Annotated in this window: 106 protein-coding genes, 3 tRNA genes and 2 pseudogenes (1 of these 111 running past the window's edge); 57 read left to right on the top strand and 54 right to left on the bottom strand. The window is 59.8% G+C overall.

Annotated elements, in window-relative coordinates; all coding sequences use genetic code 11:
• Positions 1–52: 52 nt before the first annotated feature.
• Entirely contained in the window at positions 53–4522 is a 4470-nt protein-coding gene (gene gltB / locus MC269_RS16530; protein ID WP_081136980.1) for a glutamate synthase large subunit, read from the bottom strand.
• Between the two features lie 848 nt (positions 4523–5370).
• Between gltB and arcB the strand changes: the two genes are divergently transcribed.
• From arcB to mtgA, 3 genes are all read left to right on the top strand, one after another.
• Entirely contained in the window at positions 5371–7713 is a 2343-nt protein-coding gene (arcB, locus tag MC269_RS16525; protein WP_239953065.1) for an aerobic respiration two-component sensor histidine kinase ArcB, read from the top strand.
• A 169-nt stretch (positions 7714–7882) separates the two neighbouring features.
• Positions 7883–8239: a hypothetical protein gene (locus MC269_RS16520; protein ID WP_239953064.1), complete on the top strand. Its 357-nt coding sequence runs from the start codon at positions 7883–7885 to the stop codon at positions 8237–8239.
• 359 nt (positions 8240–8598) lie between these two features.
• Positions 8599–9318, top strand: coding sequence for a monofunctional biosynthetic peptidoglycan transglycosylase (mtgA, locus tag MC269_RS16515; protein ID WP_239953063.1), 720 nt, complete (start codon positions 8599–8601; stop codon positions 9316–9318).
• Between the two features lie 3 nt (positions 9319–9321).
• On the opposite strand, the gene npr is transcribed toward mtgA, so the two are convergent.
• The 11 genes from npr to MC269_RS16460 all read right to left on the bottom strand — a co-directional run bounded on the left by npr (position 9322) and on the right by MC269_RS16460 (position 17286).
• Positions 9322–9594, bottom strand: a complete 273-nt coding sequence (gene npr / locus MC269_RS16510; RefSeq protein WP_081136972.1) for a PTS phosphocarrier protein NPr — start codon at positions 9592–9594, stop codon at positions 9322–9324.
• On the bottom strand, positions 9591–10445 hold the full coding sequence (gene rapZ, locus MC269_RS16505; protein WP_239953062.1) for an RNase adapter RapZ: 855 nt from the start codon (positions 10443–10445) through the stop codon (positions 9591–9593). The genes npr and rapZ overlap by 4 nt, the downstream gene beginning before the upstream one ends.
• A 54-nt stretch (positions 10446–10499) precedes the next feature.
• Positions 10500–10979 (bottom strand): PTS IIA-like nitrogen regulatory protein PtsN, encoded by a 480-nt coding sequence (gene ptsN, locus MC269_RS16500; RefSeq protein WP_081136968.1) that lies wholly within the window; start codon positions 10977–10979, stop codon positions 10500–10502.
• 129 nt (positions 10980–11108) lie between these two features.
• Positions 11109–11396, bottom strand: coding sequence for a ribosome hibernation promoting factor (gene hpf / locus MC269_RS16495; protein WP_081136966.1), 288 nt, complete (start codon positions 11394–11396; stop codon positions 11109–11111).
• 21 nt (positions 11397–11417) lie between these two features.
• Positions 11418–12851, bottom strand: a complete 1434-nt coding sequence (gene rpoN, locus MC269_RS16490) for an RNA polymerase factor sigma-54 (RefSeq protein WP_081136964.1) — start codon at positions 12849–12851, stop codon at positions 11418–11420.
• 47 nt (positions 12852–12898) lie between these two features.
• A complete protein-coding gene (gene lptB, locus MC269_RS16485) occupies positions 12899–13624 on the bottom strand; it encodes an LPS export ABC transporter ATP-binding protein (protein ID WP_081136962.1) in 726 nt (241 codons plus the stop codon).
• Positions 13625–13629: 5 nt separating this feature from the next.
• A complete protein-coding gene (gene lptA, locus MC269_RS16480; protein ID WP_081136960.1) occupies positions 13630–14178 on the bottom strand; it encodes a lipopolysaccharide ABC transporter substrate-binding protein LptA in 549 nt (182 codons plus the stop codon).
• On the bottom strand, positions 14147–14725 hold the full coding sequence (lptC, locus tag MC269_RS16475; RefSeq protein ID WP_239953061.1) for an LPS export ABC transporter periplasmic protein LptC: 579 nt from the start codon (positions 14723–14725) through the stop codon (positions 14147–14149). The genes lptA and lptC overlap by 32 nt, the downstream gene beginning before the upstream one ends.
• Positions 14722–15288 (bottom strand): 3-deoxy-manno-octulosonate-8-phosphatase KdsC, encoded by a 567-nt coding sequence (gene kdsC, locus MC269_RS16470; protein ID WP_081136956.1) that lies wholly within the window; start codon positions 15286–15288, stop codon positions 14722–14724. The genes lptC and kdsC overlap by 4 nt, the downstream gene beginning before the upstream one ends.
• 13 nt (positions 15289–15301) lie before the next feature.
• Positions 15302–16288: an arabinose-5-phosphate isomerase KdsD gene (kdsD, locus tag MC269_RS16465; protein ID WP_081136954.1), complete on the bottom strand. Its 987-nt coding sequence runs from the start codon at positions 16286–16288 to the stop codon at positions 15302–15304.
• A 17-nt stretch (positions 16289–16305) separates the two neighbouring features.
• Positions 16306–17286, bottom strand: coding sequence for a calcium/sodium antiporter (locus MC269_RS16460; protein ID WP_239953060.1), 981 nt, complete (start codon positions 17284–17286; stop codon positions 16306–16308).
• Between the two features lie 225 nt (positions 17287–17511).
• Between MC269_RS16460 and mlaF the strand changes: the two genes are divergently transcribed.
• From mlaF to murA, 7 genes are all read left to right on the top strand, one after another.
• The gene (gene mlaF / locus MC269_RS16455; RefSeq protein WP_081136950.1) at positions 17512–18327 is read left to right on the top strand and encodes a phospholipid ABC transporter ATP-binding protein MlaF; all 816 of its coding nucleotides are present in this window, start codon (positions 17512–17514) and stop codon (positions 18325–18327) included.
• 4 nt (positions 18328–18331) lie between these two features.
• Positions 18332–19114, top strand: coding sequence for a lipid asymmetry maintenance ABC transporter permease subunit MlaE (gene mlaE / locus MC269_RS16450; RefSeq protein WP_081136948.1), 783 nt, complete (start codon positions 18332–18334; stop codon positions 19112–19114).
• Positions 19115–19118: 4 nt separating this feature from the next.
• The gene (gene mlaD / locus MC269_RS16445) at positions 19119–19664 is read left to right on the top strand and encodes an outer membrane lipid asymmetry maintenance protein MlaD (protein ID WP_081136946.1); all 546 of its coding nucleotides are present in this window, start codon (positions 19119–19121) and stop codon (positions 19662–19664) included.
• A gap of 13 nt (positions 19665–19677) precedes the next feature.
• The gene (mlaC, locus tag MC269_RS16440; RefSeq protein ID WP_239953059.1) at positions 19678–20310 is read left to right on the top strand and encodes a phospholipid-binding protein MlaC; all 633 of its coding nucleotides are present in this window, start codon (positions 19678–19680) and stop codon (positions 20308–20310) included.
• Between the two features lie 2 nt (positions 20311–20312).
• Positions 20313–20618 carry a lipid asymmetry maintenance protein MlaB gene (gene mlaB / locus MC269_RS16435; RefSeq protein WP_081136942.1) on the top strand — a complete coding sequence of 102 codons (306 nt, stop codon included), beginning with the start codon at positions 20313–20315 and terminating at the stop codon, positions 20616–20618.
• Positions 20619–20732: 114 nt separating this feature from the next.
• Positions 20733–20990, top strand: coding sequence for a BolA family iron metabolism protein IbaG (gene ibaG, locus MC269_RS16430; protein ID WP_033749277.1), 258 nt, complete (start codon positions 20733–20735; stop codon positions 20988–20990).
• 66 nt (positions 20991–21056) lie between these two features.
• Positions 21057–22316: a UDP-N-acetylglucosamine 1-carboxyvinyltransferase gene (murA, locus tag MC269_RS16425; protein WP_239953058.1), complete on the top strand. Its 1260-nt coding sequence runs from the start codon at positions 21057–21059 to the stop codon at positions 22314–22316.
• A gap of 72 nt (positions 22317–22388) precedes the next feature.
• Here murA and MC269_RS16420 read toward each other — a convergent pair whose 3' ends face one another.
• On the bottom strand, positions 22389–22691 hold the full coding sequence (locus MC269_RS16420) for a helix-turn-helix transcriptional regulator (RefSeq protein ID WP_081136938.1): 303 nt from the start codon (positions 22689–22691) through the stop codon (positions 22389–22391).
• 245 nt (positions 22692–22936) lie between these two features.
• Complete coding sequence (gene ispB / locus MC269_RS16415; protein ID WP_081136935.1) at positions 22937–23908, bottom strand: octaprenyl diphosphate synthase; 972 nt, start codon at positions 23906–23908, stop codon at positions 22937–22939.
• A gap of 256 nt (positions 23909–24164) precedes the next feature.
• Between ispB and rplU the strand changes: the two genes are divergently transcribed.
• From rplU to cgtA, 3 genes are all read left to right on the top strand, one after another.
• Positions 24165–24476, top strand: coding sequence for a 50S ribosomal protein L21 (gene rplU, locus MC269_RS16410; RefSeq protein ID WP_033749281.1), 312 nt, complete (start codon positions 24165–24167; stop codon positions 24474–24476).
• A 15-nt stretch (positions 24477–24491) separates the two neighbouring features.
• Entirely contained in the window at positions 24492–24749 is a 258-nt protein-coding gene (gene rpmA, locus MC269_RS16405) for a 50S ribosomal protein L27 (RefSeq protein WP_006121751.1), read from the top strand.
• A gap of 230 nt (positions 24750–24979) precedes the next feature.
• Entirely contained in the window at positions 24980–26152 is a 1173-nt protein-coding gene (gene cgtA / locus MC269_RS16400; protein WP_239953057.1) for an Obg family GTPase CgtA, read from the top strand.
• Positions 26153–26191: 39 nt separating this feature from the next.
• Here the strand turns inward: cgtA and MC269_RS16395 are convergent, their stop codons facing one another.
• Genes MC269_RS16395 through MC269_RS16375 form a run of 5 tightly spaced genes read right to left on the bottom strand, consistent with a single transcriptional unit; the run spans position 26192 to position 31044 of the window.
• On the bottom strand, positions 26192–26608 hold the full coding sequence (locus MC269_RS16395) for a hotdog fold thioesterase (protein WP_239953056.1): 417 nt from the start codon (positions 26606–26608) through the stop codon (positions 26192–26194).
• 3 nt (positions 26609–26611) lie between these two features.
• Positions 26612–27370, bottom strand: a complete 759-nt coding sequence (gene dhbA, locus MC269_RS16390) for a 2,3-dihydro-2,3-dihydroxybenzoate dehydrogenase (RefSeq protein WP_239953055.1) — start codon at positions 27368–27370, stop codon at positions 26612–26614.
• Entirely contained in the window at positions 27367–28221 is an 855-nt protein-coding gene (locus MC269_RS16385; protein ID WP_239953054.1) for an isochorismatase, read from the bottom strand. The genes dhbA and MC269_RS16385 overlap by 4 nt, the downstream gene beginning before the upstream one ends.
• A gap of 17 nt (positions 28222–28238) precedes the next feature.
• Positions 28239–29855, bottom strand: a complete 1617-nt coding sequence (locus MC269_RS16380) for a (2,3-dihydroxybenzoyl)adenylate synthase (protein WP_239953053.1) — start codon at positions 29853–29855, stop codon at positions 28239–28241.
• Between the two features lie 10 nt (positions 29856–29865).
• A complete protein-coding gene (locus MC269_RS16375; protein ID WP_239953052.1) occupies positions 29866–31044 on the bottom strand; it encodes an isochorismate synthase in 1179 nt (392 codons plus the stop codon).
• Positions 31045–31221: 177 nt separating this feature from the next.
• Between MC269_RS16375 and fepB the strand changes: the two genes are divergently transcribed.
• Positions 31222–32187, top strand: coding sequence for a Fe2+-enterobactin ABC transporter substrate-binding protein (fepB, locus tag MC269_RS16370; protein ID WP_081136920.1), 966 nt, complete (start codon positions 31222–31224; stop codon positions 32185–32187).
• Here the strand turns inward: fepB and entS are convergent.
• The gene (gene entS / locus MC269_RS16365; RefSeq protein ID WP_239953051.1) at positions 32182–33432 is read right to left on the bottom strand and encodes an enterobactin transporter EntS; all 1251 of its coding nucleotides are present in this window, start codon (positions 33430–33432) and stop codon (positions 32182–32184) included. The genes fepB and entS overlap by 6 nt on opposite strands.
• A gap of 177 nt (positions 33433–33609) precedes the next feature.
• Between entS and fepD the strand changes: the two genes are divergently transcribed.
• The 5 genes from fepD (at position 33610) to mazF (ending at position 37222) form a co-directional block, all read left to right on the top strand.
• Positions 33610–34566 carry a Fe(3+)-siderophore ABC transporter permease gene (gene fepD, locus MC269_RS16360; protein WP_371824386.1) on the top strand — a complete coding sequence of 319 codons (957 nt, stop codon included), beginning with the start codon at positions 33610–33612 and terminating at the stop codon, positions 34564–34566.
• Positions 34563–35543 (top strand): iron-enterobactin ABC transporter permease, encoded by a 981-nt coding sequence (gene fepG, locus MC269_RS16355; protein ID WP_239953049.1) that lies wholly within the window; start codon positions 34563–34565, stop codon positions 35541–35543. The genes fepD and fepG overlap by 4 nt, the downstream gene beginning before the upstream one ends.
• Positions 35540–36340 carry an ATP-binding cassette domain-containing protein gene (locus tag MC269_RS16350; protein ID WP_239953048.1) on the top strand — a complete coding sequence of 267 codons (801 nt, stop codon included), beginning with the start codon at positions 35540–35542 and terminating at the stop codon, positions 36338–36340. The genes fepG and MC269_RS16350 overlap by 4 nt, the downstream gene beginning before the upstream one ends.
• Positions 36341–36647: 307 nt before the next feature.
• Positions 36648–36899: an AbrB/MazE/SpoVT family DNA-binding domain-containing protein gene (locus tag MC269_RS16345; protein WP_239953047.1), complete on the top strand. Its 252-nt coding sequence runs from the start codon at positions 36648–36650 to the stop codon at positions 36897–36899.
• A complete protein-coding gene (gene mazF / locus MC269_RS16340; RefSeq protein ID WP_081136908.1) occupies positions 36899–37222 on the top strand; it encodes an endoribonuclease MazF in 324 nt (107 codons plus the stop codon). The genes MC269_RS16345 and mazF overlap by 1 nt, the downstream gene beginning before the upstream one ends.
• Positions 37223–37365: 143 nt before the next feature.
• Here the strand turns inward: mazF and MC269_RS16335 are convergent, their stop codons facing one another.
• The 3 genes from MC269_RS16335 to fes are packed head-to-tail and all read right to left on the bottom strand — an operon-like array spanning position 37366 to position 42749.
• The gene (locus MC269_RS16335) at positions 37366–41286 is read right to left on the bottom strand and encodes an enterobactin synthase subunit F (protein ID WP_239953046.1); all 3921 of its coding nucleotides are present in this window, start codon (positions 41284–41286) and stop codon (positions 37366–37368) included.
• Positions 41279–41497 (bottom strand): MbtH family protein, encoded by a 219-nt coding sequence (locus tag MC269_RS16330; RefSeq protein WP_081136904.1) that lies wholly within the window; start codon positions 41495–41497, stop codon positions 41279–41281. Before MC269_RS16330 ends, MC269_RS16335 begins: the two co-directional genes overlap by 8 nt.
• Positions 41498–41537: 40 nt before the next feature.
• The gene (fes, locus tag MC269_RS16325) at positions 41538–42749 is read right to left on the bottom strand and encodes an enterochelin esterase (RefSeq protein WP_239953045.1); all 1212 of its coding nucleotides are present in this window, start codon (positions 42747–42749) and stop codon (positions 41538–41540) included.
• A 274-nt stretch (positions 42750–43023) separates the two neighbouring features.
• On the opposite strand from fes, the gene MC269_RS16320 reads away from it, so the two are divergent.
• Complete coding sequence (locus tag MC269_RS16320) at positions 43024–45255, top strand: TonB-dependent siderophore receptor (protein WP_239953044.1); 2232 nt, start codon at positions 43024–43026, stop codon at positions 45253–45255.
• Here the strand turns inward: MC269_RS16320 and pmrB are convergent, their stop codons facing one another.
• The 3 genes from pmrB to dacB are packed head-to-tail and all read right to left on the bottom strand — an operon-like array spanning position 45256 to position 48410.
• A complete protein-coding gene (gene pmrB / locus MC269_RS16315) occupies positions 45256–46314 on the bottom strand; it encodes a two-component system sensor histidine kinase PmrB (protein ID WP_239953043.1) in 1059 nt (352 codons plus the stop codon).
• Positions 46311–46973: a two-component system response regulator PmrA gene (gene pmrA / locus MC269_RS16310; RefSeq protein ID WP_081136896.1), complete on the bottom strand. Its 663-nt coding sequence runs from the start codon at positions 46971–46973 to the stop codon at positions 46311–46313. The genes pmrB and pmrA overlap by 4 nt, the downstream gene beginning before the upstream one ends.
• Before the next feature lie 3 nt (positions 46974–46976).
• Positions 46977–48410 (bottom strand): serine-type D-Ala-D-Ala carboxypeptidase, encoded by a 1434-nt coding sequence (dacB, locus tag MC269_RS16305; protein WP_239953042.1) that lies wholly within the window; start codon positions 48408–48410, stop codon positions 46977–46979.
• A gap of 250 nt (positions 48411–48660) precedes the next feature.
• Between dacB and greA the strand changes: the two genes are divergently transcribed.
• A complete protein-coding gene (gene greA / locus MC269_RS16300) occupies positions 48661–49137 on the top strand; it encodes a transcription elongation factor GreA (protein WP_239953041.1) in 477 nt (158 codons plus the stop codon).
• A gap of 121 nt (positions 49138–49258) precedes the next feature.
• Here greA and yhbY read toward each other — a convergent pair whose 3' ends face one another.
• The gene (yhbY, locus tag MC269_RS16295) at positions 49259–49552 is read right to left on the bottom strand and encodes a ribosome assembly RNA-binding protein YhbY (RefSeq protein WP_239953040.1); all 294 of its coding nucleotides are present in this window, start codon (positions 49550–49552) and stop codon (positions 49259–49261) included.
• A 126-nt stretch (positions 49553–49678) separates the two neighbouring features.
• On the opposite strand from yhbY, the gene rlmE reads away from it, so the two are divergent.
• The 17 genes from rlmE (at position 49679) to MC269_RS16215 (ending at position 67660) form a co-directional block, all read left to right on the top strand.
• On the top strand, positions 49679–50308 hold the full coding sequence (rlmE, locus tag MC269_RS16290; RefSeq protein WP_081137164.1) for a 23S rRNA (uridine(2552)-2'-O)-methyltransferase RlmE: 630 nt from the start codon (positions 49679–49681) through the stop codon (positions 50306–50308).
• Between the two features lie 112 nt (positions 50309–50420).
• Entirely contained in the window at positions 50421–52346 is a 1926-nt protein-coding gene (gene ftsH, locus MC269_RS16285) for an ATP-dependent zinc metalloprotease FtsH (protein WP_081136888.1), read from the top strand.
• An 82-nt stretch (positions 52347–52428) separates the two neighbouring features.
• Positions 52429–53262, top strand: coding sequence for a dihydropteroate synthase (folP, locus tag MC269_RS16280; protein WP_239953039.1), 834 nt, complete (start codon positions 52429–52431; stop codon positions 53260–53262).
• Positions 53263–53269: 7 nt separating this feature from the next.
• Positions 53270–54604, top strand: a complete 1335-nt coding sequence (gene glmM, locus MC269_RS16275; protein WP_081136886.1) for a phosphoglucosamine mutase — start codon at positions 53270–53272, stop codon at positions 54602–54604.
• 216 nt (positions 54605–54820) lie between these two features.
• Positions 54821–55150 carry a preprotein translocase subunit SecG gene (gene secG, locus MC269_RS16270; RefSeq protein ID WP_239953038.1) on the top strand — a complete coding sequence of 110 codons (330 nt, stop codon included), beginning with the start codon at positions 54821–54823 and terminating at the stop codon, positions 55148–55150.
• 48 nt (positions 55151–55198) lie between these two features.
• Positions 55199–55285: transfer RNA gene (locus tag MC269_RS16265), tRNA-Leu, on the top strand.
• Positions 55286–55344: 59 nt separating this feature from the next.
• Positions 55345–55421, top strand: a tRNA-Met gene (locus tag MC269_RS16260).
• A 209-nt stretch (positions 55422–55630) separates the two neighbouring features.
• The gene (gene rimP / locus MC269_RS16255) at positions 55631–56083 is read left to right on the top strand and encodes a ribosome maturation factor RimP (RefSeq protein WP_033749310.1); all 453 of its coding nucleotides are present in this window, start codon (positions 55631–55633) and stop codon (positions 56081–56083) included.
• Positions 56084–56107: 24 nt separating this feature from the next.
• Positions 56108–57595, top strand: coding sequence for a transcription termination factor NusA (nusA, locus tag MC269_RS16250; protein WP_081136885.1), 1488 nt, complete (start codon positions 56108–56110; stop codon positions 57593–57595).
• A 17-nt stretch (positions 57596–57612) separates the two neighbouring features.
• Positions 57613–60300: a translation initiation factor IF-2 gene (gene infB / locus MC269_RS16245; protein ID WP_239953037.1), complete on the top strand. Its 2688-nt coding sequence runs from the start codon at positions 57613–57615 to the stop codon at positions 60298–60300.
• Positions 60301–60365: 65 nt separating this feature from the next.
• Positions 60366–60773: a 30S ribosome-binding factor RbfA gene (rbfA, locus tag MC269_RS16240; protein WP_239953036.1), complete on the top strand. Its 408-nt coding sequence runs from the start codon at positions 60366–60368 to the stop codon at positions 60771–60773.
• A complete protein-coding gene (gene truB / locus MC269_RS16235; RefSeq protein ID WP_239953035.1) occupies positions 60773–61717 on the top strand; it encodes a tRNA pseudouridine(55) synthase TruB in 945 nt (314 codons plus the stop codon). Before rbfA ends, truB begins: the two co-directional genes overlap by 1 nt.
• A 119-nt stretch (positions 61718–61836) precedes the next feature.
• The gene (rpsO, locus tag MC269_RS16230) at positions 61837–62106 is read left to right on the top strand and encodes a 30S ribosomal protein S15 (RefSeq protein ID WP_010615981.1); all 270 of its coding nucleotides are present in this window, start codon (positions 61837–61839) and stop codon (positions 62104–62106) included.
• A 307-nt stretch (positions 62107–62413) separates the two neighbouring features.
• A complete protein-coding gene (gene pnp, locus MC269_RS16225; RefSeq protein WP_081136882.1) occupies positions 62414–64549 on the top strand; it encodes a polyribonucleotide nucleotidyltransferase in 2136 nt (711 codons plus the stop codon).
• A 131-nt stretch (positions 64550–64680) separates the two neighbouring features.
• On the top strand, positions 64681–65565 hold the full coding sequence (gene nlpI, locus MC269_RS16220; RefSeq protein WP_033749316.1) for a lipoprotein NlpI: 885 nt from the start codon (positions 64681–64683) through the stop codon (positions 65563–65565).
• Positions 65566–65670: 105 nt separating this feature from the next.
• On the top strand, positions 65671–65727 hold the full coding sequence (gene yrbN, locus MC269_RS18885; RefSeq protein WP_100229640.1) for a protein YrbN: 57 nt from the start codon (positions 65671–65673) through the stop codon (positions 65725–65727).
• Between the two features lie 16 nt (positions 65728–65743).
• Positions 65744–67660 carry a DEAD/DEAH family ATP-dependent RNA helicase gene (locus tag MC269_RS16215; protein ID WP_239953034.1) on the top strand — a complete coding sequence of 639 codons (1917 nt, stop codon included), beginning with the start codon at positions 65744–65746 and terminating at the stop codon, positions 67658–67660.
• Between the two features lie 54 nt (positions 67661–67714).
• On the opposite strand, the gene MC269_RS16210 is transcribed toward MC269_RS16215, so the two are convergent.
• Positions 67715–68461 carry an SDR family NAD(P)-dependent oxidoreductase gene (locus tag MC269_RS16210; protein ID WP_239953033.1) on the bottom strand — a complete coding sequence of 249 codons (747 nt, stop codon included), beginning with the start codon at positions 68459–68461 and terminating at the stop codon, positions 67715–67717.
• Between the two features lie 172 nt (positions 68462–68633).
• Between MC269_RS16210 and MC269_RS16205 the strand changes: the two genes are divergently transcribed.
• Positions 68634–69536 (top strand): AraC family transcriptional regulator, encoded by a 903-nt coding sequence (locus MC269_RS16205; RefSeq protein ID WP_239953032.1) that lies wholly within the window; start codon positions 68634–68636, stop codon positions 69534–69536.
• Between the two features lie 18 nt (positions 69537–69554).
• Here the strand turns inward: MC269_RS16205 and MC269_RS16200 are convergent, their stop codons facing one another.
• The 3 genes from MC269_RS16200 to MC269_RS16190 all read right to left on the bottom strand — a co-directional run bounded on the left by MC269_RS16200 (position 69555) and on the right by MC269_RS16190 (position 72569).
• Positions 69555–70565: a luciferase-like monooxygenase gene (locus tag MC269_RS16200; protein ID WP_239953031.1), complete on the bottom strand. Its 1011-nt coding sequence runs from the start codon at positions 70563–70565 to the stop codon at positions 69555–69557.
• A 116-nt stretch (positions 70566–70681) separates the two neighbouring features.
• Positions 70682–71563, bottom strand: coding sequence for a U32 family peptidase (locus tag MC269_RS16195; protein WP_239953030.1), 882 nt, complete (start codon positions 71561–71563; stop codon positions 70682–70684).
• Between the two features lie 10 nt (positions 71564–71573).
• Positions 71574–72569, bottom strand: a complete 996-nt coding sequence (locus MC269_RS16190) for a peptidase U32 family protein (RefSeq protein WP_239953029.1) — start codon at positions 72567–72569, stop codon at positions 71574–71576.
• 203 nt (positions 72570–72772) lie between these two features.
• Between MC269_RS16190 and MC269_RS16185 the strand changes: the two genes are divergently transcribed.
• Together MC269_RS16185 and MC269_RS16180 are read left to right on the top strand one after the other, a co-directional pair.
• On the top strand, positions 72773–73297 hold the full coding sequence (locus tag MC269_RS16185) for an SCP2 domain-containing protein (RefSeq protein ID WP_081136875.1): 525 nt from the start codon (positions 72773–72775) through the stop codon (positions 73295–73297).
• Positions 73291–73797 carry a GNAT family N-acetyltransferase gene (locus MC269_RS16180; RefSeq protein WP_239953028.1) on the top strand — a complete coding sequence of 169 codons (507 nt, stop codon included), beginning with the start codon at positions 73291–73293 and terminating at the stop codon, positions 73795–73797. Before MC269_RS16185 ends, MC269_RS16180 begins: the two co-directional genes overlap by 7 nt.
• Here the strand turns inward: MC269_RS16180 and MC269_RS16175 are convergent.
• A complete protein-coding gene (locus tag MC269_RS16175) occupies positions 73781–74068 on the bottom strand; it encodes a GIY-YIG nuclease family protein (protein WP_081136873.1) in 288 nt (95 codons plus the stop codon). The two genes, MC269_RS16180 and MC269_RS16175, sit on opposite strands and share 17 nt — an antisense overlap.
• Before the next feature lie 89 nt (positions 74069–74157).
• Between MC269_RS16175 and MC269_RS16170 the strand changes: the two genes are divergently transcribed.
• Positions 74158–74604, top strand: coding sequence for a YhbP family protein (locus tag MC269_RS16170; protein ID WP_239953027.1), 447 nt, complete (start codon positions 74158–74160; stop codon positions 74602–74604).
• Positions 74605–74621: 17 nt separating this feature from the next.
• Here MC269_RS16170 and MC269_RS16165 read toward each other — a convergent pair whose 3' ends face one another.
• Positions 74622–75143 (bottom strand): type 1 glutamine amidotransferase domain-containing protein, encoded by a 522-nt coding sequence (locus MC269_RS16165; protein ID WP_081136871.1) that lies wholly within the window; start codon positions 75141–75143, stop codon positions 74622–74624.
• Positions 75144–75286: 143 nt separating this feature from the next.
• On the opposite strand from MC269_RS16165, the gene MC269_RS16160 reads away from it, so the two are divergent.
• A complete protein-coding gene (locus MC269_RS16160) occupies positions 75287–75913 on the top strand; it encodes an NAD-dependent epimerase/dehydratase family protein (RefSeq protein ID WP_239953026.1) in 627 nt (208 codons plus the stop codon).
• Here the strand turns inward: MC269_RS16160 and nrdG are convergent.
• The 6 genes from nrdG to argF form a co-directional block, all read right to left on the bottom strand.
• Positions 75910–76386 (bottom strand): anaerobic ribonucleoside-triphosphate reductase-activating protein, encoded by a 477-nt coding sequence (gene nrdG, locus MC269_RS16155; RefSeq protein WP_239955137.1) that lies wholly within the window; start codon positions 76384–76386, stop codon positions 75910–75912. The genes MC269_RS16160 and nrdG overlap by 4 nt on opposite strands.
• A complete protein-coding gene (gene nrdD, locus MC269_RS16150; RefSeq protein ID WP_239953025.1) occupies positions 76386–78524 on the bottom strand; it encodes an anaerobic ribonucleoside-triphosphate reductase in 2139 nt (712 codons plus the stop codon). Before nrdD ends, nrdG begins: the two co-directional genes overlap by 1 nt.
• 181 nt (positions 78525–78705) lie before the next feature.
• Positions 78706–79092 carry a 2-iminobutanoate/2-iminopropanoate deaminase gene (gene ridA, locus MC269_RS16145; protein WP_081136867.1) on the bottom strand — a complete coding sequence of 129 codons (387 nt, stop codon included), beginning with the start codon at positions 79090–79092 and terminating at the stop codon, positions 78706–78708.
• A gap of 81 nt (positions 79093–79173) precedes the next feature.
• Positions 79174–79638: an aspartate carbamoyltransferase regulatory subunit gene (pyrI, locus tag MC269_RS16140; protein WP_081136866.1), complete on the bottom strand. Its 465-nt coding sequence runs from the start codon at positions 79636–79638 to the stop codon at positions 79174–79176.
• Between the two features lie 12 nt (positions 79639–79650).
• Positions 79651–80586 carry an aspartate carbamoyltransferase gene (gene pyrB, locus MC269_RS16135; protein ID WP_239953024.1) on the bottom strand — a complete coding sequence of 312 codons (936 nt, stop codon included), beginning with the start codon at positions 80584–80586 and terminating at the stop codon, positions 79651–79653.
• Positions 80587–80812: 226 nt separating this feature from the next.
• Positions 80813–81820 (bottom strand): ornithine carbamoyltransferase, encoded by a 1008-nt coding sequence (gene argF, locus MC269_RS16130; protein WP_239953023.1) that lies wholly within the window; start codon positions 81818–81820, stop codon positions 80813–80815.
• A gap of 163 nt (positions 81821–81983) precedes the next feature.
• Between argF and rraB the strand changes: the two genes are divergently transcribed.
• Both rraB and MC269_RS16120 read left to right on the top strand, forming a co-directional pair.
• On the top strand, positions 81984–82415 hold the full coding sequence (rraB, locus tag MC269_RS16125; RefSeq protein ID WP_239953022.1) for a ribonuclease E inhibitor RraB: 432 nt from the start codon (positions 81984–81986) through the stop codon (positions 82413–82415).
• A gap of 55 nt (positions 82416–82470) precedes the next feature.
• The gene (locus tag MC269_RS16120; protein ID WP_239953021.1) at positions 82471–83232 is read left to right on the top strand and encodes a tRNA-(ms[2]io[6]A)-hydroxylase; all 762 of its coding nucleotides are present in this window, start codon (positions 82471–82473) and stop codon (positions 83230–83232) included.
• A gap of 14 nt (positions 83233–83246) precedes the next feature.
• On the opposite strand, the gene MC269_RS16115 is transcribed toward MC269_RS16120, so the two are convergent.
• Positions 83247–83750, bottom strand: a complete 504-nt coding sequence (locus MC269_RS16115) for a GNAT family N-acetyltransferase (RefSeq protein ID WP_239953020.1) — start codon at positions 83748–83750, stop codon at positions 83247–83249.
• A 96-nt stretch (positions 83751–83846) separates the two neighbouring features.
• Here MC269_RS16115 and MC269_RS16110 point away from each other — a divergent pair, with 96 nt between their 5' ends.
• Complete coding sequence (locus MC269_RS16110) at positions 83847–85073, top strand: hypothetical protein (protein WP_239953019.1); 1227 nt, start codon at positions 83847–83849, stop codon at positions 85071–85073.
• Between the two features lie 17 nt (positions 85074–85090).
• Here MC269_RS16110 and MC269_RS16105 read toward each other — a convergent pair whose 3' ends face one another.
• The 5 genes from MC269_RS16105 to pepA all read right to left on the bottom strand — a co-directional run bounded on the left by MC269_RS16105 (position 85091) and on the right by pepA (position 90780).
• On the bottom strand, positions 85091–85423 hold the full coding sequence (locus MC269_RS16105) for a type II toxin-antitoxin system PemK/MazF family toxin (protein WP_239953018.1): 333 nt from the start codon (positions 85421–85423) through the stop codon (positions 85091–85093).
• Complete coding sequence (locus tag MC269_RS16100) at positions 85423–85680, bottom strand: antitoxin (protein ID WP_239953017.1); 258 nt, start codon at positions 85678–85680, stop codon at positions 85423–85425. The genes MC269_RS16105 and MC269_RS16100 overlap by 1 nt, the downstream gene beginning before the upstream one ends.
• Before the next feature lie 133 nt (positions 85681–85813).
• Positions 85814–88669 (bottom strand): valine--tRNA ligase, encoded by a 2856-nt coding sequence (locus MC269_RS16095; RefSeq protein ID WP_081136858.1) that lies wholly within the window; start codon positions 88667–88669, stop codon positions 85814–85816.
• Between the two features lie 5 nt (positions 88670–88674).
• Positions 88675–89133 (bottom strand): DNA polymerase III subunit chi, encoded by a 459-nt coding sequence (locus MC269_RS16090; protein WP_081136856.1) that lies wholly within the window; start codon positions 89131–89133, stop codon positions 88675–88677.
• Positions 89134–89268: 135 nt separating this feature from the next.
• Complete coding sequence (gene pepA, locus MC269_RS16085; protein WP_033749345.1) at positions 89269–90780, bottom strand: leucyl aminopeptidase; 1512 nt, start codon at positions 90778–90780, stop codon at positions 89269–89271.
• A gap of 257 nt (positions 90781–91037) precedes the next feature.
• On the opposite strand from pepA, the gene lptF reads away from it, so the two are divergent.
• From lptF to MC269_RS16070, 3 genes are all read left to right on the top strand, one after another.
• A complete protein-coding gene (gene lptF, locus MC269_RS16080; RefSeq protein ID WP_239953016.1) occupies positions 91038–92138 on the top strand; it encodes an LPS export ABC transporter permease LptF in 1101 nt (366 codons plus the stop codon).
• A complete protein-coding gene (lptG, locus tag MC269_RS16075; RefSeq protein WP_081136851.1) occupies positions 92138–93214 on the top strand; it encodes an LPS export ABC transporter permease LptG in 1077 nt (358 codons plus the stop codon). The genes lptF and lptG overlap by 1 nt, the downstream gene beginning before the upstream one ends.
• A 141-nt stretch (positions 93215–93355) precedes the next feature.
• Entirely contained in the window at positions 93356–94297 is a 942-nt protein-coding gene (locus MC269_RS16070; protein WP_239953015.1) for an Rpn family recombination-promoting nuclease/putative transposase, read from the top strand.
• A gap of 84 nt (positions 94298–94381) precedes the next feature.
• Here the strand turns inward: MC269_RS16070 and MC269_RS16065 are convergent, their stop codons facing one another.
• From MC269_RS16065 to MC269_RS16055, 3 genes are all read right to left on the bottom strand, one after another.
• The gene (locus MC269_RS16065; protein WP_239953014.1) at positions 94382–95662 is read right to left on the bottom strand and encodes a DUF445 domain-containing protein; all 1281 of its coding nucleotides are present in this window, start codon (positions 95660–95662) and stop codon (positions 94382–94384) included.
• A gap of 41 nt (positions 95663–95703) precedes the next feature.
• On the bottom strand, positions 95704–97206 hold the full coding sequence (locus tag MC269_RS16060; protein ID WP_239953013.1) for a helicase HerA-like C-terminal domain-containing protein: 1503 nt from the start codon (positions 97204–97206) through the stop codon (positions 95704–95706).
• 96 nt (positions 97207–97302) lie between these two features.
• Entirely contained in the window at positions 97303–98874 is a 1572-nt protein-coding gene (locus tag MC269_RS16055) for an ABC transporter substrate-binding protein (RefSeq protein WP_239953012.1), read from the bottom strand.
• A gap of 561 nt (positions 98875–99435) precedes the next feature.
• Between MC269_RS16055 and MC269_RS16050 the strand changes: the two are divergent.
• From MC269_RS16050 to MC269_RS16040, 3 genes and pseudogenes are all read left to right on the top strand, one after another.
• A pseudogene (locus MC269_RS16050) lies at positions 99436–100163 on the top strand (gluconate 2-dehydrogenase subunit 3 family protein).
• A 34-nt stretch (positions 100164–100197) separates the two neighbouring features.
• Entirely contained in the window at positions 100198–101967 is a 1770-nt protein-coding gene (locus MC269_RS16045) for a GMC family oxidoreductase (RefSeq protein WP_081136838.1), read from the top strand.
• A 4-nt stretch (positions 101968–101971) separates the two neighbouring features.
• Positions 101972–103228, top strand: a complete 1257-nt coding sequence (locus MC269_RS16040) for a cytochrome c (RefSeq protein WP_239953011.1) — start codon at positions 101972–101974, stop codon at positions 103226–103228.
• 195 nt (positions 103229–103423) lie between these two features.
• Here MC269_RS16040 and MC269_RS16035 read toward each other — a convergent pair whose 3' ends face one another.
• The 4 genes from MC269_RS16035 to MC269_RS16020 all read right to left on the bottom strand — a co-directional run bounded on the left by MC269_RS16035 (position 103424) and on the right by MC269_RS16020 (position 105955).
• Complete coding sequence (locus tag MC269_RS16035; RefSeq protein ID WP_239953010.1) at positions 103424–104101, bottom strand: MarC family NAAT transporter; 678 nt, start codon at positions 104099–104101, stop codon at positions 103424–103426.
• Between the two features lie 23 nt (positions 104102–104124).
• Entirely contained in the window at positions 104125–104760 is a 636-nt protein-coding gene (locus tag MC269_RS16030; RefSeq protein ID WP_239953009.1) for a hypothetical protein, read from the bottom strand.
• 95 nt (positions 104761–104855) lie between these two features.
• Positions 104856–105335, bottom strand: a complete 480-nt coding sequence (locus MC269_RS16025; protein ID WP_239953008.1) for a carboxymuconolactone decarboxylase family protein — start codon at positions 105333–105335, stop codon at positions 104856–104858.
• A gap of 14 nt (positions 105336–105349) precedes the next feature.
• Entirely contained in the window at positions 105350–105955 is a 606-nt protein-coding gene (locus MC269_RS16020; RefSeq protein ID WP_239953007.1) for an FMN-dependent NADH-azoreductase, read from the bottom strand.
• A gap of 95 nt (positions 105956–106050) precedes the next feature.
• Between MC269_RS16020 and MC269_RS16015 the strand changes: the two genes are divergently transcribed.
• Positions 106051–107436 (top strand): PLP-dependent aminotransferase family protein, encoded by a 1386-nt coding sequence (locus MC269_RS16015; protein WP_239953006.1) that lies wholly within the window; start codon positions 106051–106053, stop codon positions 107434–107436.
• A gap of 58 nt (positions 107437–107494) precedes the next feature.
• On the opposite strand, the gene MC269_RS16010 is transcribed toward MC269_RS16015, so the two are convergent.
• Complete coding sequence (locus MC269_RS16010; protein ID WP_239953005.1) at positions 107495–108016, bottom strand: DUF2501 domain-containing protein; 522 nt, start codon at positions 108014–108016, stop codon at positions 107495–107497.
• Between the two features lie 269 nt (positions 108017–108285).
• Between MC269_RS16010 and MC269_RS16005 the strand changes: the two genes are divergently transcribed.
• Together MC269_RS16005 and MC269_RS16000 are read left to right on the top strand one after the other, a co-directional pair.
• Positions 108286–108370 (top strand) — tRNA-Leu (locus MC269_RS16005).
• Between the two features lie 729 nt (positions 108371–109099).
• On the top strand, positions 109100–110068 hold the full coding sequence (locus MC269_RS16000; RefSeq protein WP_000654812.1) for an IS5-like element IS903B family transposase: 969 nt from the start codon (positions 109100–109102) through the stop codon (positions 110066–110068).
• Positions 110069–110125: 57 nt separating this feature from the next.
• Here the strand turns inward: MC269_RS16000 and MC269_RS15995 are convergent.
• Positions 110126–110707 (bottom strand): annotated as a pseudogene (locus MC269_RS15995) (DNA sulfur modification protein DndB); the annotation flags it as partial.
• Between the two features lie 504 nt (positions 110708–111211).
• On the opposite strand from MC269_RS15995, the gene MC269_RS15990 reads away from it, so the two are divergent.
• Positions 111212–112228, top strand: a complete 1017-nt coding sequence (locus tag MC269_RS15990; RefSeq protein WP_239953004.1) for an isopenicillin N synthase family oxygenase — start codon at positions 111212–111214, stop codon at positions 112226–112228.
• A 9-nt stretch (positions 112229–112237) separates the two neighbouring features.
• Positions 112238–112924 carry the 5' portion of a MetQ/NlpA family ABC transporter substrate-binding protein gene (locus tag MC269_RS15985; RefSeq protein WP_239953003.1) on the top strand. It continues 105 nt past the right edge of the window, so only the first 687 of its 792 coding nucleotides appear in the window; the start codon lies at positions 112238–112240; the stop codon falls past the right edge of the window.

Here is a 112924-nt window from a genome sequence, read left to right as displayed (position 1 = left end):
TAACCTCTTACGGCTATCCCGTCCGGCGCACGGCGCCAGACGGGACGAACTATTACTGTGCCTGCACGCGCAGCTCGGCTGCGGAACGACTGCGGTGACCCAGCAACGCCTTAACATCGCTGGACTTGGGTTTAACCAGGGCGAAGCGCGACGACCAGAGCGGCCAGTTGGCGAGGATCTCTTCGCCACGGCTGGAGCCGGTGTGCTGCACATGCTCGGTGATCAAGCCGCGCAGGTGCTCTTCGTGGATCGCCAGCTCGTCGACGTTCAGCACTTCTACCAGCTCCGGGTTGACGCGCTTGCGGAACTCGCCGTCTTCATCCAGCACGTAGGCGAAGCCGCCCGTCATGCCGGCGCCGAAGTTCACGCCGGTGCGACCCAGCACGCAGACGATGCCGCCGGTCATATATTCACACCCGTTGTCGCCGATCCCTTCCACCACGGTAATGGCGCCCGAGTTGCGCACCGCGAAACGCTCGCCCGCACGGCCAGCGGCGAACAGTTTGCCGCCCGTCGCGCCGTAAAGGCAGGTGTTGCCCGCGATGGTCGCTTCATGGCTGCGGAACGCCGAGCCGACCGGCGGACGGATCGCCAGCATGCCGCCAGCCATTCCCTTGCCGACGTAGTCGTTGGCGTCGCCGGTCAGCGTCAGCTCGACGCCGCCTGCGTTCCACACGCCGAAGCTCTGCCCGGCGGTGCCGGAGAAGTGCGCGCGGATCGGATCCGCCGCCAGCCCCTGATCGCCGTGGATCGCCGCGATCGCGCCAGAGAGCGTCGCGCCTACCGAGCGGTCGGTGTTGCGGATGTCGAAGTAGAACGTCTTGCTCTGTCGCGCTTCGACAAACGGCATCGCCTGGCTATGCAGCGCCTTGTTCAGCTCGCCTTTATCGAACGGCGGGTTGCTGCCTTCGGTGCAGTGCAGCGCTTTGCCCGGCATCGGCGTCGCGGTTTTCAGCAGCGCCGAGAGATCCAGGTTCTGCTGCTTGGCGGTGAAGCCGTCCAGCTCTTTCAGCAGCTCGGTGCGGCCGATCAGATCCGTCAGGCGTTTCACGCCCAGGTTCGCCATCAGCTCGCGGGTTTCACGGGCGATAAATTCAAAGTAATTGGTCACTTTGAACGGCAGGCCGTGATAGTGATTCTTACGCAGCTTGTCATCCTGGGTCGCTACGCCGGTCGCGCAGTTGTTGAGGTGACAGATACGCAGGTATTTACAGCCCAGCGCCACCATTGGACCGGTGCCGAAGCCGAAGCTTTCCGCGCCGAGGATCGCCGCTTTGATAATGTCGCGGCCGGTTTTCAGGCCGCCGTCCACCTGCAGACGGATCTTGTGGCGCAGACCGTTGGAGACCAGCGCCTGCTGGGTTTCCACCAGGCCCAACTCCCACGGACAGCCCGCGTACTTCACCGAACTCAGCGGGCTGGCGCCGGTGCCGCCGTCGTAGCCGGCGATAGTGATCAGGTCGGCATAGGCTTTCGCCACGCCGGTGGCGATGGTGCCGACGCCAGGCTCGGAGACCAGCTTCACTGAAATCATCGCCTTCGGGTTAACCTGCTTCAGGTCGAAAATCAGCTGCGCCAGATCTTCGATCGAGTAGATATCGTGATGCGGCGGCGGCGAAATCAGCGTCACGCCCGGCACCGAGTAGCGCAGCTTCGCGATATAAGGTGTCACTTTGTCGCCCGGCAGCTGGCCGCCTTCGCCTGGCTTCGCGCCCTGCGCCACTTTAATCTGGATCACGTCGGCGTTCGCCAGATAGGCGGGCGTGACGCCGAAGCGGCCCGATGCAACCTGCTTGATGCGCGACACTTTATTGGTGCCGTAGCGCGCCGGATCTTCGCCGCCTTCGCCGGAGTTCGAGTAGCCGCCGAGCGAGTTCATCGCTTCGGCCAGCGCCTCGTGCGCCTCCGGGCTGAGCGCGCCGATAGACATCGCCGCAGTGTCAAAACGCTTAAACAGCTCGCTGGCCGGCTCGACGTCGTCGATATGGATCGATTCGGTGCCCGGCTGCAGCTCCAGCAGATCGCGCAGCGTCGCCACCGGACGTTCGTTCACCAGCTTCGCGTAGGCCTGGTAGTCGCTGTATTCGCCGCTCTCGACGGCGCGCTGCAGCGTACCCACCACATCCGGGTTATAGGCGTGATACTCGCCGCCGTGCACGTACTTCAGCAGGCCGCCCTGGTCCAGCGGTTTACGCTGCAGCCAGGCGCGTTTCGCCAGATTGGTCAGATCCTGCTGGAAATCGGCAAAGTTGGCGCCGCTGATGCGGCTGACCACGCCCTGGAAGCAGAGACCCGACACATCGGCGTGCAGGCCCACCGCTTCGAACAGCTTCGAGCAGCGATAGGAGGCGATGGTCGAGATGCCCATTTTGGACATGATCTTGTAGAGACCTTTGTTGATGCCGTTACGGTAGTTCAGCATCACCGCGCGATAATCTTTCTCGATGACGTTGCTGTCGACCATCTTCGCCAGCGATTCATACGCCAGGTAGGGATAGATGGCGGTCGCGCCGAAGCCGAGCAGCACGGCAAAGTGGTGCGGATCGCGCGCGCTGGCGGTTTCAACGATGATGTTGGCGTCACAGCGCAGGCTTTTCTCTACCAGACGCGTCTGCACCGCGCCGACGATCATCGGCGCCGGCACCGGCAGGCGAGTTTCGCTAATGGCGCGATCGGAGAGCACCAGCAGCACGGTGCCGTTACGCACCATACGCTCGGCCTCGTCGCACAGCGCGTGCATCGCCTGCTCCAGCGTCTGCGTCGCCGCATCGAAGGTACAGTCGAGCGTGTCGGCGCGATAGTATTCGCCTTCCAGCGTGGTCAGCTGATTAAAGTCGGACCACAGCAGGATAGGGGACTTAAAGCTGACGCGGTGCGCCTGACCTTCCGCTTCGCAGAAGACGTTCATTTCGCGGCCGATGCTGGTCGCCAGCGACATCACATGGTTTTCGCGCAGCGGATCGATCGGCGGGTTGGTGACCTGCGCGAACTGCTGGCGGAAGTAGTCATAAATGATGCGCGGACGGCTGGAGAGCACGGCGAACGGCGTGTCGTCGCCCATCGAGCCGACTGCCTCCTGACCGTTTTCGCCCAGCACGCGGATAATGGTGTCCAGCTCTTCGCTGCTGTAGCCGAACTGCTTCTGATAAGTCGCCAGCAGCGGATCGTTCAGCTCGCGGCTGCCGACCTGATTGTCAGGCAGATCTTCGAACGGCACCAGGCGCTTAACGTTCTTCTCCATCCACTCTTTATAGGGGTGGCGGCTTTTGAGATCGTGGTCGGTTTCCGCGGAGTGCAGAATGCGGCCGATGCGGGTGTCGATCACCATCAGTTCGCCAGGGCCGACGCGGCCTTTTTCCACCACCTCGTCTGGCTGGTAGTCCCAGATGCCCACTTCTGAGGCGCAGGTGATCAGCTTGTCTTTGGTGATCACGTAGCGCGCCGGGCGCAGGCCGTTACGGTCCAGGTTACAGGCGGCGTAGCGGCCGTCTGACATCACGATGCCCGCCGGGCCGTCCCACGGCTCCATATGCATGGAGTTAAAGTCGAAGAAGGCGCGCAGCTCGGGATCCATATCCGGGTTGTTCTGCCAGGCAGGCGGCACCAGCAGACGCATCGCGCGCACCAGATCCATACCGCCGTTCAGGAACAGCTCCAGCATGTTGTCCATCGAGCTGGAGTCGGAGCCGGTTTCGTTAACGAAGGGACCGGCGTTCTGCAGATCGGGGATCAGCGGCGTATTGAATTTATAGGCGCGGGCGCGCGCCCACTGACGGTTACCGGCAATGGTGTTGATCTCGCCGTTGTGCGCCATATAGCGGAACGGCTGCGCCAGCGGCCAGCGCGGCACGGTATTGGTGGAGAAGCGCTGGTGGAACAGGCAGATCGCCGACTCCAGACGCAGATCCGCCAGGTCAAGATAGAAGCGCGGCAGGTCGGCCGGCATGCAAAGGCCTTTGTAGATATTGACCTGGTTGGAGAAGCTACAGATGTAGAACGCTTTATCGTCGCTCTGCTCCATACGCTTCTCGGCGCGACGGCGCGCCATATAGAGACGACGCTCCATATCGCGCGGGCGCCAGCCGGCCGGCGCGTTGATAAAAAGTTGCTGAATGCGCGGCATCGAGGAGAGGGCAATCTCTCCCAGCACATCTTGATTGACGGGCACGTCGCGCCAGCCGACCACAGAGAGGGTTTCGCGGACCACTTCCTCTTCCACAATGCGGCGGCTCGCCTGGGCCTCTTCCTCATCATGGCTGAGGAACAGCATGCCCACGGCGTAATTTTTCGCCAAGCGCCAGCCTTTCTCTTCCGCGACGACGCGGAAAAAGCGGTCAGGTTTTTGTAATAACAGCCCACAGCCGTCGCCGGTCTTGCCGTCAGCAAGGATCGCGCCACGGTGTTGCATACGGGCCAGCGCGTGGATTGCGGTACGCACTACCTTATGGCTTGGTTCGCCTTCTATATGAGCGATGAGGCCGAAACCACAGTTATCCTTTTCAAGGGATTTGTCATACAACATTTCAGTGAACCTCCCCAGGCTCTGTGGATTCCCTTTGGTCGGGCTACGGGCGCAGAAAGGATCAAGCGACAGGCTGCGCGCATCATGCGCTGCACTCCTGTGTCGCCCCATCTGTCTGGCCGTTGGCGTCGTTGTCACAAGCGTCGAGGTCTTGTTACAGGGGGAATCTCTGTTACTGCATAAATATGACGGGCTGAGCACCCATCCAGAAAGCTTCCAGCGGATTTCCAACTTATCGGGAAAGCGGAATAAGGTCAAATAGCGTTCCTGGTCGTCTTTTTAAGCGGTGTTGCAGCGTTATCCTTATGATTAATAACGTGTTTAACCGTAAAAAACTGTCAATCAGCCATTTGCCCATAGCGCCGGAAATGTGAACTGTCTCACTGTCATGATGCGGTCATATCCCCGCACAATGCTGGCTGAAGGAGCTTTAACAGCAGGATATGCTGCATAGCAGATTACCCGCACATCATGTATCTGTTTTTCTTATAACGGCAGATTTGAATCAAACAGAGGGTGGCCATAAGTAAAATTAATCAAGCAAGGGGTGATTATTCACGCAGGAAAAGTGAATTTAAATTCATAAGGAAAAAGGAGGGCCGGGGCATCGAAAGGCTGCCGATAAAGAAAAGAGAGGGCTTAACATCCACTTGCCGATAAGCAGGCGGCCCTCCAGATTATTCAGCTGGCGTAATTAGTCAAGTTTTTTAGCGCTCAGGCCGCTATCGTCGGCGATCGTGGGGTCAGATGCACCATTATGGGGCGCAACGCGCGCTTTACCGCCATGCGCAGCGCCATCGCACAGGGAATTACGCTATGATGAGCCTGTTCTTTTCCAGGGAGTTCGTATGAAACAGATCCGCCTGCTGGCGCAATATTATGTTGATTTGATGGTGAAGCTGGGACTGGTGCGCTTTTCGCTGCTGCTGGCGTCGGCGCTGGTGGTGCTGGCGATGGTGGTACAGATGGCGGTGACCATGGTGCTGCGCGGCCACGTAGAGAGCATCGACGTGGTGCGCTCGGTGTTCTTTGGCCTGCTGATTACGCCCTGGGCGGTCTACTTTCTCTCGGTGGTGGTCGATCAGCTTGAGGAGTCGCGTCAGCGTCTTTCCAGGTTGGTGGACAAGCTGGAGGAGATGCGCACCCGCGATCTCGAGCTAAACCAGCAGATGAAAGAGACCATCACCCAGCTCAATCAGGAAATCAACGACCGTATTAAAGCGGAGCAGGCGCGCGAGCAGGTGATGGATAAGCTACGTGAAGAGATGGCGCGCCGCGAGCAGGCGCAGATCGAGCTGGAGCAGCAATCCTCGTTCCTGCGCTCTTTCCTCGACGCCTCGCCCGATCTGGTGTTCTACCGCAATATCGACAAGCAGTTCTCCGGCTGCAACCGCGCCATGGAGCTGCTGACCGGCAAAAGCGAAAAACAGCTGATTGGCCTGACGCCGCGCGACATCTACGACGAAGATGCGGCGACCAAGGTGCTGGAGACCGACGAGAAGGTGTTCCGCCACAACGTGTCGCTCACCTATGAGCAGTGGCTGCAGTACCCGGACGGGCGCAAGGCCTGCTTTGAGATCCGCAAAGTGCCCTATTACGACCGCGTTGGCAAACGCAGCGGGCTGATGGGCTTCGGTCGCGATATTACCGAGCGTAAGCGCTATCAGGACGCGCTGGAGAACGCCAGCCGGGAAAAGACCACCTTTATCTCAACGATCAGCCACGAGCTGCGTACGCCGCTTAACGGCATTGTCGGCCTGAGCCGCATCCTGCTCGACACCGATCTCAATCAGGAGCAGCTGAAGTACCTGAAAACCATTCATGTTTCCGCCATTACGCTCGGCAACATCTTCAACGACGTGATTGAGGTAGACAAGATCGAACGCCGCAAGGTGCAGCTCGATAACCAGCCGCTCGACTTTACCGGCTTCCTGGCAGATCTGGAGAACCTCTCCGGGCTGCTGGCGCAGCCGAAAGGGCTGAAGTTCGTGATGGCGCCGAGTTTGCCGCTGCCGCACAAGATTTGCGCCGACGGCACGCGCCTGCGCCAGATCCTGTGGAACCTGATCGGCAACGCCGTGAAATTTACCCAGCAGGGCGAAATCGTGGTGCGCGTCGCCTACGAGCAGAATGAGATGCTGCGTTTTGAGGTGGAAGACTCCGGCCAGGGCATCCCGCAGGATGAGCAGGATAAGATCTTCGCCATGTACTATCAGGTGAAAGATCAGCACGGCGGCAAACCGGCGACCGGCACCGGCATTGGCCTGGCGGTATCGCGCCGTCTGGCGCAGGCGATGGGCGGCGATATTACCGTGCGCAGCGCGCCGGGGCAGGGATCCTGCTTCACCGTGCTGATCAACGCGCCGCGCGTGGCCGAAGAGGTCGAGGATGAGAGCAGAGACGACAGCATGCCGCTGCCGGCGCTGCACGTGCTGCTGGTTGAGGATATTGAACTGAACGTGGTGGTGGCGCGCTCGGTGCTGGAAAAACTCGGCTGCAGCGTCGAGGTGGCGATGACCGGGCAGGCCGCGCTGGAGATGTTCGACCCGCTGGAGTTCGACCTCGCCCTGCTGGATATCCAGCTGCCGGATATGACCGGCCTCGACGTCTCGCGCGCCATTCATCAGCGCTACCCCGACGCCAGCCTGCCGCCGCTGGTGGCGCTGACCGCTAACGTGCTTAAGGATAAGAAAGAGTACCTGGAGGCAGGCATGGACGACGTGCTGAGCAAGCCGCTGTCGGTGCCGGCGCTAACCGCCATGATCAAAAAGTTCTGGGATCACCCCAGCGACGACGCGCAGGCCGATCGCGAGGAGGGCGAGGACAAAACGCGCGCGCTGCTCGATGTGCCGATGCTGGAGCAATATATCGAACTGGTCGGCCCCGGACTGATTACGCAGAGCCTGACGATGTTTGAACAGATGATGCCAGGCTACCTTGAGGTGCTCGACTCCAATCTGATGGCGCGCGACCAGAAAGGCATTGCGGAAGAGGGCCACAAAATTAAAGGCGCGGCGGGATCGGTGGGATTACAGCATCTGCAGCAGGTGGCGAAACAGATCCAGAGTCCGGAGCTACCGGCATGGTGGGACAACGTGGGCGAATGGGTTGAAGAGCTTAAGCGCGAGTGGCGTCACGACGTGCAGGTATTACGCGAGTGGGTAGCAGAAAGAGAAAAACCACGGGCCTGAAAAAAAATGACCCCAGTCGAAGACCGGGGTGCGCGAATACTGCGCCAACACCAGGGAAAAAGGCGCTGTTGCTATACTGATTCGAGTTAACGTGCAGCAGCGTGGTATTGGTTAACACATGCCATCACCTTAGCAAATTCCATTAATGACTGGGTGAAGATTCATTAAAATGTGTGATGTTGAGCAGCGTTTAAATACAGAAAACATTAATTTGGCAACACAGTCAAGCAAGGAATCAATTTCTGCGTTGCATTGCGCTCATTTTGACCAATTGTTCCAGTTTTTGCGCGGTTTTTGTTTGCCAGCGCGCTGCGAGGCGCGCCGCAAAGCGGGGAAAAGCGCTTTCGCCGCGAATTTGCCACTATTTATGATGCAATGTATTGATAAAATTGAAAAAGTTTTCGAGTGGCCGTACTTTATCCAAAACGTTTTGGAAAGCGCGCGCGTAAATTTCCAAATCGTTGTGATGCCAGGCAAATCTGCAGAAATCAATCGGCGGAATAGCGTGATTTTATCGCCGCTTTAGCGCTGGAATGGGCAGCATCAGGTTGTCTGTTTTCTGTTCCTTTACGCTAAATAGTGAATAGCGGAACAGTGATGCCAGAGTGAAGGTTTAATATCGTGAATGAATCATTGTGAGGTTTATCACAAATGGTTAAGTGTATGTCGTGAAAAGCGATAAGCGCGCAACAAGTATGGAACCGATTCCTTTTTAACGGAAGTGCTTGATGTGATTCGATCTGTTGGCGATTTACGGCGATAAAAAAGAGCGCTGACCGCGTCAATTTGCGCATAATTTCGCTCTTCATCAGCCTTTTTGACGGAGATGTGCCTTTCATCACATCAGGAATTGATTAATTCAGGGAACAGGTAAGAGCTCATTGCATGAGCAGGAATAAAGGGAGCCTCTGGCGAGGCATTAAACGTATCGCCACGCGCGTGATAGTGACGCTGCTGGGCGTATGGGTTATCGGTATTGGTCTGTTCGCCTTTTTGCCGGTGCCCTTTTCCGCAGTAATGGCGGAGAGACAGCTCGGCGCATGGCTGAGCGGCGATTTTCACTATGTGGCGCACTCTGACTGGGTGGGACACGACGAGATTTCGCCGTGGATGGCGCTGGCGGTGGTCGCCTCGGAGGATCAGAAATTCCCGACGCACTGGGGATTCGACGTCGATGCGATTGAATCGGTGCTCGACAGTGAGGGCACGCGCATGCGCGGCGCCTCCACGCTGTCGCAGCAAACGGCGAAAAACCTGTTTCTCTGGGATGGACGCAGCTGGCTAAGAAAAGGGCTGGAGGCGGGACTGACGGTGGGCATCGAAACCGTCTGGACCAAGCGACGCATCCTGACGGTCTACCTGAACATAGCCGAATTCGGCGAGGGGATCTTCGGCGTGGAAGCCGCCTCGCAGCGCTATTTTCACAAGCCGGCCAGTCGGCTGACTATCGCGGAAGCGGCGCTGCTGGCAGCGGTGCTGCCTAACCCAATTCGCTTCCGCGCCGACGCGCCGTCAGGCTATGTGCGCCAGCGCCAGCAGTGGATTATGCGGCAGATGCGCCAGCTGGGCGGCGAGGGCTTCCTGCAGCGTAATCATCTCGACTAAGCATCACTCTTCGTCGAAGCCGGCCTCGAAAAGTTCGATAACGGCCGCCAGCGCCTGGTGCTCTTCCGGGCCGCTGGCTTCAATCTCAATATGACCGCCTTTAGCAGAATCGAGCATCAGCAGGGCAATCACGCTGCTCGCCTCCGCCTCGGTGCCTGATTCGTTGCGCAGCAGCACTTCGGCGTCGAAGCTTTGCACCAGCTCGAACAGCTTCATCGCCGGTCGCGCGTGCATGCCCAGCTTGTTTTTGATTTCCACGGTTTGTTTAACGGTCATGATTTACGTTTTTCCAGCGTGCGATGGCGCGACTGCACGTTTTTGCCGCGTGAGCGGAAGTAGTCCGCCAGCTGCTCGGCGATATAGACCGAACGGTGTTTGCCGCCGGTGCAGCCGATAGCGACGGTCAGGTAGCTGCGGTTGTTGGTTTCCAGCATCGGCAGCCATAGTTCGAGATAGCTGCGCGTCTGATAGATAAAGTTATGCACTTCAGTGTGACGATCGAGAAACGCCGCGACCGGGCGATCGAGTCCGGTCATCGGGCGCAGTTTGGGATCCCAGTGCGGGTTCGGCAGAAAGCGCACGTCAAAAACGTAGTCGGCGTCGATGGGAATGCCGTGCTTGAAGCCGAAGGATTCAAACACCATCGTCAGCTCGCGTTCGCGCTTGCCCAGTAGCCGGGTGCGCAGCATCTCCGCCAGCTCGTGCACCGACATCTCAGAGGTATCGATAATCAGATCGGCGCGCGAGCGCAGCGGCTCCAGCAGATCGCTCTCTTCGTCGATGGCGCTTTCCAGCGACAGGTTCTTACTGGAGAGCGGATGCAGACGGCGCGTATCGCTGTAGCGGCGGATCAGCGTATTGCGATCGGCATCGAGAAACAGCAGCTGCGGCGAAAAGGCGTCCGGCAGATTATTCAGCGCATGTTCGAACACTTCCGGCGACTCCGGCATATTGCGCACGTCGATGCTGACGGCCGCCGAGATATTGCGTTCCATCAGCGAGTTCGCCAGCTCGGGCAACAGCACCACAGGCAGGTTATCGACGCAGTAGAATCCCATATCTTCCAGCGCGCGTAGCGCCACCGATTTTCCTGAGCCTGACCGACCGCTAACGATCATCAGCACCATGACCTTCTCTCCCGTTTTAAACCGGCGCGCACGCCGGTAAAAGCGCAGCGCGCGTTACTGCTCCTCTGGAGCTTCTGTAATGATGGCGTAGAGTTCTTCATCGCTCTGCGCCGCGCGCAGGCGGCGACAAACGGTTTTGTCCGCCAGACGCTTCGCGACCAGAGAGAGGGTGTGCAAGTGGGTTTTGCACTGATCCGCCGGCACCAGCAGCGCAAACAGCAGGTCGACCGGCTGGTTGTCTACCGCGTCGAAGGCGATGGGCTGGTCAAGGCTGATAAACACGCCGACCGCGCGCAGCGTGTCCTCTTCCAGCTTGCCGTGCGGGATCGCGATACCGTTGCCGATACCGGTGCTGCCCATGCGCTCACGGGTCAGGATCGCCTCAAACAGGGTTTGATGCGGCAGATTAAGCTGCTTCGCTGCCAGCTCGCTGATAATCTCCAGCGCGCGTTTTTTACTCTGGCAGTGTACGCCGCTGCGCGTGCAGTCCGGCGTCAGCACGGTGCTCAGTTCCAGTATCAGATCGTTGTTCATTATCGTTTCACTTGCGAGTTCACAGAGCCGCGGCGTGGCCGCGGCGCTTGCACAGATGGCAAAACGGGGCGGTAAATCCGCCCCATCCAGACCGCCCTGAGCGCGCGAGGCGCGCTGCAAGCGTGAAGGTTAGTGTTTGTTCAGTTTGTCTTTATGCCGGTTAAGCTGACGGGCGAGCTTGTCGACCAGCCCGTCAAGCGCCGCATACATATCTTCCGCTTCCGACGTGGCGTGCAGCTCGCCGCCGTTGACGTGTAAGGTCGCGTCCGCAACCTGAGTGACCCTTTCCACTTTCAGAACAATATAAACCTGATTGATGCGATCGAAATAGTGTTCCAGTTTGGCAAATTTGTTGTTGATGAACTCACGCAGCGGTTCGGTGACTTCAACGTTTTGCCCAGTGATATTTAGCTGCATAGGTCTTCCTTCTCATTTCTGTCAAACCAGCTGTTTCCGCTGGTTCGATGGCGGGATAGATAAAGACTCGCGATATTTAGCGACGGTACGGCGTGCCACCATAATGCCCTGTTCAGACAACATGGAGGTGAGCTTGCTGTCGCTCAAGGGTTTAGCGGGATTCTCCGCCGAGATTAATTTTTTCACCAGCGCTCGAATCGCCGTGGAGGAGGCTTCGCCGCCGCCTTCGGTGTTGACGTGGCTGGAGAAAAAATATTTAAGTTCGAAGATGCCGCGCGGGCTGTGCAGATATTTTTGCGTGGTCACGCGCGAGATAGTGGATTCATGCATATCCACCGCCTGCGCGATATCCGCCAGCACCATCGGGCGCATAAACTCTTCGCCCTGCTCGAAAAAGGCCTGCTGCTGCTCGACGATACAGCGCGTCACCTTCAGCAGCGTATCGTTGCGGCTTTCGAGGCTTTTGATCAGCCAGCGCGCCTCCTGCAGGTTGCTGCGGATAAACTGGCTGTCGCTGTCGTTGCGCGCGGCGCCGCCCATCGCGGCATAGTGCTGATTGATGCGCAGACGCGGCACGCTGTCGCTATTCAGCTCTACCGTCCAGCGCTTGCCAACCTTGCGCACCAGCACGTCGGGGATGACATATTCCGGCTCGCCGGTCTGCACCGACTGGCCGGGGCGCGGATCCAGCGACTGGATCAGCTGCATCGCCTCTTTCAGCACCTCTTCTTTAAAGCGGGTGACGCGCATCAGGCTGCGGAAATCGTGGTTGGCCAGCAGATCGAGATGTTCGCTGACAATCAGGCGCGCCTCGGCCAGCATCGGCGTGGCCGGGGCGAACTGGGAGAGCTGCACCAGCAGGCAGTCGCGCAGATCGCGCGCGCCGACGCCGACCGGATCGAAACGCTGAATGCGCTTCAGCACCGCTTCGACCTCATCCAGCGCCAGCTCGTCATTGCCCATGCTGTCGAGGATCTCGTCAAGCGAAACGGTGAGATAGCCGGTATCGTCGATGGCGTCGACGATAGAGGTGGCGATGGCGCGATCGGTGTCGGTGAAAGGCGTCAGATCCACCTGCCACATCAGGTAATCCTGCAGCGACTGGGTGGTTTCGCCCTGATAGACCGGCAGCTCGTCATCCTGATAGTCGGTGCCGGTGCCGGAAGGGGTGCCTGCGGTATACATCTCGTCCCAGGTGGCGTCGAGCGGCAGGTCGTCCGGCATCTCTTTCTGTTCCAGCGCCTCGCGCGTGTCCAGCACCTCATCTTCCTGATAGTCGCGGCTGTCGATCTCTTCGTGCACGTCAGCCTGCTCCAGCAGCGGATTGCTCTCCAGCGCCAGCTGCAGCTCCTGCTGAAGCTCAAGCGTAGAGAGCTGCAGCAGTCGGATGGCCTGCTGCAGCTGTGGAGTCATCGCCAGCTGTTGGCTGAACCTGAGTTGCAAACCTTGCTTCATATTCAGGACGGGATTTCCTAAGCAAACATCGTATTAACGACACCTTATCAGAGTCTGAACTCTTCGCCCAAATAAACCCGTTTAACCTGCTCATCTGCAAGTATTTCATTTGGCGTGCCGTGGGCGATCAGGTGCCCCTGGCTAACGATATAGGCGCGTTCGCACACCGCCAGAGTTTCACGAACGTTGTGGTCGGTGATCAGCACGCCGAGGCCGCTGTCGCGCAGATGCTCGATGATTTTTTTGATGTCGATAACCGAGATGGGATCGACGCCGGCAAACGGCTCATCCAGCAGAATAAATTTCGGATTGGCAGCCAGCGCACGGGCGATTTCGACGCGGCGGCGTTCACCGCCCGACAGCGCCTGGCCCATGCTGTCGCGCAGATGGGCGATATGAAACTCATCCATCAGCTCGTTGGCGCGATCCTGACGCTGCTCCTCGGTGAGGTCGTCACGGATTTGCAGCACCGCCATCAGGTTGTCGTAGACGCTCAGACGGCGGAAAATCGACGCTTCCTGCGGCAGATAGCCGATGCCACGACGCGCGCGCGCGTGCAGCGGCAGGATGCTGATGTCGTCGTCGTCAATGACGATGCGGCCCGCGTCGCGCGGCACGATGCCGACGACCATGTAGAAGGTGGTGGTCTTACCCGCGCCGTTGGGGCCCAGCAGGCCGACGATCTCGCCGGATTTCACCTGCAGGCTGACGTCTTCCACCACGCGACGGCCCTTATAGGCCTTCGCCAGGTTTTCTGCGATTAGTGTGGCCATAGCGATCAGTTACTCTTTTTCGGGCTGTTAGCGTTTTTGTCCTGCAGCTGCGACGGCACCAGCACGGTGGTGACGCGCTTGCTCTGACCCTGGCTGTAGGCCTGCATTTTCTGCTCTTTAACCAGATAGGTGATGCGGTCGCCTTTGATATTGCTGTCCTGCTGTTCGATGTAGGCGTTGCCGGTCAGCTCGACGAAATCTTTCGCCAGCTCGTAGTGCAGTTTGGCCGCGTGGCCCTGCACCGGCTTGCCGCTGTCCTGCATCTGGTAGAAGGTGGCCGGGTTGCCCCAGGCGTCAACGATGGTTTTATTGCTGTCGCCGCCGGGACGCGTGACCACCACTTTATCGGCGGTGATTTTAATGGTGCCCTGGGTGACGATGACGTTGCCGGTAAAGGTCGCCACATTGCCTTGCAGGTCCAGCGCCTGGTTTTCAGAGTCGATGTTGACCGGTTTGTCCGAGTCGCCGGTCACCGCCAGCGCGGGCAGACTGGCCGCCAGCAGCGCGCCGACCAGGAAAAACTTAAGGCTGTTGTTGTGCATTTTGGATTTCATAATAAGTTTTGACCTTTTCAATCAACTCGGCGTTTTTCGTCCGTAAATTTCCACGCATTTTCATGCCGGTAGAGTTAAAACCGCGCCCGAACAGCGTGACCTGGTCGTCGGACGTCACGTCCTGAGAGACGAGGTTGACCTGCGCATTGTCCGTTTTGATGCGCTGCAGCTGCGAATCCTGCGTCAGCGTATTTACTTCCACATGACCATACAGGTAAAGCATACGATCTTTGGTGAGTTTGGCTTTATCCGCGCGCACCGACCAGGTCGGCACTTTGTTTTCGTCGTAGGTGGTCATCACCGGCTTGTCGAACCAGCTCACCTCGTCCGCGGCGAAATAGGTCACTTTGTCCGACACCAGTTTGTACGCCAGCGCCCCTTGCGGGTTGTAGACCACGGTATTCGAATTCGCGCTGGTATAGGTCGGCTCCTGATCGCTGGCGGCGACCGGCGCGCTCGCGTCATCCTGGCTGGTCAGGTTCCAGCCGATCAGCACCAGCGCGATCAAGGCCAGGATCAGCGTTATCCAACGCCTGCTTCTACTCATACTGATAGCCCTTTGGCATCCTCAAATTTGTTCTGCGCCATTAAAATCAGGTCGCACACTTCGCGCACCGCGCCGCGTCCGCCCGCGATGCGCGTGACGTAACGGGCGCGCGGCAGCAGCACAGGATGCGCATCGGCGACGGCGACGCTCAGCCCCACTCTGGCCATGACTGGCCAGTCGATCAGATCGTCGCCGATATAGGCGACCTGCTCATCGGAAAGCGACAGTTTATCCAGAAGTTCGCGATAGGCCAAAAGCTTATCGGACTGTCCCTGATAAAGATGGCGAATGCCCAGGGTTTTGCAGCGATCCTCCATCAGGCGCGCATTGCGTCCGGTAATGATCGCCACCTCGATATCTGAGGTTAGCAAACAGCGGATGCCGTAGCCGTCGCGCACGTTAAAGGCCTTCAGCTCTTCGCCGTTGTTGCCCATGTAGATCACGCCGTCCGACATTACGCCGTCAACGTCGCAAATCAGCAGGCGGATCTGGCTGGCGCGCGCCATGACCTCCGCGCTAACGGGTCCGTAGCAGGTTTCCACCAGGGAAGTATTTAGCGACATGTTCGTTTCCTGTTCAGACTACGCCGGCGCGCAGCATGTCATGCATATGTACCACACCGAGCAGACGATCGTCATCGGCCACCAGCAGCGCGGTAATGTTTTTGTTTTGCATCAGGTTCAGCGCGTCGACCGCCAGCATATTGGGGCGCACCCGAATGCCGCCGCGCGTCATCACTTCCGAAATGGTGGCATGCTGGAAATCGATGCCCATATCGAAGATGCGGCGCAGGTCGCCGTCGGTAAAAATCCCCTCGATCTTCATCAGATCGTCGACAATCACCGTCAGCCCTAAATTTTTGCGCGTGATCTCCAGCAGCGCGTCGCGCAGCGAGGCGTCGCGCGTCACGTGCGGCATCTCGTCGCCGCTGTGCATAATGTCGCTGACGTGCAGCAGCAGCTTGCGTCCCAGCGCGCCGCCCGGATGCGACAGCGCGAAATCCTCGGCGGTAAAGCCGCGCGCCTCAAGCAGCGCCACCGCCAGCGCATCACCCATCACCAGCGTCGCGGTGGTGCTGCTGGTCGGTGCCAGCCCGAGCGGGCAGGCTTCCTGCGGCACCTTCACGCACAGGTGCACGTCAGCGACGCGGCCCATGGCGCTGTCGGGACGGCTGGTCAGGCAGATTAGCGGCACATGCTGCCGCTTTAGCACCGGGATCAGCGCCAGAATCTCGTTGGATTCGCCACTGTTAGAGATGGCGAGCACCACGTCGTTGCCACCGACCATGCCGAGATCGCCGTGGCTGGCTTCGCCGGGATGCACAAAAAATGCCGGCGTGCCGGTGCTGGCAAAGGTGGCGGCCATCTTCTTGCCGATATGGCCCGATTTGCCCATCCCCATTACTACCACTTTGCCCTGACAGCGATAGATCATCTCGCAGGCGCGGGTGAAGTCGTCGTTAATATACTGGTCCAGCTGTTCGAGACCTTCACGCTCAATGCGCAGTACCGCTTTTCCCGCCGCTTGAAAGTCGAAATTCGCGATTGAAAGCTGAGTTGACATGGCAAATCGGTCCTTTGTTATCCGTCGATGAAAGCGGGCTGGATCCACAACAGGGCGCCCCAGACGATGAAACCACAGAGTAAAAGCGTTCCTGCACGGCGGCCGATACGGCGGCTGCGCTGCAGGCAGAGCAGGGCGAACAGGGCGCTGACGCCGAGCATCACCCAGTAATCGCGCGCGAAGGCGTGTTCGTCTACGCCGCCGGGATTCATCAGCGCCGGCAGGCCCAGCACGATAGCGATATTATAAATATTGGCACCAATCAGATTGCCGATGGCGATATCGTCTTCGCCTTTCAGCGCACCGGCGATCACCGTCGCCAGCTCCGGCAGGCTGGTGCCGACCGCGATCAGCGTGGCGCCCATCACCAGCTCGCTGACGCCGAAATAGTCGGCGAAGGCGGTGGCGTTGTCGATCACCATACGCGTCGCCATCGGCAAAATAATCAGCGCGACCGCCAGCCAGAGAAACGCCACCGTGTTGCCGCTCTCTTCGCGCGGCAGCTCTGCAAGCTGTTCGCGCGTCAGGGTGTCGCTATTGTCGCGCTCGGCGCGGCGCGCGAAGCGGATCGCCACCAGCAAATAGAGGATGGCGATGGCGATCAGGCCGACACCGTCGAGACGGCTCAGGTAGTTATCGAACAGCATCAGGCCGCTGAGAAGTGAGACCAGCAGCATCAGCGGCAGTTCGCGCCGCACCAGATTGGAGTGTATGTTCAGGGGATGCAGCAGCGCCGCGCCGCCGAGGATCAAGAGAATATTGGTGATGTTGGAGCCGAGCGCCGTGCCGACCGCCAGATCCATCTGGCCATGCTGCGCCGCTGAAAACGAGAGGATCATCTCCGGCAGCGAGGTGCCGATGCTTACCACCGTCATGCCGATAATCAGCGGCGGGATCCCGAAGGATCGGCACAGTATCGCGGCGCTAAACACCAGGCGATCGGCGCCGTAAGCCAGTAAAATCAAACCAACGATCAGCAGGGCAGAGGCTACGAACATGAAAAATCCTTGGATGAAATGCGTTGCCGCCACGTCTTGTACGGCAGGTTTCAGGTTCTGTCATCACAAACAGGCGCTGATTTTGACCGTCTGAGCGGCAAAAGTAAATTTTATGCCCGCTTTAGCCAAATCAAGGCGGTAAGTTTCTGTAAAGCTATCGTGCACTGGCGCGTTACAGGCTACCATCGTAGGCTTTATAACGCCCGATCCACAGAAGAGGTAATAATGGACCAACAGGAAACGAACCTGGTTGAGGTTCGTGGCGTCAGTTTTTCACGCGGCGATCGTGCGATTTTCGACGATATTTCGCTGACGGTGCCGAAGGGAAAAGTCACGGCCATTATGGGACCGTCGGGCATTGGTAAAACCACGCTGCTGCGTCTGATTGGCGGCCAGCTGCAGCCCGATCGCGGCGAGATCTGGTTTCGCGGCGAAAACATTCCCCGACTGTCGCGCGCGAAACTCTACGAGACGCGCAAAAAAATGAGCATGCTGTTTCAGTCGGGCGCGCTTTTTACCGATCTGACCGTTTATGAAAACGTCGCCTGGCCGCTGCGGGAGCACACCCGGCTGCCTGCGGCGCTGCTGCACAGCACGGTGATGATGAAGCTGGAGGCGGTCGGCTTACGCGGCGCGGCGCAGCTGAAGCCGGCGGAGCTCTCCGGCGGTATGGCGCGGCGCGCGGCGCTGGCGCGCGCCATCGCGCTCGAGCCGGAGCTGATCATGTTCGATGAGCCTTTCGTCGGCCAGGATCCCATCACTATGGGCGTGCTGGTGAAGCTGATCGACGAGCTGAACCATTCGCTGGGCCTCACCTGCATCGTGGTGTCGCACGACGTGCCGGAAGTACTCAGCATCGCCGACAGGGCGTATATTGTGGCCGGGCAAAAAATCATTGCTCAGGGCAGCACGCCGCAGCTGCGGGAAAACCCCGATCCGCGCGTGCGTCAGTTTTTGGATGGGATTGCGGACGGCCCTGTTCCGTTCCGGTTTGCCGCCGGAGACTATCTTGCCGATCTCACCGGCTCAGGGAGAGTGTAAACTCATGTTGTTAAAGGCGCTGGCGTCAACAGGACGTCGCGGAATCAATACCTGCTCCACCTTCGGGCGGGCAGGGTTAATGCTGTTTCACGCGCTGGTAGGCAAACCTGCCTTTCGAAAACACGCGCCGCTGCTGATCAGGCAACTCTACAGCGTCGGCGTCCTGTCGCTGTTGATTATCGTGGTCTCCGGGCTGTTTATCGGCATGGTGCTGGGGCTGCAGGGCTATCTGGTGCTGACCACCTATAGCGCGGAAACCAGTCTCGGCATGCTGGTGGCGCTGTCGCTGCTGCGCGAGCTGGGACCGGTGGTAACGGCGCTGCTGTTCGCCGGGCGCGCCGGATCGGCGCTGACGGCGGAGATCGGGCTGATGAAGGCGACCGAACAGCTCTCCAGCATGGAGATGATGGCGGTGGATCCGCTGCGCCGCGTGGTGTCGCCGCGTTTCTGGGCGGGCTTTATCAGCATGCCGCTGCTGGCGCTGATCTTTACCGCCGTCGGCATCGCGGGCGGCGCGCTGGTCGGCGTGAGCTGGAAAGGCATCGATCCCGGCTTCTTCTGGTCGGCGATGCAAAACGCGGTCGATTTCCGCACCGACGTGATCAACTGCCTGATTAAAAGCGCCGTTTTTGCCGTGACGGTCACCTGGATCGCCCTGTTTAACGGTTACGACGCGATTCCGACCTCTGAAGGGATCAGCCGCGCGACGACGCGCACCGTGGTGCACGCCTCGCTGGCGGTACTCGGTCTGGATTTTGTGCTGACAGCACTGATGTTTGGGAACTAATGCAATGCAAAGCAAAAAAAGCGAAATTTGGGTTGGCGTGTTTATGCTGCTGGCGCTGGTGGCGATGCTGTTTCTCTGCCTGCGCGTGGCGGATCTTAAGTCGCTCGGCACGCAGCCGACCTGGCAGCTCTATGCCACCTTTGATAATATCGGCGGCCTGAAAGTCAGCTCGCCGGTGAAGATCGGCGGCGTGGTAATTGGCCGCGTCACCGATATCTCTCTCGAACCGAAAACCCTGCTGCCGCGCGTGACGATGGCGATCAGCGACGAGTACGCCGATAAAATTTCCGACACCAGTTCGCTGGCGATCCGCACGCAGGGCTTACTCGGCGAGCAATTTTTAGCGTTGAATCTAGGCTTTGACGATCCCGAGCTGGGCTCGGCGATGTTGAAAGACGGCGACACGCTCCGCGATACCAAGTCGGCTATCGTGCTGGAAGACCTGATCGGTCAGTTCCTGTATAAGAGCGGCGGCGACAACAAAGACGGCACGAATAACAAGGATCCGCAGGGTGCCGACAGCGCGCCTGCGGCCCCGGCCCAACCCTGAGAGGTAAAAAACGATGTTCAAACGTTTCCTGATGATTGCCATGCTGGCGGTCGCGCCGCTGGCTGCGGCGAACGCCGCCGATCAAACTAATCCCTATAAGCTGATGGACGAAGCGGCGGCGAAAACCTTTACGCGCCTGAAAAACGAGCAGCCGAAAATCAAGCAGAACCCTAACTACCTGCGCGACGTGGTGCGCCAGGAGCTGCTGCCCTATGTGCAGATCAAGTACGCCGGTGCCTTAGTGCTCGGCCGCTACTACCGTGAAGCGACGCCGGCGCAGCGCGAGGCCTATTTCAGCGCCTTTGGCGACTACCTGGCGCAGGCTTACGGTCAGGCGCTGGCGCTCTATCACGGCCAGACCTACCAGATCCAGCCTGAACAGCCGCTGGGCGACGCGAAAATCGTTGCGATTCGCGTCACCATCGTCGATCCCAACGGCCGTCCGCCGGTTCGCCTCGATTTCCAGTGGCGCAAGAACAGCCAGACCGGTAACTGGCAGGCCTATGACATGGTGGCGGAAGGCGTCAGCATGATCACCACCAAACAGAACGAGTGGAGCGATCTGCTGCGCACCAAAGGCATCGACGGCCTGACCGCCCAGCTTAAAACCTACGCGGCACAGCCGATTACGCTGGATAAACAGTAACGATGCATGAGTCATTACGCTGGCAGCGTGACGCCAGCACGCTGTCGCTGTACGGCGAACTGAACCGCGATACGCTGCTGGCGCTCTGGCAGCAGCGCGAGACGCTAATCGACAAGGCGGAGATTATCGACGTCTCTGGCCTGGCGCGCGTCGATTCCGCCGGTCTGGCGCTGCTGGTGCACCTGCGGGAAATCGCGCGTGCGCAGGGCGTTACGCCGCGCTTTAGCGGCATCAGCGAGAAATTGCAGTCGCTGATCACCCTCTACAATCTGCAGCAGATTATTGTTTCTGCGGATAAAAGCGCCTGATTGTTTTTCGCATCCGTTAAGCCCCTGTTTTCCGCAGGGGCTTTTGCATGTTTAAGAGTCCGGCGCTTTCCTCTAAGATGTCACCCTTTATTATTCCAAATGAAGTAATGAGCAATGGAAAACAGTGAAATTCAGGCCGTGCTGATGAAGGCACTGCCGCTGGACGAAGTCCACGTAATGAGCAACGACGGCAGCCACTTTCAGGTTATTGCCGTGGGTGAAATGTTTGGCGAGCTGAGCCGCGTGAAAAAACAGCAGGCTGTTTACGCGCCGCTGATGGAATATATCGCCGACAACCGCATTCATGCCGTCTCTATCAAAACCTACACCCCTGCTGAATGGGCGCGCGACCGTAAACTCAACGGTTTTTAAACCCGCCTCAGGGGCGCTCGCCGCTGGCGAGCCCCATCCGTCTTTAGCTAATTGAGAGCCGTGTTAATGGACAAATTTCGTGTGCAAGGCCCCACCCGTTTAAGCGGTGAAGTGACCATTTCCGGGGCGAAAAACGCCGCGCTGCCGATTCTGTTTGCTGCGTTACTGGCCGAAGAGCCGGTCGAGATCCAGAACGTGCCGAAGCTGCGTGATATCGATACCACGATGAAGCTGCTGAGCCAGCTGGGTGCGAAGGTCGAGCGCAACGGCTCCGTACACGTCGACGCCAGTCAGGTCGACATCTTCTGCGCGCCGTACGATCTGGTGAAAACCATGCGCGCCTCTATCTGGGCGCTGGGGCCGCTGGTGGCGCGCTTTGGTCAGGGACAGGTTTCGCTGCCGGGCGGCTGCGCCATCGGCGCGCGTCCGGTGGATCTGCATATTACGGGCCTGGAGCAGCTGGGCGCGGAGATCAAGCTGGAAGAGGGCTACGTCAAAGCCTCTGTCGACGGTCGTCTGAAAGGCGCGCATATCGTGATGGATAAAGTGAGCGTCGGCGCGACGGTCACCATCATGAGCGCGGCGACGCTGGCCACCGGCGTCACCATCATCGAGAACGCGGCGCGCGAGCCGGAGATTGTCGATACCGCCAACTTCCTGATCGCGCTCGGCGCGAAGATCAGCGGCGCAGGCAGCGACAAAATCACTATCGAAGGCGTTGAGCGTCTGGGCGGCGGCGTCTATCGCGTGCTGCCGGACCGTATCGAAACCGGCACCTTCCTGGTGGCGGCGGCGATCTCAGGCGGCAAAGTGCTGTGCCGCAATACCCAGCCGGACACGCTGGACGCCGTGCTGGCGAAGCTGCGCGACGCAGGCGCCGATATCGAAACCGGCGACGACTGGATCAGCCTGGATATGCACGGCAAGCGTCCGAAGGCGGTCAACGTGCGCACCGCGCCGCATCCTGGCTTCCCGACGGACATGCAGGCGCAGTTCACGCTGCTCAACCTGGTTGCCGAAGGCACGGGCGTGATCACCGAAACTATTTTCGAAAACCGTTTTATGCACATCCCGGAGCTGATCCGTATGGGCGCGCATGCGGAGATCGAGAGCAACACCGCGATTTGTCACGGCGTGGAAACGCTTTCTGGCGCGCAGGTGATGGCGACCGATTTGCGCGCGTCAGCGAGCCTGGTGCTGGCGGGCTGCATCGCGGAAGGCACGACGCTGGTGGACCGCATCTATCATATCGATCGCGGCTATGAGCATATCGAAGACAAGCTGAAGGCGATGGGCGCGCAGATTGAGCGCGTCAGCGGCGAATAAGCGTCGACGATAAGCCGTTAACATGAAACCAGCCGCTTTTGCGCGGCTGGTTTTTTTTCGACTGGTGGAGACTCAGACGCTGGCGGGATCCTGCTCGATCGTTTCCGGCTTCGCCAGCGATCGAATGCGCTTTTTACGATCCAGCAGCCGATGCGTGTGTGGATCGTAGTAGCGGCTTGGCCAGATCTCGGCGGGGTGGACGTCGATCGCGTCGGCGATAATCCACTCGCCTTTCGGCCACGGACGTGAAAGGGCGTTAGCCAGCGTCGAGGAGCTTAATCCCGCCTGGCGCGACAGCGCCGCCAGCGTCGTGCCGCGTCTGCGCAGCGCGGCGATCACATCGGCGGGATGCCAGTCTTCAATCCTTTTTTGCATATCGCATTCTCCTTGTTCCTGGGGTGAAATGTTTCCCTTGCAGCCGGGAACCTTGCTGGTTTCTCTTATCTGGAAACTTATGGAAATTTATAACAGAAAGTTTCCATCTGCTTCCAGTAATTTTTGGCTCAGTCAGGAGAAGTGCGCGCCACTACGCAAAAGCGCGGCAACAGATAAGAGGCATTTCGGGAAAAAGTGAAGCGGGCAGGGAAAAGCGGAGCTGCGCAGGGCGCTCCGCCTGGGGATCAGAAGTCGCGCTGCACCGACATATGCGCCAGCGATTCGAGCGCGCTGCGCCAGGGCGATTCCGGCAGGGCGCTGAGGGCGGCGATCGCTTTGTCCGCTTCCTGCTCGGCGCGCTTGCGCGTCCACTCCAGCGAGCCGCACTGCTGCATCGCAGCGAGCACCGGCTCAAGCAGGTGACGGCCGTTGCCCTGTTCGATCGCTTCGCGGATCATCTTTGTCTGCTCTGGCGTGCCGTTGTGCATCGCATGCAGCAGCGGCAGCGTCGGTTTGCCTTCGCTCAGGTCGTCGCCGGTATTTTTGCCCAGCGTGGTGCCGTCGGCGCTGTAGTCGAGCAGATCGTCAATCAGCTGGAACGCGGTGCCGAGAAAGCGCCCGTAATCCTGCATCGCTTTTTCCTGCGCCGGCGTCGCCTCCGCGAGAATGGCGGAAGCCTGCGATGCCGCCTCGAACAGACGTGCGGTTTTGCTGTAAATCACCCGCATGTAGTTCTCTTCGGTGATGTCGGGATCGTTGACGTTCATCAGCTGCAGCACTTCGCCTTCGGCGATCACGTTCACCGCTTCCGACATCAGCGCCAGGATGCGCAGCGAGCCCATGCTGGTCATCATCTGGAACGCGCGGGTGTAGATAAAATCGCCGACCAGCACGCTGGCTGCGTTGCCGAACGCCGCGTTCGCCGTCGCTTTGCCGCGACGCATATCGGATTCATCCACCACGTCGTCATGCAGCAGCGTGGCGGTGTGGATAAATTCGATCAGCGCCGCGTTCGTCACGTGCAGATCGCCCTGATAGCCCAGCGCGCGCGCAGAGAGCACGGCGATCATCGGACGGATGCGTTTGCCGCCGCCGCTGATAATGTAATAGCCAAGCTGATTGATCAGCGAGACCTCGGAATTCAGCTGGTCGAGGATGGTCTGGTTGACGGCCGCCATATCCTGCGCGGTTAATTCATTAATTTGTTCTAAGTTCATTCGTCTGTTCAGCTTTGACTCGTTTCAACGGCTTATGGTACGTGCTTTAACCAGCCTGAGTTCAGGTAATCTGTTACTGATTGTACTTGAATTTTCCGGATGAGAAACGTTTGCGATCGGCCTGTGTTTTTTTTCTGCAAGAGAGTGCAAAGTGCACTTGTCTTCTGCTGGAGATTTGCGTAGAATTCGCGCCCTATTGTGAATATTTATCGCGCCGCCTGATGAACGAAAGGCATGCGCAGAAGCGGAGTTTTATATGTACGCGGTTTTCCAAAGTGGTGGTAAACAACACCGAGTAAGCGAAGGTCAGACCGTTCGCCTGGAAAAGCTGGACATCGCAACCGGTGAAACCATTGAGTTTGACCAGGTGCTGATGATCGCAAATGGCGAAGACGTGAAAATCGGCGCGCCACTGGTTTCAGGCGGCGTGATCAAAGCTGAAATCGTTGCGCACGGTCGTGGCGAGAAAGTTAAGATCGTTAAGTTTCGTCGTCGTAAGCACTACCGTAAGCAGGCTGGCCACCGTCAGTGGTTCACTGATGTGAAAATTACTGGCATCAGCGCTTAAGAGGAGATCTGACAAATGGCACATAAAAAGGCTGGTGGCTCGACTCGTAACGGTCGTGACTCCAATGCAAAACGTCTGGGTGTAAAACGTTTCGGTGGCGAATCTGTTCTGGCAGGTAGCATCATCGTTCGTCAGCGTGGTACTAAGTTCCACGCCGGTAACAACGTAGGCTGTGGTCGTGACCACACCCTGTTCGCTACCGCAGACGGCAAAGTAAAATTCGAAGTGAAAGGTCCGAACAACCGTAAATACATCAGCATCGTTGCTGAGTAAGGTTGTCGTGACGCAGACAGCGACTGTCTGAACGCACGAATAAAAGCCCCGCAGCCATTGCGGGGCTTTTTACATTCTGCGACCTGTCGCTCTGTATTGCTGTACACTTTATGTACGCCTGATGCAAATCAGTCCTGATTTATCCGCCGCCGGTCAGCGCAGACAGACCCTGGCGGACCCGTCCGCCGCGCTGCGACAGCGTGCGGACGATTGTGTGACGGAGAAAGAAAATGAAGTTTGTTGATGAAGCGACAATCCTGGTGGTTGCCGGCGATGGCGGCAATGGCTGCGTCAGCTTCCGCCGTGAAAAATATATTCCTAAAGGCGGCCCGGACGGCGGCGACGGCGGCGACGGCGGCGACGTCTATCTGGTTGCCGACGAGAACCTGAACACCCTGATTGACTATCGCTTTGAGAAATCCTTCCGCGCCGAACGCGGGCAGAACGGCCAGAGCCGTGACTGCACCGGCAAACGCGGTCAGGACATTATCGTCAAGGTGCCGGTCGGCACGCGCGTGATCGATCAGGGCACCGGCGAAACGCTGGGCGACATGACGCGTCACGAGCAGAAGCTGATGGTCGCCAAAGGCGGCTGGCACGGCCTGGGCAACACGCGCTTTAAATCCTCAGTCAACCGTACCCCGCGTCAGAAAACCATGGGTACGCCGGGCGAGAAGCGCGATTTGCAGCTGGAGCTGATGCTGCTGGCGGACGTCGGCATGCTCGGCCTGCCGAACGCCGGTAAATCGACCTTTATCCGCGCCGTCTCGGCCGCCAAGCCGAAAGTGGCGGACTATCCGTTTACCACCCTAGTGCCAAGCCTGGGCGTGGTGCGCATGGACAGCGAGCAGAGCTTTGTGGTCGCCGATATTCCGGGGCTGATTGAAGGCGCCGCCGACGGCGCTGGCCTCGGCATTCGCTTCCTGAAGCACCTTGAGCGCTGCCGCGTGCTGCTGCACCTTATCGACATCGCGCCGATTGACGAGTCCGATCCGGTGGAAAACGCGCGCATTATTCTCGGTGAGCTGGAGAAGTACAGCGACAAGCTGTTCAACAAGCCGCGCTGGCTGGTGTTCAATAAAATCGACGTCATCGGCGAAGAGGAAGCGCAGGCGCGCGCCAAAGCGGTTGCCGAGGCGCTGGGCTGGGAAGACAAATATTACCTGATCTCCGCGGCAAGCCGTCAGGGCGTGCAGGATCTCTGCTGGGACGTGATGAGCTTCATCAACGCCAACCCGAAAGAGGCGGAAGAAGAAGAGAAGAAACCCGAAAAAGTCGAGTTCATGTGGGATGATTACCACCGTGAAGCGATGGAAAGCGTGGTGGAAGAAGAAGACGAAGAGTGGGATGACGACTGGGACGAAGATGACGACGAAGGCGTCGAAATCATCTACCAGCGTTAATGCCAGAGAAAAGGGACAGCGAAAGCTGTTCCTTTTTCATTACCCCAGCACCGCCACCGTCAGGCGCGACGAGCAGCAGAGCTGGCCGCGTGCGTTGCGGATCTCAATCTGCCACACCTGATTGCGCGAGCCGATATGCAGCGGACGGCAGATGCCGCGCACTTCGCCGCTGGAGACCGAGCGGTGGTGGCTGGCATTGACCTCAATGCCGACCACGCTTTTGCCCTCTTCGGTGCAGAGGTAGCCGGCGATCGACCCCATCGACTCCGCCAGCACCACCGAGGCACCGCCGTGCAGCAGGCCGAAAGGCTGATGGGTGCGCGCGTCGACCGGCATCACCGCCTCCAGATAATCGTCGCCGATGGCGGTAAAACGGATGCCGATATGCGCCACCAGCGAGTTATCGCCGATGGCGTTTAGCGCGTCGAGGTCGATGGCGCGTTTCCAGATCGCCATTGGTCAGGCTCCCAGCGTCGCGCCGCCGTCTACCACGATATCCTGCAGCACCACATGGCTGGCGAGATCCGAGGCGAGGAACAGCACGTTATGGGCGATCTCCTGCGGCGTGGCGATCTTACGCAGCGGGATCCCCAGCTTGTACTGATCCGGGAAGCCGTCGATCATCTCCTGCTCGGCGGTTGGCGTATGCCACAGGCTGCGCTGCATCTCGGTGTCGGTCGAGCCGGGCGAGACGATGTTACAGCGCACGCCGTAGGGCGCCATCTCCAGGCCGACCGTCAGGGCGAGGCTGCGCAGCGCGGCTTTCGACGCGCCGTACGCGGACATGCCGATACGCGGCGCGTGCGCCGAGTTCGAGGCGATAGTGACGATGGCGCCCGCGCGCTGCTGGCGGAACACCGGCAGCGTCTGCTGGAACATGTTAAAGGCGCCGCCGACGTTGACCGCCAGGCAGGCCTGAAAATCCGCAACGGAAATCTCGTCGGTGGCACCGATGCGCAAAATGCCCGCGCCGTTCACCAGCACGTCAAGGCGCGGCTGCTGCGCCAGCAGAGGCGCGCAGCGGCTTTTCACCTGTTCGGGATCGGCGACGTCCAGCGTATGGCAGGCGAAAGGGTAGGGCTGGTCGTGAAAGCGCAGATCGAAGCCCTGCACCTGCGCGCCCGCCGCGTGAAACGCCAGCGCGGTGTGGTAGCCGATGCCCTGGCCTGCGCCGGTCACCCAGACCTGCTTGCCGCTAAAGTCGAAAGCGTGGCTCATTGCGCAGGCTCCCGTGACAGCAGCGCCCACCAGCCGTCGATGGTGGGGTTTTTCGCCAGGCTGACAAAATCGATATCGCCGTGCACCTGACGCCAGCGCGCCGCCAGCGCCATCACGCGCACCGAGTCGAGGCCGTAGTCGATCAGGTTTTCACTATCTTCCGGCACGTCGTCATCCTCCAGCAGCGGCAGGATCAGCGCGCGCAGATCGTCTTTGCTGAGCGGCAGCGGCATCAGATCGGCGGTCATCACCACTTTACCGCTGCGGCCGGCGGTGTAGGTCAGCGCCATCATATGCTCTTCGCGGCTGAAGTCGGCCAGCGCGTCGGCCACCATAAAGGGCTGGATGTTACGCATAAAGGCGTCGGTGGCGGTAGTCAGACAACCAATGTGGGCGTACACGCCGGTGATGATCAGCTGATCGCGCCCCATCTCCTGCAGGATCGACTCCAGCGGCGAGCGCACGAAGGCGCTGTAGCGCCACTTGGTCAGCACCTGATCGTCGGCGTCGGGCGCCAGCGCATCCACGATCTTCTGCTGATCGGGGTGTTTGTTCAGGCCCGGTCCCCACATATCGTTCAGCAGCGCGCGATCTTCATCGCTCTGCTGGTTGGGCTGCGCGGTGTAGAACACCGGAATGCCCTGCGACTTGCAGTACGCGCGCAGGCGAGCAATGTTCTCCACCACCTGATTGACCAGCGGGCTGTTTTCGCCCCAGAAGTTAAGAAAGTAGGCCTGCATATCGTGGATCAGCAGCGCGGCGCGCTGTGGCTCCAGCGTCCATTTCACCTTGTTGGCGGGCAGCTCGGCGGCGGCAGGCAGCGAGTATGAGGTCAGTTTTGGAATAGCCATAAAATCTCCGGAACAGGTCAGGCTTGCGCTTGTTGATCGGCAAGCTGTTGGCGCAAACGTTTCTTGTCTACTTTGCCGACGGGCGTCAGCGGCAGTTCATCCACGCAGGTAATGCGATCGGGCAGTTTATATTCGGCGACGCCCAGCTCGCGCAGATGGCGACGCAGCGCCACCGGTTTGATCGGCTGACGCGCGACGATAAAGGCGCAGCTCTTTTCGCCCATCAGCTCGTCGTGCATCGACACCAGCGCCGCATGGATCACCTCGGGATGGCGCTGCAGCAGGTTTTCGATCTCTTCAGCGGCAATCTTCTCGCCGCCGCGGTTGATCTGATCTTTTTCGCGGCCCTGCACGGTAATGTAGCCCCGCTCGTTAATCTCAATCAGATCCCCTGAGCAGTAGAACCCCTCGGCGTCGAAGCTGGCCGCGTTGTGCGCCGGGCTTTTATAGTAGCCGCGGAAGGTGTAAGGGCCGCGCGTCATCAGGCGGCCAATGGCGCCAGCTGGCAGCGGGTCGCCGTTTTCGTCCGCCACCCACACCTCATCGTCGGGCGAAATCGGACGGCCCTGAGTGGTGAGGATGGTTTTTTCGTCGTCGTCGAAGCGAGTGTAGTTCACCAGCCCTTCCGCCATGCCGAACACCTGCTGCAGCTGGCAGCCGATTTCGCGCTGAATGCGCGCCGCCAGGGTTTCGCCCAGCTTTGCGCCGCCGACCTGCATGCGCTGCAGCGACGTCAGCGCCTGATTGCTGCCCCATTCATTAATCGCCTGCAGCCAGAGGCTGACGGCGGGCGGCACCAGGCCGGTGTCGGTCACGCGATGCTTTTCAATCAGCGGAAAACAGTTCGTCGCGCTGGGATCCTCCGCCAGAATCACCTGGCCGCCCGCATAGAAGACGCCGAGCGCGCCAGGAGAACTCATGGCGAAGTTATGCGGCGCGGGCAGGGCGATAAGATAGCGCGTATCAGCGCTGACCGCGCAGATCTCGTCGCTAGCGCGAATGCTGTAGTAGTAGTCGTTATGGGTGCGCGGGATCAGCTTGGGCGTGCCGGTGCTGCCGCCGGAGAGCTGGAAAAACGCCACTTCGTCGGCGGCGGTCGGCGTCGGCTGGAAGTCGCCCGCCGCTTCGGCCATCAGCGCCTCCAGGGTATTTTCCGGCTGGCTGTCGTTGCGCAGGATCACCTGACGCAGCGACGGGCAATCGGCACACAGCGCGTCGATAAAGCCGTCGTCGGCAAACAGCGCATGACGGCGATCGGCGATCAGCAGCGCAGGCTCGATCTGCGCGGCGTAGGCCTGCAGCTCGGTGCGCTGGTGGCTGAACAGCGCATAGACCGAGGCGACGCCCAGCTTAAACAGCGCAAAGACGGTGACGTAGAAATCCGCGACGTTGCCCAGCTGCACCAGCGCGGTATCGCCGTTTTTCAGCCCGCGACGCTGCAGCGCCGCGGCCAGGTTGTCGCTGCGCTGCGCCAGCTGGCGGTAGCTCAGCTGCAGATCGCCTTCGATAACGGCGATGGCGTCGCTCTGTTGATGACGCGCGAGGATATTGGTCATCGGCACATCCAGCCAGTAGCCTTTCTCGCGGTAGCGCGCCGCCAGATCGTCTGGCCAGCGGTGATAGGGGATCGACATGGTATTTCCTTTATTGCAGTCCAAAAGCGCGCAGCATGGTGTCGAGTTTGACACCGGTCTCGCGCCATTCTGATTCCGGTTGCGAATCCGCCACAATGCCCGCGCCGGCGAACAGGCGCACCCGCGCGCCGTGCACGGTGCCGCAGCGGATGGTCACGACCCATTCGCCGTTGCCCTGTTCATCGCACCAGCCAACGATGCCGCCGAACAGCTGGCGCTCAAACGGCTCCAGCGTCTGGATCAGCTGCTGGGCGCGCTGGTGCGGAAAGCCGCTCAGCGCCGGTGTCGGATGCAGCAAACAGGCGAGCGACAGCGCGTTTTCCCGCTCGTCGCGCGCTTCGCCGTCGATCTGCGTCGCCAGATGCCACAGGGTGGCGGTGTTGAGCAGCGAGGGCGTGGCGGGCACCGAGAGCAGGCGGCTGCGCGGCTGCAGCACATCGCGCATCGCGTCGGTCACCAGCTTGTGCTCGTGACGATCTTTCGCTGACTGCATCAGGGCGTCGCCAGCGGCTTTGTCGCGCTGCGCGTCGGCGTCGCGTCGCGCGGAGCCGGCGAGCGGGCAGGAGCTGAAATCACCTCCCTGCTTGCGCAGCATCAGTTCCGGGCTGGCGCCAACCAGCGATCCGCCCTGTGGCAGCGGCAGATGGAATTGATACGTATTAGGGTTTTGCGCCACGATGCGCTGCATCAGCGCGGCGACATCCACCGGCTGTTCGGTGACGATATCCATCAGGCGCGACAGCACCGCTTTATCCAGCTCGCCGCGCTGCGTGGCGGCGACGGCCTGCGCCACCATCGCGGTAAAGACGTCATGCTCCGGCACGGCGGCGCGACGACGCACCTGCGGCAGCGGCGCCTGCGCGGCCGGCAGCGCAGCCTGCAGATCGGCGCGGTTAAAGGTTTGATGCGATTCAGGGATAAACAGCGCAGCGGGCTGCGTCACGTCGAACGGGATGGCGCCGACCAGGATCGGCTGGGCGATGCCCTCTTTTTTCGCCGCCGCGAAGTGACGCCGCAGCTGCTGTTGAAACTCGCCGTCCAGCGCGTCGCCATCGGTCACCGGGGTGGTGACGGTGGTGTAGCAGCCTTGCGTAGCGATACTGCGCCACGGTGATGTGAAGATAAATCCCCGACAGAGCGCGGAGAAATCCTGGAGCAGGGGATTTCCAAACGTCAACGTTTCCACCATAATTTTCACCTATAAATGATAAGATAACTAATAATGATTATCATTTGTATTGTGGCCCTGTAACCTACGTTGATTACGCTGGAGTGTCAATAAATTCGCGGCGTTCAGCGCACGCGCCAGGCGTGATTAGGAAAATTTACGGGGCGATCTCTTACAGCAAAAGGTGGACGGAATCTTATGATTAAGCGGAGTTTTCTGACGGTTGCCGCGCTGGCGCTCGTCACGCTGCTGGCCAACCCTGACGCGCGCGCCGAGGGCGGCTGGCCGCGCACGCTGCACAGCGCCAGCGGCAGCGTTACGCTGCAGCAGGCGCCGCAGCGCATCGTCTCGACCAGCGTGACCCTGACCGGTTCGCTGCTGGCGATCGACGCGCCGGTGATCGCCAGCGGCGCAACCGCGCCAGGCAGCCGACTGGCGGACGAGCAGGGCTTTTTCCGCCAGTGGGGCGACGTCGCGAAGCGTAAACAGCTCAAGCGCCTCTATATCGGCGAGCCGAGCGCCGAAGCGGTGGCCGCCGAAGCGCCCGATCTGATTATCGTCAGCGCCACCGGCAACGACTCCGCCATCAAGCTGGTGGATCAGCTCTCGGCCATCGCGCCGACGCTGGTGGTGAACTATGACGATAAAAGCTGGCAGCAGCTGGTGACGCTGCTTGGCGAGGCGACCGGGCATGAGGCGGACGCGGCGGCGCGCGTGAAGGCGTTTGACGCGCAGGAAGCGGCGCTGAAGCAGAAAATCGCGCTGCCGCCGCAGCCGGTCTCCGCCATGGTGTTTAACGGCGGCGGCCGCGCGGTGAACCTCTGGACCAGCGAATCGGCGCAGGGCAAGCTGCTGGAGCAGCTCGGCTTTACGCTCGCCGTGCCGCCTGCGGGCCTGCAGCAGACCCACAGCATGGGCCAGCGCAAAGATATTATTCAGCTCTCCGGCGAGAACGTCGCCAGCGGCCTGAACGGCAAGACGTTCCTGCTGTTCGCCGCCGAGGATCAGACCGCGCAGCAGCTGATGCAGAACCCCTTCCTGGCGCAGACCGCGGCGGTGAAGCAGCAGCAGGTTTACGCGCTGGGCGCAGATACGTTCCGGCTCGACTACTACAGCGCCACGCATCTGCTGACGCGTCTGGAACAGCTGTTCGTTAAATCATAACGCCTCTTCCGCCAGCGCCGGCGCTGGCGGCTGATAGCGGCGCAGCCGCGCCATCGCTATCCACATCATTCCGCCCAGCAGCGCCGCGCCGAAGCCGAACAGCGCGGCGGCCTGCTGCGGCAGCAGCCAGGAGCCCATTGCGCCAATCATCGCCGCGCCGATCGCATCGCCGGTGACGTTCTGCGCCGTCCACAGGCTGTTGATTCGGCCCAGCAGCGCATCGGGCGTCAGCGACTGGATCAGCTGATACTGCACCAGGCTGTTTACCGCGCTGAAGTAGCCGAACGCCGCCAGGCACGCTAGCCCGAGCGCGAACTGCGGCATCAGGCTGAACAGCCCAAGCGCGAGAAAAGCGGCAATGGCGCTGCCTAAAATCAGCCGGCCGGGCTGCGGCGAATTCGCCAGCCGTCCGCTGGTCAGCGCGCCCAGCGCCGCGCCGAGCGGCACGGCGGCGTACATCAGGCCGAGTTCGTTGAGGCTGACCTGCCAGTGCGGCGCCAGCGCCGGATAGAGCACGCGTACCGCGCTCGCCAGCGTCACCAGCGCGCCAATCAGCGCCGCCATGCCGACCAGCGGCGCGGTAAACAGAAACTGCACGCCGCTGGCGAGCGCCCGCAGCGGATGCTCGCGCGGCTGAGGCGGCGGCGGCATCAGCGGCAGCCGCAGCAGGGTTAACACGGTGAGCAGCGTGCCGAAGGCGGCGAGGCCGTAGTTCCACGCCGCGCCGCCGTGCGCCAGCACCAGACCGCCGACCGCGGGCGAGAGAATGGCGCCGAAGCGCACCGTCAGCATGGTGATGGCGCCCGCCTGCATCAGGTTCTCCCGTCCCACCAGCGCCGGCGTGGCCGCCAGCAGCGCGGTGACGCCAATTGCGCCGAAAAAGCCGTCCCACAGGCCGAGCAGGAAAACCGCGGCGACCGACGGGGTCGGCAGCGAGGCGTTGATCGCCAGCGCTACGAAGCCGAGGCCGCAGGTGGAGCGCGCAATCAGGATCAGGCGCTTGCGCTCATAGCGATCCGCCAGCACGCCGCCGGTGAGCAGCCCGACAAACATGCCCGCGCCCGCCAGGGTAACGGCCAGCCCGACCAGCGCGGGCGAGCGGGTCAGCTGCTGGATCTGCACCGGCACGGCAATCGCCAGCATGCCGAGTGCGACGATAGAGATAAAGCGGGCGATAAAGACGGCGCGAAAAGCGGGATGGGTCTTCAACAGGCTGAGATCGATCAGATGGGAGGGTTTGTTCATTTGTTCGCCTTTTGCTGCGGTTTTCCTCGTTATGGTCGAGGCGAATCATGGTAACATACAAAAATACGAGTAATAACGATAATAAGTATCATTATCAAATTGACGCGCCCGCGGCGTCAGTGAACAGTGAAGGTTCGGAACGTTATGCGCCAACTCACCGTAATAGCCGCCTCAGGGATGCTGCTGTTGCTCTTGATCGCGCTCAGCCTGATGCTCGGCGCCAAATCGATCCCCATTCATACTCTCTCTCTTGCTCTGACCAGCCACTGCGACAGCGCCGACTGCGTTATCCTGCGCGAAGCGCGTCTGCCGCGCACCCTCGCTGGCCTGCTGGCGGGCAGCGCGCTGGGACTGGCGGGCGCGCTGATGCAGAGCCTGACGCGCAATCCGCTCGCCGATCCCGGCATTCTCGGCGTCAACGCGGGCGCTGGCTTCGCCGTGGTGCTGGGTATCGCGCTGTTCGGCGCGGATTCGCCCGCTGACTGGCTCGGCTTCGCCTTCGGCGGCGCGCTGCTGGCGTCGCTGCTGGTGGCGCTGACCGGCGCGCTGGGCGGCGGCCGGGTCAATCCGGTGCGGCTGACGCTGGCGGGCGTGGCGCTGGGCGCGGTGCTGGAAGGGCTGACCTCCGGGCTCTCTCTGCTTAATCCTGATATTTACGATCATCTACGCTTCTGGCACAGCGGCTCGCTCGATATCCGCAGCTTTGCCGTGCTGCGCGCCACCTGGCCGGCGGTGGCGGTCGGCGCGCTGATCGCGCTGCTGCTGTCGCGCGCGCTTAACAGCCTGAGCATGGGCGGCGATCTGGCAACAGCGCTCGGCACGCGCGTGGCGCGCACCCAGCTGCTGGGGCTGCTGGCTATCGCCCTGTTAAGCGGTGCCGCCACCGCCGCCGTTGGCCCTATCGCGTTTGTCGGGCTGATGACGCCCCATCTGGCGCGCTGGCTGTGGGGCAACGATCACCGCTGGATGCTGCCGGGCACGCTGCTGATCACCCCTTGCCTGCTGCTGGCGGCCGATATTCTGGGGCGGGTGATGGTGCCCGGCGAGCTGCGCGTGTCGGTGGTCACCGCGCTGCTCGGCGCGCCGATGCTGATTGTGCTGGTGCGTCGCAAACTGGGGAGAGGGCAGATATGAGCCGGGCGACGATGCAGGCCATCTGGCTGCTGGCGGCCTGCGCGCTGCTGGCGTTTTTCGGCGTGACGCGCGGCGCGCTGCCGATTTCGGGCGCGCAGCTGTGGCAGTTATTCACCGGCGAGGCGGCGCGCAACGTGCAGCTGATCGTGCTGGAGTGGCGGCTGCCGCGCGTGGCGATGGCGCTGCTGATCGGCGCGGCGCTGGGCGTCAGCGGCGCGATTTTTCAGTCGCTGCTGCGCAACCCGCTCGGCAGTCCCGATATTCTCGGCTTTAATACCGGCGCCTACAGCGGCGTGCTGGTGGCGCTGGTGCTGTTTCATCAGAACAGCGAAATCGTGACGCTGGCGGCGCTGCTGGGCGGCGTGCTCACCGCGGGCGTGGTTTACCTGTTTGCCTGGCGCAACGGCGTCGAGACCTTTCGGCTGATTATCGTCGGCATTAGCGTGCGTGCGCTGCTGATGGCGCTCAACGGCTGGCTGATTATCAGCGCCTCGCTGGAGGCGGCGCTCAGCGCGGGGCTGTGGAGCGCCGGATCGCTGAACGGCATCACCTGGGCAAAAGCGGTGCCGGTGATCGCGGTGCTGCTGGCGGCGCTGCTGCTCACCGCGCTGCTGGCGCGCCGTATGCGGCTGATGGAGATGGGCGACGACACCGCCTGCGCGCTGGGCGTGCCGGTGGAGCGCAGTCGCCTGTGGCTGATGCTGATCGGCGTGGTGCTGACCGCCGCCTCGACCGCGCTGGCCGGGCCGATTTCGTTCGTTGCGCTGCTGGCGCCGCAGATCGCCCGTCGCCTGTGCGGCGGCATCAAAGGCGCACTGCCGCTGGCGGCGCTGTGCGGCGCGCTGCTGCTGCTGGCGGCGGACTACGCGGCGCAGCATCTTTTCCTGCCTTACCAGCTGCCGGTCGGCGTGATTACCGTCAGCCTCGGCGGCCTTTATCTGATTGCTCTACTGGTTCGGGAGGCGCGACGCCAATGAGAGAGAAGAGTGCACGCCTGCAGGGCGACGCGCTGACGCTGGGCTACGAGAAAAAAATCGTGGCGGAGGCGCTGTCGGTGACCATTCCCGACGGCGAGCTGACGGTGATTATCGGCCCCAACGCCTGCGGCAAGTCGACGCTGCTGCGCGCGCTGAGCCGGCTGGCGCCGCCGCTGAAAGGGCAGGTGCTGCTCGACGGCGAGGCGATTTCGCGTCTCTCCACCAAAGAGGTGGCGCGGCGTCTCGGGCTGCTGCCGCAAAGTTCGCAGGCGCCGTCCGGCATCAGCGTCAGCGAGCTGGTGGCGCGCGGCCGCTATCCGCATCAGCCGCTGTTTGGCCGCTGGCGCGACGAGGATGAGGCGGCGGTGCAGCAGGCGATGCAGGCGACCGGCGTGGCGGATATCGCCGCGCAGCCGGTGGATCAGCTCTCCGGCGGTCAGCGCCAGCGCGTCTGGATCGCCATGGTGCTGGCGCAGCAGACGCCGCTGCTGCTGCTGGACGAGCCCACCACCTGGCTCGATATTACCCATCAAATTGAGCTGCTGGAGCTGATGCAGGATCTTAATCAGCAGCATCGCCGCACGCTGGTGGTGGTGCTGCACGATCTGAATCAGGCGTGCCGCTACGCCACCCACCTGATTGCGATGCGCAGCGGCCAAATTGTCGCCGAGGGCAGGCCGTCCGAGATCGTCACGCCGGAATTGATTGAGGCGGTCTACGGGCTGCGCTGCATTATCGTCGAGGATCCGGTGGCGCATACGCCGATGATTGTGCCGCTGGGACGCGGGCGCAGCTGAGAAGCTAGCCAAAACCCGCACTGCGTATAAAGGAGCGGGTCGTCTGGCCCGCAGAGCAAAGCGTCCCGTGCCCACCCCTTTCAGACCTCTACGCGCTGCATTAGCGTCAGCTGCGAAGGCGCAGATTCGATGAACAAGCGCAGCGATTCGCTGCTCTGCAAAGAGATCCATCATAAAGGCAACCAGGAGCACTCGAGTAGATACAATGTTGATACAAGTTTGATTGCAGAGTAGACTCTCTTCGACAACAGAAATGGCTGCAGCAGACGAATAACATGCGGCAACTTGTTAAACCGGAGTACTAAAGATGCGACAGACAATCAAACGTTGGGGCAATAGCCCAGCGGTGCGCATTCCCGCACACATGATGAGCCTGATGAACATGGACATAAACGAAGAAGTCGAGGTCACTGTTCAGACGGATTCTAATAACGTGCAGTGTCTGGTCATTCAACCCGTGCGCCAGGTCACGCTCGAGATGCTCATGAGCCAGGTAACCCCTGAAAACATTCATAGCGAAACAGACTTCGGAGACCCACAAGGCCAGGAGGTTTGGTAATGCAATCTGTTCCTGACGCCGGAGATATCCTCTGGCTCGATTTCACTCCTCAGGCCGGGCATGAGCAAGCTGGCCGCAGGCCGGCGCTGGTCATGAGCCCGGCGATTTACAACCGCATTGGCATGATGGTTTGCGTTCCGCTCACCACCAGGATCAAAGGTAACCCGTTTGAAGTGCCCATTGCCGGCGCGCCCGCAAATGTTGCCCTGGCAGACCAGGTTCGTAACCTCGACTGGAAAGCGCGCAACGCGGCGCCAAAGGGCCGCGCTACTCCGCAAGAGCTTGAAGCGGTCCGCGTTAAAGCGCGCCTGCTGATCGGCTGATTCACCGCAGCCTTATCAGGGTGTGGGTGACCACGCCAAAGCACAGCGTCTCACCTCCCTGCGGCTCCTCAGCCTGCATCGTCAACTGATGCCCCGGCATATCCATATCCTCCAGACATGGCACCGGATGTGTATTCAGGACGTCAGGCAAACTTCACCAGCAATTGCTGCAATTGCGGCCCGATCTGCTCGAACATGCGCGGCGAGATAATCTCGACGTGGGCGCACGCCAGCGGCCGCACCTCCAGCTCGCCCACATAGGGCGCCCAGGCGCGGCGCGCGTCCTGACCCGGCTGCTGCGTCTCGGTGGCGAGGAACAGCGTGGCGCGGCCGCTAAAACGCGCGCTGCGCGCCGTCGCCAGCAGCCGCACCGAGCTGGCGTAGTTGGCCTCGATCGCATCGAACATCGCCTCCAGCCCTTCGCCCGCCTGCTGACGCTGCGCGGCAACAAACTGCTCGCGCTCGCGGTTTACCTCCTCCAGCACCGCCGGATCGAGCTGATTCAGGCCGCGCTTCTCGTCCCAGTTCTGCGTCTCCGGCGGCCAGGTGTCGAGCAGGCCGAGGAATGCTACCTCTTCACCCAGCGCCTCCAGCCGTGCGGCGATGCCCTGCGCCAGGGTGCCGCCCAGCGAATAGCCGAGGAAATAGTAGGGGCCGTGCGGCTGCTGCTGGCGCAGCGTGGCGAGATGCGCGTCGCACACCTCATCAAGATGCGCCGCCTGACTGAGCGGGCCGCTGGCGTCAGGCGACTGAATGCCGACGATAGACCAGCGCGCGTCGAGATAGCGCTGCAGAATGCTGAACTGCCAGGCGAAGCCCGACGCCGGATGGAAGCAGAACAGCGTCGGCCCGCTGCCGCGACGCAGCGGCAGCACCGGCTCGAAGCCGGCGGTTTGCGCCGCCTGCGTATCGCTCAGCAGCGCCGCCAGCTTCTCTACCGTCGAGGCGACCATGATCTGACCGACGGAAACCGGCTGCTTCAGCGCGCGCCGCAGCTGCGCCGCCAGCCGCATCGCCAGCAGCGAGTGGCCGCCGAGGGCGAAGAAATCCTCCTGCGCGCCGACGCTGTCGCGTTCCAGCAGCGCGGCGAAGGCATCTGCCAGCTGCGTCTCCAGACCCGGCAGCGGCGCGCGGCTCGCGTCGCCCGCGCGGCTTTGCGGCAGCGGCAGCGCTTTGCGGTCCAGCTTGCCGTTGCTGCTGAGCGGCAGTGCCTCCAGCGCGACGATCGCCACCGGCACCATATGCGCGGGCAGCTGCTGCGCCAGCGCGGCGCGCATCGCCTCGGCGTCGATAGGCCGATCCGCCACCACATAGCCGACCAGCTGACGCGCGTCGCCCTGCTGCGCGCCGGCATTGCCCAGCACCACCGCATGGGTCACCGCCTGCTGCACGCCCGGCAGCGCCGCCAGCGCATGGTCGATTTCGTTCAGCTCGATACGCTGGCCGCGGATTTTCAGCTGATCGTCGCTGCGGCCCAGATATTCCACCGCGCCGTTCGCCAGCCAGCGCGCCACGTCGCCGGTGCGGTACATGCGCGTGCCGTTGCCGTAGGGATCGGCGACAAAACGGCTGGCGGTAAGGTCAGGGCGATCGAGATAGCCGTGCGCCAGCTGCACGCCGGTGAGATAGAGATCGCCCGCGACGCCTGGCGGAACCGGCTGCAGACGCGTGTCGAGGATGCGCAGGCCGGTGTTCCAGACCGGGAAGCCGATCGGCACGCTGGCGCCTTCCACTGCCGCCAGCTCCGGGCCGAAGGCGGGATAATAGCTGACGTCCACCGCCGCTTCGGTCGGGCCGTAGAGATTATGCAGCGGCGTTTGCGTCAGCATCTCCCACTGGCGCGACAGATCCGCCGGCAGCGCCTCGCCGCTGCAGAATACGCGACGCAGGCTGGCGCAGCGCGCTACCGCCTCCCTGTCCTGCAGCGAGGCGACAAACGCTGCCAGCATCGAGGGAACAAAGTGGGTAGTGGTGACGCGATAGCGCGCAAAAAGCTGCTGCAGCGCGTCGGGATCGCGGTGCGCCTCCGGCGGCGCCATCACCAGCTGCGCGCCCGTCAGCAGCGGCCAGAAAAATTCCCACACTGAGACGTCGAAGCTGCTGGGGGTCTTCTGTAACACCACATCTGTGGCGTCGAGCGGATAGCTCGCCTGCATCCACAGCAGACGGTTGACGATCGCCTCATGGCCGACCAGCACCCCTTTCGGCCGACCGGTGGAGCCGGAGGTATAAATAATGTAGGCGCCATCCTGCGGGCGCGGCGCCTGGCTCAGCGCGCGTTCCGCCGCCGCAGGCAGCAGCGCGTCATAGAACAGCGGCTCGATCGGCGCCAGCGCGGCAAAGCGCGTCGCCAGCTCGCGGCAGGTGATCAGGGTTTTCGGCGCGGCATCCTCCAGCATCATCTGCAGGCGATCGTCGGGATAGCCGGTATCGAGCGGCAGATAGGCCGCGCCGACGCTGACGATCGCCTGCAGCGCCAGCGAGAGAAAGACCGCGCGCGGCAGCGCCACGGCAACGATATCGCCGCGCTGCACGCCGCTGGCGACCAGCTGCTGCGCCAGCGCCTCGACCTGCTGACGCATCTCGCGGTAGCTGAGCTGATGGCGATCGTCCGCCAGCGCGGGAGCGTCCGGCGTGCGCTGCGCCTGCGCCTGCAGCAGGCTGCTCAGCGTGGCCGCCGGCAGCGCCTTCGCGGTCTGGTTGATCGCAGCCAGCTGCAGATGCTCCGCCTCGGTCAGCAGATCCAGCTCGCCGCAGGGGCGATCCGGCTGCGCCGCCAGCTGCCGCAGCAGCAGATCGAAACGGCTGGCGTGCCGCGCCAGCGTCTCTCGCTGATAGCGCTCAGCGTTGGCCAGCAGCTCCAGCGTTAGCTCGCCCTGTTCGCTGATATAGATGGCGATCTCGAGGTCGCGCACCGGTCCTGATGCCAGCTGGTGCGTGATGCCCTCCACGCCGTTAAAGTCGAGCTGATAGTCGAACATCTTCAGGTTGATCACCGGGCCGTAGAGCGGATCGCCGTCGCCGAGGCGGCCTGCATCGCGCTGCACCTGCTCGGCGTCGAAGCGCTGATGGCGGCGCATCTTTTTCACCTCGGCGGCCAGCTGCTGCGCCAGCGCGCTGAGCGGCTGGTCGGGACGGTAGCGCACCGCCATCGGCAGCACGTTAATCACCGGTCCGGTGGCGCAGAGCGCCGCCGAGCCGATGCGGCGCATAAAAATAAAGCCGGCGGCGAAATCGTTCTGGCCGCTGAGGCGCGCCAGCCAGAGCGCCACCAGCGCAAAGGCGGCGTCGGCCGCGCTGACCGCCATCTGCTGCGCCAGCGTCTGGAAAAGATCACGGTCCAGCGAAACGCTGTGGCGCAGCAGCGCGGTGCTGGCGGGCTGTCCGGCCAGCGGCAGCGGTGAAAGCGAGGCGGGCGGCGGAAGCTGCGCGCTCTTTTCGCGCCAGAAGTCGCGGTCCCGCTGCCAGCTCGGCGACGCCTGATAGCGCTGATACTCCTCTACCACCTCGCTGAACGGGGTAAACGGCGTCGGTTCCGGCGTCTCGCCGCGCAGCCACGCGCTGTAAATATTGGCGATGCGGCGCGTCAGGGCGGTGAAGCTGAAGCCGTCCACCACCAGGTGATGATAGCGCTGATACCAGAACCAGCGCTGCTCGCCGAGGCGCATCAGCTGGTGATGCCAGAGCGGCGCGCCGCTCAGCACGCGCAGATCGCCGGACATATCGGCGCGCATACGCGCGCGCGCCGCGGCGTCGGGATCGGCCTCCTGACGCAGATCGACGATCTCAGGCAGCGTAAAACGCTGCGGCGCCAGCCACTGCACCGCTTCGCCCTCATGCTCGCCGAACGCCATATTCAGCGTATCAGCCTCCTGCATCCCGGCGACGATCGCCTTGCTCAGCAGCGCGCCGTCCAGCGCGCCGCGCAGCTCGACAAAGTGGGCAACCGCGTAGGCGTTGGTCTGCTGCGACAGCTGATCGGCCATCCAGATGCCGGGCTGCGCCGCCACCAGCGGCAATATTTTCTGATCGGTATCAAGGGGATTCATCAGCATCTCAGACATGGTCGCTCCGGTTCGCGGTGGAATGAGCCGGGCGAATATCGCGCCAGTTCGCATTGAGCCAGCTCAGGCACGCCGTCTGCGGCTGCGGGCCGAAGACGCTGCGCCAGCCGGCGGGCAGGGCGCGAAACGCGGGCCAGAGGCTGTACTGCTGCTGCGCATTCTGCAGCACGAAACAATCCTGCTGCGGATCGTCGAAGGGATTAGGTTGCATATCGGTCTCCTGCCCGCAACAGTCGGGCTAGCCAGGCGATTTAAAGAAGATGTTGCCACATTGCTTTCAGTCCGTTGAGCAGACCGCCGCGCCAGCAGAGCGCGTCGTGACCGCCGTCGACCGGATGGAAAATGACCTGATGTCCTGCGGCGGACAGGTCCTGTTGGAGTTGTTGGTTTGCTTTAAAAATCAGGTGCTCGCGGTGTCCCGCCTCCAGATAGAAACGCGACGACGCGTGACAGTAGTCGCCCTGCTGTAGCTGCTGGATCAGCCTGCCGTTGGGCTCGCCGCGCGCAGGCCACCAGAACGAGCCGGAAAGGCTGATGGCGCCGCCGAACGTCTGCGGCCAGTTGAGCACGGCGTACGTCGACGCCAGCCCGCCAAAGCTCTGGCCGCTGACCAGCGTCTCGGCGGCGCTGACGCGGTGCGGCGCCCAGCCCTGCAGCTGCGGCAGCAGCTCTTCCTGCAGCGCCAGCCAGAAGTCGGGATTACAGGGCAGCTCGCGGCTGCGGTGTTCGCGATCGATGATATCGATCATCACGTAGACCGCCGGCGGCAGTTCGCCGGCGTCGGTGAGCTGCTGTAGCGGCCAGGCGATCGGCATGCTATTGGCCCAGAACTGGCCGTCCAGCAGCAGCGCCAGCGGACGTTCGCTCGGCTGCACCTCGCCGGTGGCGTAGATCCAGACCGAGCGGCGATTGCCGAGGCGCGCGCTCTGCCAGATATGGTGCTGAAGCGGCAGCGTCGGCGCGCGACCGCTGTCGACTGCTTCCCAGACGCGCTGATCGGGCGCGTCGGGCAGATGCAGCGGCGACACGCGCATGCCGCGTCCGCCTGACCAGCCGCGCAGCGGATTAAGCGGATCCTGTTGCGCGGTGGGGAATTTCTGGCTCCACCAGGCGCGCAGCGTCGCCATATCCGCTTCGCCGTCGAAGTCAGCAGGATCGCTGTCAGGCATCAGGCAATAGCTGCCGCGCCAGCTGGCAGGCAGCCGGGTGCGCCAGAACCAGACGTCGGTGCCGGGGATATGATCGAAGCTTTGAGGCGCGGCGCGCTGATGATGATCGGTAACGCCGGTGATATTGATCCAGACGCGGCGGGTGGACGAGGTGGTTTCGCTTCCCTGCGGATCGCGCCAGAAGAAGGTGACGTCGCATGCGCCGTCGCGGGCGGGTTCAATCAGGGGCAGGCCCTGCTGCTGTAAAGTCTGCCACCAGGCGTCACTGCCGGTTTCATTCGTTAACCACGTCATAAATGCACTATTTACTGGACCCGATGCGCGCAGCGTTGCGCAGATGTTATGAATAATACTATTGATAATTATTTGCATTTGCAATAGGGTGTTTCCCGCTCCGACACCAGGAGCGCGCGCGTTCCGCCAGCCTCATCAGCCTGTGTTGTCAGGTGGATGTTCCGCGAAGGAGGGCCTGGGTGCGGCTGGAATGCTTGCTTGCAAAGAATGACTCTTTCACCGGCGCGCCCGCAGGAGACATCTGGTTTCCGCCGGCAATCCAGGAACATAAAAAATGCCTAAATTATCCCGTTTGTCATTAGCCATTCTGATTGAACTCGGCCTTGCCGCCACCAGCGTGCAGGCTGCCGACACCAGCACCTCTTCTACTTCGCACGACGACACGCTGGTGGTGAGCGCCGCGCAGCAGAACCTGCAGGCGCCGGGCGTCTCCACCATTACCGCGGACGAGATCAAAAAGCGTCCCCCTGCGCGCGACGTGTCGGAAATTATCCGCACCATGCCGGGCGTCAACCTGACCGGCAACTCCACCAGCGGCCAGCGCGGCAACAACCGTCAAATCGACATTCGCGGCATGGGGCCGGAGAACACCCTGATTCTGGTGGACGGCATGCCGGTCTCCAGCCGCAACTCGGTGCGTCTCGGCTGGCGCGGCGAGCGCGATACGCGCGGCGATACCAACTGGGTGCCGCCGGAGATGATTGAACGCATCGACGTCATTCGCGGCCCGGCGGCGGTGCGCTACGGCAACGGCGCGGCAGGCGGCGTGGTGAATATCATCACCAAAAAATATGATGACCAGCAGTGGCACGGCTCGTGGAACGCCTACTACAACGTGCCGGAGCACAAAGACGAAGGCGCCACGCGCCGCACCAACTTCAGCCTGGAAGGGCCGCTGGGCGACGACGTCAGCTTCCGCCTCTACGGCAACCTGGCGAAAACCCAGGCGGACGCCTACGACATCAACGAAGGCCACGCGGCGGAGCGCACCGGCAGCTACGCCGGCAGCTATCCGGCGGGCCGCGAGGGGGTGGTGAATAAAGACATCAACGCCATGCTGCGCTGGGCGTTCGCGCCGATGCAGGCGCTGGAGTTCCAGGCGGGCTACAGCCGCCAGGGCAACCTCTACTCCGGCGACACCCAGAACACCAACACCAGCGCGCTGGTGAAAAGCCTCTACGGCAAAGAGACCAACCGCCTCTACCGCCAGAATTTCGCCGTGAAGTGGACCGGCGCCTGGGACAACGGCATCAGCACCAACACCTATGCGCGCTATGAAAATACGCGCAACTCGCGCATCAACGAAGGGCTGGCCGGCGGCACCGAAGGCATCTTCTCCAACAGCGGCTTCAACACCATCCAGCTGGACGACGTGCTGCTGCACAGCGAGATCAGCGTGCCGTTCGAACTGCTGGTGAATCAGACCGCGACCTTCGGCACCGAGTGGAACCAGCAGCGCATGAAGGATCCCTCGTCGACCACGCAGGCCGCCTCGAACGGCTCGGTGCCGGGCATCTCCAGCTCTGGCCGCAGCCCCTATTCGCAGGCGGAAATCTTCTCGCTGTTCGCCGAAGACAATATGGAGCTGACCGACAGCACCATGCTGACGCCGAGCCTGCGCTTCGATCACCACTCTATCGTCGGCGATAACTGGAGCCCGTCGCTTAACCTCTCGCAGGGCTTAGGTGACGACTTCACGCTGAAGATGGGTATCGGCCGCGCCTATAAAGCGCCGAGCCTCTACCAGACCAACCCTAACTATCTGCTCTACAGCAACGGACAGGGCTGCGCTGCCAGCACCGGCGCCTGCTATCTGCAGGGCAACAAAGATCTGAAAGCGGAAAACAGCATCAATAAAGAGATTGGGCTGGAGTGGAAGCATGAAGGCTATCAGGCGGGTCTGACCTGGTTCCGCAACGACTACCGCAACAAGATCGAGGCGGGCTATGCGCCGTCCGGCAAAGCGTCAAACGGCACCACCGACATCTATAAGTGGGAGAACGTGCCGAAAGCGGTGGTGGAAGGGCTGGAAGGCACGGTGAATATTCCGGTGACCGAGAGCATCGCGTGGAACAACAACTTCACCTATATGCTACAGAGCAAGAATAAAGAGACCGGCGATCGCCTGTCGATTATTCCCGACTATACGCTGAACTCCACGCTGAGCTGGCAGGCAACCCAGGATCTGTCGCTGCAAACCACGCTCACCTGGTACGGCAAGCAGGTGCCGAAGAAGTATGACTACAAAGGCAATGCGGTCACCGGCAGCGCCACCGAAGAGGTCAGCCCTTACTCGGTGGTCGGCATGAGCGGCACCTATGACGTTAATAAGTACGCCAGCGTGACGGTCGGCATCGACAACCTGTTCGATAAGCGCCACTTCCGTCAGGGCAACGCCCAGACCACCGGCAACGCCACCACCAATTCTTACCTGTATGGTGCGGGCGCGAATACCTACAACGAATCAGGCCGGACTTACTACGTCAGCCTGAACACGCAGTTCTAATCAGTTAAGCCGCAACGGCAGCACGCAGCGGGCGATAAGTCCGCTGCGATCGCTGCGATTGATGAGCTTCAGCTCGCCATAGTGCATCTGCAGGATGCGCAGCACAATATTTAGCCCCAGCCCGCTGCCGCCGTAGCGCTGATCGCGTCGGCGAAACGCTTTGGTTAGCTCCTCCGCCGCATCGGGATCGATGCCGGGTCCTTCGTCCATCACGCTCAGAATGATATTGCCGTCGCGCGCTTCCAGCGTAATGGTAATCTCGCTCTCCGCAGGACTGTAGCGCGAGGCATTCTCCAGCAGATTGCGCAGCAGCAGACGCAGCAGCACCGGTTCGCCCTGGCTCGGCGCCACCTCTGAATCTGGCCAGCGCAGCCGCTGCTGACGCTGATCGGCCAGCTCGCGCATTTCCGGCTGCAGCGGCTGCAGAATGTCCGCCTGCCAGTGAATCGGCTGCGCATGGCCGCTGGCTAACGCCTGGCTGGCGCGCGCCAGCATCAGCAGCTGTTCCACGGTGTGCATCAGCTGATCGATGCGCGCCACCAGCATCTCGCTGTGCGGCACCCCTTGCTGCTGCAGCAGTTCAAGATGCAGGCGCAGGCCGGCGAGGGGTGTGCGCAGCTCATGGGCAGCGTCTGCGGTGAAGAGCCGTTCCTGCTGTAAAGTATGATCGAGGCGCGCCAGCAGCTGGTTAATTGCGCCGGTGACCGCCACCACCTCTTCCATATCGGAGTGAATGGCGAGCGGCGTCAGGTTATCGGCGGAGCGCTGCGCCAGGCTGGTCTGCAGCGCGCGCAGCGGACGCACGATCCAGCTAATCGCCCAGAAGGAGAGCACCAGCGTCAGGCCGACCATCACCACAGAAGGCAGCAGCAGCGAGGCGATGGCTTCGCGGATCTCATTTTCGACGCGATCGTTGCGCGCCTTCGCCGAGAGGGTTTCGTTGACGAGAAAGCTGATCTGCTCGCGGCTTTCGTGCCACAGCCAGAAGGCGCTCATGATCTGACAGGTGAGCAGGATCAGCGCCAGCATAATCAGCAGGCGCTGACGCATGCTGTTCATTCGCGGTTCTCCAGCCGATAGCCGACGCCGCGCACGGTTTTGATACGATCTTTGCCCAGCTTGCGGCGCAGGTTGTGGATATGCACCTCCAGCGTGTTGGATCCGGTGTCGTCCTGCCAGCTGTAGAGATCCTGCTGCAGGGTTTCGCGATGCACGTTCTGACCAACGCGCATCAGCAGCCGCGTCAGCAGCGCGAACTCTTTGGGCGTCACGTCGAGCGGCTGGTTCTCCAGCAATACCTGCTGGGAAGAGAGATTGAGCGTCAAATCGCCCTGCTGCAGCAGATTATCGCTGCGACCCTGATAGCGGCGGATCAGCGCGCGCACCCGCGCCTGCAGCTCCGCCAGCGCCAGCGGCTTGATCAGATAGTCGTCGGCACCGGCGTCGAGTCCCTCAACGCGATCGTCGAGCGCGTCGCGCGCGGTGAGGATCAAGACCGGCAGATCGACGCCGGATCGCCGCCACTGACGCAGCAGATCGCTGCCGTCGCGATCCGGCAGGCCGAGATCCAGTACGATAAGGCTGTACTGCGCGCTGTGCAGCAGCGCATCCGCCTCGGCGGCGCTGGCGGCGCCGTCAACGGCGTAGCCCTGGCTGCTCAGCGCCTGCGTCAGGCCCGCCTGCAGCAATACATCATCCTCAACGATCAATATTTTCATGCGCTAGTTATTCTGGTAGATGTCCCGATAGAGTCGGCTCTCGAAGCGCACCAGCGGAACGCGTCGCGTGCGCTGATCCTGCGGCGGCACCGCGTAGCCCGACAGGAACTGCACAAAGGCGACGCGCGCGCCGCTGGCGGTGGTGATAAAGCCGGCCAGGTTATAAACGCCCTGCAGCGAGCCCGTTTTCGCCGAGACTTTGCCGTCGACGCCCGCCTCATGCAGACCGCCGCGATAGAGCAGCGTGCCGTCATGGCCCGCCAGCGGCAGCATAGAGATATAGTCCAGCGTCGCGTCGTTCTTCGCGATGTACTGCAGCACCTGCATCATGGTGTCCGGCGCGATGAGATCGTGGCGCGACAGGCCCGAACCATCCACCTGAATACTGTTGCCTAAATCCACGTTGGCTTTCTCGCGCAGGATACGACGAATGGCGTCCGATCCGGCGCGGAAGGTGCCCGGCACGTTGAAGTAGTGATGGCCGATGGTGCGGAACACCGTGTCGGCAATCATGTTGTCCGACTTTTTCAGCATAGTATGCAACAGGGAGTGCAGCGGCGCGGATTGCGTCGACGCCAGCACCGTGCCCGGTGAGGTGACCTGCGTCTGGCGCACCAGGTGGCCGCTGTAGTCGATCTCGGCCTGGCGCAGCTCCTGCTTCAGGATCTCGCCAGCCCAGGCGGCGTCATCCTGCACGGCGAACGCCAGCGGCAGCGGCTCCGCGCGCTGGCGCATGCAGCCGGTGAGCGTGTAGCGGTTGAGTTCACCCGGCACCACGTCCAGCTCGCAGTATTGCCCTTCGCCGCTGTTACGGCCGAGGGTGCGCACCTGGCTGAACATATGCGCGGGATAGTAGGAGGCGATGCGCACAAAGGCGGTGTCGCCCGGCGTAGTGGCGCTGTAGAGCGAAACGGAAAAGCAGTTTTTATCAACGATGGCCGCGCCCGGCGGCGCGCTGAAGCACTGCGTCAGATCGTTCCACGGCCAGCCCGGCGCCATGTCATGGCTGGCGAACACCGAAGTGTCGATTACCAGGTTGCCTTTAATATGGGTGACGCCCTGTTTCTTCAGCGCGGCGACCATGTTGCGCAGATCCTGACGGCTTAGCGTCGGGTCGCCGGCGAAACGTGCCACCAGATCGCCGTTGAGCGTGCCATCGCTGATGGCGCCTTTGGTTTCCAGCGTGGTCTGGAAGCGAAAGTCGCCGCCCAGCTCCAGCAGCGCCGCCAGCGCGGTGATGACCTTCATGGTGCTGGCGGGCAACGCCATCTGCTTACCGTGATAGTCGATTATCGGGGCGCTGGCGCCCACTTTCTGCACCATCAACGCCAGATTGGCACCATCTGGCAAATACTGCATGTATTCATCAACGGGTGCTGCTTGTGCCTGCAGCATAAACGCACAGGTTAGTCCGGTAACAAGTCGTGAAAATCGCATAATCTCGCGGTAACTGGCAGGTGAAGGCGTCAATACTACGTCCCGCAGCGGTAGAAAGTAAACGATGACCCACAGGGAACTCTGGGTTAAAATACGTATCAAAATGCAAAACCACTTTCTGGCCTGGAACCTTTTCCGGGTCAGGATTCTTTTATTTGCAAAACGAGGGTCAGACCCTACAGAACCGGTTTTTCTGTGGACACTGGTCAGGACGACGCCGTTAAAACAGGAAAGAGAGCGAGGAGCTTAAATGAATCAGATTCCGATGACGTTAAGGGGCGCCGAGAAGCTGCGCGAAGAGCTGAACGAGCTAAAAACGATCAAACGCCCGCGCATCATCGCCTCGATTGCCGACGCGCGCGAGCACGGCGACCTGAAAGAGAATGCGGAGTATCACGCCGCACGCGAAGAGCAGGGGTTTTGCGAAGGCCGTATCCAGGAGATCGAAGCCAAGCTCTCTAACGCGCAGGTTATCGACGTCACGACGATGCCCAATACCGGCCGCGTGATTTTCGGCGCGACCGTGACCGTGCTGAACACCGAGACCGACGAAGAGTCGACCTATCGCATCGTGGGCGATGACGAAGCGGATTTTAAGCAAAATCTGATTTCGGTGAATTCGCCGATGGCGCGTGGCCTGGTGGGTAAAGAGGCAGATGATGTGACCATCATCAAAACCCCGGGCGGCGACGTCGAGTACGAAATTCTTAAAGTGGAATACCTTTAAGAGAGAGCTACGCTTTGAAAAGCGTTACAGCTTAATGTAAAGAATGGAAAAGGCCGCGATGCGGCCTTTTAACCCATGCGGGAGCATGGCACTTTCTCTGGCCGGTTGCCCGGCATGCGCGTTAGCGCGGCAGAGAAATCTTGCTCTCTTTAGAGGGGCGATACAGCACCAGCGTTTTACCGATCACCTGCACGTTGCTGGCTTTGGTTTCACGCACGATAGCTTCAACGATCAGCTGTTTAGTTTCACGATCTTCCGAGGCGACTTTCACCTTGATCAGTTCGTGATGTTGCAGTGCGGATTCGATCTCGGCCAGCACGCCTTCGGTCAGGCCGTTGCCGCCGATCATCACCACCGGTTTCAGTGGATGGGCGAGGCCTTTCAGGTGCTGTTTTTGTTTGGTACTTAGATTCATCGTATTTTTTGCTTACTCAGGGATTGAAAACGGTTCATTCTACCGCCATCTCGGGGTTATCACCAAATCAACGCAACCCATTGCGTGCAGGTTTATCGCTGCGATGACGATTTAGTTGAGAAAATTATGACGGGTAAAAAGCGTTCGGCCAGCTCCAGCCGCTGGTTACAGGAACACTTTAGCGATAAATATGTGCTTCAGGCACAGAAAAAAGGGTTGCGTTCGCGCGCCTGGTTTAAACTTGATGAAATACAACAGGGTGACAAGCTTTTCAAACCCGGTATGACCGTGGTAGATCTGGGGGCGGCACCGGGCGGCTGGTCACAATATGTGGTGCAGCAAATCGGCGCGTCGGGGCGCATTATCGCCTGCGACATTTTGCCGATGGATCCTATCGTCGGCGTCGATTTCCTTCAGGGCGATTTCCGTGAAGAATCGGTGATCAAAGCGCTGCTTGAACGCGTAGGCGATCAAAAAGTTCAGGTGGTCATGTCGGATATGGCGCCCAACATGAGCGGGACGCCGGCAGTGGATATTCCCCGTTCGATGTATTTGGTTGAACTGGCGCTCGAAATGTGTCGGGATATCCTGGCACCGGGCGGCAGTTTTGTAGTGAAAGTGTTTCAGGGAGATGGCTTCGATGAATACCTGCGGGAAATTCGCTCCCTGTTTACGAAAGTGAAAATTCGTAAGCCGGACGCTTCGCGATCACGTTCGCGCGAAGTGTACATTGTGGCGACAGGGCGCAAACTATAGCCCAATTGATGAAGTTGCAGCCCACCAGCCGCGATTCCATGTATGAAGGATATATAGTACCCTACGCTGTCTGTTAACACCGTTGTAATATGAGGTTAATCCCTTGAGTGACATGGCGAAAAACCTGATTCTCTGGTTAGTCATCGCGGTCGTGCTGATGTCAGTATTCCAGAGCTTTGGGCCCAGCGAGTCGAATGGCCGTAGGGTTGATTATTCAACCTTCCTGTCGGAAGTGAACCAGGATCAGGTCCGCGAGGCACGTATTAACGGGCGTGAGATTAACGTAATCAAGAAAGACAGTAATAAATACACGACCTACATTCCTGTCAATGATCCCAAGTTACTCGATAACCTGTTGACCAAAAACGTCAAAGTGGTTGGCGAACCGCCGGAAGAGCCGAGCCTGCTGGCTTCAATCTTCATCTCCTGGTTCCCGATGCTGCTGCTGATTGGCGTGTGGATCTTCTTTATGCGTCAGATGCAGGGCGGCGGCGGCAAAGGCGCGATGTCCTTTGGCAAGAGCAAGGCGCGCATGCTGACGGAAGATCAGATCAAAACCACCTTCGCTGACGTGGCAGGCTGCGACGAAGCGAAAGAGGAAGTGGGCGAGCTGGTCGAGTATCTGCGCGAACCGAGCCGTTTCCAGAAGCTGGGCGGTAAGATCCCGAAAGGCGTGCTGATGGTGGGCCCGCCAGGTACCGGTAAAACCCTGCTGGCGAAAGCCATCGCGGGCGAAGCCAAGGTGCCGTTCTTTACCATTTCCGGTTCTGACTTCGTTGAGATGTTTGTCGGCGTCGGCGCCTCTCGCGTGCGCGACATGTTCGAACAGGCGAAGAAAGCTGCGCCCTGCATCATCTTTATCGATGAGATCGACGCCGTCGGTCGTCAGCGCGGCGCCGGTTTGGGCGGCGGTCACGACGAACGTGAACAGACCCTGAACCAGATGCTGGTAGAGATGGACGGTTTCGAAGGCAATGAAGGCATTATCGTTATTGCCGCCACGAACCGCCCAGACGTTCTCGACCCGGCGCTGCTGCGTCCAGGCCGCTTTGACCGTCAGGTCGTGGTCGGTCTGCCGGACGTGCGCGGCCGTGAGCAGATCCTGAAAGTGCATATGCGCCGCGTGCCGCTGGCGACCGATATCGACGCAGGCATCATCGCGCGCGGTACGCCGGGCTTCTCCGGTGCGGATCTCGCTAACCTGGTGAACGAAGCGGCGCTGTTCGCCGCGCGCGGCAACAAGCGCGTGGTGTCGATGGTAGAGTTCGAGAAAGCGAAAGACAAAATCATGATGGGTGCGGAACGTCGCTCCATGGTGATGACGGAAGCGCAGAAAGAGTCGACTGCCTACCACGAAGCGGGCCACGCCATTATCGGTCGCCTGGTGCCGGAACACGATCCAGTGCACAAGGTGACGATTATTCCGCGCGGTCGCGCGCTGGGTGTGACCTTCTTCCTGCCGGAAGGGGATGCGATCAGCGCCAGCCGTCAGAAGCTGGAAAGCCAGATTTCGACGCTGTACGGTGGCCGTCTGGCGGAAGAGATTATCTACGGTGCGGAACACGTTTCCACCGGCGCCTCTAACGACATCAAAGTGGCCACTAACCTGGCGCGCAACATGGTGACGCAGTGGGGCTTCTCGGAAAAACTCGGTCCGTTGCTGTATGCGGAAGAAGAGGGCGAAGTGTTCCTCGGCCGTTCAGTGGCGAAAGCGAAACACATGTCCGACGAAACCGCGCGCATTATCGACCAGGAAGTTAAGCACCTGATCGACAGCAACTACCAGCGCGCCCGCCGTATTCTGGGCGAGAACATGGACATCCTTCACGCGATGAAAGACGCGCTGATGAAGTATGAAACCATCGACGCGCCGCAGATCGACGACCTGATGGCGCGCCGCGAAGTGCGTCCGCCGGCAGGCTGGGAAGATCCGGGCAGCAACTCCGACAGCAACGGCACGCCGAAGGCGCCGCGTCCTGTCGATGAGCCGCGCACCCCGAATCCTGGCAACACCATGTCAGAGCAGTTCGACAAATAACAGGGTTTTCACCCTTGCAAAAACCCCGGCTGGTCCGGGGTTTTTTACATCCGTAATCAGGTAATCAGAGGAGATTTTCCCCATGAAGTTGTACGCCCGTGATGCCCATCTCGATCTCTCGTTTCCCCATGTGATGGGTATTTTGAATGTCACGCCGGACTCCTTCTCCGATGGTGGAAAGCATAACTCGCTGGTAGAAGCGCTCACGCACACCAATGAGATGGTCAACGCAGGCGCCACCATTATCGACGTCGGCGGCGAGTCGACGCGTCCGGGCGCGGACGAGGTCAGCGTCGACGAAGAGCTGGCGCGCGTCATTCCGGTCGTCGAGGCGATTGCCCAGCGCTTTGAGGTGTGGATCTCCGTCGATACCTCAAAGGCAGAGGTGATCCGCGAGGCGGCGCGAGCGGGCGCTCACATCATTAACGATATTCGTTCGCTGTCGGAGCCTGGCGCCCTTGAAGCGGCGGCGGCGGTCGACCTGCCGGTTTGCCTGATGCATATGCAGGGCGAGCCGCGCACCATGCAGCAGGCGCCGGAGTATCAAAATGTGGTGAACGAAGTGGACGCTTACTTCGTGGATCAGATTGCGCGCTGCGAGGCTGCCGGCATTAAAAAAGCGAATCTGCTGCTCGACCCTGGCTTCGGTTTCGGTAAGAATCTCAACCACAATTATGAGCTGCTGGCCCACCTGAGCCATTTTCACCATTTTTCACTGCCGCTGCTGGTGGGCATGTCGCGTAAATCTATGATTGGTCAGCTGTTGAATGTCGGGCCGTCACAGCGCCTGACCGGCAGCCTGACCTGCGCGGTGATCGCCGCCATGCAGGGCGCGCAGATCATTCGTGTACATGACGTTAAAGAGACGGTCGAGGCGATGCGCGTTGTCGAAGCGACACGGAGAGCAAAAGGATAATTAAGGCATGAGTAATCGTAAATATTTCGGTACAGATGGCATTCGCGGCAAGGTCGGCGAAGCGCCGATCACCCCTGACTTCGTGCTGAAGCTGGGCTGGGCGGCGGGCAAGGTGCTGGCGCGCCACGGCTCCAGAAAGGTGCTGATTGGCAAAGACACCCGTATCTCCGGCTATATGCTGGAGTCGGCGCTGGAAGCGGGCCTGGCGGCCGCAGGTCTCTCGGCCGCCTTTACCGGGCCAATGCCGACACCGGCCATCGCCTATCTGACGCGCACCTTCCGCGCCGAAGCGGGCATCGTTATCTCCGCGTCGCACAACCCGTTTGACGACAACGGCATTAAATTTTTCTCCGCCGAAGGCACCAAGCTGCCGGACGAGGTAGAAGAGGCGATTGAGCTGGAGATGGAGAAGCCGCTGACCTGCGTCGAATCCGCCGAACTGGGCCGCGCCAGCCGCATCGTCGACGCCGCGGGCCGCTACATCGAGTTCTGCAAGGGCACCTTCCCGAGCGAGCTGAGCCTGAACGGCCTTAAAATCGTGGTTGACTGCGCCAACGGCGCCACCTACCACATCGCGCCTAACGTGCTGCGCGAACTGGGCGCCACCGTTATCGCTATCGCCACTCAGCCTGACGGCATGAATATCAACAAAGAGTGCGGCGCGACCGACCTGCGTATGCTGCAGCAGCGCGTGCTGGCGGAGAAGGCAGACCTGGGGCTGGCCTACGACGGCGACGGCGACCGCATCATGATGGTCGACCACCTTGGCGAGAAAGTCGACGGCGATCAGATCCTCTACATTATTGCGCGCGAAGGGCTGCGTCAGGGCCAGCTGCGCGGCGGCGTGGTCGGCACGCTGATGAGCAATATGGGTCTGGAGCTGGCGCTGAAGCAGCTCGGCATTCCGTTTGCGCGCGCCAAAGTAGGCGACCGCTACGTGCTGGAGAAGATGCAGGAGAAGAAATGGCGTCTCGGCGCGGAAAACTCGGGCCACGTTATCCTGCTGGATAAAACCACCACCGGCGACGGCATTGTGGCAAGTTTGCAAGTGCTCACTGCAATCGTGCGCAACCATATGAGCCTGCACGACCTGTGCAGCGGCATGAAGATGCTGCCGCAGGTGCTGGTCAACGTCCGCTTTAGCGGCGAAGGCGACCCGCTGGAAGACGACGCGGTGAAAAGCGTGACGGCGGAGGTGGAGAAAACCCTGGCGGGGCGTGGACGCGTGCTGCTGCGTAAATCGGGCACCGAGCCGCTGATTCGCGTAATGGTCGAGGGTGAAAACGAAGCCCAGGTAACCGAACTGGCGCACCGTATCGCCGAGCAGGTGAAGGCGGTTTAAGACGCTGACGGCGGCGGTTTTTACGCCGATCCGCCGTTAAAATCATCAGGATGGCGCTTTTTTCCGCAGTCGATCGCAGCGAAGAAAATTACCCTTGCAGAGGGATGCGCCTTTGGTTAGTATTCACACCCGCTTCTGATGGGTGATGACGACACGGCCCATCTATACTGGCTGAAGCTTAACTGTGCGGTTATCGCGCAAGGAAACAGGTTGATTATGTACGAAGCTCTTTTAGTTGTTTTCCTTATTGTGGCCATCGCCCTCGTGGGTTTGATTATGCTGCAGCAAGGTAAAGGCGCTGATATGGGAGCCTCATTCGGTGCAGGCGCATCCGCAACGCTGTTCGGTTCTACGGGTTCAGGTAACTTCATGACTCGCATGACCGGCATTCTCGCGGCGCTGTTCTTCATCATCAGCCTGGTTCTGGGTAACCTGAACACCAATAAGACTTCAAAGGGAAGCGAGTGGGAAAATCTGTCTGCGCCGGCTCAGTCAACGACTCAGCCAGCACAACCGGCGGCGCCGGGTAACGATATCCCTAAATAAGTTCGTCAAGCTTGCGACGCGACAGATTCAAGTCGCGGTCTGAACAGTGCCGAGGTGGTGGAATTGGTAGACACGCTACCTTGAGGTGGTAGTGCCCGATTGGGCTTACGGGTTCAAGTCCCGTCCTCGGTACCAAATCTGAGTTTTACTTGCAAAAATCGCAAGATCAGCGTAACATTCGTCACGTTTTCGGACGCGGGGTGGAGCAGCCTGGTAGCTCGTCGGGCTCATAACCCGAAGGTCGTCGGTTCAAATCCGGCCCCCGCAACCACTTTCCCTTAGAGTTCTTTTTCAAATATACTGTATGCATCGACGGGCGCATCGCAGCGAGTTTTGAAAAAAATTCTTCTGGACGGTGCCGAGCCGCATAGCGGCGTACAGGGTCCAGTCACAAAAAGCCCCGAATTTTCGGGGTTTTTTGTTATCAGGAAATCGCAACACTGGGCTATTAAGCCCTTTTTTTATGTCTTGGGGGTGGGCTTGTCCACATTAGAGCAAAAATTGACAGAGTTGGTATCGGCTCCGGTAGAAGCGCTCGGCTATGAACTGGTCGGTATTGAATTCGTTCGCGGTCGCACATCAACCCTGCGCATCTATATTGATAGTGAAGATGGCATCAATGTCGATGATTGCGCGGATGTCAGCCACCAGGTAAGCGCGGTGCTGGATGTGGAAGATCCCATCACCGTGGCTTACAACCTTGAAGTCTCCTCACCGGGACTGGATCGCCCGATGTTTACCGCAGAACACTACGTGCGGTATACCGGCGAAGAAGTCAGTCTGGTCCTGCGCATGGCGGTACAGAACCGCCGCAAGTGGCAGGGCATCATCAAGTCGGTTGACGGCGAGATGGTGACGGTGACCGTTGAGGGTAAAGATGAGGTGTTCGCGCTGAGCAATATTCAGAAAGCGAACCTGGTCCCCCACTTTTAAAAGTCCGGATTGAGGCTAACCAGGATGAACAAAGAGATCTTAGCTGTTGTAGAAGCCGTTTCTAACGAAAAAGCCCTGCCGCGTGAGAAAATCTTCGAAGCGCTGGAGAGCGCGCTGGCAACTGCAACCAAGAAGAAGTACGAGCAAGAGATTGACGTTCGCGTCAGCATCGACCGTAAAAGCGGCGACTTCGATACGTTCCGTCGTTGGGAAATCGTAGAAGAAGTGACGCAGCCGACGCGCGAGATCACGCTGGAAGCAGCCCGCTTCGAGGATGAAGCGTTCAATCTGGGCGACTACGTCGAGGATCAGATCGAATCGGTCACCTTTGACCGCATCACCACCCAGACCGCGAAACAGGTTATCGTGCAGAAAGTGCGCGAAGCTGAGCGCGCGATGGTGGTCGATCAGTTCCGCCAGCACGAAGGCGAAATCATCACCGGCGTGGTGAAGAAAGTAAACCGCGACAATATCACTCTGGATCTCGGCAGCAACGCCGAAGCGGTGATTTTGCGTGAAGATATGCTGCCGCGTGAGAATTTCCGCCCGGGCGACCGTATTCGCGGCGTGCTCTACGCCGTTCGTCCGGAAGCGCGCGGCGCGCAGCTGTTCGTGACTCGCTCGAAGCCGGAAATGCTGATCGAACTGTTCCGCATTGAGGTGCCGGAAATCGGCGAAGAAGTCATCGAGATTAAAGCGGCGGCTCGCGATCCGGGCTCACGCGCTAAAATCGCGGTGAAAACCAACGACAAACGCATCGATCCGGTCGGCGCCTGCGTCGGCATGCGCGGCGCGCGCGTGCAGGCCGTTTCCAGCGAGCTGGGCGGCGAGCGTATCGATATCGTACTGTGGGATGACAACCCGGCGCAGTTTGTAATTAACGCCATGGCCCCGGCCGACGTGGCGTCGATTGTGGTTGACGAAGATAACCACACTATGGATATCGCTGTTGAAGCCGGCAATCTGGCTCAGGCGATCGGCCGTAACGGCCAAAACGTGCGTCTGGCTTCACAGCTGAGCGGCTGGGAGCTGAACGTGATGACCGTCGATGATCTGCAGGCGAAACACCAGGCCGAAGCGCATGCTGCTATCGATATGTTTACTAAACATCTCGACATCGACGAAGAGTTCGCCACCGTACTGGTGGAAGAGGGCTTCTCTTCGCTGGAAGAGCTGGCATACGTGCCGATCAACGAGCTGCTGGACGTTGATGGTCTGGACGAAGAGACCGTAGAAGCCCTGCGTGAACGAGCCAAAAATGCGTTAACCACCCTGGCGCTGGCGAAAGAAGAGAGCCGTGGTAATCAGGAGCCTGCTGAGGATCTTCTGAATCTCGACGGCCTGGATCGTACGCTGGCGTACCGCCTGGCGGCGAAAGGCGTTTGCACGCTGGAAGATCTCGCCGAGCAAGGTGTCGACGACCTGACGGATATTGAAGGGCTGAATGATGAGCAAGCCGGCGCGCTGATTATGGCCGCGCGAAATATCTGCTGGTTCGGCGATGACGCGTAATAACAGGAAGGAACAGCATGACAGATGTAACCGTAAAATCGCTGGCCGCAGAGATTCAGACCCCGGTCGATCGCCTGGTTCAGCAATTCGCTGACGCAGGGATCCGCAAGTCGGAGAACGACGCGGTCTCGCAGCAAGAGAAAGAAACTTTACTGTCTCACCTCAATCGCGAGCATGGTCAGACCGGCTCAAGCAAGTTAACATTGCAGCGTAAGACACGCAGTACCTTGAATATCCCAGGCACCGGGGGTAAAAGTAAATCGGTGCAAATCGAAGTCCGCAAAAAGCGCACCTACGTAAAAGGTGATGCGGAAGCTGAACAGGCAGAAGCAGAAGCCCAGGCTCAGCGTGAAGCGGAAGAACAGGCGCAACGCGAGGCGGAAGAACAAGCCCGTCGCGAAGCTGAAGAAAAAGCGCAACGTGATGCCGAAGAGAAAGCCAAGCGCGAAGCCGCTGAAAAGGCGAAGCGTGAAGCAGCGGAAAAAGAAAAAGTGACGAATCATCAAACCGACGATATGACCAAGGCTGCGCAGTCCGACAAAGCCCGTCGCGAAGCGGAAGCGGCTGAACTGAAGCGTAAAGCGGAAGAAGAAGCGCGCCGTAAGCTGGAAGAGGACGCTCGCCGCGTTGCTGAAGAAGCGCGCCGCCTGGCTGAAGAAAAATCGGCTGAATGGGAAAAACCTGAGGAAGAAGATAAAGGCGACTATCACGTCACCACTTCAACTCATGCCCGTCAGGCGGAAGACGAAAACGACCGTCAGGTAGAAGCGGGTCGCGCGCGTGCGCGCACCACCGCTAAAGCGGCGCGTCCGGCGAAAAAAGGCAACAAGCATTCTGAAGCCAAAACCGATCGTGAAGAAGCGCGCGCGCAGATTCGCGGTGGCAAAGGCGGCAAGCATCGTAAACCGAGCGCACTGCAGCAGGGCTTCAATAAACCCGCTCAGGTGGTTAACCGCGACGTTATCATCGGCGAAACCATCACCGTAGCCGAACTGGCGAACAAAATGGCGGTGAAAGGTTCGCAGGTCATTAAAGCGATGATGAAGATGGGCGCGATGGCGACCATCAACCAGGTGATCGATCAGGAAACGGCTCAGCTGGTTGCGGAAGAGATGGGTCACAAAGTGATCCTGCGCCGCGAGAACGAGCTGGAAGAAGCGGTAATGAGCGATCGCGATACCGATGCTGCGCAGGAATCCCGCGCGCCGGTCGTGACCATCATGGGCCACGTCGACCACGGTAAAACCTCACTGCTGGACTACATCCGTTCGACCAAAGTCGCCTCTGGCGAAGCGGGCGGCATTACCCAGCACATCGGTGCTTACCACGTTGAAACCGACAACGGCATGATCACCTTCCTGGATACCCCGGGCCACGCCGCGTTTACCGCGATGCGTGCACGTGGTGCGCAGGCGACGGATATCGTTATCCTCGTGGTGGCGGCTGATGACGGCGTGATGCCGCAGACCATCGAAGCGATCCAGCATGCGAAAGCAGCGGGCGTGCCGGTGGTGGTTGCCGTCAACAAAATCGATAAGCCGGAAGCCGATCCGGATCGCGTGAAGAATGAACTGACCCAGTACGGCATCATTCCGGAAGAGTGGGGCGGCGAAAACATGTTCGTCAACGTCTCGGCGAAAGCCGGTACCGGCATCGACGACCTGCTGAACGCCATTCTGCTGCAGGCGGAAGTGCTGGAGCTGACCGCGATCCGTGAAGGTATGGCGAGCGGCGTGGTAATCGAATCCTTCCTGGATAAAGGTCGTGGTCCGGTCGCTACCGTGCTGGTGCGCGAAGGTACCCTGAACAAAGGCGACATCGTGCTGTGCGGCTTCGAATATGGCCGTGTGCGTGCGATGCGTGACGAACTGGGCCGCGAAGTGCTGGAAGCGGGTCCCTCTATCCCGGTGGAAATCCTCGGTCTCTCCGGCGTGCCGGCAGCGGGCGATGAAGCAACCGTGGTGCGTGACGAGAAGAAAGCGCGTGAAGTCGCACTCTATCGTCAGGGCAAGTTCCGCGAAGTCAAACTGGCGCGTCAGCAGAAGGCGAAGCTGGAGAACATGTTCGCCAACATGACCGAAGGCGAAGTCTCCGAGCTGAACATCGTGCTGAAGTCCGACGTCCAGGGCTCTGTGGAAGCGATCTCCGACTCGCTGCTGAAACTCTCCACCGACGAAGTGAAGGTGAAGATTATCGGTTCGGGCGTTGGTGGGATCACCGAAACCGACGCCACGCTGGCCGCGGCCTCCAACGCCATTATCCTCGGCTTCAACGTGCGTGCCGATGCCTCTGCGCGTCGCGTCATCGATGCTGAAAACGTCGACCTGCGCTACTACTCCGTCATCTATAATCTGATCGACGAAGTGAAAGCGGCGATGAGCGGTATGCTGGCGCCGGAGTTCAAACAGCAGATTATCGGTCTGGCGGAAGTGCGTGACGTGTTCAAGTCACCGAAGTTTGGCGCGATCGCGGGCTGTATGGTCACCGAAGGCAACATCAAGCGTCACAACCCGATCCGCGTCCTGCGCGACAACGTGGTTATCTATGAAGGCGAGCTGGAATCTCTGCGTCGCTTCAAAGATGACGTCAACGAAGTGCGTAACGGCATGGAGTGTGGTATCGGCGTGAAGAACTACAACGACGTTCGCGTTGGCGATATGATCGAAGTGTTCGAAGTGATTGAAGTTAAGCGCACCATCGAATAAGCATTACGCGATGTGTTGCAATTTGGGAGGCCGCTGGCCTCCCGAATTATTTTGGAGAGATGATTATGGCGAAAGAATTTGGCCGCCCGCAGCGCGTGTCGCAGGAGCTGCAAAAAGAGATCGCCATCATTCTGCAGCGCGAGATAAAAGATCCGCGTCTCGGCATGATGGTAACGGTGTCTGGCGTGGAAGTGTCGCGCGATCTCGCATATGCCAAAGTGTTTGTCACCTTCCTCAACGATAAAGATGAAGAAGCGGTGAAAAACGGCCTGAAAGCGCTGAAAGAGGCGTCTGGCTATATTCGTATCCTGCTCGGCAAGGCGATGCGTCTGCGCATCGTGCCGGAGCTGACCTTCTTCTACGATAACTCGCTGATTGAAGGTATGCGCATGTCGAACCTGGTCTCTAACGTGATCCGGAACGATGTCGAGCGTCGCGGTGAAAACCCGGCGGAAGATGACAAGGAGGACTAATGAGTCGTCCTCGTCGTCGCGGTCGCGACGTCCACGGCGTGTTCCTGCTGGATAAACAGCAGGGCGCGTCGTCTAACGATGTGCTGCAAAAAGTAAAGCGCCTGTTCAACGCCAACAAGGCGGGCCACACCGGCGCGCTCGATCCGCTGGCGACCGGCATGCTGCCGATCTGCCTCGGCGAAGCCACCAAGTTTTCTCAGTACCTGCTCGACTCGGATAAACGCTATCGCGTTATCGCGCGCCTCGGCGAGCGCACCGACACCTCCGACGCCGACGGCAATCTGATCGAGACCCGTCCGGTGACCTTTAGCCAGGCGGATCTGGATGCGGCGCTGGAGAGTTTCCGCGGCGAGACGATGCAGGTGCCAACCATGTTTTCGGCGCTGAAGTATCAGGGGCGCAAGCTCTATGAGTACGCGCGCGAAGGCATTACCGTGCCGCGCGACGCGCGTCCGATCACCGTGTTCGAGCTGCAGTTTATCCGCTGGGAAGAGAGTGAGCTGGAGCTGGAAATTCACGTTTCCAAAGGCACCTATATTCGCACCATCATCGACGATCTGGGCGAAAAGCTCGGCTGCGGCGCACACGTTATTATGCTGCGTCGTTTGCAGGTGGCGCGCTACCCGATCGAAAAGATGATGACGCTGGAGCAGCTGCAGGCGATAGCGGCAACGGTCAACGCGGCGGAGACGCCGGACTACGCGCCGCTCGACGCGCTGCTGCTGCCGATGGACAGCCCGGCGGAAGATTTTCCGCAGGTGAATATCTCTGCCGCTGCTGCTGCCTCATTTAAGCAAGGCATGCCGATTCAGGCCGCAGGTGCGCCGCAGAGCGGGCTGGTGCGCGTCACCGAAGGCGATGCGCAGAAATTTATCGGCATGGCGGAAATCGCCGACGACGGACGCGTCGCGCCGCGTCGTCTGGTGGTGGAGTATCCCGCGTAACCTTAGCTTAACGTCCCATTTGCGTTGCCATCGGGCGAAGAGTAGAATAGCGCGGCTTTAAAGCGGGTAGCTGAATTAGAGATCGGCACCCATACATTCATTTATTACTGGAGTTTATTATGTCTCTAAGCGTAGAAGCTAAAGCAGAGATCGTTGCCAAATACGGTCGTGGCGCTAACGACAGCGGTTCAACTGAAGTTCAGGTTGCCCTGCTGACTGCTCAGATTAACCACCTGCAGGGTCACTTCTCTGAGCACAAAAAAGACCACCACAGCCGTCGCGGTCTGCTGCGCATGGTATCCCAGCGTCGTAAGCTGCTGGACTACCTGAAGCGTAAAGACGTTGCTCGCTACACCAGCCTGATCGAAAGCCTGGGTCTGCGTCGCTAAGTCTGAAGAATCTGATCAAGGATGTAGCGCAGAGAGTTTGCGAAAAAACGCGTCTTGCGATCAGATTCGTGCGAGTTTCACGAAAAGGGGGCCTTTATGGCCCCTTTTTTCGAGCAATGCGCAGCAATCCGGACCAAACTCATGTATTGTTGCAGTGAGTGATCTTCGTTTGCAGAGGTTCGCGCGGCTAATGAGAGGCTTTACCGCAGATTCGGTTAAGGGTTGTCATTAGTCGCGAGGATGCAGCTGAAGATCGGTAATCCATGGCGCGCCAGAGAGGCGTCGCCCCGAAGTTAAGGAATTCATTTTGCTGAACCCGATCGTACGTCAATTCCAATATGGTCAGCATACCGTCACGCTGGAAACCGGCATGATGGCACGCCAGGCCACCGCAGCCGTTATGGCCAGCATGGACGACACCGCCGTATTCGTTACTGTTGTCGGCCAGAAGAAAGCCAAGCCAGGCCAGGACTTTTTCCCGCTGACCGTGAACTACCAGGAGCGTACCTACGCTGCTGGCCGTATCCCGGGCAGCTTCTTCCGTCGTGAAGGCCGTCCAAGCGAAGGCGAGACCCTGATCGCGCGTCTGATTGACCGCCCGATCCGTCCGCTGTTCCCGGAAGGCTTCGTCAACGAAGTGCAGGTTATCGCCACCGTCGTTTCTGTTAACCCGCAGGTTAACCCGGATATCGTCGCGATGATCGGCGCATCCGCCGCGCTGGCGCTCTCTGGCCTGCCGTTCAACGGTCCAATCGGTGCTGCGCGCGTGGGTTACATCAACGACCAGTACGTGCTGAACCCGACCGCTGACGAAATCAAACAGTCTCGTCTGGATCTGGTGGTTGCCGGTACTCAGAACGCCGTACTGATGGTGGAATCCGAAGCGGAAATCCTGACCGAAGATCAGATGCTGGGCGCCGTGGTGTTCGGCCACGAGCAGCAGCAGGTTGTGATCGAAAACATCAATTCACTGGTCGCCGAAGCGGGCAAACCGCGCTGGGACTGGCAGCCTGAGCCGGCTAACGACGCGCTGATCGCACGCGTTGCCGCGCTGGCTGAAGCGCGCATCAGCGACGCTTACCGCATCACCGACAAGCAAGAGCGTTACACTCAGGTTGGCGTCATCAAAGACGAAACCATCGCTGCGCTGCTGGCGGAAGATGAGACGCTGGACGACGCTGAAATCGGCGACATCGTGCACAGCCTGGAAAAGAACGTGGTGCGTACCCGTATCCTGAACGGCGAACCGCGTATCGACGGCCGTGAAAAAGATATGATCCGTGGTCTGGATGTGCGCACCGGCGTTCTGCCGCGCACGCACGGCTCCGCGCTGTTCACCCGTGGCGAAACGCAGGCGCTGGTCGCCGCGACGCTGGGTACCGCGCGCGACGCGCAGAACCTGGACGAGCTGATGGGCGAACGTACCGACAGCTTCCTGTTCCACTACAACTTCCCTCCGTACTCTGTCGGCGAAACCGGCATGGTCGGCTCGCCGAAGCGCCGTGAAATCGGCCACGGCCGTCTGGCGAAGCGTGGCGTGCTGGCAGTGATGCCGAAACAGGAAGAGTTCCCGTACACCGTTCGCGTCGTCTCTGAGATCACCGAATCCAACGGTTCTTCTTCTATGGCTTCCGTCTGCGGTGCCTCTCTGGCGCTGATGGATGCAGGCGTGCCGATCAAAGCGGCCGTTGCCGGCATCGCAATGGGTCTGGTGAAAGAAGATGAGAAGTTCGTGGTGCTCTCCGATATCCTCGGCGACGAAGATCACCTCGGCGACATGGACTTCAAAGTAGCCGGTAGCCGCGACGGCATCACCGCGCTGCAGATGGACATCAAAATCGAAGGTATCACCCGCGAAATCATGCAGGTTGCCCTGAATCAGGCCAAAGGTGCGCGTCTGCACATCCTGGGCGTGATGGAGCAGGCGATCAGCTCGCCGCGTCAGGAAATCTCTGAGTTCGCGCCGCGCATTTACACCATCAAGATCAATTCAGACAAGATCAAAGATGTGATCGGTAAAGGCGGTTCCGTGATCCGTGCGCTGACCGAAGAGACCGGCACCACTATCGAGATCGAAGACGATGGCACCGTGAAAATCGCGGCGACCGACGGTCTGAAGGCGAAAGAGGCGATTCGTCGCATCGAAGAGATCACCGCCGAGATCGAAGTGGGCCGTGTTTACAGCGGTAAAGTGACCCGTATCGTCGACTTCGGCGCCTTCGTCGCCATTGGCGGCGGCAAGGAAGGTCTGGTGCACATTTCTCAGATCGCCGACAAGCGCGTAGAGAAAGTGACCGACTACCTGCAGATGGGCCAGGAAGTGCCGGTTAAGGTACTGGAAGTGGACCGTCAGGGCCGCGTCCGTCTGAGCATCAAAGAAGCAACAGAGTCTAAGCCGCAGGGCGAAGAAGCTGTTGTGACCAGCGCGCCAGACGCAGAGTAATTCCCTGTTTGCCTCTCCTTATCCCATCGTGAATGGGAGAGGCGTTTGTGTCATCGCGAGGGCGGGAATCCTTGTGCACAGCAGCCGGATGACAGGAGCGTTATCCTAATGTTTGTATTCGGGAGTGGGAAATGAAGCCTTTTTTGCGCTGGTGTTTTGTTGCGACAGCTATCACGCTGGCAGGATGCAGCAACTCCAATTGGCGTAAGAACGAAGTTCTTGCAGTACCTCTACAGCCCACACTGCAGCAGGAAGTGATTCTGGCACGCATGGAACAAATTCTTGCCAGTCGCGCCCTGACCGATGATGAACGCGCACAGCTGTTATATGAGCGCGGAGTGTTGTATGATAGTCTTGGTTTGAGAGCACTGGCGCGGAACGATTTCTCGCAAGCGCTGTCTATCAGACCAGATATGCCGGAAGTGTTTAACTATCTCGGCATATACTTAACGCAGGCAGGCAATTTTGATGCTGCCTATGAAGCGTTTGATTCTGTACTTGAGCTTGATCCAACTTACAACTATGCGCATTTAAACCGTGGTATCGCCCTCTATTACGGCGGTCGATACAAGTTAGCGCAAGATGATCTGCTGGCGTTTTATCAAGACGATCCCAACGATCCTTTCCGCAGCCTGTGGCTCTATCTCGACGAACGTGAGATGGATGCAGACAAGGCGAAAGTTGCGCTGCAGCAGCGTTACGACAAAGCGGCCCGTGATCAATGGGGATGGAACATTGTCGAATTCTACCTTGGCGACATCAGTGAAAGCACGCTGATGGAACGTCTCAAGGCAGACGCAACGGATAACACCTCGCTCGCTGAACATCTCAGTGAAACCAACTTCTATTTAGGTAAGCACTACCTAAGTCTGGGGGAGAAAGACAACGCGAAAGCGCTGTTCAAACTGGCGGTGGCCAACAACGTCAATAACTTTGTTGAACACCGATACGCATTGTTGGAACTGGCGCAACTCGGCCAGACACAAGACGATTTATCAGAATCTGACCAGCAATAGCTGACGAACTTTCATTGCCTGAATTACCCGTTAAGTCATCATCTTCCGGGATGAGGGCTTTGCTGTTCGTCGAAACTTCTAATTTGAGCCGGTTCACACTTTTTGATGAAAATGACTGAAAATTTTCACGACGAGTTATGTAGACTGGCCGCCGCAATCTAAGAGGCACGTGTACTACATGACTGATATTCAAACCACTTTTGCTGATCTGGGCCTGAACGCCGACATCCTCGAATCACTGAACGGCATGGGCTATGTTAAGCCTTCTCCGATCCAGGCTGAGTGTATTCCTCACCTGCTGGCGGGCCGCGATGTACTGGGTATGGCGCAGACCGGTAGTGGTAAAACCGCGGCGTTCTCGCTGCCGCTGTTAAACAACATTGATCCTACTCTTCGCGCACCGCAGATCCTGGTGCTGGCGCCGACCCGCGAACTGGCGGTTCAGGTTGCTGAAGCGATGACCGAATTTTCTAAACATATGCGTGGCGTTAACGTCGTGGCCCTTTACGGCGGCCAGCGTTATGACGTACAGCTGCGCGCGCTGCGTCAGGGCCCGCAAATTGTGGTGGGCACCCCGGGTCGTCTGCTCGACCACCTGAAACGCGGCACGCTGGATCTCTCCAACCTGCGTGGTCTGGTGCTGGACGAAGCGGACGAAATGCTGCGTATGGGCTTCATCGAAGACGTTGAAACCATCATGGCGCAGATCCCGGAAGGTCATCAGACCGCGCTGTTCTCCGCGACCATGCCGGAAGCGATCCGTCGCATCACCAAGCGTTTCATGAAAGATCCGCAGGAAGTGCGCATTCAGTCCAGCGTCACCACGCGCCCGGACATCAGCCAGTCTTACTGGACCGCGTACGGTCGTAAAACCGACGCGCTGGTGCGCTTCCTGGAAGCGGAAGATTTTGACGCCGCGATCATCTTCGTGCGCACCAAAAACGCCACGCTGGAAGTGGCTGAAGCGCTGGAGCGCAACGGCTACAACAGCGCCGCGCTGAACGGCGACATGAACCAGGCGCTGCGCGAGCAGACTCTGGAGCGTCTGAAAGATGGCCGTCTCGATATCCTGATCGCCACCGACGTTGCGGCGCGTGGTCTGGACGTTGAGCGCATCAGCCTGGTTGTTAACTACGACATCCCGCTGGATGCCGAGTCTTACGTTCACCGTATCGGTCGTACCGGCCGCGCCGGTCGTGCAGGTCGCGCGCTGCTGTTCGTTGAGAACCGCGAGCGTCGTCTGCTGCGCAACATCGAGCGCACCATGAAGCTGACCATTCCAGAAGTTGAACTGCCGAACGCTGAACTGCTGAGCACCCGTCGTCTGGAGAAATTCGCCGGTCGCGTACAGCAGCAGCTGGAAAGCAGCGATCTGGACCAGTATCGCGCGCTGCTGGAGAAACTCTCTCCGCAGGAAGATCTGGATATGGAAACGCTGGCCGCCGCGCTGCTGAAAATGGCGCAGGGCGAACGTCCGCTGATCGTGCAGCCAGACGCGCCGCGTCCGCAGCGTCGCGAGTTCCGCGATCGCGACGATCGTCGTGATGACCGTCGCAGCCCGCGTGAAGCGCGTGACAACCGCGAAGGCGGCGATCGTCCGCGTCGCGAACGTCGCGACGTTGGCGATATGGAGCTGTACCGCATTGAAGTGGGTCGTGACGACGGCGTTGAAGTGCGTCATATCGTTGGCGCTATCGCTAACGAAGGCGACATCAGCAGCCGCTACATCGGCAACATCAAGCTGTTCGGCACCCACTCGACTATCGAGCTGCCGAAAGGCATGCCGGGCGATATCCTGCAGCACTTCACCCGCACGCGTATTCTCAACAAACCGATGAATATGCAGCTGCTGGGCGATGCACAGCCGCATACCGGCGAAGCGCGCGGCGAACGTCGCGGCGGTGGTCGTGATGCTGGCGGCGAGCGTCGTGGCGGCGGCAACCGTGAAGGCGGTCGTGAAGGCGGACGTCGTTTCTCTTCCGAGCGTCGCGAAGGCGGTCGTGAAGGTGGACGCAGCAGCTTTAGCCGTGAAGGCAGCCGCGGTCCGCGTCGCGAAGAGGGCGCTACCGCAGCGCCGCGTCGTCGCGAGTTCTAATCAGCCAGGCTGATTGATAAAAAGGGAAGCCTCCGGGCTTCCCTTTTTTTTGCCTTACGCGCCGCCCGCGATCAGCACCCGTTCGCCGCTGATATAGGCCGCTTCCTCTGAGGCGAGAAACAGCGCCACCTGCGCCACGTCTTCCGGCAGCCCGAAACGCCCCAGCGGCGTCGCCGCCAGCAGTGCGGCTTTCAGCTGCGGATTGAGCTTCTTCGCCGCCAGCAGTCCTTCCGTCATGATAATGCCCGGCGCCAGCGCATTGACGCGGATATTGCGCGGGCCTAGCTCGCGCGCCAGTCCCTGCGTCAGGGTATCGATCGCGCCTTTGGTGGCCGCCCAGAGCACCGAGCCCGGCGTGCTCTGCTGACTATTGAGCGCGCTGAGGTTGAGGATGCAGCCGCCGCGCGTGGGAAAGCGGCGCGCCGCCTGCTGACACACCAGCAGCGTGCCCAGCAGATTGACGTTGAGCTGCTGCTGCATCTCCAGCAGGCTCAGGGCGCTAAACTCACCGTGGTGAAACTGACCGGCGTTGTTCACCACGATATCGGGCGCGCCGAAGTGCGCCTGCGCAGTGTCGAACAGGCGCTCAACGTCCGCCTCGCGTGAGATATCGGCCTGCACCGCTACGCCCTCGCTGCCCAGCGTGCGAATATCGCTGACGACGTCCACCGCGCCGACTTCATCCTGGCGATAGTTGACGATCACGCGCGCGCCAGCGGCGGCGAAGGTTGTCGCTATCGCCGCGCCGATGCCTTTCGAGGCGCCCGTCACCAGCGCAATTTTTCCATCAAGTGCTTTCATCTTCTCTCTCCACCTGAATATCGCGTCTGCAAAATATGCGCTTTGTGGCCGATCGGGCGGTAGCGCAATCCTGCAAGTCTCTTGCACGATCCTGCAAATCTGGCGGCGCGGCGGCTGCGTCCCGCAGCGGTTCGGGTAAGATAGCGGTACGACTGGGTGGGGAGGAGAGACTATGGCAGAACCGGCGCAGCTACAGCATCTGGCACAGCTGATCGATCGTCATGCAACAGGGGATGGCCGTCACGACAGCGCGATCGATTTTCTCTTTTTCGGCCGCAGCTCACGGCCCTCCGAACCCACCGCGCATGCGCAGTGGGCCAGCTTTGCGCTGGTGGCGCAGGGCGGCAAGGCGCTGCGCATGGGAGAGGAGATTATTCACTATGGTCCCGGCGATCTGCTGCTGGTGACGATGGATATGCCGGTGCGCTCCTGCGTCACGGTGGCGACGCCGGAGAAGCCGAACCTTGGCATCGGCATCGCCATCAACGAAGCGCGGCTGATGCACTATCTCGACACCTTTCCGCTGACCGCCTCGCTGGCGGAGGCGCGCACCGAGCGCGGCATCGCCGCGCACAAAGTGTCGCCGCTGCTGGTGGATGCGGTGATCCGGCTGATCCGCCTGCTCGATCAGCCGCAGGATATCGCCGCGCTGGCACCGCTCATCGAGCAGGAGATCTTCTATCGGCTGCTGACCGGGCCGGAAGGGGGACGCATTCTCAATATGGCGCTGGCGGAGCGGCCTGGCAACAAGGTGGCGCGCGCGGCGCGCTGGCTGCGCGAGAACTTCCATCAGCCGTTGAAAATCGACCGACTCGCCAGCAGCGTCGGCATGAGCGCCTCGTCGCTGCATCATCACTTCAAGGCGGTGACCGCGATGACGCCGATGCAGTATCAGAAGCAGCTGCGCCTGAACGAAGCGCGTCGTCTGATGCTGGTGGACAGGCTGGATGCGGGAACGGCGGGCTACCGCGTGGGGTATCAGAGCGCGTCGCAGTTTAGCCGGGAGTACAGCCGCTTTTACGGACAGTCTCCCGCGCGGGATGTGCGTCAGCGGGCGGTGGGGCCGGAAGCGTAGCGCCCACCGCGCAAAGAGTTACAGCGAGCGGGCCGCTTCCATCGCAATAGCGAAAGAGCGCAGGCGCGCCTCGGTATCGAAGATCTGGCCGTTGACCATGATCTCGTCCGCCTGGGTTTCACGCATCAGCCCGGCCAGGCCGTGACGCACCTTGTCGGCGTCGCCGACCAGCGACATGCTCAGCGCCTGCTGCACGCCATACTGTTCCGACGGCGACCAGAGATTATCCATGTTTTCCACCGGCGCCGGCAGCGGGCCCGGCTTGCCGCGGCGCAGGTTGATAAACTGCTGCTGCTGCGAGGTGAACAGGAAGCGCGCGTCGCGCTCGCTGTCGGCGGCCACCACGTTGATGCAGACCATGGCGTAGGGTTTCTCCAGGCGCGCCGACGGCTGGAATTTTTCACGGTAGAGATGAAGCGCCTGGAATAGCTGGTCGGGCGCGAAGTGCGACGCAAAGGCGAACGGCAGGCCAAGCTTCGCCGCCAGCTGCGCGCTGTAGAGGCTAGAGCCAAGCAGCCAGACCGGGATCTTCATTCCCAGGCCAGGCACCGGCTGCACCGGCGGCTGCGCATCTTCGTCGGCGTCGAACCAGTCGATCAGCTCCTGAACATCCTCCGGGAAGGTATCGGCATGGATGCTGGAGAGGTGTCGGCGCAGCGCCATCATGGTGCGCTGGTCAGAGCCGGGCGCGCGGCCCAGCCCTAAATCGATACGGCCGGGATAGAGCGAGGCCAGGGTGCCGAACTGCTCGGCGATCACCAGCGGCGCGTGGTTCGGCAGCATAATGCCGCCCGATCCCAGATGCAGGGTCGTGGTGTTAGCTGCCAGGTAACCGATCAAAACCGAGGTCGCCGCGCTGGCGATGCCGGTCATATTATGGTGCTCGGCCAGCCAGTAACGTTCATAGCCCAACGCTTCCGCCTGACGCGCCAGCGCCAGCGATGTGTGAAACGCATCGCGCGGGGTTGAGCCATGAGGAATCGGTGCCAGATCCAGCACGGAAAGACGAAGGGGTTTTTTCTCAGACATGGGCACTCCAGTTGGGTATGGCGCAGGTGATGAATAACCTGCACCAACCAGTATTACGTAATAATGCCCATATTAAAACTGCTAACAAAGGCAGGCGGCTAGCCTCTATGTGCCTTTCAGGAGGAGATCAGCGTCATGCCGGCCACTTTACGCCAGTAGCCGTTGCAGTCGTTGCCTTTCGCCACCATCAGCGGCGACAGCCCCTCTTCGTTGGCGCGGAAGCGGGCGATCTCCTGCAGCGTTGCGGCGCTTTGCGGCGACAGGCGCAGAATATCGACCCAGCCGCGCATGCCCGCTAAATCGTTACCGAGGTTGTAGCAGTAGCCGCTCATGGTCTGAATGCCGTTCAGCACGAACACCTGCTGGCCCTCCTGCGAGGTGACGCGCCGCCCGTTAGGGTAGTTGATGCAGCAGGTCTGGCACTCATCTTTGGCGCGGTGTTCGGCGCGGGCGGTAAAGCAGCGCGCCGACAGCGCCAGCGGCAGGTGGCCATAGCCCAGCACTTCCACCTCAAACCGGCTGCGAATGTTGCGCTCTTCGCTCTGTTGTAGCAGCTGCAGCAGCCAGTCGCGTGACATCTCTACCGGCATGCACCAGCGCGTCATGCCCTCTCTTACCAGCAGCTGCAGGGTTTCGACGTTATAGACGTTAAGCGTCGGGCCGGCGACAAACGGCAGCTTGCGCTCGGCGGCCATATTCACCGTGCCGACGTCATTGGCCTCGATCACAAACTCGCCGTTGTCGACGTAGCGCTTCAGCTCCTTCAGCTCCGAAGGCGACTGCAGCAGCGCCAGGGTGCTGAGCACCACCTGCTTGCCGCTGGCCGCCAGCTCGCGCGCCAGTTCCATCCAGCGCTGATAAGAGGTGGCGCGCCGTTTGCTGCAGACCGCTTCGCCGAGATAGACGATATCGGCGCTGCTGCTCGCCACCTGCTGGTAAAAACGCGCCAGCTGCTCTGTCGGCCAGTACCACAGCACCGGACCGATTGCGTATTGCATGCTGTTCTCCTTATTGCCATTCACGGTGGTAAGCGCCAAGCGTGGTCTGCGAGCCTTCGGACAGCTCATCCAGCGCCGCCGTCCAGCCGTCGGTGACGGCAAAGCTTTCCGGCGCGCGCGTGCAGCGGTCGATCGCCTGACGCCAGACGCGCGCCACCTGGGCGACATAGGCCGGGCTGCGCTGGCGTCCCTCGATTTTTACCGAGGCGACGCCCGCGCGCAGCAGATCCGGCAGCAGCGTCAGGGTATTGAGGCTGGTGGGCTCCTCCAGCACGTGATAGCGCTGGCCGTCCACCTGATAGCGGCCTTTGCACAGCGTGGGATAGCCGGCGCTCTCGTCCGGCGCATAGCGGTCGATCAGCACGTCGTTCAGGCGCGACTCCATGCCGTTGGGCGTCTGCTGCCAGCGTACAAACTTTGCCGGTGAACAGGCGCCCGCGCTGTTCGGCGATTCGCCGGTCAGCCAGGAGGAGAGGTAGCAGCGGCCCTCCGCCATAATGCACAGGCTGCCGAAGGCGAACACCTCCAGCGGCACCGGCGTCTCGCGCGCCAGCTGTTTAACCTGATGCAGCGACAGCACGCGCGGCAGCACCACGCGGCTCAGGGCGAAGTGGCGATGGTAGAAGCGCACCGCTTCGAGGTTGGTGGCAGAGGCCTGCACCGACAGATGACGCTCCACCTCGGGATAGCGCTGGGTCGCATACTCCAGCGTGGCGATGTCGGCGAGGATCAGCGCGTCCGCGCCGTTCTGCGCCGCCACGTCGATGGCGCGCTGCCAGCGGCCCATGCCGTCAGGATGCGCAAAAGTATTAATAGCCACATGCAATTTACGGCGGTGCTGATGCAGATAGCGCGCCGCCTCTGCCAGCTTCTTATCGGTAAAGTTCAGCCCGGCGAAGTGGCGCGCGTTGGTGTCATCTTTCAGTCCGACATACACCGCATCGGCGCCATTCTCCACCGCTGATCGCACGGCGGGCAGATTGCCGGCCGGACACAGCAGTTCCATAGTGATCCCTCGTCGACAGGATAAGGCGACGAGTCTAGGCAAGCGGCTGGCGGGAAATGTTGATTTGGGGCAGTGAAACGCCACTTGAGCCGCCGACTGGCGGAAATTTCGCCCACCGGGGCGGCGAAATTATTGATCTCGGCTGCGGTGTGGCCCGGCGGATGTGGCAATATACCTGAAATTTTCAGGATGGAGAGACGCCCGTGTTCGAACAGTTACGCGCTGAGTTAGTGAAAAAAGGCCCAAAATTCCTCAGCTTACCCCTGGCGCTGACGCCTTTCGCGGTTAAAAGGGCCCTGTTGCAACAACTCCTAAACTGGCAATTTCGTCATGCTTTAGCGGAAGGTGAGTTAGACTTTCTGCAGGCGCGCTATCTGGGCATTGAGATCGCCGATGTCAATTTACGCTGGATAACCACCATTGAAGAGGGTCAGCTCAGGGTCGTACAGGATGCGGAAGCGGACGTCTGGTTTCGCGGCAACGCTAACGATCTGCTGCTGGTCGCCGCCCGTAAGGCGGACCCCGATATGCTGTTTTTCCAGCGTCGTCTGGTGATCGAAGGCGACACGGAGCTGGGACTGGAGGTGAAAAACCTGATGGATGCTCTGGAGCTTGAGGCCATGCCCACGGCGTTGCGCACGGGACTGCAGCAGCTGGCTGCGTTTGTCGAAGCGGGAATGAAACAGGACGCGAAGGCCGCACAGGCGCGCGCGGAGAGTGTATGTTAATTCGCACAGAAATTGGGGTCGATGCGGCAAGCATCGACAGTTTGTTAAGACGCAGCTTCAAGCGTGACGCGGAAGCCGAGCTGGTTCAGCAGCTGCGGGAAGATGGCCTGCTGACGCTGGGCGTGGTGGCGACGGACGACGAAGGCCAGGTGCTGGGCTATGCCGCCTTCAGTCCGGTGACGCTGCAGGGCGAAGACCGCAACTGGGTTGGCCTGGCGCCGCTGGCGGTGGATGAGAGCGTGCGCGGACAGAAAATCGGCGAGCAGCTGATCTACGCCGGGCTCGATACCCTGAACGAGTTCGGCTACAGCGCGGTGGTGGTGCTGGGCGATCCCGCCTACTACAATCGCTTCGGCTTCGAGCCGGCTGCGCGCCACGCGCTGCACTGCCGCTGGCCGGGCAGCGAAGCGGCGTTCCAGGTCTACCGCCTGGCGGATGACGCCTTTGTCGGGGCGGAAGGCCAGGTCGATTTTGCCGAGCCGTTCAACCGTTTTGCGTAAGCCAGCTGGCGAGACACGCCGGCTGATGCGCCACCAGCCGCAGCTTCTGCTGTCGGCTGAGCTGCTTAACCCGATACTCCAGCCGCGACGCCGCCGCGCGATCGCCGGCGTCGCAGCGATAGACCAGCGCCAGCGGGCCTTTGCCGCGCAGCGCGCGCGCGCCGCGTCCGCTCTGATGCTGCTCAAGGCGTCGCGCTACGTCGGTGGAGATGCCGGTATAGAGCACGCCCGCGGCGGTCTGAACCATATAGAGCTGCCAGCCCTCGCTCATTATTTTAATCCCTGAACTTTTCCTGCCGGGCAGTGTAGCGCGCCAGCCGCGCGGCGGCTATCCGGCGATTTTGCACGGAGCAAACGATCGTGTCTGACCATTCCCATCTGGTGCGTTACCTGAAAAAACAGCATGTGCTCTCGCTCTGCTGCCACGCCGACGGCAATCTCTGGTGCGCCAACTGCTTTTACGTGTTCGACGAAGCGCGCATGGCGTTCTGGCTGATGACCGAAGCCGATACGCGCCACGGTGCGCTGCTGCAGGTGAATCCGCAGGTGGCGGGCACGGTCAACGGCCAGCCGAAAACCGTTCTGCTGATTAAAGGGGTGCAGTATCGCGGCACCATTGCGCTGCTCGACGGTGAGGCGGAAGCGCTGGCGCGCAGGCGATATCAGAGGCGTTTTCCGGTGGCGCGCAAAGTCTCTGCGCCGCTGTGGGAGATCCGACTGGAGGAGGTCAAGATGACCGATAACGCGCTGGGATTTGGCAAAAAAATCAGCTGGCGGCGGGAAGAGAGTGAAGTCCCTTTCCCCTGAGGGAAAGGGAGACAGCGTTATGACGCCTGCAGAATACGCAGCGACTCGCGATTAAAGGCGGGCAGATCCTCTGGCGTGCGGCTAGTGACCAGCCGATCGTCATCCACGATCACCTCTTCGTCATAGAAGTCGGCGCCGGCGTTGCGCAGGTCGATAGCAATCGCCTTCACACAGGTCATTTTGCGGCCGCGCACGCCGTTGGCGCTGATCAGCAGCTGCGGACCGTGGCAGATAGCGAAAATCGGCTTGCCGCTGGCGACAAACTCTTTGGTAAAGGCGACAAAACGGTCGTCGCCGCGCAGTGAGTCAGGGGAATGGCCGCCGGGCAGCAGCAGCGCGTCGAACTCCGCCGGGCTGACCTCGTCGATAGCGCGGTCGATCTTCACCTGCGCTTCGCCCTGTTTGCCGGTGACGGTTTTACCCGCCTCTTTCTCAATGGTCACCACCTCGAAGCCCGCCTGTTTATAGGCGTCAGCGGGTGAGGTAAATTCTGAGTCTTCAAATTCATCGGTAATCAACACCGCAATCTTCTTGCTCATTTTTTCCCTCCTCATGATGGTTTACGCACAATGCGCTCTCCTGGTGAACAGCTTAAGCCTGGTTGTTTGTGCTGAAAATGCAAGCCGGACGGCAAAAGCTGACTATATTTCAGAGTAATGGCAACAGGTTAGCGGGAGGCCGCATGCATCGTGTATTACTGACCGGCGCGACGGGACTGGTGGGGTCGCATCTTTTGCGCCTGCTGGTGGCGGATGCGCGCGTGGATGAAATTATCGCGCCGACGCGGCGTCCGCTGCCGCCGATGAAAAAGGTGGTGAATCCGGTCGAAGCGGATCTCACCGACGTGCTGCGGCCGCTTAACGTCGCCATCGACAGCGTCTTTTGCTGTCTTGGCACCACGCGCAAAGCGGCGGGCAGCAAAGCGGCGTTTCTGCACGTCGACTACACGCTGGTGGTGGATACCGGCCTGAACGGCCTGCGGCTGGGTGCGGTGCAGATGGTGGCCGTCAGCGCGCACGGCGCGAATCGCCATTCGCCTTTTTTCTATAACCGGGTTAAAGGCGAGATGGAGACGGCGCTGCGTCATCAGGGCTGGCCGCGCCTGACGCTGGTGCGGCCTTCGCTGCTGCTGGGCGAGCGCACGCATAAACGCGCCGGGGAAAGCCTGATGGCACCGCTGTTCGGCATGCTGCCCGGCAACTGGCGTTCGGTCTCCGCGCTGGCGGTGGCAAAGTGCATGCATCAGCAGGCGTTCCAGCCAGGCGGCGAGCGCGTCGAGATTATCGAATCGGGGCAGATCCCGCGCTAGCCGCGCTCTTTGCTCAGCTCCCAGATAATCTGGTTGCGACTGCCGCGCCATCGCAGCGTCGCATCTCTCTGCGCCTCGATAAAGCGTCCGTCGATCAGCACATCGATATAGTTGAGCACTTCGCGCTGCGCGCAGTTAAGCTCAGCGCGCTGATAGCCAGTCCAGAGCCAGATATCTTTTCCCGGGCACTCCGCGCGCACCCGTTTCACCAGCCGACGAATATGCGGCACGTTGTGCGGATGCAGCGGATCGCCGCCGCTCAGCGAGAGTCCCTGACGCGGGATACGGCTGTCCTGCAGATCGGCGATCAGCCGCTCCTCATGCTGCAGGGTAAAAGGCGCGCCGGAGTCGAGCCGCCAGGTGCTCTGGTTGTAGCAGCCGCGACACTGATGCTCGCACCCGGCCACGAACAGCGTGCAGCGCGTGCCCGGACCGTTAACGATGTCGACATCGTAGTAGCGATGAAAATGCATCATCCCAGCGGTCCGCTCTCCAGATGTTTCACGCGTCGCTGCACCTCTTCCTGCTTGCCGGCGTTGAACGGGCGCGCGTCGGGGCTGCCGAGATAGCCGCAGACGCGGCGCGTCACCGACACGCGCGCCGGATCGTGGTTGCCGCAGTTCGGACAGGTAAAGCCGCGGCTGGTGCAGCTGAACTCGCCGGTAAAGCCGCACGCATAGCACTCATCGATCGGCGTATTGGTGCCGTAGTAGGGCACGCGGTCGTAGCTGTAGTCCCACACATCCTCCAGCGCCTTGAGGTTATGCTGCACGTTGGGATATTCGCCGTAACAGATGAAGCCGCCGCTCGCCAGCGGCGGATAGGGCGCCTCAAAGTCGATCTTGTCGTAGGGGTTCACTTTTTTCTCGACGTCGAGGTGGAAGCTGTTGGTGTAGTAGCCTTTATCGGTGACGCCCGGCACCACGCCGAACTGCGCGGCGTCGAGGCGGCAGAAGCGGTCGCAGAGGTTTTCGCTCGGCGTGCTGTAGAGGCTGAAGCCGTAGCCGGTCTCCGCTTTCCAGGCGTCGGTGGCGGCGCGCAGGCGCGAGACGATGGCGATCCCTTTGGCGCGTAGCGCGGCATCGTCATAGGGATGACGCGCGCCGCCGCTCAGCGCGTTCAGGGTTTCATGCAGGCCGATATAGCCCAGCGACAGCGAGGCGCGGCCGTTGCGGAAAATCGGCCCCACTTCGTCATCGGCGTTGAGCCGTACGCCGCAGGCGCCCTCCATGTAGAGGATCGGCGCCACGCGCGCTTTGGTTTTCTCCAGCCGGGCGATGCGCGTCATCAGCGCGCGCTTCGCCAGCGCCAGACGTTCGTCGAGCAGCGTCCAGAAGCGCGCCTCGTCGCCCTGCGCCTCGAGCGCGATGCGCGGCAGATTCAGGCTGATGACCCCCAGATTATTGCGCCCGTCGTGGATTTCGACGCCGTTCTCTTCATACACTCCAAGAAAGCTGCGGCAGCCCATCGGCGTTTTAAACGAGCCGGTGACCTTCACCACCTGGTCGTAGTTAAGGATATCGGGATACATGCGCTTGCTGGCGCACTCCAGCGCCAGCTGCTTGATGTCATAGTTGAGATCGCCCGGACGGCGATTCAGCCCCTCGCGGATGGCGAACACCAGCTTGGGAAAAACGGCGGTCTTGTGGTTTTTTCCCAGTCCGGCGATGCGGTTGCGCAGGATCGACTGCTGGATCAGGCGCGCCGCCCAGCTGGTGCCTAGCCCGAAGCCGAAGGTGACGAACGGCGTCTGGCCGTTGGCGGTGTGCAGGGTATTGACCTCATACTCCAGCGACTGAAAGGCGTCGTAGCACTCTTTCTCGGTGCGCGCCCGCGCATAGGCGTCGACGTCGGGGATCTGCCATTCGGCGGCGACGGCGCGATGCTTCTCCAGGCTGAGCTGAACGAAGGGCGCCAGCACCTCGTCGATGCGGTTGATGGTGGTGCCGCCGTAGATATGGCTGGCCACCTGCGCGATGATCTGCGCGGTGACCGCCGTGGCGGTGGCGATCGACTTTGGCGGCTCGATCTCGGCGTTGCCCATCTTGAAGCCGTTAGTAAGCATCCCTTTTAGATCGATCAGCATGCAGTTGAACATGGGAAAGAAAGGAGAGTAGTCGAGATCGTGATAGTGGATCTCGCCGCGCTCGTGCGCCTGCACCACGTCGCGCGGCAGGATCTGCTGCTGCGCATAGTGTTTCGCCACGATCCCCGCCAGCAGATCGCGCTGCGTCGGGATCACCTTGCTGTCTTTATTGGCGTTCTCGTTCAGCAGCGCGGCGTTGGTTTGATCGACCAGGCCGCGAATGGCGTGATGCAGCTTGCCGCGCTGCTCGCGCGCCACGTCGCGGTCGTGCCGGTATTCGATATAGGCGCGCGCCAGCTGGGGGTAGGGGCCGCACATCAGCGTCTCTTCGACCGCGAACTGAATATCGCGGATATCCACCTCAACGCGATCCGCCAGCTTCTCGCTGACGCGGCGGGCGACCGCGGCGCACCACTGCGCATCTTCGACCTGCGCCGCACGGGCCGCCGCCGCGACCGCCGCCTCGATTCTGGCGGCGTCAAACCCTGAGCGACAGCCGTCGCGCTTCACCACTACCTTTGCCATGTTCTCTCCATTCGCTACATGTTGTGCTGCGAAGGATTTTAGCCACTATATATGGAGATCAGGAGAATATAATCGCCGCTGTTTTGACCTGAAACAAAGAAGGGCGGGTCGTGGCGCAAAGCCAGGCGAAAAGGCGAACGGGGGCAAAAAGGCGCGCTGCGGGCGCAGCGCGCAGAGAGGCTTAGCGGCGCAGGGCGATCGCTTCAATCTCGATTTTGACGTCTTTCGGCAGACGCGCCACTTCCACGCAGGAGCGCGCCGGGAAAGAGGCGTGATGCTCGGTGAAGAAGGCTTCGTAGGTGGCGTTGACGGTGGCGAAGTCGTTCAGATCTTTCACGAACACCGTGGTTTTCACGATGTCGCCAACCTGCAGGCCCGCCGCTTCGACGATCGCCTTCACGTTTTCCAGCGACTGGCGCGCCTGGTCGGCGATGGCGTCCGGCACCGCGCCAGTGGCCGGATCGACCGGGATCTGACCGGAGGTGATAATCATATTGCCCAGATCGACGCCCTGCACATAGGGACCGATCGCCGCTGGCGCTTTTTCCGTACTGATTTCGCGAGACATACTTGCTCCTTAAGAGTGACGCAGCGGCGGCGGGCGCCGCTGGCGAGAAATATCGCCCCATTATAGGGGCGGGCAGGGCGATTACCAGTGGCCGAGCACCACGTGGTGCGCGAAGGCCTTCTCGCAATATTTGCAGGTCAGCAGCACCTCATCGTCGCGCTTTTTCACCGCAAAAGAGGAAAACACCGGCTCGCTGCGGCTGATGCAGTTGCCGTTGGGACAGGTCAGCACGCGCTCAATGCGCTCCGGCAGCGTCGGGGCGATTTTCGCCACCACTTCATAGTCGTCGATGCGGTTGACCGTGGCGTGTGGCGCGTAGACCGCTAGCTGGTTGATCTGATCTTCGGTGAGAAAAGTGTTCTCGATCTTGATCAGATCCTTGCGACCCATCTCGCCGGACGGGAGGTTAAGGCCAATCGTGATGCGCTGGTCGGTTTCCGTCAGGCGAAACAGCGACAGCAGCTTAAACCCGACCTGCGCAGGAATATGGTCAATAACCGTGCCGCGCTTGATCGCTTCTACCTGCAGTTTGTTGTCGTGAGTCATGGCGATTGCTCCTTACAGATCCAGTTCGCTGTTGAGTATCAGCGCCAGCAGAGCCTGACGCGCGAAAATGCCGTTGCCCGCCTGCTGGAAGTACCAGGCATGGGGCGTTTTATCGACGTCGGTGGCGATCTCGTCCACGCGCGGCAGCGGATGCAGCACCTTCATATTGTCGCGCGCGCCGGCCAGATCCGCCGCGCGCAGGATAAACTGTGCTTTGACGTTGGCGTATTCCGAGGGATCGAGACGCTCTTTCTGTACGCGCGTCATGTAGAGAATATCGGCGTGCGGCATCACCGCTTCGATGCTGTCGTGGCGCGACCAGACGATGCCGCGCTCGTCCAGCGTGTCGGTGATATAGGCGGGCATCGCCAGCGCGTCGGGCGCGATAAAGTAGAAGCGGTTGCCGTCGAACTTCGCCAGCGCCTGCGTCAGGGAGTGCACGGTGCGGCCATATTTCAGGTCGCCAACCATGGCGATGCTCAGGTTGTCCAGCCGGCTCTGGGTTTCGCGGATGGTAAAGAGATCGAGCAGCGTCTGGGTCGGATGCTGGTTGGCACCGTCGCCGGCGTTGAGGATCGGCACGCCGCCGGAAAACTCGGTGGCGAGCCGCGCCGCACCTTCCTGCGGATGGCGCATCACGATGGCGTCGACATAGGTGCCGATCACGGAGATGGTATCCGCCAGGGTTTCGCCCTTTTTGCCGAGCGAGGTGTTGCTGCCGTCGGCGAAGCCCACCACCGAGGCGCCCAGCCGGTGGATCGCCGTTTCAAACGACAGGCGCGTGCGCGTCGAGGCTTCAAAGAAGCAGCTGGCGATCACCTTGTGCTTCAGCAGCTCCGGCTGCGGATGCGCTTTCAGCTGCGCGGCGGTATGCAGCACCCGCTCCAGTTCGTCGCGGCTGAGATCGTTAATAGAAATGATATGCTTGCGATATAAAGGGTTAGCCATAGGTCGCCTCTCTGCGCTGCCGAATTGCGGACAAAAAAAAGCCCCTGCTTAAGGGGCTTTTTTAACGATCGGGTTGATGACGGAAAAAACAGGGGCGCCGCCTGCGTTCAGGCGTGATGTCGCGTGAATCTGTACGCTGCGCTGTTGCATGCTTCCTCCGGCAAAGTCGGGCGCATTATACGCGTCCGCCAGTTTGCATCAAGGGAAACGTTTGCGGTACCCAACACTAAGCCTGGCTAAGCGTCGCCACCATCACCGCTTTGATGGTGTGCATGCGGTTTTCCGCCTGATCGAACACGATGCTGTGCTCGGACTCAAACACCTCGTCGCTCACTTCCATGCCGTTGTGCAGGCCATACTGTTCCGCCATCTGGCGACCCAGCGTGGTCTGGTCGTCATGAAACGCCGGCAGGCAGTGCAGGAACTTCACCTGCGGATTGCCGGTCAGCTGCAGCATCGCCTGATTCACCTGATAGCCGCGCAGCAGCGCGATGCGCTCTTCCCACACCGCTTTCGCCTCGCCCATCGACACCCAGACGTCGGTGTAGATAAAGTCCGCGCCCTTGACCCCTTCGGCGATATCTTCGGTCAGCGTAATTTTGCCGCCGGTGGCCTGCGCCGCCTGACGGCACGCCTCGACCAGCTCCGGTTCCGGCCAGCAGCCCTGCGGCGCCACCAGACGCAGATCCAGGCCGGTCACCGCCGCCGCTTCCAGCATGCTGTTGCCCATGTTGTTGCGCGCGTCGCCGACGTAGACCAGCGTCATCTCGCTGAGCGCTTTGCCCGGCAGATGCTCCTGCATGGTAAGCAGATCGGCCAGCAGCTGGGTAGGGTGAAACTCGGTGGTCAGGCCGTTCCACACCGGCACGCCGGCATGCTCCGCCAGCGTCTCCACCAGCGCCTGGCCATAGCCGCGATACTGAATGCCGTCATACATGCGGCCCAGCACGCGCGCGGTATCTTTCATCGACTCTTTATGGCCGATCTGGCTGCCGCTCGGGCCGAGATAAGTAACGTTGGCGCCCTGGTCGTATGCGGCAACTTCGAAAGAGCATCGGGTACGGGTCGAGTCTTTTTCGAAGATGAGCGCGATGTTTTTGCCTTTCAGGCGCTGGGTTTCGCTACCGTTTTTTTTAGCGCGTTTTAATTCAGCGGCGAGGTCGAGCAGGGCGGTGATGTCGGCTGGGCTCAAATCGAGCAGCCGAAGGAAGTGGCGTTGAAAAAGGTGACTCATAACAGGCTCCAGTGCAGCCATTCTGATTGAATGAAAATTCAATTTAAACGTATGAATATTCATTTTCAACCCCGGCGTAAAGAAACTTTCGCTTTTGAGTAGTGGCGCGCCGGGCAGTGTGGGAAAATACTTGTTTATTGCCGAACACTGAGGGGAATTCGCCATGGCATATGAAGCATTGCTGGAAGAGCAGCGTGAAGAGACGCGTCAAATCATTGATGAGCTGCTGGAAGATGGCAGCGATCCCGATGCGCTCTATACCATTGAACATCATCTCTCCTGCAACAACTTCGATTCGCTGGAGAAAGCCGCCGTCGATGCGTTCAAGCTGGGCTATGAAGTCACCGAGCCGGAAGAGCTGGAGCTGGAAGACGGCACCACGGTGATGTGCGTCGATATTCTCAGTGAGTCGGCGCTGAAGCCGGAGCTGATCGACGTGCAGGTTGAGCAGCTGGTCAACCTGGTCGGGAAATACAACGTCGACTACGACGGCTGGGGCACCTACTTCGAAGATCCCGACGCGGAAGACGAAGACGACGATGATGATGATGGCGACATTATCGACGGCGACGAAGACAACGGCGTCCGCCACTGATTTTTCGGGCGGAGCCGCGCGCTCCGCCTTTCCGCTCTCTGCCCTATGAACTGACATGAACTACGCACCGCTGCTTGAACCCATCACTCAGTTTTTACTCTGCCGCACGCCGCAAGCCTGGATTGACGAGGCGCGCAAGCCGGAAAATCTGACGCTGCTGCTGACCGACCACCTGGTCTGCGAGCTAAAAGCGGCACAGACCGCCACCTGGCTGATCCGCAAATATGTCGCCGACAAGCCGAGCGGCGAGGCGATCCTCGCCTGGCTGAAACCCTATGAAGATTTTATTTTTCGCGAGCAGCCCGACAGCCAGTTTATCCAGGCGCATAAGAGCCTGACGAAAAGCGTTATCGTGCGCAACGAGCTGCCCTGGGCGGACGACCTGGTGGAGAAAATGGTGCTGCTGATTAAAGAGGAGCTGCACCACTTTTATCAGGTCTGGGAAATTATGCAGGCGCGCGGCTTGCCCTATCACAAGATCACCTCCAGCCGCTACGCCAAAGGGCTGCTGCGGGAGATCACCACGCACGAGCCCGATACGCTGGTGGACAAGCTGATCTGCGCCGCCTATATCGAGGCGCGCTCCTGCGAGCGTTTCGCCAGCCTCGCGCCCTGGCTGGATGAGGAGCTGGAGAAGTTCTATATTTCGCTGCTGCGTTCGGAAGCGCGTCACTATCAGGACTATTTAGCGCTGGCGGCGCAGATCTCGCCGAAGGATATCGCACCGCGCGTGCGGGCAATTGGCGAAGCGGAGGCGAAGCTGATTAGCGAGCCGGACGCGGAGCTGCGTTTCCACAGCGGCGTGCCGGCGTTCTGACAGCGAAAGCGCGCTTACAGCGCTTTCAGCATGCGATACTCGCAGTCGCCGTGGCCGGTACAGCCGAGCACCTCATTGATGCGTTCAAAGCCCAGCGACTCGTAGAGCTTAATGGCGCGCGTCAGGCTGCCGGTGGTTTCCAGATAGCAGCGCCGAAAGCCGCGCTGGCGCGCATGCTCCATGGCGCGTAGCGCCAGCTCGCGCGCCACGCCGAAGCCGCGCACCTCCGGCAGGAAGTACATCTTCTGCAGCTCGCAGATATCGGGCGCGCTGCAGGCGAGCGGGGCGACCCCGCCGCCGCCCACCACTTTTCCCTGATGCTCCACCACCCAGTAGGCGCTGTGCTCGGCGCTGTAGAGTTCATACAGGCTGTCGAGCTGCGGATCGGCCACGGTATAGCCTTTGTCGGCGGTCAGGCCGAACTCAGCCGAGACGGCGCGGATCACCTGAGCGATATGGGGATTGTCGGCGGCGCTGATGGGACGCAGCGTCAATGAAGGCTGGGTTTCAGAGATCATGGCGATATAACGTGGTTAAAATCGGTTAGACATTCACCAGAAATAGCATTATCGTCCGGGAAAAGCAATATAACTGATAATGCATGGAGGCATGAAATGGCAGCGTTACGCTGGTTATTTAAAAACTATAAAAACTTATCCGTTCTTTTTATTGTGATGGGTTTTATAAACGTCTGGGCTTACTTTCAGTGGATCGGCCGCGTAGATTTTTTTCCCTTGATTATTGGCAATGTTGCAGGAAGTTTAGCGATATTAATATCGTCCCTAGTGTTTTTTGTTGCTATATCTTTTATGTTTGTTATGCCATCTGCGCTTTGTGCTATAGTGGGCCTCAAAAGTGCTATTAAAGATAAGAAAAATTTAAGCCTCAGGCAACGGCTCAAGGTTGATTACAATGAAGGATGTGCTGCTGCTACCGCACTAATCGCAGTGATAACAGCGATTACAGTACTTTTTATAAAATCTGAATTCGATCAAGAGTTGTTTTTGATCACCTTTTTTGTTGCATTTATAAGTCACATAATATTTAATCGTTTTATAAATAACTCTGATGAAATATACCTACGCGAATTTATTTTTCGTTTTCAGCGTATGTATAAGGATAAAGTTGAAGGTGATAGCGCATTAAAAAGGTGGTTTTTCTGGGAGAGGTTTAAATCTTACCCATCAATAATAAACCTTTTTTATTGTTCGTTTTCGTTGTGTGTTGCTTTTCTCTCAATTATGCCATTGTATATTTTGACAGGTTCAAAAATATATTTCACACATGAAAGTCTGATAGTTCAATACACTATTGTGATAGCGCTATATTTTGTGCTGTTTTTACCTGCGCTTGTTATGATTTTCAAAAACAAACGTGACCACGATGGGGTAATTCCTCCTACACTGACGCTAGCGCCAGCCATACTTATTGTCATTTTCGGCGTTTTTTCTGCTCTGCCCATTCAAATTAATCAACGCTCGATTGAATTGGTCGGGATGTCCTCTTGGGAAACAAAAGTTTTTGCCTTTAACGCGGATAAGTTTCCTGCATACTATTTTCCCAGAAAGGAGTGGGGGGAAACGCGTAAGTGGGATGAAGGTAATATTCGTTTAGTAAACGGAGTCGAGGTCTTTTCCAGTGGTGAGGTGTTACTGGTGTGTCCTTCTACTTTAAAACAACTAAGGCAAAAGGCTCTGGAAAATAATGGATTACTCTGGAAGTCGGATAAAGATTCTAAACTAGAATTGAATAAATCAAGCCAGTTTTGTCTGATTGCTAAAAGTGATCAGGTGAGAACAGGCGCGGCGTTAAAAAAATTTTTTGAATCGCTTCCAGATTGAACTGAACTCTATAAAGGTTAACTCAGTATCGCACGCAAAATCGCCTGCACCTCTGCCATCAAGTCGGCTGGAATGTGCTCCAGCCGTTTACCATGACGCGCGCGCATATCAATTGCACGCGGCTGATCGCAGCGAATAACACCACGCGTCCGCGTTCCTGCCGTATCAAGCGAAACAGTAAATCCCGCAGTACGAGCGAAATTCCCGCCGGTTGTGACAGGCAGTACGACAGGCGTTTGGGTTAGCTGGTTGAAGGCCGCAGGCGAAACGATTAATACTGGCCGCGTGCCCTGTTGCTCATGACCGGCAGTGGGATCAAGTGAGACCAGCCAGATTTCGCCGCGCTCCATTACAGTTCCTCTTTCCCCACCGGTACGGCATCAATCCACAGCCGATCTTCAGCAGTCAGTTCCGCTTCTGGATCACATTTAGCCAGCAACTCAGCCAGCGTATAACTGGGTACAGTTTTAGGTTCAATAATCAGACGTCCGTTATCGACCGTCAGGCCAACCTGTGCGTCGGCACTGAGTTGAAGAATATCAAGCAGAGCAGGCGGAACAGCCAGCATGACGGAACCGCCCACTTTACGGAGATGAGTCGTGTGCATAATTAGCCTCCACAAGTTATATACTAATATAACATGAGAACAGAGAATGCGGCTACTTTCTGTTCAGCTTAAAAGTAGCCAATAAAAAACCCCGCGCCGAAGCGCAGGGTTTTGTTATGAACGCGCTGTTAAATCAAAGCGCCGCAATCACCGCCTGCTGTTCAATCAGTTTCGCTTTCGACTGCTCCAGCTCGGCGACGCGCTCGCGCTCTTTCGCCACCACCGCTTCCGGCGCGCGCGAAACGAAGCCTTCGTTCGCCAGCTTGACCTGAATCTTCTCGATCTCGACGTCGAGCTTGCCCAGCTCTTTCGCCAGACGATCCAGCTCCGCCGCCTTGTCCACCAGGCCCGCCATCGGGATCAGCAGCTCGGCGCCTTCGACGATTTTGGTCACGGAAACCGGGCCTTTCTCGCCTGCTGGCAGAATGGTCAGGCTTTCCAGACGCGCCAGGCGCGACAGGAAGGTGCGGTTCGCTTCCACACGGCGCAGCGCCGCAGGAGAACAGTCGCGCAGCAGCACGTCGAGCGGCTTGCTCAGGGCGATATTCATCTCAGCGCGAATATTACGCACCGCGACGATCGCCTGCTTCATCCACTCGATATCCGCCATCGCTTCCGCATCCTCTTTCGCCGCGTCGTAGTGCGGGAAAGGCTGCAGCATAATGGTGTCGTCGCTGATGTTCTTCAGCACCTTCACACGCTGCCAGATGGTCTCGGTGATAAACGGAATAATCGGATGGGCGAGGCGCAGCAGCGCTTCCAGCACCGTGACCAGCGTGTTGCGCGTGCCGCGCAGCTCCGCTTCGCTGCCGTTGTTCATCACCGGCTTAGTCAGCTCCAGGTACCAGTCACAGAACTGGTTCCAGGTGAAGTCATAAAGAATATTTGCGGCGATATCGAAGCGATAGCTGTCGAGCGCCTCGCGGTACGCTTTCACCGTGTTGTTGAACTCGGCGAGGATCCAGCGATCCGCCAGCGACAGCGTCATTTCGCCGCCGTTCTGACCGCAATCCTGATCTTCGGTGTTCATCAGCACAAAGCGGCTGGCGTTCCACAGCTTGTTGCAGAAGTTGCGGTAGCCTTCCAGACGCTTCATATCCCAGTTGATATCGCGGCCGGTGGAAGCGAGTGCCGCCAGGGTAAAGCGCAGCGCGTCGGTGCCTGACGGCTCAATGCCGTCCGGGAACTGTTTCTCGGTGCGCTTGCGGATCTTCTCCGCCAGCTGCGGCTGCATCATGTTGCCGGTACGCTTCTCCAGCAGATCCTCCAGCGAGATGCCGTCGACCATATCCAGCGGGTCGATAACGTTGCCTTTGGATTTCGACATCTTCTGGCCTTCTTCGTCGCGGATCAGACCGGTCATATAGACGGTCTTGAATGGCACCTGCGGTTTGCCGTCCTCATCTTTGAGGAAGTGCATGGTCAGCATGATCATGCGGGCGATCCAGAAGAAGATAATGTCGAAGCCGCTCACCAGCACGCTGGTCGGATGGAACTGACGCAGCGCCTCGGTGTTCTCCGGCCAGCCGAGCGTGGAGAAGGTCCAGAGGCCTGAGGAGAACCAGGTGTCGAGCACGTCGTCGTCCTGACGCAGCGCCACGTCCGCGCCCAGGTTATTCTCGCTGCGCACTTCCTCTTCGCTGCGGCCGACATAGACGTTGCCGTCGTTGTCGTACCACGCCGGAATGCGGTGGCCCCACCACAGCTGGCGCGAGATGCACCAGTCCTGAATGTCGCGCATCCACGAGAAGTACATGTTTTCATACTGCTTCGGCACAAACTGGATATCGCCGTTCTCGACCGCTTCGACCGCGACTTTCGCCAGCGGCGCGGTACGCACGTACCACTGATCGGTCAGCATCGGCTCGATCACCACGCCGCCGCGATCGCCGTAAGGCACGGTCAGGTCATGCGGTTTGATCTCGTCCAGCAGGCCGAGTTCGTCCACGGCGGCGACAATCGCCTTACGCGCGGCAAAACGCTCCATCTTCTGGAAGGCGGCCGGGATTTCGTCCGAGCAGGCGTCGCTGACTTCGCCGTTGGTGTCGTACACCTGGGCGCGCTCGCGGATATCGCCGTCAAAGGTCAGAATATTGATCATCGGCAGCTTGTGGCGACGGCCGACTTCATAGTCGTTGAAGTCGTGCGCCGGGGTGATTTTCACGCAGCCGGTGCCTTTCTCCATATCGGCGTGCTCGTCGCCGACGATGGGAATGCGGCGGTTCACCAGCGGCAGCATCACCTCTTTGCCGATCAGATCTTTGTAGCGCGGATCTTCCGGGTTGACCGCCACGCCGGTATCGCCCAGCAGGGTTTCCGGACGCGTGGTGGCGACCACCAGATAATCTTTTCCTTCGGCGGTTTTCACGCCGTCCGCCAGCGGATAGCGGATATGCCACATCGAGCCTTTGCTCTCGCGGTTTTCCACTTCCAGATCGGAAATCGCGGTGCGCAATTTCGGATCCCAGTTCACCAGGCGTTTGCCGCGGTAGATCAGGTTCTCTTTATGCAGGCGAACAAACACCTCTTTCACCGCATTAGAGAGGCCGTCGTCCATGGTGAAGCGCTCGCGCTCCCAGTCCACGGAGTTGCCGAGGCGACGCATCTGGCGGGTAATGGTGCCGCCTGATTCCGCCTTCCACTGCCAGATCTTGTCGATAAAGGCGTCGCGGCCGTAATCCTGGCGCGTCTTGCCCTCTTCGGCGGCGATCTTGCGCTCGACCACCATCTGGGTGGCGATGCCCGCATGGTCGGTGCCCACCTGCCACAGCGTGTTTTTACCCTGCATGCGCTGGTAGCGGATCATGGTGTCCATGATGGTCTGCTGGAAAGCGTGACCCATGTGCAGGCTGCCGGTGACGTTCGGCGGCGGGATCATGATGCAGAAGCTTTCCTTACTGGTGTCGCCGTTAGGCTTGAAATAGCCTTGCTCTTCCCAGTGCTCGTAAAGCGGCTGCTCGATATCTTGCGGGTTATATGTTTTTTCCATTTCTGCTATGTCGTTTGCGGCTGCGGCGGCGTGGCCGTATTCAATTGGAAACCAACGCTGCGGTACGCTTTATAGCGGTCGCGCGCCAGCTGTTTCTGAGACTCTTCGTAGGGTACGAAGTCTATCACTTCATGGAAAGCAGTAGCAAAATCTGCAAACTGCGGCAGCAGGCTGATCAGCAGATCGCGCGGCGAGCTGCCGCGACGCTGCGGCCAGGCCAGCTCGACCGGTGCGCCGTAGCGCGGCCCTTCGCCCGCCAGATTGTGCGGCACAAAGGCGTTGGCCGGACGCTGCCACAGCGCCTCGTCGAGGCGAATGGCCTGCTGTTCGTTTTCACAGGCGATCAAAATGCGTTTGCCCGCCCGCCAGCGCGTTTCCGCCAGATCGCACACCAGCGCCTCGATGGCGCTCAGCTCGTCGCTGTGCGAGTCCGATTCCATTACGTAGAAGGTTGCGTTTTTCATGGAAAGGCCTTGTGGGTGAGAGGTGACGATATTACCAGCTAAGGCGCGCGCTAGCACTTCCCGATGAGAGAGATATGGCGTCGACGGCGGTCTACATCAATGCGCGCCGCCTGATGAAGCGGCGCGCAGCGAGGCTTAGTCGTCGCCGTTGAGGCCGGCGCGGTTCAGCAGGAACTGCGACAGCATCGGCACCGGACGACCGGTGGCGCCTTTGGCTTTGCCGGAGCGCCAGGCGGTGCCAGCGATATCCAGGTGCGCCCAGTTATATTTACGCGCGAAGCGCGCCAGGAAGCAGGCGGCGGTGATGGCGCCGCCAGGACGGCCGCCGATATTCGCCATGTCGGCGAAGTTCGACTCCAGCTGCTCCTGATACTCATCCGCCATCGGCAGACGCCAGGCGCGGTCGCCGGACTGCTCGGAGGCGCCGATCAGCTCGTGCGCCAGCGGATTGTGGTTCGACAGCAGGCCGCTGACGTGATGGCCGAGCGCGATAACGCAGGCGCCGGTCAGGGTCGCCACGTCGATCACCACTTCCGGATCGAAGCGCTCGACGTAGGTCAGGGCGTCGCACAGCACCAGACGGCCTTCCGCATCGGTATTCAGCACTTCTACCGTCTGGCCGGACATGGTGGTCAGCACGTCGCCCGGACGCATGGCGCGACCGTCCGGCATGTTTTCGCAGCCCGCCAGCACGCCGACCACGTTGAGCGGCAGGTTCAGCTCCGCCACCATGCGCATCACGCCGTAGACCGACGCCGCGCCGCACATGTCGTACTTCATCTCATCCATCGATTCCGCCGGCTTGATGGAGATGCCGCCGGAGTCGAAGGTCAGCCCTTTGCCCACCAGCACGATCGGGCGCGCCTCCGCATCCGGGTTGCCCTTGTACTCAATGACCGACATCAGCGACTCGTTCTGCGAGCCGGCGCCCACCGCGAGATAGGCGTTCATGCCCAGCTCTTTCATCTGCTGCTCACCGATCACGCGCGTGGTAACGTTTTTGCTGTAGGCGTCCGCCAGCTGGCGCGCCTGTGAGGCGAGATAGGCCGCGTTGCAGATGTTTGGCGGCATATTGCCGAGATCTTTCGCCGCCTTCACGCCGGCGGCGACCGCCAGGCCGTGCTGAATGGCGCGCTCGCCGCTGGTGAGTTCGCGGCGCGTCGGCACGTTGAACACCAGCTTGCGCAGCGGACGGCGCGGCTCGGTTTTGTTGCTCTTCAGCTGGTCGAAGTTATAAAGCGCTTCTTTAGAGGTTTCGACCGCCTGACGCACTTTCCAGTAGGTATTGCGGCTTTTCACATGCAGCTCGGTCAGGAAGCAGACCGCCTCCATCGAGCCGGTGTCGTTCAGCGTATTAATGGTCTTCTGGATCACCTGTTTGTACTGGCGCTCATCCAGCTCGCGCTCTTTGCCGCAGCCAATCAGCAGAATGCGCTCAGACAGAATATTGGGTACATGATGCAGCAGCAGCGTCTGGCCGACTTTGCCCTCCAGCTCGCCGCGGCGCAGCAGGGCGCTGATGTAGCCGTCGCTGATTTTGTCTAACTGCTCGGCGATCGGCGACAGACGACGCGGCTCGAAAACACCGACAACAATGCAGGCGCTGCGCTGTTTTTCCGGGCTTCCGCTTTTTACACTGAACTCCATGCACTCTCCTGAATCTTAAAGACAACGGCCGCGGCTGTCGCTAGAATGGTCCGCTTGTTACCACAGAGGATAAAAGTTTGTTGGTAATCAGCGTTCGAACTACGTTTAGTGTGGCAATGCGTTAATTTTCACCACCCTGACGCATTTGTCATACCATTTTAGCTGCGACGCAGGCCATTGATGAAGAAAAATGGCTAATAAGCGTTGAAACTAGCGATTTTCCTGCAAAAAGACAAGTTATCACAGGCGTACTAAGCGTGATCATCATTAGATATCTGGTTCGGGAAACGCTCAAAAGCCAGCTGGCTATCCTTTTCATCCTGCTGCTTATCTTCTTTTGTCAGAAGTTAGTGCGGATTTTAGGGGCTGCGGTGGACGGCGAAATCCCAACAAATCTCGTTCTGACTCTGTTAGGGCTTGGCGTGCCTGAAATGGCACAACTTATTCTGCCGTTAAGCCTGTTTCTGGCGATCCTGATGACGCTGGGCAAGCTTTACACCGACAGCGAAATCACCGTGATGCATGCCTGCGGCCTGGGCAAAAGCGTACTGGTGAAGGCGGCGATGGTGCTGATGCTGCTCACCTCTGTCGTGGCGGCGGTCAACGTTATCTGGCTTGGCCCCTGGTCCTCGCGCTATCAGGACGAGGTGACGCAAAACGCCAAAGCCAACCCTGGCGCGGCGGCGCTGGCGGCCGGACAGTTCCAGAGTTCCAGCGACGGTAATTCGGTGCTGTTTATCGAAAACGTCAAGGGCAACCAGTTTGGCAACGTTTTCCTGGCGCAGCTGCGCGCCAAAGGCAACGCGCGGCCGTCGGTGGTGCTGGCGGACAGCGGCCATATGGAGCAGCGTAAAGACGGCTCGCAGGTGGTGACGCTGGATAAAGGCACGCGCTTTGAAGGCACGGCGATGCTGCGCGACTTCCGTATTACCGACTTCACCAACTATCAGGCGCGCGTGGGCTATAAAGAGGCGACGCTCGATCCCAACGACGCCGAGCAGTCCGACCTGACCACGCTGCTCAGCAATGACACGCCGGCGTTCCGCTCGGAGCTGCACTGGCGCTTTACGCTGATCTTCTCGGTGCTGGTAATGGCGCTGATGGTGGTGCCGTTGAGCGTGGTCAACCCGCGTCAGGGCCGCGTGCTGTCGATGCTGCCCGCGATGCTGCTCTATCTGATCTTCTTCCTGCTGCAAAGCTCGCTGAAGTCGAACGCGGCGAAAGGGCGGCTCGATCCGGCGATCTGGATGTGGGTGGTGAATATCAGCTATCTGCTGCTGGCAGTAGCGCTTAACCTGTGGGATACGGTGCCGATGCGCCGCGTGCGCGCCCGCTTCAGCCGCGGAGGTTCCGTCTGATGTTTCGCGTTCTCGACCGTTATATCGGTAAAACCATTTTCAACACCATCATGATGACGCTGTTCATGCTGGTGTCGCTCTCCGGCATCATCAAGTTTGTCGATCAGCTGCGTAAAACCGGGCAGGGCGCCTATACCGCGCTCGCCGCCGGCTACTACACGCTGCTCAGCGTGCCGAAGGATATCGAGATCTTCTTCCCGATGGCGGCGCTGCTCGGCGCGCTGCTCGGCCTGGGCACCCTGGCACAGCGCAGCGAGCTGGTGGTGATGCAGGCGGCGGGCTTCACCCGCATGCAGGTGGCGCTGTCGGTGATGAAAACCGCCATCCCGCTGGTGCTGTTGACCATGGCCATCGGCGAGTTTCTCGCCCCGGCGGGCGAGCAGATGGCGCGCAACTACCGCGCCACGCAGCTCTACGGCGGCGCGCTGGTGTCGACGCAGAACGGCCTGTGGGCGAAAGACGGCAACAACTTTATCTATATCGAGCGGGTGCGCGGCGACAACCAGCTCGACGGCGTCAGCATCTATCACTTCAGCGACGACCGTCGTCTGAAGAGCGTGCGCTACGCCGCCAGCGCCACCTGGGATCAGGCGAACAAGCGCTGGAACCTGGCGCAGGTGGATGAGTCGGACCTGAACGATGCCAAACAGATCAGCGGTTCGCAGAGCCTGAGCGGCGAATGGAAAACCAACCTGACGCCAGACAAGCTTGGCGTGGTGGCGCTCGATCCCGACGCGCTGTCGATTCGCGGCCTCTACAACTACAGCAAGTACCTGAAGCAGAGCGGTCAGGAGTCTGGGCGCTACCGCCTCAATATGTGGAGCAAGATCTTCCAGCCGCTGTCGGTGGCGGTGATGATGCTGATGGCGCTGTCGTTTATCTTCGGCCCGCTGCGCAGCGTGTCGATGGGCGTGCGCGTGGTGACCGGCATCAGCTTTGGCTTCCTGTTCTACGTGCTGGACCAGATTTTCGGCCCGCTGAGCCTGGTCTACGGCCTGCCGCCGGTAATGGGCGCGATCCTGCCCAGCGCCGCGTTCTTCGCTATCAGCCTGTTCCTGCTGGTTAAGCGGCGTTAAGCACAGTCACAAAAATGAGGCCGCAAATTGCGGCCTCTCTCTTATAACTCGCTGAAAAACGGTAGCTTTTACCGGTATCGCTAATGACTGTTTTTCTCAGCTATGCCAGGCTCTGTGCAGATTTTTTCAGAGTCAGGAAAGATGAAGAAGAAGAGTACGCCGACTCCGCACGACGCCGTCTTCCGCCAGCTTCTCAGCCAGCCGGACGTGGCGCGCGACTTTATGGAAATCCACCTTCCGCCTCCGCTCCTTGCGCTCTGTGACCTCAGCACGCTCAGGCTGGCCTCCGGCTCTTTCGTCGAGGATGATCTGCGTCCTTACTTCAGCGACGTGCTCTACAGCATGAAAACCCGCAGCGGCGACGACGGCTATGTGCAGGTGCTGATTGAGCACCAGTCGACCCCGGACAAACAGATGGCGTTTCGGCTGCTGCGCTACGCGGTGGCGGCGATGAAGCGCCACCTCGACGCCGGACATAAGACGCTGCCGCTGGTGATACCGGTGCTGTTTTACGCCGGCCAGCGCAGCCCTTACCCCTGGTCAACCTGCTGGCTGGACGGGTTCGCCGACCCGGCGCTGGCCGCCGTGCTTTACGGCAAGGCTTTTCCGCTGGTCGACGTCACCGTCATTCCTGACGATGAAATCGTACAGCATCGTCGTATGGCGGCGCTGACGCTGCTGCAAAAACATATTCGCCAGCGCGATTTAGCGGAGGTAATGGACCTGCTGGTGGCTGCTTTGCAGGCGGACAAATCTTCATCACAAACACTCTCGCTGGTAAACTATATTATTCAGGCAGGCGAAACCACAGATGCCAGCGCCTTTGTATGCGAACTGGCGCAGCGAATGCCGCAACAGGAGAACGCTCTGATGACGATTGCAGAACAGCTTAAGCAGGAAGGCCGTAATGAGGGCAGGTTTGAGGGTAAGCTTGAAGGCAAAATGGAAGGTATGCTTGAAGGCGAGCTTAAGGGCAAGCTCGACGTCGCGCGCAGCCTGCTGAAAATGCAGCTGCCGCGCGACACCATCTTGCAGGCGACCGGGCTGACGGAAGAAGAACTAGACCGCCTCGGCGATCGTTAACCATCTGAAGCCGACCTCTACACCGATCAACACAATAAAAGAACCCGCCTTAAAAAGCGGGTTCTGTCTGAGCCTTGAGTGGTTTTAACGCGCCAGCAGCGGCAACAGCGCCGGAAGCTGCGACAGCAGATAGAGGATCAGCCCGATGGTGCCCCCCACCAGCGTGCCGTTGATGCGGATAAACTGCAGATCCTTGCCGATATTCAGCTCGATCTGCTGCGACATATCGCGCGCGTCCCAGCTCTTCACCGTATCGCTGATATGACGCGTCAGGAAGGCGGCAAACTCCGGCGCAACGCTGCGCGCGGCGTCCTCCAGATGACGGTTCATCGAGGCGCGCAGCGCGTCGTCGCGCGCCAGGTTCTCGCCCAGCCACAGCGCCGCCTGGCGCACCTTCTCCTGCACGCGCGAATCCTCGCTGTTGAGATCGGTTTTCAGCCAGGCGCGCAAGTCGCTCCACAGCTCGCCGATATAGCGGTTCAGCGAAGCGTCCTCTTTCATCCAGCGCTTAATCTCCTCGGCGCGCGCCGCCATTTCGGGGTCGTGTTTGAGCTTCTCAATCAGCCGATCCACCGCGCGGTTAAAGCTAAGGCGCAGCTCGTGACCCTGATCCGCCGCCACGTCGTCGAGCACTGAATCCACCGCGTTCGCCACCAGCTCCGCGCTGTGCTCGCCCAGCCATTCGGTCGGCAGCATCTTCGCCTTAATGGGGTGCTCGCGCTTCAGCCAGCGCACAATCTGCATGGCGATAAAGTCGCGCGTGGCGGGCTTGTGCAGCAGGCGCAGCAGCTGATCGATCGCCGCGTCGAGCAGTTCCTGATGGCGGTTGTTTTTGGTCAGGCTCTCCAGCAGCACCGCGCTGGTCTGCGACAGATCGACCTTGTCGATGGCGCGATGCACCGCGCGGCGCATAAAGTTCTGAATGCGGGCGTCGTCAGTAAGATCGAGAAAGCCGCGCATCACCTGCAGCAGATGGCGCCCGATGCGGTCGGCGTTGCCCGGCGCGTTAAGCCACTGCGCCAGCAGCTGCGCCGGATCGTGGCGGCGGATCAGCGCCAGCAGCGAATCGGTGTCGAGAAACTTCTCCTGCACGAAGCGGCCGAGATTGTCGCCGATGCGATCTTTATTGCGCGGAATAATCGCCGTATGGCGCGAGATAAAGGGCACCGGCACGCGGCGAAACAACGCCACCACGGCGAACCAGTCCGCCAGCGCGCCGACCATCGCCGCTTCAGCGATCGCCTTCACGCCGCTCACCCAGAAGTTGGGCGGCAGAAAAAGGGTGGTGATAAAGATGGCGGCGGCCAGCAGCAGCAGGCCGAGCGCCAGACGTTTTGTCCGTTTAAGTTCGCGTAATTTGTCCATGCTCACAGCTTAGCAGAGGCCCGACCGCAGCGGAAAGCGCCTCAGCGGCGACGCCCGCCCAGCAGGCTGCCGAGCGCGCCGCGGATAATCTGGTTGGCGATCTGCCGCGTCGCGCTTTTCGCCACGCTCTGCACGATGCCGTCATGTTTGCCGCCGCGCGGGCCGGTGCGGCCGAACAGCACCTCTTTCAGCCCGCCGAGAATGCCGCTGTCGACCTCAACCTGATTGCCTTTCGCCTGCGGCGCGTTGGCCTGTTCGCTGGCGCCTTTCACGCCCTGATGCAGCTTCTCATAGGCGGATTCACGGTCGATCTCCTCGTCATATTTGCCCGCCAGCGGCGAATGGTTAATCAGGCCGTTGCGCTCGTCGAGGCTCACTGGCCCCATGCGCGAGCCGGGCGCAATCACCATCGCGCGCTCCACCACCGACGGGCTGCCTTTTTCATCGAGAAACGAGATCAGCGCCTCGCCGGTGCCGAGCGCCTGAATCGCCTCGACGGTATTGATGGCGGGATTGGCGCGCAGGGTGTCGGCGGCGCTCTTCACCGCCTTCTGATCCTTCGGCGTAAAGGCGCGCAGCGCGTGCTGCACGCGGTTGCCGAGCTGGCCAAGCACGCTGTCGGGCACGTCGGCGGGGTTCTGGGTGACGAACCAGACGCCGACGCCTTTCGAGCGGATCAGGCGTATCACCTGTTCCACCTTCTCCAGCAGCACCGGCGGCGCGTCGTTAAACAGCAGGTGCGCCTCGTCGAAGAAGAACACCATCTTCGGCTTCTCCAGATCGCCCGCTTCCGGCAGATGCTCGTACAGCTCCGACAGCAGCCACAGCAGGCTGGTGGCGTAGAGCTTCGGCTGCTGATAGAGCTTGTCCGCCGCCAGAATATTGATAAAGCCTTTGCCGTCGGCGTCGACGCGCATCAGGTCGCGGATATCAAGCATCGGCTCGCCGAAGAAGTGCTCCGCCCCTTGCTGCTCCAGCGCCAGCAGCCCGCGCTGAATGGCGCCCACCGACGCGCTGTTGATATTGCCGTACTGCGTCTGAAAGCTTTTGGCGTTGTCGCCGATGTACTGGGTCATCGCGCGCAGGTCTTTAAAGTCGAGCAGCAGCAATCCCTGATCGTCGGCGACGCGGAAGATAATCTGCAGCACGCCGCTCTGGATGTCGTTGAGATTCAGCAGGCGCGCCAGCAGCAGCGGGCCGAGATCGGAGACGGTGGCGCGCACCGGATGGCCCTGTTCGCCGAAGATATCCCACAGCATCACCGGATTGCGCTGCGGCTGCCAGTCTGTGACGCCGATCTTCGCCAGCCGCGCCCGCAGCTTCTCGCTCGCTTCTCCTTGCGCCGCGATGCCGGTGAGATCGCCTTTCACGTCCGCCATAAACACCGGCACGCCGAGGGTGGAGAAGGATTCCGCCAGCTTTTGCAGCGTGACGGTTTTGCCGGTGCCGGTCGCGCCGGTGATCAGCCCGTGGCGATTCGCCATCGCGGGCAACAAATAACATTTCACATCGGGCGTCTGGGCAATAAGCAGCGGGGCGGTCATGGCGTCACTCCAGGCAAAGGATCCTGTCTGAAGGATAGCAAGCGGCGCGGGAGACGGCGGGAAAATGGCGCGCCGTGCAGCGACGGCGCGCTCTTGTTACTTCTGCACCTCATCCAGCAGCAGCATGCTGACGCCGATGCCCTGCTTAACATTGCTGAGGTTTTTGCGCACCGCCACCTGCTGCGCGCCCTGCAGAATGGTGACAAACGGCGAGTTTTGCTGCAGTTCGGTCTGCAAATGGGTGTAGAGCGCGCGACGCTGCGTGGCATCGCTTTCGCCCGCCGCCTTGCGCGTCTCGGCGCTCAGCGCAGGGATCTCCCAGCCGACGCGCCACGCCAGAGTTTTTGAGCCGCCCGGCACGTTATAGGCGAAGGCGCTGGCGTTGGTATTCGGGTCAATATAGTCCGCGCCCCAGTAGATAAAGATCGACTGGAAGTCGCGGCCGCGCATCTTGCTCCACAGCTCCGACTCCGCCACCGGCTGAATATCCAGGTTCACGTCCGCCTTCGCGAAGCTCGCCTGCAGCGCCTGCGCCACGTCGATATAGGGCGGCTGATTCACCACCGTCAGGGCGATATGGGTGCCTGGCGCGATGCCGCCGCGCTGTAAAATCGCCTTTGCCTTGTCGACGTCGTAGTGGAACGGCGTGGTGTTCAGCGCGCCGTCAAAGCCGTCCGGCAAAAAGCTCTGATGAATGCGGTACTGGCCTTTCAGCAGCTGGTTGGCGATGCTGTCGTAGTCCACCAGCCAGCGCGCCGCCTGCCACAGCGCCGGATTACCGAGCGCGGGCTGCTTCGCGTCTTTGGTGTTAAAGCCGAGATAGTAGACCAGGCTCGACGGGAAGGCGTCGATGCGCACGTTGGCATCGCTCTTCAGCGCCGCGATCTGATCGGGGCCGAGCTGATAGGCGACATCCACGTCGCCCTGCTGCACCAGCAGACGACGCGTGCCGGGATCGGCGACCCCCTTCAGCAGCACGCGCTTCAGGTGCGGCTGCGGCGCGGCGTGCGGGTTAGCCTCCAGCACCAGCGCCTGCAGCGGCACAAACTGCTTGATCGAGAAGGCGCCGCTGCCCGCTGAATGGGTCTTCAGCCAGCCGTTGCCGGTGTCGTTGCTGCTGGCGTGCTGCAGCGCGGTTTTACTGTCGACCACCGAGCCGACCGGCGCGGTCAGCAGACGCAGCGCCAGATCCTGGCCGATTTGCGCCGGCCAGCGGATCTCCAGCTGGTGGTCGTTCACCACCGTAAACTGACTGCTGATATTCTCCGGCGTCCAGCCGAACTCGGCCAGAATAAAAGAGGGCGCTTTATTGAGCGTCACCGCGCGCGTCAGGGAAAAGACCACATCCTGCGCGGTGACCGGATTGCCGCTGACGAAACGGGCGTCGGGATTGAGGTTGAAAAGCAGGCTGTGCGGGGTAGAACCCTGCTGCCAGCTGCGCGCCAGCAGCGGCGAGAGCTTCTGCGGATCGTCCTGATTCGGCTCCACCAGCGTCTGGTAAACATTACGCAGGCTGCTGTTGCTGACCGTTTCAAAGCTCTCCGCCGGATCGAAACTGATAATGCCGTCGAGCGGCACGGCGATCACCAGCGTATCTTTCGGCGTGCTGGCGTGCACCACGGGCGCTAATGTCAGCGCGCCCAACATTAAAAGCAAAATGCGTCGCATAGGGTTTATCCTGAGTAGTTGATAAACCTACTTTATCCGGCGCGTCGCCACGGCAAAATGCCGCTTTGTTATGAGCTTTGCACAAAAAAATCGTCTCGGTTTCCGGCGTGATTAACCACCTATATTCATTATTGCCACGCCAGCAACAAAATAAGGCTTTCGCCGAATAGCGATCACATTTCCAGCAATATTTCATTGCTGCTGTTAATAAGTGAATATAATGTTGCCAATGAGAATAGTTCTCTTGTATGGAAGTATGATTTTTTTTGATTGATTATTTCCGGCAACTGTCACCTCACGCAAATAAAACCGGGCTGGCGCACAAGGTTTCTGGCTATATAACCATCAATTGTGCGGTTTTAAACAAAATTTCCTCCTGCAACAGCCGTTACCCCCTCGTAACCATCCAATAACACAATGATAAATTTTCACTAAAACACATCTGTACTTCTATTTTTACATTTCGACATATCTATATCCCTAATATTGCCGCGTTATTAACCGATAAGATTTGTGTTTAACAAATATATTACTTTTACAGCAAGTGAGAGTCGTGCCGCTATGCTTCTTGACAAACCTACCACCAGACGAAAGTTTTTGCTCGGGTCTTTACTGGCATTGCCATTAAGTGACCTGGTGTTAAAAGGGCTGACTGCGGCGCAGGCAGCTGAAATGGCCGCGCCGGAACTGGCTGACTATAAACCGGGCTTTTTTAGCGCGGACGAGTGGCAGTTTATTCTCGCCGCCACCGATCGCCTGATCCCGGCAGGCGGCAAAGGCAAAGCGCCTGGCGCGCTGGAAACCAACGTGCCGATCTTTATCGACCAGCAGTTGCAGAGCAGCGAGTTCGGCGACGAGATCTACATGCAGGGCCCGTTCAACGTTCACGCCGAGCCGACCTTCGGCTACCAGACCCGTTCACTCCACAGCAGATGTACCACACCGCGATCAAGCTGGTGACGCAGTGGGTGCAGACCACCTACAGCAAGCCGTTCCAGCAGCTCACGCTGGAAGAGAAAGATGAGGTGTTGACCAAACTCAACAAGAACGGCATCGACTTCGCCGCGCTGGGCGAAGGCAATCTGAAAGCGTCGCAGTTCTTCAGCCAGCTGCTCTCTGATACCAAACACGGCTATCTTGCGGATCCGATGTACGGCGGCAACAAAGGCATGAAAGCCTGGATCGCCATCGGCTTCCCCGGCGCGCGCGCCAGCTTCACCGAATGGGTGAAGCAGCACAACGTGCCGTATCCGCTGGGGCCGGTCAGCCTTTTGGGTGAACGCGCTTAACCGCGCTGAATCAGGTATTTGAGACAGGATTATCATGGCACAGATTACTAAAAAAGAAGTCGACGTCGTTGTTTGCGGCCTCGGCTGGGCCGGCTCGCTGATGAGCATCGAGCTGGCGCTGGCGGGCCTCGAAGTGCGCGCCTTAGAGCGCGGCGGCGAGCGCGACTACCCCGATTTCGCCTACCCGAAACCGGCTGACGAATACGCCTATAACGTGCGTAACAAAGTGTTCGCTACGCCGAAAGAAGTGGCGGTCACCGTGCGCTACGACACCACCCAGACCGCGCTGCCAACCCGTAAATGGGGCGCCTTCGCGCCGGGCACCGGCGTGGGCGGCGCAGGCATGCACTGGACGGCGGTACTGATCCGTCCGACGCCGACCGACATCAAGCTGAAAACCTACGTGGACGAGGCCTACAAGCCGGGCATCCTGCAGGAAGATATGCGCGTGATGGACTTCCCGTTCAGCTGGGAAGAGATCGAGCCCTACTACTACAAGTTCGAGCTGATCTGCGGCCAGTCGGGCAACACCGGCAACCTGCGCGGTCAGATTCTGGAAGGCGGCGACCCGTTCGAAGGCCCGCGCTCTGAGCCTTACCCGCTGCCGGCGCTGGAAGACACGCTGAATAACGTGATGTTTAAAGAAGCGGCGACGAAGCTGGGCTACCATCCGTTCCCCAACCCGTCGGCATGCGTGTCGCGCGCGTGGAAAAACCCCTACGGTAACCAGATCGCGCCGTGCAACTACTGCGGCTACTGCTCGAAGTATCCGTGCCTGAACTACTCCAAAGCGTCGCCGCAGACCGCGGTGATGGATGCGCTGAAGCGCATGCCGAACTTCTCCTACGAAGTGCACGCGGAAGTGGTGAAGGTGGTGCTGCATGACGACAAGAAGACCGCCAAAGGCGTGATCTACTACGACGTGGACGGCAACGAAGTGTTCCAGCCGGCGAAAATCGTCGTGCTCTCCAGCTTCCAGCTCTACAACGTGCGTCTGATGCTGCTTTCCGGCATCGGCAAGCCGTATAACCCGATCACCGAAGAGGGCGTGGTAGGTCGTAACTACGCCTTCCTGTCGAACGGCGGCGCGACCCTGTTCTTCAAGGACAAAAACTTCAACCCGTACGCCACCGCAGGCGCCACCGGCCAGATGTTCAACGACATCTCGCCAGGCAACTTCGACGGTCCGGGCCTCGGCTTCCTTGGCGGCGCCAAGATCCACAGCTCGCAGGCCACCGGTACGCCGATTGCCACCTCGCTGCCGAAAGGCACGCCGAGCTGGGGCATGGGCTACAAAGAGGGTATGGAGGAGTGGTACGGCCACTCGATGAAGATCAGCATCACCACGACCTGCCAGTCGTACCGTGACGTCTATCTGGACCTCGACCCGAACTACACCGACCACCGCGGCCAGCCGCTGCTGCGCATGACCTTTAACTGGAAGCAGAACGAGCTGAAGCTGCAGCAGTACCTGAAAGGCATCGTCGGCAATATCGGCAAAGAGCTGAACCCGGACAGCATGAGCATGAGCTTCCTGCCGATGGACGCCAACTTCGACCTGACCAAGTACGTCTCTACCCACAACGTGGGCGGCGCGGTGATGGGCGACAACCCGAAAACCTCTGCACTGAACAAGTATCTGCAGAGCTGGGACGTGCATAACGTGTTTGTACCGGGCGGCAACGCCTTCCCGCAGAACTTCCAGGCGAACCCGACCGACACCATCGGCGCGATTACCCTGATGGCGGCGCAGGCGATCAAGGAACAGTATCTGAAGAACCCCGGTCCACTGGTACAGGCATAAGCATATGAAACTGAAATCATTGTTACTCGCCAACGCCGTGCTGCTGGGATGCATGGTGAGTCAGGCGCATGCGGAAGATGAGGCCCAGCTGATCAAGAAGGGCGAATACCTGTCGCGTCTCGGCGACTGTATGGCCTGTCACTCCATCGCGGGCAAGCCGGACTACTCCGGTGGGCTGGCGATTGAGTCGAACCTCGGCACCATCTATTCCACCAACATCACGCCGGACAAAGCGCACGGCATCGGCAACTACAGCGAGCAGCAGTTCTCCGACGCGGTGCGCAAAGGCGTGCTGCCGGACGGTTCGCGCCTCTATCCGGCGATGCCATATCCGGACTACGCCAAAATCAGCGATGAAGATATGCACGCGCTGTATGTCTACTTCATGAAGGGCGTACAGCCGAGCGCCGAGCAGCCGCCGGAGACCAGCCTGAGCTTTCCATTTAGCCAGCGCTGGGGCATGCGTTTCTGGAACTGGGCCTTTACCAGCGACAAGCCGTTCCAGCCGATCGGCGGCGCCTCTGAAGAGATCAACCGCGGCGCCTATATCGTTGAGAGCCTCGGCCACTGCGGCAGCTGCCACACGCCGCGCGGTCTCGGCATGAACGAGAAGGCGCTGGACAGCGGCGACGCGAAGTTCCTCGCGGGCGGTAGCCTGAACGACTGGGACGTGCCGTCGCTGCGCGGTCTGCCGCGCTGGAGCGAGCAGGAGATCGTCGATTACCTGCAGACCGGCCGCAACGACAAGGCGGCGGTAGGCGGCGAGATGAAGTCGGTGATTGAGCACAGTAGCTCGCATATGACCGACGCCGATCTCAAAGCGGTCGCGGCCTATCTGAAATTCCTCGGCGGCAATCCGCCGCTGCAGGCCTACGACGTGCAGGCGCAGCAGAAGACCGAAGCGAAGCTGACGGCGGCGAAGAACCTGAGCGAAGGCGAGCGTCTCTACATCGACAACTGTGGCGCCTGCCACTTTGTCACCGGTAAAGGCGCGCCGGGCATCTTCCCGGAGCTGGATCAGGCAACCATCGTCAACGCCAAGGATCCAACCGGGCTGATCCACACCATCCTGGAAGGCGCGCAGCAGCCCTCTACGGAGAAAGCGCCGTCGACGCTGGCGATGCCGGGCTTCGGCAAGCGTCTGAGCGACGACGAAGTGGCGCAGCTCGCGACCTTTATCCGTCAGGGCTGGAGCAACAATGCGCCGGCGGTGAGCAAGGATCAGGTTGCGGATGTGCGGAAGTCGCTGAAGCACGATTAAAGGGCACTGCGTCTTCTTTCAGACGGCTGAGAAGTCTGCAAGCGGGTGAGAAGGACCGAAGAGCAAAGCGTCCCGCGACAAGGATGTCGCGGGCCGAGCTGGCAGGGATGCCGCTTTTTGCGTCTTTGCGATCGGGCCTTCTCACCCGCGTCAGCACCTTACCTGAAAATATTTAGGGCGCCTCGGCGCCCTTTTTTAATGGAAGTTATGTCCCACTTCCAGCACGCCGTTAATCACAAATTGCACGCCCATACAGACCAGTAAAAAGCCCATCAGGCGCGAAATCGCCTCGATGCCGCCTTTCCCCACCAGCTTCATAATGCTGCCTGAACTGCGCAGCGCCACCCACAGGATCAGCGCCACCAGTAGAAAGGTGAGCGGGGGTGCCACGGCAATCACCCACGCGGGAAAACTGACGCCGCTTTTCACCGTTGAGGCGGAGCTGATAATCATCGCGATGGTGCCGGGACCGGCGGTGCTCGGCATCGCCAGCGGCACAAAGGCGATATTGACCGGCTCCTGACGCGCGTCGCTGTTCTCCAGCTCATCCTGCTTGTGCTGCGCCTCCACCGAGTGGCCGACCGGCTGCGCGGGAAACAGCATGCGAAAGCCGATAAAGGCGACAATCAGCCCGCCCGCGATGCGCAGGCCGGGAATAGAGATGCCGAAGGTATTGAGCACCGCGTTGCCTGCGTACCAGGCCACCATCATAATGGCGAACACATAGATGGAGGCCTGCAGCGCCTGACGATTGCGCTCGCTGAAGTTCATCTCGCCCGCCAGCCCCAAAAACAGCGCCACGGTGGTGAGCGGGTTGGCGAGCGGCAGCAGCACGATCAGCCCTAATCCCACCGCTTCTAGTAACGCCTGCATATGCGTCCTCTTTGGTCGCGGGATTAGTGTTTAGGTCGCTCCATCGCTTCCAGCAGCTCCGGGAAAAAGTCTTCCAGCAGCTCAGGCGTCATCAGCTCGGGATAGCGCATCAGATGCTCGCGGATGCGTTCGTTCAGCTCCGGGATCAGGCTCTGTGCGGCGGCCAGCGCGGTGATCTTCTTCTGCTTCACCAGGCGCAGCACGTCATCCGGCAGGTTGTCTTCGTCGTCTTCCTCTTCCACCTCTTCCAGCGCGTCGAGATCGTCGAACATATCAAGCAGCGCCTCAATCTGCGGCGTGCGCGACACATACTCTCCCGGCTTCTCCCCTTCCAGATAGCGCAGCAGCGCGCGCACCGGCGTGCCGTCCGGCGTGGCGGGCGGCGAAGAGGTGAACCACTCCAGCATCAGATGAGTGCTGACGCGATGAACGTGATAGCCGTTATCCACCAGCTCGTCGGCGAGGATATCGGCGGTGTCATGCTCAAGCAGGCAAATATGGGTGCGATTTGGCGTGAACTGTTCCAGCCACTGGTAGATCTCTTCAATCACCGCATCGTCGTACTGAAAGTTTTTGCTCAGATAGCTGCCGTCGGGCTGATGTACGGTCGCGAAAATGAGATCGGGATCGAAGTAAATCGCAATATTGATGCCTTTCATGCGTGCTGTCCTTTGTAGTGCAAAACCTCACTATAGCCTCAGGGCGCGCAGAAAAACATGGGGCGACCAGCAGCCTGCGCTGCTGGCGTTAAAAATTAATGTAATTCAGCGCGGTCCAGCCCGTAGGCGCTGTCGAGCGCGCCCGGCGCCATCTGCGACAGGATTTGCAGGCGGTTCCAGCTGTTGATCACCGCGACGGTAAAGGCCAGCTCGCTGATCTCCACCTCGGAGAAGTGCTCGCGCAGCTCGCCGTAGAGCGCCTCGCTGACGCCCTGTTCGCCGATGCGCGTCAGGGCTTCGGTCAATGCCAGCGCCGCCTTCTCCCGCGCGTTAAACAGCGGCGACTCGCGCCAGATGGCGACGTGATGCAGACGCAGCTCGCGCTCGCCGTGCAGCTTCGCCTCCTTCACGTGCATATCGAGGCAGAAGGCGCAGTGATTAAGCTGCGAGGCGCGGATATCCACCAGATGCTTCAGCGTGGCGTCCAGCGAGGTTTTACGTAGCGCCATAGAGACGTCGCCGAGGGATTTAGCCAGCGCCGGGACGGTTTTAAAGTGGTTAACGCGTGATGTCATGATGCTTTCCTCTTTCAGAACAGTGAATTAATGGTTTTTAACGCATGGGGCAATGCGGTGGCGCGGCTGACGGGATCGTGCGTGCCGTCGACGCGGATAAATTCCACCTCCTCAATGCCGATGTAGGCGAGCGCGACGCGCACGTAGGGCGTGAACTGGTCATCCTGCATAAAGGGGCCGTGGGCGAAGACGCTGCCGCTGGCGACCACGCAGTAGACCTTCTTGCCTTTAACCAGCCCGACTTTGCTGCCGTCGGCGGTAAAGGCGAAGGTGCGACCGGCGCGGGTAATATGATCGAACCAGGCTTTCAGCACCGAAGGCAGGCCGAGGTTCCACATCGGCGAGGCGATCACCAGCGTGTCGCAGGCGAACAGCTGATCCACTAGCCTTTCCGAGGTGTCGATAGCGCTGCGCTGGGCGTTGGTGCGCGCCTCCGGCGGCGTAAAAAAGGCGCCGATGGTAAAGGCGTCCAGATGCGGCAGCGGATGCTGCGCCAGATCCAGCACCGTCTCTTCCAGCTGCAGATGGCGGGCGCGCAGCCGCTCGACCAGATGCGCCGAGGCGGCGCGCGACGCGGATCCGCTGATATCGGGGCTGACGTTGATATGCAGTAGCTTCATAGGTGGCTCTTTCACGGCTAAACAATGGAGGCATGATAAGCTTCTATGTCAGAGTAAAAAGGGCCATAAAACGAGAAAAAAGGTAGGACATAGCGGTGGGATACAGAGAGATTTACGCGCGCTATCGTCAGCAGATCCAGGCGGGCGTGCTGAAGCCGGGCGATCGCGTGCCGGCGATCCGCGTGCTGGCCAGCGAGCTGCGCGTGGCGCGCAAAACGGTAGAGACCGCCTATGAAATCTTGATCGGCGAAGGCTACTTCGTCAGTCAAGGCGCCAGGGGCACGCGCGTTAATCCGGCGCTTACGCCTGTCACCAAAGAGGAGCCAGCGTGGCAGCCAGAGGAGAGCGACCTGCCGCTGCGCATTGAGCAGCGGGAGAGCAAAGGGGAGATGCGGCTCGGCATTCCGTCGCTGGACGCCTTTCCGCTGAAGAAGTGGCTGCTGATTTCCGGCAAAGCGGCGCGCAGCCTGCGGCCGGATGAGATGCTGATCCCGCCGGTGATGGGCTATACGCCGCTGCGCGAGGCGATTGCCAGCTACCTCAACATCTCGCGCGGGCTTGACTGCCAGCCGGAGCAGATCTTTATCACCAGCGGCTATCGCGCCAACCTGCGGCTGATTCTGGCGGTGCTGGCGCAGGCGGGCGACAAGGTGCTGTTTGAGGATCCCGGCTACTTCTTTGGTCAGAAGCTGCTGAAGCGGATCGCGCCCAACCTGCACTATGTGCCGGTCGATCGCGACGGGATCGACGTCGATCATCTGCTGCGCTATCACGCCGACGCGCGCTTTGCGGTGGTGACGCCGACCCATCAGAGCCCGCTGGCGGTAACGCTGTCGCTGCCGCGCAAGCATCAGCTGCTGGCGTGGGCGCAGGAGAACGAGAGCTGGATTATCGAGGATGACTATGACGGGGAATTCCACTACACGCGCAAGGTGATCCCGGCGTTAAAAAGCCTCGATACGCACGACCGGGTGATCTACACCGGCACCTTCAGTAAAACCATTATGTCCGCGATGCGCATCGGCTATCTGGTGATGCCCAAAGCGACGCTGGCGCGCTTTCGCGAGCTGGGTGAGATTCTGGAGAACGGCCTGCCGCTGCTGCCGCAGAAAATCCTCGCGCAGTTTCTCAGCGAAGGGCACTTCTACCGCCATATCAAAAAGATGCGCATTCTCTACCAGCAGCGCCGCCGCATGATGCTCGACGCGCTAGAGGCCTGCTTCCCGGATCTGTTTGAGTATCAGCTCACCGACGGCGGCATGCATATCGTCGCCTTTCTGCGGCGCGGCATTCAGGATGTGGCGCTGGCGGAGGTGTGGCAGCGCCATCAGCTGCGCGTGCTGCCGCTTTCCGGCTGGTATATGCAGACGCAGAAGCGCTACGGGCTGGTGATTGGCTACACCAATATTCGGTCGTATGAGCAGGCGCTGGCGCTGGTGCAGGGCGTGGAGGAGGAGACGAGAAGGGCGGTGGCGCGTTAGCAGGCTGTTGCGCAAGAAGAGAGGCGCGAGGGACAGCTCGCGCCCATACAACATCAGATCACATGCCGATGTATTTTTTGCCCTGCTTCAGCACTACGTCGCAGGCTTTGGTTTTCAGCTTCTCGCCCATCGGCGAGTTGCTCAGGCTTTGCAGATTCAGCTGCTGGCCGTTGCCGGTGTTAAGCAGGCCGGCGATGCCCTGCTGGTAGTCGGTGCTCTGCGTCTGCGCCGTCTGCGTGCTCAGGCCGAGCTTGTCCAGCACCTGTTCTTTCACCGACTTCACGTTGTTATCCACCACGTTGTGCTGCACGCAGTACTGCATCACGCCTGCAGCGTTGGTCATGCTGTTGGCGCTGACCGCCTTATCGCCGCCGTTCAGCAGGCCGCTTAGCGCGCCAATGGATAGCCCGCCGTTCTGCGCGGTGCTGTTGGTCGCGCTGGTGTTGCTGTTGTTCTGCTGGCTGAGCTGCGACGCCGCGCTGCTCAGCTGATCCTGCCAGCTTGCTGCCGATGCGCTACCCGCCAGCAGCAGCGCGCTGAACCCCATCCCCAAAATTGTTCGTTGTGTGGCTTTATTCATCTCAACCTCATTTTCTGTGTATCCCGCGCGCGATGCGTTGCTGCGCCAGTTTTGCTAAGAGGAACATGGGGTGAGAAAGTTCCGAGTGCGGGAGGTGAGAGGGGTGGAATCGGAGGATTCTGTAGGGGAAGGGGTGGGCGTGTTGGTGAGGGATGGGGGTGAGAGAGGGTATGGCGCTTTTTTGGACGTTTAGCGTAAGGGAAGGCGATTCCGGTTGCGCGGCTGGTGGGTAACGGTATAATCCTCAACGTTTTCCGCATCCCTTCCGTGCCGGAGTGGCGAAATCGGTAGACGCAGTTGATTCAAAATCAACCGTAGAAATACGTGCCGGTTCGAGTCCGGCCTTCGGCACCACGGAAAAGAAAGAAGTCGCTTAAGGGCGGCTTTTTTTGTGCCCGTTTACATCCATGGTCATGAATATCTTTCTCATGATGAAAATTTATTATCTACAAAAATAATATTTATTTTGGGACATTTATTATTGGTATCCTTTTACCCATTGGCATTTAATCATAAAATCTTTGCTGTACGGTTTTTAAACAATGCCCTATAGTGCTATGTTGAAATCGGACCTGATATAGAGCACTAAATGAATCATTAGGATTATAAACGGTTTAAGGCTGCGTATATTTATAAGGCACTGCAACTTGCAGAGCGCAGGAAGATGATGCTTTGACGGGCAGATGAATTCGATGCTAAACGCTTCAGACATACGTTGCCGTATCATGTTCAAAAGCTCTCAAAAAGCATACTCGACCATACAATTTTCCAAAAGTGCAATTAGCTATACTTGCAAGAGCTGAAAACCCCAAGTACTGGTAAACTTAGTATGGCTGTTGGCCGGATCTCTATGCAGCTCATAGTTTAGTCATTTTCATTTTTTGCCACCATTCACAGTGCTCACTAAAACTTCATGATATGGGTTTTAAAGCTAAATTTTCCTTTATCACCTGTAATCTTTGCCAGTTTAACGGATAACAATTCAATCAGATGCAAAGATTCGGCTTCATGCTTTCATATACGAACCACGCTGGACTTGTAGGGAGAAATGGGCTTTGTTGAATAAATCGAACTTTTGCTGAGTTGAAGGATCAGATCACGTATCTTCCCGACAACGCAGACCGTTCCGTGGCAAAGCAAAAGTTCAAAATCACCAACTGGCCCACCTACAATAAAGCCCTCATCAACCGTGGCTCCATAACTTTCTGGCTGGATGATGAAGCTATTCAGGCCTGGTATGAGTCAGCAACACCTTCTTCACGAGGCAGACCTCAGCGCTATTCTGACCTTGCCATCACGACTGTGCTGGTCATTAAACGCGTATTCAGGCTGACCCTGCGCGCTGCGCAGGGCTTTATTGATTCCATTTTTTCTCTGATGAACGTTCCGCTACGCTGCCCGGATTACAGCTGTGTCAGCAGGCGGGCAAAGTCGGTTAATGTCAGTTTCAAAACGCCCACCCGGGGTGAAATCGCACACCTGGTAATTGATTCCACCGGGCTGAAGGTCTTCGGTGAAGGCGAGTGGAAAGTCAAAAAGCATGGCCAGGAACGCCGCCGTATCTGGCGTAAGCTGCATCTCGCCGTTGACAGTAAAACACATGAAATCATCTGCGCTGACCTGTCGCTGAACAACGTTACGGACTCAGAGGCCTTCCCCGGGTTAATCCGGCAAACCCACCGGAAAATCAGGTCAGCCGCCGCCGATGGCGCTTACGATACCCGGCTATGTCACGATGAACTGCGGCGTAAGAAAATCAGCGCGCTTATCCCTCCCCGAAAAGGTGCGGGTTACTGGCCCGGTGAATATGCAGACCGTAACCGTGCAGTGGCTAATCAGCGAATGACCGGGAGTAATGCGCGGTGGAAATGGACAACAGATTACAACCGTCGCTCGATAGCGGAAACGGCGATGTACCGGGTAAAACAGCTGTTCGGGGGTTCACTGACACTGCGTGACTACGATGGTCAGGTTGCAGAGGCTATGGCCCTGGTACGAGCGCTGAACAAAATGACGAAAGCAGGTATGCCTGAAAGCGTGCGTATTGCCTGAAAACACAACCCGCTACGGGGGAGACTTACCCGAAATCTGATTTATTCAACAAAGCCTCATTCCGATAAACGGTTCAACAGACATAGCCAGATAACGCGCCAGACTAGAGCTAGCATCACGGTGATCGTAAAGTGATGACAGTGAAGGACTAGGACGTATTGCGTATTTGTTCAGATCGGCAAACATTTGCTGACTGCGTTTTAATCCCTCATCAACAAAAAACAGGACTGGAATGTTATCTTGCCCAAGTTCCGGACGAGCATCCAAAGCATCTTCAATTGCCTTACGACGATGCTGACCATCGTTGATCAAAATCTGTGCATCCATTGGAACGGATAGTGTTCCCAGATTGTTAGACCCAGGAAACTCATCAAACTGAACGTCAACCGCGATGGAAGCTGTTAATGCAGAGAAAACATAATCTTTAGGGTTTTCAAGTAAGTACCTTACCATTTCTGGTATACGCGATTTGTTCAAGGTACGCTGTGCACGTAGCTCTGGAGGAACGTCATTTTCATCAAAACTGAATATCTTAGGGATGATGCGCATTGGGCAGGTAGCGATATAAAAAGGGCGCCCCGCCTGAATGCCACGTATAGCCGGGAACGAGTAGCAGTAGTCCGCATCAATACTAGCCATAATGTAATCCGTGAAAATTTCATTCAAAAGATACGTGATATTTTACGTAATACCTGTGCGGATTTACAGTCTTTTGACGTGAAAATTTGCGTACTAGGTTCCATTTTGAAGTCAATTCTTTCTAGAAAATGAAAAAAATTCTTCAAATTCAAAGGTTATATACAGTTTTGAACCCTCGCAAAAAGCACCAATACCTAAAGTAAAGCAAAAAATGCGTAACTGGCATCTTAAAATAATAAAATTTACCTATATTAATCAAATGGATGAGTGCAACTTAATCATAAGCCTGTAATTTGGAAGCGATGTTCTCAGGTGAAAAACCTTTGTGTCAATGTAAATAAGGCAATTATGTATCGTGTTAAATTTTTTCTAATCTCTTTCCCGCATACCCTTTCCCCAACTTCTTCTAAAAACCCCTTGCGATAACATATAGCGCTTCACTATTTCCCGATGCGTTTTATTAGTGCGAGGGTAAATCCGGGCATCCTCTCTGGAAAACGCACAATGACCTGGACAAGCTTACCGGTACTGGATCTGGCGCAACTCGCCGGCAGCGAAACCGAGCAAACCGACTTTCTCACCCGCTTGCGCGAAAGCGCGCGTGACGTGGGCTTTTTCTACCTCATCAACCACGGCATCAACCCGCAGCTGCAGCAGAACGTGCAGAGCATTACGCGTGCCTTTTTCGATCTGCCGCAGGAAGAGAAGCTGCGCGTCTCGATGATCCACTCGCCGCACTTTCGCGGCTACAACCTGGCGGGCGTGGAGTACACCCGCGAGCAGCGAGACCAGCGCGAGCAGTTCGATATCGGCGCGGATCGCGAGCCGCTGCTGCTGCAGCCTGACGATGCGGCGTGGAAGCGCCTGCAGGGACCGAACCTCTGGCCGGAGGCGCTGCCGCAGCTGCGTCCGGTGATCAACGCCTGGCAGCAGGAGATGACCAACGTGGCGCTGCGCCTGCTGCGCGCCTTTGCCCGTTCGCTGTCGCTGCCGGAGGACGCCTTCGACGCGCTCTACGGCCGCTATCCCAACGAGCACGTCAAGCTGATCCGCTATCCCGGCCAGCGCAACGACGAGAGCCAGCAGGGCGTGGGCGCGCATAAAGACTCCGGCTTTCTCACCTTCCTGCTGCAGGACGAGCAGCGCGGGCTACAGGTTGAGGTGACGCCGGGCAACTGGGTCGATGCCGCGCCAAAGCCGGGCGCGTTCGTGGTGAATATCGGCGAGCTGCTGGAGCTGGCGACCAACGGCTATCTGCGCGCCACCGTACATCGCGTGCTCTCGCCGCCAGAAGGGCAGGAGCGCATCTCTATCGCCTTTTTCCTCGGCGCGCAGCTCGACACTCAGGTGCCAATCTACCAGCTGCCCGACGCGCTGGCGGCGGAGGCGCTGGGGCCGACCAGCGATCCCACCAATCCGCTGATCCGTGACGTGGGCTGGAACTACCTCAAAGGACGTTTACGCTCGCACCGCGATGTGGCGCAGCGCTATTACGGCGATTATCTCAAGACACTTTCATAAGGACATTGCATGAAAAAGAAGATGGTAGCGACTCTGGCGCTGGCGGCGCTCTTCTCGGGCGCCAGTTCGGCGGCGGTGCTGCGCGTGGCGGCGGATCCGGTGCCGCACAGCGAGATCCTCAACTATGTGAAGAAGATCGATCCTAAACTCGATCTGCAGGTGATCGAACTCAACGGCAACCTCAACGCCAACGAGCTGCTGGCGCGCGGCGACGTCGACGCCAACTACTTCCAGCATGTGCCTTATCTGCGCGATCAGGAGAAGGCGCTGGGCGAGAAGTTCGACGTGGCGGCGACGGTGCATATCGAGCCGCTGGGGCTCTACTCGCACAAGGTGAAATCCCTGAAGGATATCCCGGACGGTGCGCAGGTGGCGGTGCCGAACAACGTCACCAACCTGAGCCGCGCACTCTACCTGCTGCAGGCCAACGGGCTGATTACCCTGAAGGCGGGCAAGAACGACGCCATCAACAATTTGGCGACGCCGGCGGATATCGACAGCAACCCGCATCATCTTAAGATCGTCGAGATCGAGTCGCCGCAGTTGCCGCGCGCGCTGGATGACGTGCAGTTCGCGGTAATCAACGGCAACTATGCGCTGCAGGCAGGCCTGACGCCGTCGAAAGACGCGCTGGCGCTGGAGAAAGCGCAGGGCAACCCTTACGCCAACGTGCTGGTGACCACGCCGAAGCTGGCG

Source organism: Pantoea sp. Z09 (assembly GCF_022394795.1).
Classification (GTDB): Bacteria; Pseudomonadota; Gammaproteobacteria; order Enterobacterales; family Enterobacteriaceae; genus Pantoea; species Pantoea latae.
Note: the sequence above shows the minus strand (reverse complement) of the source record. Positions and strands in the feature narration are given on the sequence as shown.

Excerpts from the sequence above, each read along its gene's own strand:
- MC269_RS16320 (WP_239953044.1), top strand. The coding sequence starts at position 43,024 with ATGCCTAAATTATCCCGTTTGTCATTAGCCATTCTGATTGAACTCGGC.
- MC269_RS16205 (WP_239953032.1), top strand. The coding sequence starts at position 68,634 with ATGGCAGAACCGGCGCAGCTACAGCATCTGGCACAGCTGATCGATCGT.
- mlaB (WP_081136942.1), top strand. The coding sequence starts at position 20,313 with ATGCATGAGTCATTACGCTGGCAGCGTGACGCCAGCACGCTGTCGCTG.
- hpf (WP_081136966.1), bottom strand. The coding sequence starts at position 11,396 with ATGCAGCTAAATATCACTGGGCAAAACGTTGAAGTCACCGAACCGCTG.
- npr (WP_081136972.1), bottom strand. The coding sequence starts at position 9,594 with ATGACCGTTAAACAAACCGTGGAAATCAAAAACAAGCTGGGCATGCAC.
- argF (WP_239953023.1), bottom strand. The coding sequence starts at position 81,820 with ATGAGTCACCTTTTTCAACGCCACTTCCTTCGGCTGCTCGATTTGAGC.
- rlmE (WP_081137164.1), top strand. The coding sequence starts at position 49,679 with ATGACGGGTAAAAAGCGTTCGGCCAGCTCCAGCCGCTGGTTACAGGAA.
- rplU (WP_033749281.1), top strand. The coding sequence starts at position 24,165 with ATGTACGCGGTTTTCCAAAGTGGTGGTAAACAACACCGAGTAAGCGAA.
- fepG (WP_239953049.1), top strand. The coding sequence starts at position 34,563 with ATGAGCCGGGCGACGATGCAGGCCATCTGGCTGCTGGCGGCCTGCGCG.
- mtgA (WP_239953063.1), top strand. The coding sequence starts at position 8,599 with ATGAGCAGGAATAAAGGGAGCCTCTGGCGAGGCATTAAACGTATCGCC.
- MC269_RS16520 (WP_239953064.1), top strand. The coding sequence starts at position 7,883 with ATGTGTGATGTTGAGCAGCGTTTAAATACAGAAAACATTAATTTGGCA.
- pmrA (WP_081136896.1), bottom strand. The coding sequence starts at position 46,973 with ATGAAAATATTGATCGTTGAGGATGATGTATTGCTGCAGGCGGGCCTG.
- kdsD (WP_081136954.1), bottom strand. The coding sequence starts at position 16,288 with ATGTCAACTCAGCTTTCAATCGCGAATTTCGACTTTCAAGCGGCGGGA.
- MC269_RS16100 (WP_239953017.1), bottom strand. The coding sequence starts at position 85,680 with ATGCACACGACTCATCTCCGTAAAGTGGGCGGTTCCGTCATGCTGGCT.
- rapZ (WP_239953062.1), bottom strand. The coding sequence starts at position 10,445 with ATGGTGCTGATGATCGTTAGCGGTCGGTCAGGCTCAGGAAAATCGGTG.
- MC269_RS16350 (WP_239953048.1), top strand. The coding sequence starts at position 35,540 with ATGAGAGAGAAGAGTGCACGCCTGCAGGGCGACGCGCTGACGCTGGGC.
- MC269_RS16055 (WP_239953012.1), bottom strand. The coding sequence starts at position 98,874 with ATGCGACGCATTTTGCTTTTAATGTTGGGCGCGCTGACATTAGCGCCC.
- kdsC (WP_081136956.1), bottom strand. The coding sequence starts at position 15,288 with ATGTCGCTAAATACTTCCCTGGTGGAAACCTGCTACGGACCCGTTAGC.
- mlaE (WP_081136948.1), top strand. The coding sequence starts at position 18,332 with ATGTTGTTAAAGGCGCTGGCGTCAACAGGACGTCGCGGAATCAATACC.
- rbfA (WP_239953036.1), top strand. The coding sequence starts at position 60,366 with ATGGCGAAAGAATTTGGCCGCCCGCAGCGCGTGTCGCAGGAGCTGCAA.
- pyrI (WP_081136866.1), bottom strand. The coding sequence starts at position 79,638 with ATGACTCACGACAACAAACTGCAGGTAGAAGCGATCAAGCGCGGCACG.
- MC269_RS16330 (WP_081136904.1), bottom strand. The coding sequence starts at position 41,497 with ATGCAACCTAATCCCTTCGACGATCCGCAGCAGGATTGTTTCGTGCTG.
- nrdG (WP_239955137.1), bottom strand. The coding sequence starts at position 76,386 with ATGCATTTTCATCGCTACTACGATGTCGACATCGTTAACGGTCCGGGC.
- MC269_RS16040 (WP_239953011.1), top strand. The coding sequence starts at position 101,972 with ATGAAACTGAAATCATTGTTACTCGCCAACGCCGTGCTGCTGGGATGC.
- cgtA (WP_239953057.1), top strand. The coding sequence starts at position 24,980 with ATGAAGTTTGTTGATGAAGCGACAATCCTGGTGGTTGCCGGCGATGGC.
- MC269_RS16215 (WP_239953034.1), top strand. The coding sequence starts at position 65,744 with ATGACTGATATTCAAACCACTTTTGCTGATCTGGGCCTGAACGCCGAC.
- MC269_RS16385 (WP_239953054.1), bottom strand. The coding sequence starts at position 28,221 with ATGGCTATTCCAAAACTGACCTCATACTCGCTGCCTGCCGCCGCCGAG.
- lptG (WP_081136851.1), top strand. The coding sequence starts at position 92,138 with ATGTTTCGCGTTCTCGACCGTTATATCGGTAAAACCATTTTCAACACC.
- MC269_RS16010 (WP_239953005.1), bottom strand. The coding sequence starts at position 108,016 with ATGAATAAAGCCACACAACGAACAATTTTGGGGATGGGGTTCAGCGCG.
- dacB (WP_239953042.1), bottom strand. The coding sequence starts at position 48,410 with ATGCGATTTTCACGACTTGTTACCGGACTAACCTGTGCGTTTATGCTG.
- fepB (WP_081136920.1), top strand. The coding sequence starts at position 31,222 with ATGATTAAGCGGAGTTTTCTGACGGTTGCCGCGCTGGCGCTCGTCACG.
- ptsN (WP_081136968.1), bottom strand. The coding sequence starts at position 10,979 with ATGAACAACGATCTGATACTGGAACTGAGCACCGTGCTGACGCCGGAC.
- MC269_RS16195 (WP_239953030.1), bottom strand. The coding sequence starts at position 71,563 with ATGCAATACGCAATCGGTCCGGTGCTGTGGTACTGGCCGACAGAGCAG.
- MC269_RS16375 (WP_239953052.1), bottom strand. The coding sequence starts at position 31,044 with ATGGTGGAAACGTTGACGTTTGGAAATCCCCTGCTCCAGGATTTCTCC.
- mlaC (WP_239953059.1), top strand. The coding sequence starts at position 19,678 with ATGTTCAAACGTTTCCTGATGATTGCCATGCTGGCGGTCGCGCCGCTG.
- MC269_RS16380 (WP_239953053.1), bottom strand. The coding sequence starts at position 29,855 with ATGTCGATCCCCTATCACCGCTGGCCAGACGATCTGGCGGCGCGCTAC.
- MC269_RS16030 (WP_239953009.1), bottom strand. The coding sequence starts at position 104,760 with ATGAAAGGCATCAATATTGCGATTTACTTCGATCCCGATCTCATTTTC.
- glmM (WP_081136886.1), top strand. The coding sequence starts at position 53,270 with ATGAGTAATCGTAAATATTTCGGTACAGATGGCATTCGCGGCAAGGTC.
- folP (WP_239953039.1), top strand. The coding sequence starts at position 52,429 with ATGAAGTTGTACGCCCGTGATGCCCATCTCGATCTCTCGTTTCCCCAT.
- MC269_RS16035 (WP_239953010.1), bottom strand. The coding sequence starts at position 104,101 with ATGCAGGCGTTACTAGAAGCGGTGGGATTAGGGCTGATCGTGCTGCTG.
- MC269_RS16345 (WP_239953047.1), top strand. The coding sequence starts at position 36,648 with ATGCGACAGACAATCAAACGTTGGGGCAATAGCCCAGCGGTGCGCATT.
- nusA (WP_081136885.1), top strand. The coding sequence starts at position 56,108 with ATGAACAAAGAGATCTTAGCTGTTGTAGAAGCCGTTTCTAACGAAAAA.
- MC269_RS16105 (WP_239953018.1), bottom strand. The coding sequence starts at position 85,423 with ATGGAGCGCGGCGAAATCTGGCTGGTCTCACTTGATCCCACTGCCGGT.
- rraB (WP_239953022.1), top strand. The coding sequence starts at position 81,984 with ATGGCATATGAAGCATTGCTGGAAGAGCAGCGTGAAGAGACGCGTCAA.
- MC269_RS16395 (WP_239953056.1), bottom strand. The coding sequence starts at position 26,608 with ATGGCGATCTGGAAACGCGCCATCGACCTCGACGCGCTAAACGCCATC.
- MC269_RS16335 (WP_239953046.1), bottom strand. The coding sequence starts at position 41,286 with ATGTCTGAGATGCTGATGAATCCCCTTGATACCGATCAGAAAATATTG.
- ridA (WP_081136867.1), bottom strand. The coding sequence starts at position 79,092 with ATGTCTCGCGAAATCAGTACGGAAAAAGCGCCAGCGGCGATCGGTCCC.
- greA (WP_239953041.1), top strand. The coding sequence starts at position 48,661 with ATGAATCAGATTCCGATGACGTTAAGGGGCGCCGAGAAGCTGCGCGAA.
- pmrB (WP_239953043.1), bottom strand. The coding sequence starts at position 46,314 with ATGAACAGCATGCGTCAGCGCCTGCTGATTATGCTGGCGCTGATCCTG.
- MC269_RS16460 (WP_239953060.1), bottom strand. The coding sequence starts at position 17,286 with ATGTTCGTAGCCTCTGCCCTGCTGATCGTTGGTTTGATTTTACTGGCT.
- fepD (WP_371824386.1), top strand. The coding sequence starts at position 33,610 with ATGCTGCTGTTGCTCTTGATCGCGCTCAGCCTGATGCTCGGCGCCAAA.
- entS (WP_239953051.1), bottom strand. The coding sequence starts at position 33,432 with ATGAACAAACCCTCCCATCTGATCGATCTCAGCCTGTTGAAGACCCAT.
- MC269_RS16090 (WP_081136856.1), bottom strand. The coding sequence starts at position 89,133 with ATGAAAAACGCAACCTTCTACGTAATGGAATCGGACTCGCACAGCGAC.
- dhbA (WP_239953055.1), bottom strand. The coding sequence starts at position 27,370 with ATGAGCCACGCTTTCGACTTTAGCGGCAAGCAGGTCTGGGTGACCGGC.
- MC269_RS16025 (WP_239953008.1), bottom strand. The coding sequence starts at position 105,335 with ATGACATCACGCGTTAACCACTTTAAAACCGTCCCGGCGCTGGCTAAA.
- lptC (WP_239953061.1), bottom strand. The coding sequence starts at position 14,725 with ATGAGTAGAAGCAGGCGTTGGATAACGCTGATCCTGGCCTTGATCGCG.
- MC269_RS16060 (WP_239953013.1), bottom strand. The coding sequence starts at position 97,206 with ATGACCGCCCCGCTGCTTATTGCCCAGACGCCCGATGTGAAATGTTAT.
- arcB (WP_239953065.1), top strand. The coding sequence starts at position 5,371 with ATGAAACAGATCCGCCTGCTGGCGCAATATTATGTTGATTTGATGGTG.
- MC269_RS16110 (WP_239953019.1), top strand. The coding sequence starts at position 83,847 with ATGGCAGCGTTACGCTGGTTATTTAAAAACTATAAAAACTTATCCGTT.
- MC269_RS16160 (WP_239953026.1), top strand. The coding sequence starts at position 75,287 with ATGCATCGTGTATTACTGACCGGCGCGACGGGACTGGTGGGGTCGCAT.
- MC269_RS16095 (WP_081136858.1), bottom strand. The coding sequence starts at position 88,669 with ATGGAAAAAACATATAACCCGCAAGATATCGAGCAGCCGCTTTACGAG.
- MC269_RS16190 (WP_239953029.1), bottom strand. The coding sequence starts at position 72,569 with ATGGAACTGCTGTGTCCGGCCGGCAATCTGCCCGCCGTGCGATCAGCG.
- MC269_RS16165 (WP_081136871.1), bottom strand. The coding sequence starts at position 75,143 with ATGAGCAAGAAGATTGCGGTGTTGATTACCGATGAATTTGAAGACTCA.
- ftsH (WP_081136888.1), top strand. The coding sequence starts at position 50,421 with ATGGCGAAAAACCTGATTCTCTGGTTAGTCATCGCGGTCGTGCTGATG.
- MC269_RS16175 (WP_081136873.1), bottom strand. The coding sequence starts at position 74,068 with ATGAGCGAGGGCTGGCAGCTCTATATGGTTCAGACCGCCGCGGGCGTG.
- pyrB (WP_239953024.1), bottom strand. The coding sequence starts at position 80,586 with ATGGCTAACCCTTTATATCGCAAGCATATCATTTCTATTAACGATCTC.
- MC269_RS16045 (WP_081136838.1), top strand. The coding sequence starts at position 100,198 with ATGGCACAGATTACTAAAAAAGAAGTCGACGTCGTTGTTTGCGGCCTC.
- MC269_RS16200 (WP_239953031.1), bottom strand. The coding sequence starts at position 70,565 with ATGTCTGAGAAAAAACCCCTTCGTCTTTCCGTGCTGGATCTGGCACCG.
- ispB (WP_081136935.1), bottom strand. The coding sequence starts at position 23,908 with ATGAACTTAGAACAAATTAATGAATTAACCGCGCAGGATATGGCGGCC.
- rpoN (WP_081136964.1), bottom strand. The coding sequence starts at position 12,851 with ATGAAGCAAGGTTTGCAACTCAGGTTCAGCCAACAGCTGGCGATGACT.
- rpsO (WP_010615981.1), top strand. The coding sequence starts at position 61,837 with ATGTCTCTAAGCGTAGAAGCTAAAGCAGAGATCGTTGCCAAATACGGT.
- nlpI (WP_033749316.1), top strand. The coding sequence starts at position 64,681 with ATGAAGCCTTTTTTGCGCTGGTGTTTTGTTGCGACAGCTATCACGCTG.
- lptA (WP_081136960.1), bottom strand. The coding sequence starts at position 14,178 with ATGAAATCCAAAATGCACAACAACAGCCTTAAGTTTTTCCTGGTCGGC.
- rpmA (WP_006121751.1), top strand. The coding sequence starts at position 24,492 with ATGGCACATAAAAAGGCTGGTGGCTCGACTCGTAACGGTCGTGACTCC.
- murA (WP_239953058.1), top strand. The coding sequence starts at position 21,057 with ATGGACAAATTTCGTGTGCAAGGCCCCACCCGTTTAAGCGGTGAAGTG.
- nrdD (WP_239953025.1), bottom strand. The coding sequence starts at position 78,524 with ATGGCAAAGGTAGTGGTGAAGCGCGACGGCTGTCGCTCAGGGTTTGAC.
- fes (WP_239953045.1), bottom strand. The coding sequence starts at position 42,749 with ATGACGTGGTTAACGAATGAAACCGGCAGTGACGCCTGGTGGCAGACT.
- ibaG (WP_033749277.1), top strand. The coding sequence starts at position 20,733 with ATGGAAAACAGTGAAATTCAGGCCGTGCTGATGAAGGCACTGCCGCTG.
- MC269_RS16180 (WP_239953028.1), top strand. The coding sequence starts at position 73,291 with ATGTTAATTCGCACAGAAATTGGGGTCGATGCGGCAAGCATCGACAGT.
- pepA (WP_033749345.1), bottom strand. The coding sequence starts at position 90,780 with ATGGAGTTCAGTGTAAAAAGCGGAAGCCCGGAAAAACAGCGCAGCGCC.
- mlaD (WP_081136946.1), top strand. The coding sequence starts at position 19,119 with ATGCAAAGCAAAAAAAGCGAAATTTGGGTTGGCGTGTTTATGCTGCTG.
- secG (WP_239953038.1), top strand. The coding sequence starts at position 54,821 with ATGTACGAAGCTCTTTTAGTTGTTTTCCTTATTGTGGCCATCGCCCTC.
- MC269_RS16210 (WP_239953033.1), bottom strand. The coding sequence starts at position 68,461 with ATGAAAGCACTTGATGGAAAAATTGCGCTGGTGACGGGCGCCTCGAAA.
- MC269_RS16065 (WP_239953014.1), bottom strand. The coding sequence starts at position 95,662 with ATGGACAAATTACGCGAACTTAAACGGACAAAACGTCTGGCGCTCGGC.
- mazF (WP_081136908.1), top strand. The coding sequence starts at position 36,899 with ATGCAATCTGTTCCTGACGCCGGAGATATCCTCTGGCTCGATTTCACT.
- lptB (WP_081136962.1), bottom strand. The coding sequence starts at position 13,624 with ATGGCCACACTAATCGCAGAAAACCTGGCGAAGGCCTATAAGGGCCGT.
- truB (WP_239953035.1), top strand. The coding sequence starts at position 60,773 with ATGAGTCGTCCTCGTCGTCGCGGTCGCGACGTCCACGGCGTGTTCCTG.
- MC269_RS16420 (WP_081136938.1), bottom strand. The coding sequence starts at position 22,691 with ATGCAAAAAAGGATTGAAGACTGGCATCCCGCCGATGTGATCGCCGCG.
- MC269_RS16070 (WP_239953015.1), top strand. The coding sequence starts at position 93,356 with ATGAAGAAGAAGAGTACGCCGACTCCGCACGACGCCGTCTTCCGCCAG.
- gltB (WP_081136980.1), bottom strand. The coding sequence starts at position 4,522 with ATGTTGTATGACAAATCCCTTGAAAAGGATAACTGTGGTTTCGGCCTC.
- MC269_RS16120 (WP_239953021.1), top strand. The coding sequence starts at position 82,471 with ATGAACTACGCACCGCTGCTTGAACCCATCACTCAGTTTTTACTCTGC.
- MC269_RS16020 (WP_239953007.1), bottom strand. The coding sequence starts at position 105,955 with ATGAAGCTACTGCATATCAACGTCAGCCCCGATATCAGCGGATCCGCG.
- mlaF (WP_081136950.1), top strand. The coding sequence starts at position 17,512 with ATGGACCAACAGGAAACGAACCTGGTTGAGGTTCGTGGCGTCAGTTTT.
- MC269_RS16115 (WP_239953020.1), bottom strand. The coding sequence starts at position 83,750 with ATGATCTCTGAAACCCAGCCTTCATTGACGCTGCGTCCCATCAGCGCC.
- yhbY (WP_239953040.1), bottom strand. The coding sequence starts at position 49,552 with ATGAATCTAAGTACCAAACAAAAACAGCACCTGAAAGGCCTCGCCCAT.
- infB (WP_239953037.1), top strand. The coding sequence starts at position 57,613 with ATGACAGATGTAACCGTAAAATCGCTGGCCGCAGAGATTCAGACCCCG.
- MC269_RS15990 (WP_239953004.1), top strand. The coding sequence starts at position 111,212 with ATGACCTGGACAAGCTTACCGGTACTGGATCTGGCGCAACTCGCCGGC.